Annotated in this window: 108 protein-coding genes, 1 tRNA gene and 1 pseudogene (1 of these 110 only partly in view); 67 read left to right on the forward strand and 43 right to left on the reverse strand. The window is 68.1% G+C overall.

Going from position 1 to position 112,826, the window contains the following annotated elements:
* From EV643_RS19820 to EV643_RS19835, 4 genes are all read right to left on the reverse strand, one after another.
* A protein-coding gene (locus tag EV643_RS19820; RefSeq protein WP_133801584.1) for an SDR family oxidoreductase crosses the window boundary here: on the reverse strand, positions 1-77 show its 5' end (the start). The gene continues 838 nt to the left of window position 1, outside the view; the window shows 77 of its 915 coding nt (coding positions 1-77); the start codon lies at positions 75-77; its stop codon lies beyond the left edge, outside the window.
* A gap of 114 nt (positions 78-191) precedes the next feature.
* Positions 192-1,424: an RNA polymerase sigma factor gene (locus EV643_RS19825; RefSeq protein WP_370452321.1), complete on the reverse strand. Its 1,233-nt coding sequence runs from the start codon at positions 1,422-1,424 to the stop codon at positions 192-194.
* Positions 1,421-1,744 (reverse strand): YciI family protein, encoded by a 324-nt coding sequence (locus tag EV643_RS19830; RefSeq protein WP_133801585.1) that lies wholly within the window; start codon positions 1,742-1,744, stop codon positions 1,421-1,423. The genes EV643_RS19825 and EV643_RS19830 overlap by 4 nt, the downstream gene beginning before the upstream one ends.
* 131 nt (positions 1,745-1,875) lie before the next feature.
* Entirely contained in the window at positions 1,876-2,484 is a 609-nt protein-coding gene (locus EV643_RS19835) for a dihydrofolate reductase family protein (RefSeq protein WP_133801586.1), read from the reverse strand.
* A gap of 179 nt (positions 2,485-2,663) precedes the next feature.
* Between EV643_RS19835 and EV643_RS19840 the strand changes: the two genes are divergently transcribed.
* Positions 2,664-3,236, forward strand: coding sequence for a dihydrofolate reductase family protein (locus EV643_RS19840; RefSeq protein WP_133801587.1), 573 nt, complete (start codon positions 2,664-2,666; stop codon positions 3,234-3,236).
* 42 nt (positions 3,237-3,278) lie between these two features.
* Here the strand turns inward: EV643_RS19840 and EV643_RS19845 are convergent, their stop codons facing one another.
* The 5 genes from EV643_RS19845 to EV643_RS19865 are packed head-to-tail and all read right to left on the reverse strand — an operon-like array spanning position 3,279 to position 8,545.
* Positions 3,279-4,562, reverse strand: a complete 1,284-nt coding sequence (locus EV643_RS19845; RefSeq protein WP_133801588.1) for a winged helix-turn-helix domain-containing protein — start codon at positions 4,560-4,562, stop codon at positions 3,279-3,281.
* A gap of 27 nt (positions 4,563-4,589) precedes the next feature.
* The gene (locus EV643_RS19850) at positions 4,590-6,338 is read right to left on the reverse strand and encodes an ABC transporter permease (RefSeq protein WP_133801589.1); all 1,749 of its coding nucleotides are present in this window, start codon (positions 6,336-6,338) and stop codon (positions 4,590-4,592) included.
* Entirely contained in the window at positions 6,335-7,063 is a 729-nt protein-coding gene (locus tag EV643_RS19855) for an ABC transporter ATP-binding protein (RefSeq protein ID WP_133801590.1), read from the reverse strand. Before EV643_RS19855 ends, EV643_RS19850 begins: the two co-directional genes overlap by 4 nt.
* On the reverse strand, positions 7,060-7,578 hold the full coding sequence (locus tag EV643_RS19860) for a PadR family transcriptional regulator (protein ID WP_133801591.1): 519 nt from the start codon (positions 7,576-7,578) through the stop codon (positions 7,060-7,062). The genes EV643_RS19855 and EV643_RS19860 overlap by 4 nt, the downstream gene beginning before the upstream one ends.
* Positions 7,579-7,600: 22 nt before the next feature.
* Positions 7,601-8,545, reverse strand: coding sequence for a helix-turn-helix transcriptional regulator (locus tag EV643_RS19865; RefSeq protein ID WP_133801592.1), 945 nt, complete (start codon positions 8,543-8,545; stop codon positions 7,601-7,603).
* A gap of 100 nt (positions 8,546-8,645) precedes the next feature.
* Here EV643_RS19865 and EV643_RS19870 point away from each other — a divergent pair, with 100 nt between their 5' ends.
* Together EV643_RS19870 and EV643_RS19875 are read left to right on the forward strand one after the other, a co-directional pair.
* Positions 8,646-9,488, forward strand: a complete 843-nt coding sequence (locus EV643_RS19870; protein ID WP_133801593.1) for an SDR family oxidoreductase — start codon at positions 8,646-8,648, stop codon at positions 9,486-9,488.
* Positions 9,489-9,503: 15 nt separating this feature from the next.
* A complete protein-coding gene (locus EV643_RS19875; RefSeq protein WP_133801594.1) occupies positions 9,504-10,262 on the forward strand; it encodes an SDR family NAD(P)-dependent oxidoreductase in 759 nt (252 codons plus the stop codon).
* Here the strand turns inward: EV643_RS19875 and EV643_RS19880 are convergent, their stop codons facing one another.
* Positions 10,263-10,751: a carboxymuconolactone decarboxylase family protein gene (locus EV643_RS19880; protein ID WP_133801595.1), complete on the reverse strand. Its 489-nt coding sequence runs from the start codon at positions 10,749-10,751 to the stop codon at positions 10,263-10,265. It abuts the gene before it with no gap.
* Positions 10,752-10,922: 171 nt separating this feature from the next.
* Between EV643_RS19880 and EV643_RS19885 the strand changes: the two genes are divergently transcribed.
* Complete coding sequence (locus EV643_RS19885) at positions 10,923-11,813, forward strand: RNA polymerase sigma-70 factor (protein ID WP_133801596.1); 891 nt, start codon at positions 10,923-10,925, stop codon at positions 11,811-11,813.
* A 142-nt stretch (positions 11,814-11,955) separates the two neighbouring features.
* Positions 11,956-13,152, forward strand: a complete 1,197-nt coding sequence (locus EV643_RS19890; RefSeq protein WP_133801597.1) for an IS481 family transposase — start codon at positions 11,956-11,958, stop codon at positions 13,150-13,152.
* Positions 13,153-13,219: 67 nt separating this feature from the next.
* On the opposite strand, the gene EV643_RS19895 is transcribed toward EV643_RS19890, so the two are convergent.
* Positions 13,220-13,293 (reverse strand) — tRNA-Arg (locus tag EV643_RS19895).
* A 183-nt stretch (positions 13,294-13,476) separates the two neighbouring features.
* On the opposite strand from EV643_RS19895, the gene EV643_RS19900 reads away from it, so the two are divergent.
* The 3 genes from EV643_RS19900 to EV643_RS19910 all read left to right on the forward strand — a co-directional run bounded on the left by EV643_RS19900 (position 13,477) and on the right by EV643_RS19910 (position 19,559).
* A complete protein-coding gene (locus EV643_RS19900) occupies positions 13,477-14,988 on the forward strand; it encodes a PrsW family intramembrane metalloprotease (RefSeq protein WP_133801598.1) in 1,512 nt (503 codons plus the stop codon).
* A 186-nt stretch (positions 14,989-15,174) separates the two neighbouring features.
* Positions 15,175-17,883 carry a GTPase family protein gene (locus tag EV643_RS19905; protein ID WP_238165682.1) on the forward strand — a complete coding sequence of 903 codons (2,709 nt, stop codon included), beginning with the start codon at positions 15,175-15,177 and terminating at the stop codon, positions 17,881-17,883.
* Positions 17,880-19,559, forward strand: coding sequence for a GTPase (locus EV643_RS19910; protein ID WP_133801600.1), 1,680 nt, complete (start codon positions 17,880-17,882; stop codon positions 19,557-19,559). Before EV643_RS19905 ends, EV643_RS19910 begins: the two co-directional genes overlap by 4 nt.
* Before the next feature lie 75 nt (positions 19,560-19,634).
* Here the strand turns inward: EV643_RS19910 and EV643_RS19915 are convergent, their stop codons facing one another.
* Positions 19,635-20,282: an SRPBCC family protein gene (locus tag EV643_RS19915; protein ID WP_133801601.1), complete on the reverse strand. Its 648-nt coding sequence runs from the start codon at positions 20,280-20,282 to the stop codon at positions 19,635-19,637.
* A gap of 185 nt (positions 20,283-20,467) precedes the next feature.
* Between EV643_RS19915 and EV643_RS19920 the strand changes: the two genes are divergently transcribed.
* The 6 genes from EV643_RS19920 (at position 20,468) to EV643_RS19945 (ending at position 24,559) form a co-directional block, all read left to right on the forward strand.
* The gene (locus EV643_RS19920; RefSeq protein ID WP_133801602.1) at positions 20,468-20,953 is read left to right on the forward strand and encodes a single-stranded DNA-binding protein; all 486 of its coding nucleotides are present in this window, start codon (positions 20,468-20,470) and stop codon (positions 20,951-20,953) included.
* 81 nt (positions 20,954-21,034) lie between these two features.
* Positions 21,035-21,220 carry a hypothetical protein gene (locus tag EV643_RS19925; RefSeq protein ID WP_133801603.1) on the forward strand — a complete coding sequence of 62 codons (186 nt, stop codon included), beginning with the start codon at positions 21,035-21,037 and terminating at the stop codon, positions 21,218-21,220.
* Positions 21,221-21,291: 71 nt separating this feature from the next.
* Positions 21,292-22,974, forward strand: a complete 1,683-nt coding sequence (gene ettA / locus EV643_RS19930; RefSeq protein ID WP_133801604.1) for an energy-dependent translational throttle protein EttA — start codon at positions 21,292-21,294, stop codon at positions 22,972-22,974.
* A gap of 150 nt (positions 22,975-23,124) precedes the next feature.
* A complete protein-coding gene (locus EV643_RS19935; protein WP_133801605.1) occupies positions 23,125-23,463 on the forward strand; it encodes an ArsR/SmtB family transcription factor in 339 nt (112 codons plus the stop codon).
* Positions 23,460-23,936, forward strand: a complete 477-nt coding sequence (locus EV643_RS19940; RefSeq protein ID WP_133801606.1) for an SRPBCC domain-containing protein — start codon at positions 23,460-23,462, stop codon at positions 23,934-23,936. Before EV643_RS19935 ends, EV643_RS19940 begins: the two co-directional genes overlap by 4 nt.
* On the forward strand, positions 23,933-24,559 hold the full coding sequence (locus tag EV643_RS19945) for a dihydrofolate reductase family protein (protein ID WP_133801607.1): 627 nt from the start codon (positions 23,933-23,935) through the stop codon (positions 24,557-24,559). The genes EV643_RS19940 and EV643_RS19945 overlap by 4 nt, the downstream gene beginning before the upstream one ends.
* Positions 24,560-24,574: 15 nt before the next feature.
* On the opposite strand, the gene EV643_RS19950 is transcribed toward EV643_RS19945, so the two are convergent.
* On the reverse strand, positions 24,575-25,468 hold the full coding sequence (locus tag EV643_RS19950; RefSeq protein WP_133801608.1) for an aminoglycoside phosphotransferase family protein: 894 nt from the start codon (positions 25,466-25,468) through the stop codon (positions 24,575-24,577).
* Between the two features lie 53 nt (positions 25,469-25,521).
* Positions 25,522-25,980, reverse strand: a complete 459-nt coding sequence (locus EV643_RS19955) for a MarR family winged helix-turn-helix transcriptional regulator (RefSeq protein WP_133801771.1) — start codon at positions 25,978-25,980, stop codon at positions 25,522-25,524.
* A 146-nt stretch (positions 25,981-26,126) separates the two neighbouring features.
* Between EV643_RS19955 and EV643_RS19960 the strand changes: the two genes are divergently transcribed.
* Entirely contained in the window at positions 26,127-26,702 is a 576-nt protein-coding gene (locus EV643_RS19960; protein ID WP_133801609.1) for a YceI family protein, read from the forward strand.
* Between the two features lie 59 nt (positions 26,703-26,761).
* Here the strand turns inward: EV643_RS19960 and EV643_RS19965 are convergent, their stop codons facing one another.
* Positions 26,762-27,361: a TetR/AcrR family transcriptional regulator gene (locus EV643_RS19965; protein ID WP_133801610.1), complete on the reverse strand. Its 600-nt coding sequence runs from the start codon at positions 27,359-27,361 to the stop codon at positions 26,762-26,764.
* A gap of 94 nt (positions 27,362-27,455) precedes the next feature.
* On the opposite strand from EV643_RS19965, the gene EV643_RS19970 reads away from it, so the two are divergent.
* The 3 genes from EV643_RS19970 to EV643_RS19980 are packed head-to-tail and all read left to right on the forward strand — an operon-like array spanning position 27,456 to position 30,592.
* The gene (locus EV643_RS19970; RefSeq protein ID WP_133801611.1) at positions 27,456-28,601 is read left to right on the forward strand and encodes an acyl-CoA dehydrogenase family protein; all 1,146 of its coding nucleotides are present in this window, start codon (positions 27,456-27,458) and stop codon (positions 28,599-28,601) included.
* 15 nt (positions 28,602-28,616) lie between these two features.
* On the forward strand, positions 28,617-29,837 hold the full coding sequence (locus EV643_RS19975; protein WP_133801612.1) for an acetyl-CoA C-acetyltransferase: 1,221 nt from the start codon (positions 28,617-28,619) through the stop codon (positions 29,835-29,837).
* A complete protein-coding gene (locus EV643_RS19980; protein ID WP_133801613.1) occupies positions 29,837-30,592 on the forward strand; it encodes an SDR family oxidoreductase in 756 nt (251 codons plus the stop codon). Before EV643_RS19975 ends, EV643_RS19980 begins: the two co-directional genes overlap by 1 nt.
* 3 nt (positions 30,593-30,595) lie before the next feature.
* On the opposite strand, the gene EV643_RS19985 is transcribed toward EV643_RS19980, so the two are convergent.
* Complete coding sequence (locus EV643_RS19985) at positions 30,596-31,318, reverse strand: hypothetical protein (RefSeq protein ID WP_133801614.1); 723 nt, start codon at positions 31,316-31,318, stop codon at positions 30,596-30,598.
* A gap of 222 nt (positions 31,319-31,540) precedes the next feature.
* Between EV643_RS19985 and EV643_RS19990 the strand changes: the two genes are divergently transcribed.
* Positions 31,541-32,239 (forward strand): response regulator transcription factor, encoded by a 699-nt coding sequence (locus EV643_RS19990; protein ID WP_133801615.1) that lies wholly within the window; start codon positions 31,541-31,543, stop codon positions 32,237-32,239.
* 3 nt (positions 32,240-32,242) lie between these two features.
* Here the strand turns inward: EV643_RS19990 and EV643_RS19995 are convergent, their stop codons facing one another.
* Positions 32,243-32,803, reverse strand: a complete 561-nt coding sequence (locus tag EV643_RS19995) for a TIGR03086 family metal-binding protein (RefSeq protein WP_133801616.1) — start codon at positions 32,801-32,803, stop codon at positions 32,243-32,245.
* 94 nt (positions 32,804-32,897) lie between these two features.
* Here EV643_RS19995 and EV643_RS20000 point away from each other — a divergent pair, with 94 nt between their 5' ends.
* Positions 32,898-33,875, forward strand: a complete 978-nt coding sequence (locus tag EV643_RS20000; protein ID WP_133801617.1) for a helix-turn-helix transcriptional regulator — start codon at positions 32,898-32,900, stop codon at positions 33,873-33,875.
* Positions 33,876-34,060: 185 nt separating this feature from the next.
* Here EV643_RS20000 and EV643_RS20005 read toward each other — a convergent pair whose 3' ends face one another.
* The 5 genes from EV643_RS20005 to EV643_RS20025 form a co-directional block, all read right to left on the reverse strand.
* Positions 34,061-34,597 carry a hypothetical protein gene (locus EV643_RS20005; RefSeq protein ID WP_133801618.1) on the reverse strand — a complete coding sequence of 179 codons (537 nt, stop codon included), beginning with the start codon at positions 34,595-34,597 and terminating at the stop codon, positions 34,061-34,063.
* Between the two features lie 164 nt (positions 34,598-34,761).
* The gene (locus EV643_RS20010; RefSeq protein ID WP_133801619.1) at positions 34,762-35,481 is read right to left on the reverse strand and encodes an ABC transporter permease; all 720 of its coding nucleotides are present in this window, start codon (positions 35,479-35,481) and stop codon (positions 34,762-34,764) included.
* Positions 35,481-36,395 carry an ABC transporter ATP-binding protein gene (locus tag EV643_RS20015; protein ID WP_133801620.1) on the reverse strand — a complete coding sequence of 305 codons (915 nt, stop codon included), beginning with the start codon at positions 36,393-36,395 and terminating at the stop codon, positions 35,481-35,483. The genes EV643_RS20010 and EV643_RS20015 overlap by 1 nt, the downstream gene beginning before the upstream one ends.
* The gene (locus tag EV643_RS20020; protein WP_133801621.1) at positions 36,392-37,285 is read right to left on the reverse strand and encodes an ABC transporter permease subunit; all 894 of its coding nucleotides are present in this window, start codon (positions 37,283-37,285) and stop codon (positions 36,392-36,394) included. The genes EV643_RS20015 and EV643_RS20020 overlap by 4 nt, the downstream gene beginning before the upstream one ends.
* Positions 37,278-38,177: an ABC transporter ATP-binding protein gene (locus EV643_RS20025; protein ID WP_133801622.1), complete on the reverse strand. Its 900-nt coding sequence runs from the start codon at positions 38,175-38,177 to the stop codon at positions 37,278-37,280. Before EV643_RS20025 ends, EV643_RS20020 begins: the two co-directional genes overlap by 8 nt.
* A 137-nt stretch (positions 38,178-38,314) precedes the next feature.
* Between EV643_RS20025 and EV643_RS20030 the strand changes: the two genes are divergently transcribed.
* Both EV643_RS20030 and EV643_RS20035 read left to right on the forward strand, forming a co-directional pair.
* Positions 38,315-39,205 carry a GNAT family N-acetyltransferase gene (locus EV643_RS20030; protein ID WP_133801623.1) on the forward strand — a complete coding sequence of 297 codons (891 nt, stop codon included), beginning with the start codon at positions 38,315-38,317 and terminating at the stop codon, positions 39,203-39,205.
* 113 nt (positions 39,206-39,318) lie between these two features.
* Entirely contained in the window at positions 39,319-40,206 is an 888-nt protein-coding gene (locus EV643_RS20035; protein WP_133801624.1) for a GNAT family N-acetyltransferase, read from the forward strand.
* Positions 40,207-40,355: 149 nt separating this feature from the next.
* Here EV643_RS20035 and EV643_RS20040 read toward each other — a convergent pair whose 3' ends face one another.
* Complete coding sequence (locus tag EV643_RS20040) at positions 40,356-40,811, reverse strand: MaoC family dehydratase (RefSeq protein WP_133801625.1); 456 nt, start codon at positions 40,809-40,811, stop codon at positions 40,356-40,358.
* Between the two features lie 30 nt (positions 40,812-40,841).
* Complete coding sequence (locus tag EV643_RS20045) at positions 40,842-41,603, reverse strand: SDR family oxidoreductase (protein WP_133801626.1); 762 nt, start codon at positions 41,601-41,603, stop codon at positions 40,842-40,844.
* Between the two features lie 147 nt (positions 41,604-41,750).
* On the opposite strand from EV643_RS20045, the gene EV643_RS20050 reads away from it, so the two are divergent.
* From EV643_RS20050 to EV643_RS20065, 4 genes are read left to right on the forward strand one after another with little or no spacing between them, the layout of a single operon-like run.
* The gene (locus EV643_RS20050; RefSeq protein WP_166665509.1) at positions 41,751-42,122 is read left to right on the forward strand and encodes an acyl-CoA thioesterase; all 372 of its coding nucleotides are present in this window, start codon (positions 41,751-41,753) and stop codon (positions 42,120-42,122) included.
* Complete coding sequence (locus EV643_RS20055; protein WP_133801628.1) at positions 42,119-42,550, forward strand: acyl-CoA thioesterase; 432 nt, start codon at positions 42,119-42,121, stop codon at positions 42,548-42,550. Before EV643_RS20050 ends, EV643_RS20055 begins: the two co-directional genes overlap by 4 nt.
* 6 nt (positions 42,551-42,556) lie before the next feature.
* The gene (locus EV643_RS20060; protein ID WP_133801629.1) at positions 42,557-42,982 is read left to right on the forward strand and encodes a globin; all 426 of its coding nucleotides are present in this window, start codon (positions 42,557-42,559) and stop codon (positions 42,980-42,982) included.
* A gap of 25 nt (positions 42,983-43,007) precedes the next feature.
* Positions 43,008-43,439: an OsmC family peroxiredoxin gene (locus EV643_RS20065; RefSeq protein WP_133801630.1), complete on the forward strand. Its 432-nt coding sequence runs from the start codon at positions 43,008-43,010 to the stop codon at positions 43,437-43,439.
* A gap of 51 nt (positions 43,440-43,490) precedes the next feature.
* Here EV643_RS20065 and EV643_RS20070 read toward each other — a convergent pair whose 3' ends face one another.
* Entirely contained in the window at positions 43,491-44,303 is an 813-nt protein-coding gene (locus EV643_RS20070) for a mechanosensitive ion channel family protein (RefSeq protein ID WP_133801631.1), read from the reverse strand.
* Between the two features lie 78 nt (positions 44,304-44,381).
* On the opposite strand from EV643_RS20070, the gene EV643_RS20075 reads away from it, so the two are divergent.
* From EV643_RS20075 to EV643_RS20105, 7 genes are all read left to right on the forward strand, one after another.
* The gene (locus EV643_RS20075) at positions 44,382-45,374 is read left to right on the forward strand and encodes a DUF2157 domain-containing protein (RefSeq protein ID WP_133801632.1); all 993 of its coding nucleotides are present in this window, start codon (positions 44,382-44,384) and stop codon (positions 45,372-45,374) included.
* 69 nt (positions 45,375-45,443) lie between these two features.
* Positions 45,444-47,561 (forward strand): 4-alpha-glucanotransferase, encoded by a 2,118-nt coding sequence (gene malQ / locus EV643_RS20080; RefSeq protein WP_133801633.1) that lies wholly within the window; start codon positions 45,444-45,446, stop codon positions 47,559-47,561.
* A 122-nt stretch (positions 47,562-47,683) separates the two neighbouring features.
* A complete protein-coding gene (locus tag EV643_RS20085; RefSeq protein ID WP_133801634.1) occupies positions 47,684-48,280 on the forward strand; it encodes a lytic polysaccharide monooxygenase auxiliary activity family 9 protein in 597 nt (198 codons plus the stop codon).
* A gap of 77 nt (positions 48,281-48,357) precedes the next feature.
* On the forward strand, positions 48,358-48,639 hold the full coding sequence (gene ctaJ / locus EV643_RS20090) for an aa3-type cytochrome oxidase subunit CtaJ (RefSeq protein ID WP_133801635.1): 282 nt from the start codon (positions 48,358-48,360) through the stop codon (positions 48,637-48,639).
* The gene (locus tag EV643_RS20095; RefSeq protein ID WP_133801636.1) at positions 48,626-49,024 is read left to right on the forward strand and encodes a DUF5130 family protein; all 399 of its coding nucleotides are present in this window, start codon (positions 48,626-48,628) and stop codon (positions 49,022-49,024) included. The genes ctaJ and EV643_RS20095 overlap by 14 nt, the downstream gene beginning before the upstream one ends.
* A 5-nt stretch (positions 49,025-49,029) precedes the next feature.
* Complete coding sequence (locus EV643_RS20100; protein WP_133801637.1) at positions 49,030-49,605, forward strand: GNAT family N-acetyltransferase; 576 nt, start codon at positions 49,030-49,032, stop codon at positions 49,603-49,605.
* A 69-nt stretch (positions 49,606-49,674) separates the two neighbouring features.
* Positions 49,675-50,301 (forward strand): response regulator transcription factor, encoded by a 627-nt coding sequence (locus tag EV643_RS20105; RefSeq protein WP_133801638.1) that lies wholly within the window; start codon positions 49,675-49,677, stop codon positions 50,299-50,301.
* Here the strand turns inward: EV643_RS20105 and EV643_RS20110 are convergent.
* Both EV643_RS20110 and EV643_RS44945 read right to left on the reverse strand, forming a co-directional pair.
* Positions 50,294-51,760 carry a dynamin family protein gene (locus tag EV643_RS20110; RefSeq protein WP_133801639.1) on the reverse strand — a complete coding sequence of 489 codons (1,467 nt, stop codon included), beginning with the start codon at positions 51,758-51,760 and terminating at the stop codon, positions 50,294-50,296. The two genes, EV643_RS20105 and EV643_RS20110, sit on opposite strands and share 8 nt — an antisense overlap.
* The gene (locus EV643_RS44945) at positions 51,753-53,999 is read right to left on the reverse strand and encodes a dynamin family protein (RefSeq protein ID WP_133801640.1); all 2,247 of its coding nucleotides are present in this window, start codon (positions 53,997-53,999) and stop codon (positions 51,753-51,755) included. Before EV643_RS44945 ends, EV643_RS20110 begins: the two co-directional genes overlap by 8 nt.
* Positions 54,000-54,054: 55 nt before the next feature.
* Here EV643_RS44945 and EV643_RS20120 point away from each other — a divergent pair, with 55 nt between their 5' ends.
* On the forward strand, positions 54,055-55,263 hold the full coding sequence (locus EV643_RS20120; RefSeq protein ID WP_133801641.1) for a hypothetical protein: 1,209 nt from the start codon (positions 54,055-54,057) through the stop codon (positions 55,261-55,263).
* Here the strand turns inward: EV643_RS20120 and EV643_RS20125 are convergent.
* The gene (locus EV643_RS20125; RefSeq protein ID WP_133801642.1) at positions 55,260-56,819 is read right to left on the reverse strand and encodes a fibronectin type III domain-containing protein; all 1,560 of its coding nucleotides are present in this window, start codon (positions 56,817-56,819) and stop codon (positions 55,260-55,262) included. The genes EV643_RS20120 and EV643_RS20125 overlap by 4 nt on opposite strands.
* A 153-nt stretch (positions 56,820-56,972) precedes the next feature.
* On the opposite strand from EV643_RS20125, the gene EV643_RS20130 reads away from it, so the two are divergent.
* The 5 genes and pseudogenes from EV643_RS20130 to EV643_RS45735 all read left to right on the forward strand — a co-directional run bounded on the left by EV643_RS20130 (position 56,973) and on the right by EV643_RS45735 (position 63,737).
* Positions 56,973-57,650: a Pvc16 family protein gene (locus EV643_RS20130; protein ID WP_133801643.1), complete on the forward strand. Its 678-nt coding sequence runs from the start codon at positions 56,973-56,975 to the stop codon at positions 57,648-57,650.
* A gap of 37 nt (positions 57,651-57,687) precedes the next feature.
* Positions 57,688-59,742: an ATP-binding protein gene (locus EV643_RS20135; protein WP_133801644.1), complete on the forward strand. Its 2,055-nt coding sequence runs from the start codon at positions 57,688-57,690 to the stop codon at positions 59,740-59,742.
* Between the two features lie 26 nt (positions 59,743-59,768).
* On the forward strand, positions 59,769-61,907 hold the full coding sequence (locus EV643_RS20140) for an Hsp70 family protein (protein WP_133801645.1): 2,139 nt from the start codon (positions 59,769-59,771) through the stop codon (positions 61,905-61,907).
* 7 nt (positions 61,908-61,914) lie between these two features.
* Positions 61,915-62,370 (forward strand): annotated as a pseudogene (locus EV643_RS46945) (Hsp70 family protein); the annotation flags it as partial.
* A gap of 89 nt (positions 62,371-62,459) precedes the next feature.
* Positions 62,460-63,737: an Hsp70 family protein gene (locus EV643_RS45735; RefSeq protein ID WP_255513026.1), complete on the forward strand. Its 1,278-nt coding sequence runs from the start codon at positions 62,460-62,462 to the stop codon at positions 63,735-63,737.
* Here the strand turns inward: EV643_RS45735 and EV643_RS20155 are convergent.
* Both EV643_RS20155 and EV643_RS20160 read right to left on the reverse strand, forming a co-directional pair.
* Positions 63,696-65,270 carry an Ig-like domain-containing protein gene (locus tag EV643_RS20155; protein WP_133801648.1) on the reverse strand — a complete coding sequence of 525 codons (1,575 nt, stop codon included), beginning with the start codon at positions 65,268-65,270 and terminating at the stop codon, positions 63,696-63,698. The two genes, EV643_RS45735 and EV643_RS20155, sit on opposite strands and share 42 nt — an antisense overlap.
* Entirely contained in the window at positions 65,267-66,067 is an 801-nt protein-coding gene (locus tag EV643_RS20160) for a hypothetical protein (protein ID WP_133801649.1), read from the reverse strand. Before EV643_RS20160 ends, EV643_RS20155 begins: the two co-directional genes overlap by 4 nt.
* A gap of 241 nt (positions 66,068-66,308) precedes the next feature.
* Between EV643_RS20160 and EV643_RS20165 the strand changes: the two genes are divergently transcribed.
* From EV643_RS20165 to EV643_RS20230, 15 genes are all read left to right on the forward strand, one after another.
* Positions 66,309-70,277 (forward strand): phage tail protein, encoded by a 3,969-nt coding sequence (locus EV643_RS20165; protein ID WP_202869642.1) that lies wholly within the window; start codon positions 66,309-66,311, stop codon positions 70,275-70,277.
* A gap of 251 nt (positions 70,278-70,528) precedes the next feature.
* Positions 70,529-71,179 carry an eCIS core domain-containing protein gene (locus EV643_RS20170; protein ID WP_238165683.1) on the forward strand — a complete coding sequence of 217 codons (651 nt, stop codon included), beginning with the start codon at positions 70,529-70,531 and terminating at the stop codon, positions 71,177-71,179.
* 58 nt (positions 71,180-71,237) lie between these two features.
* Complete coding sequence (locus tag EV643_RS20175) at positions 71,238-71,858, forward strand: hypothetical protein (protein ID WP_133801651.1); 621 nt, start codon at positions 71,238-71,240, stop codon at positions 71,856-71,858.
* A gap of 214 nt (positions 71,859-72,072) precedes the next feature.
* The gene (locus EV643_RS20180) at positions 72,073-73,629 is read left to right on the forward strand and encodes a phage tail sheath family protein (protein WP_133801652.1); all 1,557 of its coding nucleotides are present in this window, start codon (positions 72,073-72,075) and stop codon (positions 73,627-73,629) included.
* 94 nt (positions 73,630-73,723) lie between these two features.
* A complete protein-coding gene (locus EV643_RS20185; RefSeq protein WP_133801653.1) occupies positions 73,724-74,167 on the forward strand; it encodes a phage tail protein in 444 nt (147 codons plus the stop codon).
* Positions 74,167-74,832 (forward strand): hypothetical protein, encoded by a 666-nt coding sequence (locus EV643_RS45740; protein WP_238165684.1) that lies wholly within the window; start codon positions 74,167-74,169, stop codon positions 74,830-74,832. The genes EV643_RS20185 and EV643_RS45740 overlap by 1 nt, the downstream gene beginning before the upstream one ends.
* Positions 74,829-74,987 carry a DUF6760 family protein gene (locus EV643_RS44205; protein WP_166665511.1) on the forward strand — a complete coding sequence of 53 codons (159 nt, stop codon included), beginning with the start codon at positions 74,829-74,831 and terminating at the stop codon, positions 74,985-74,987. The genes EV643_RS45740 and EV643_RS44205 overlap by 4 nt, the downstream gene beginning before the upstream one ends.
* A 2,046-nt stretch (positions 74,988-77,033) precedes the next feature.
* Positions 77,034-77,837, forward strand: a complete 804-nt coding sequence (locus tag EV643_RS20195; RefSeq protein ID WP_133801654.1) for a hypothetical protein — start codon at positions 77,034-77,036, stop codon at positions 77,835-77,837.
* A gap of 64 nt (positions 77,838-77,901) precedes the next feature.
* Positions 77,902-78,345, forward strand: a complete 444-nt coding sequence (locus tag EV643_RS20200; RefSeq protein ID WP_133801655.1) for a phage tail protein — start codon at positions 77,902-77,904, stop codon at positions 78,343-78,345.
* Complete coding sequence (locus tag EV643_RS20205) at positions 78,342-79,100, forward strand: CIS tube protein (RefSeq protein ID WP_133801656.1); 759 nt, start codon at positions 78,342-78,344, stop codon at positions 79,098-79,100. The genes EV643_RS20200 and EV643_RS20205 overlap by 4 nt, the downstream gene beginning before the upstream one ends.
* On the forward strand, positions 79,100-80,830 hold the full coding sequence (locus EV643_RS20210; protein WP_202869643.1) for a VgrG-related protein: 1,731 nt from the start codon (positions 79,100-79,102) through the stop codon (positions 80,828-80,830). The genes EV643_RS20205 and EV643_RS20210 overlap by 1 nt, the downstream gene beginning before the upstream one ends.
* Positions 80,831-80,839: 9 nt before the next feature.
* On the forward strand, positions 80,840-81,121 hold the full coding sequence (locus EV643_RS20215; RefSeq protein ID WP_133801657.1) for a PAAR domain-containing protein: 282 nt from the start codon (positions 80,840-80,842) through the stop codon (positions 81,119-81,121).
* A 1-nt stretch (position 81,122) separates the two neighbouring features.
* Positions 81,123-81,554: a GPW/gp25 family protein gene (locus EV643_RS20220; protein ID WP_133801658.1), complete on the forward strand. Its 432-nt coding sequence runs from the start codon at positions 81,123-81,125 to the stop codon at positions 81,552-81,554.
* Position 81,555: 1 nt separating this feature from the next.
* Positions 81,556-83,502 (forward strand): putative baseplate assembly protein, encoded by a 1,947-nt coding sequence (locus EV643_RS20225; protein WP_133801659.1) that lies wholly within the window; start codon positions 81,556-81,558, stop codon positions 83,500-83,502.
* Positions 83,502-84,044 (forward strand): phage tail protein, encoded by a 543-nt coding sequence (locus EV643_RS20230; RefSeq protein WP_133801660.1) that lies wholly within the window; start codon positions 83,502-83,504, stop codon positions 84,042-84,044. Before EV643_RS20225 ends, EV643_RS20230 begins: the two co-directional genes overlap by 1 nt.
* On the opposite strand, the gene EV643_RS20235 is transcribed toward EV643_RS20230, so the two are convergent.
* Positions 83,995-86,757: an AfsR/SARP family transcriptional regulator gene (locus EV643_RS20235; protein ID WP_133801661.1), complete on the reverse strand. Its 2,763-nt coding sequence runs from the start codon at positions 86,755-86,757 to the stop codon at positions 83,995-83,997. The two genes, EV643_RS20230 and EV643_RS20235, sit on opposite strands and share 50 nt — an antisense overlap.
* Positions 86,758-86,804: 47 nt before the next feature.
* Positions 86,805-88,862 carry an NlpC/P60 family protein gene (locus tag EV643_RS20240; RefSeq protein WP_133801662.1) on the reverse strand — a complete coding sequence of 686 codons (2,058 nt, stop codon included), beginning with the start codon at positions 88,860-88,862 and terminating at the stop codon, positions 86,805-86,807.
* Between the two features lie 84 nt (positions 88,863-88,946).
* Between EV643_RS20240 and EV643_RS20245 the strand changes: the two genes are divergently transcribed.
* Complete coding sequence (locus EV643_RS20245) at positions 88,947-91,199, forward strand: Hsp70 family protein (RefSeq protein WP_166665512.1); 2,253 nt, start codon at positions 88,947-88,949, stop codon at positions 91,197-91,199.
* A 4-nt stretch (positions 91,200-91,203) separates the two neighbouring features.
* On the opposite strand, the gene EV643_RS20250 is transcribed toward EV643_RS20245, so the two are convergent.
* Complete coding sequence (locus tag EV643_RS20250) at positions 91,204-91,914, reverse strand: hypothetical protein (RefSeq protein WP_133801664.1); 711 nt, start codon at positions 91,912-91,914, stop codon at positions 91,204-91,206.
* A gap of 486 nt (positions 91,915-92,400) precedes the next feature.
* Between EV643_RS20250 and EV643_RS20255 the strand changes: the two genes are divergently transcribed.
* Positions 92,401-93,336, forward strand: a complete 936-nt coding sequence (locus tag EV643_RS20255) for a TolB-like translocation protein (protein ID WP_133801665.1) — start codon at positions 92,401-92,403, stop codon at positions 93,334-93,336.
* A 206-nt stretch (positions 93,337-93,542) separates the two neighbouring features.
* Here EV643_RS20255 and EV643_RS20260 read toward each other — a convergent pair whose 3' ends face one another.
* Both EV643_RS20260 and pepN read right to left on the reverse strand, forming a co-directional pair.
* Positions 93,543-94,073, reverse strand: coding sequence for a hypothetical protein (locus EV643_RS20260; protein ID WP_238165685.1), 531 nt, complete (start codon positions 94,071-94,073; stop codon positions 93,543-93,545).
* 5 nt (positions 94,074-94,078) lie between these two features.
* The gene (gene pepN, locus EV643_RS20265) at positions 94,079-96,652 is read right to left on the reverse strand and encodes an aminopeptidase N (RefSeq protein WP_133801666.1); all 2,574 of its coding nucleotides are present in this window, start codon (positions 96,650-96,652) and stop codon (positions 94,079-94,081) included.
* 162 nt (positions 96,653-96,814) lie between these two features.
* Here pepN and EV643_RS20270 point away from each other — a divergent pair, with 162 nt between their 5' ends.
* The 3 genes from EV643_RS20270 (at position 96,815) to EV643_RS20280 (ending at position 99,015) form a co-directional block, all read left to right on the forward strand.
* Positions 96,815-97,429, forward strand: coding sequence for a mycothiol-dependent nitroreductase Rv2466c family protein (locus tag EV643_RS20270; RefSeq protein ID WP_133801667.1), 615 nt, complete (start codon positions 96,815-96,817; stop codon positions 97,427-97,429).
* Between the two features lie 72 nt (positions 97,430-97,501).
* On the forward strand, positions 97,502-98,518 hold the full coding sequence (locus EV643_RS20275; RefSeq protein ID WP_133801668.1) for a serine hydrolase: 1,017 nt from the start codon (positions 97,502-97,504) through the stop codon (positions 98,516-98,518).
* Positions 98,519-98,538: 20 nt separating this feature from the next.
* Positions 98,539-99,015 carry a ribose-5-phosphate isomerase gene (locus EV643_RS20280; RefSeq protein WP_133801669.1) on the forward strand — a complete coding sequence of 159 codons (477 nt, stop codon included), beginning with the start codon at positions 98,539-98,541 and terminating at the stop codon, positions 99,013-99,015.
* On the opposite strand, the gene EV643_RS20285 is transcribed toward EV643_RS20280, so the two are convergent.
* Complete coding sequence (locus EV643_RS20285) at positions 98,970-99,191, reverse strand: hypothetical protein (RefSeq protein ID WP_133801670.1); 222 nt, start codon at positions 99,189-99,191, stop codon at positions 98,970-98,972. The genes EV643_RS20280 and EV643_RS20285 overlap by 46 nt on opposite strands.
* A gap of 10 nt (positions 99,192-99,201) precedes the next feature.
* Here EV643_RS20285 and EV643_RS20290 point away from each other — a divergent pair, with 10 nt between their 5' ends.
* The 5 genes from EV643_RS20290 to EV643_RS20310 all read left to right on the forward strand — a co-directional run bounded on the left by EV643_RS20290 (position 99,202) and on the right by EV643_RS20310 (position 103,707).
* Complete coding sequence (locus tag EV643_RS20290) at positions 99,202-100,044, forward strand: Fpg/Nei family DNA glycosylase (protein WP_133801671.1); 843 nt, start codon at positions 99,202-99,204, stop codon at positions 100,042-100,044.
* A gap of 90 nt (positions 100,045-100,134) precedes the next feature.
* Complete coding sequence (locus EV643_RS20295) at positions 100,135-101,286, forward strand: PP2C family protein-serine/threonine phosphatase (RefSeq protein WP_238165697.1); 1,152 nt, start codon at positions 100,135-100,137, stop codon at positions 101,284-101,286.
* Positions 101,287-101,553: 267 nt separating this feature from the next.
* On the forward strand, positions 101,554-102,522 hold the full coding sequence (locus tag EV643_RS20300; protein ID WP_133801673.1) for a hypothetical protein: 969 nt from the start codon (positions 101,554-101,556) through the stop codon (positions 102,520-102,522).
* A gap of 10 nt (positions 102,523-102,532) precedes the next feature.
* Positions 102,533-103,246: a class F sortase gene (locus EV643_RS20305; RefSeq protein WP_238165686.1), complete on the forward strand. Its 714-nt coding sequence runs from the start codon at positions 102,533-102,535 to the stop codon at positions 103,244-103,246.
* Positions 103,247-103,257: 11 nt separating this feature from the next.
* Complete coding sequence (locus tag EV643_RS20310; protein WP_238165687.1) at positions 103,258-103,707, forward strand: hypothetical protein; 450 nt, start codon at positions 103,258-103,260, stop codon at positions 103,705-103,707.
* Here the strand turns inward: EV643_RS20310 and EV643_RS20315 are convergent, their stop codons facing one another.
* From EV643_RS20315 to EV643_RS20325, 3 genes are read right to left on the reverse strand one after another with little or no spacing between them, the layout of a single operon-like run.
* Positions 103,708-104,088 (reverse strand): PIN domain-containing protein, encoded by a 381-nt coding sequence (locus EV643_RS20315; protein WP_133801674.1) that lies wholly within the window; start codon positions 104,086-104,088, stop codon positions 103,708-103,710.
* Positions 104,088-104,372, reverse strand: a complete 285-nt coding sequence (locus EV643_RS20320; RefSeq protein WP_133801675.1) for a DUF1778 domain-containing protein — start codon at positions 104,370-104,372, stop codon at positions 104,088-104,090. Before EV643_RS20320 ends, EV643_RS20315 begins: the two co-directional genes overlap by 1 nt.
* Positions 104,373-104,412: 40 nt before the next feature.
* Complete coding sequence (locus EV643_RS20325; protein ID WP_133801676.1) at positions 104,413-104,874, reverse strand: MarR family winged helix-turn-helix transcriptional regulator; 462 nt, start codon at positions 104,872-104,874, stop codon at positions 104,413-104,415.
* A 79-nt stretch (positions 104,875-104,953) separates the two neighbouring features.
* Between EV643_RS20325 and EV643_RS44210 the strand changes: the two genes are divergently transcribed.
* From EV643_RS44210 to EV643_RS20335, 3 genes are all read left to right on the forward strand, one after another.
* Positions 104,954-105,124 carry a hypothetical protein gene (locus tag EV643_RS44210; protein WP_166665513.1) on the forward strand — a complete coding sequence of 57 codons (171 nt, stop codon included), beginning with the start codon at positions 104,954-104,956 and terminating at the stop codon, positions 105,122-105,124.
* A gap of 95 nt (positions 105,125-105,219) precedes the next feature.
* A complete protein-coding gene (locus EV643_RS20330) occupies positions 105,220-105,945 on the forward strand; it encodes a CDP-alcohol phosphatidyltransferase family protein (protein WP_133801677.1) in 726 nt (241 codons plus the stop codon).
* Positions 105,946-106,839, forward strand: coding sequence for a DMT family protein (locus EV643_RS20335; RefSeq protein ID WP_133801678.1), 894 nt, complete (start codon positions 105,946-105,948; stop codon positions 106,837-106,839). It begins immediately after the preceding gene.
* Here the strand turns inward: EV643_RS20335 and EV643_RS20340 are convergent.
* From EV643_RS20340 to EV643_RS20355, 4 genes are all read right to left on the reverse strand, one after another.
* A complete protein-coding gene (locus EV643_RS20340) occupies positions 106,784-107,962 on the reverse strand; it encodes an AAA family ATPase (protein ID WP_133801679.1) in 1,179 nt (392 codons plus the stop codon). The two genes, EV643_RS20335 and EV643_RS20340, sit on opposite strands and share 56 nt — an antisense overlap.
* A gap of 145 nt (positions 107,963-108,107) precedes the next feature.
* Positions 108,108-109,964, reverse strand: a complete 1,857-nt coding sequence (locus EV643_RS20345; protein WP_133801680.1) for an ABC transporter ATP-binding protein — start codon at positions 109,962-109,964, stop codon at positions 108,108-108,110.
* Positions 109,961-111,625 (reverse strand): ABC transporter ATP-binding protein, encoded by a 1,665-nt coding sequence (locus tag EV643_RS20350; RefSeq protein ID WP_238165688.1) that lies wholly within the window; start codon positions 111,623-111,625, stop codon positions 109,961-109,963. The genes EV643_RS20345 and EV643_RS20350 overlap by 4 nt, the downstream gene beginning before the upstream one ends.
* 437 nt (positions 111,626-112,062) lie before the next feature.
* A complete protein-coding gene (locus tag EV643_RS20355; RefSeq protein ID WP_202869644.1) occupies positions 112,063-112,611 on the reverse strand; it encodes an AAA family ATPase in 549 nt (182 codons plus the stop codon).
* Positions 112,612-112,826 lie beyond the last annotated feature (215 nt).

Genomic DNA, 112,826 nt, shown 5'->3' on the forward strand with positions numbered 1-112,826 from the left:
GCAAGCAACTCGTCGACCACAAGGCTACCGAGATGCCCGGTGCCGCCGACCACCAGGACAGGTGCAGTTTCGTTCATGGGACCGGTCTCCTGCTGCGTGAAATCCATGGTGTCACTCCTGCCCGAGGTGTGGGTAGTCGGTGTAGCCGCGGTCGCCTGACACGCCCGACCTGGCCCACGGGTGGACCAGGACTACCCCAGCTGGTCGCGGCGGCGGGTCAGGTAGGCGGTCTCGGCGGTGTTGCCCGTCAGCTCGATGGCTTTGTCGTACGCCGCGCGCGACTGCTGACTGCGGCCCAGCCGGCGCAGCAGGTCGGCGCGGGTCGCGTGGTAGGCGTGATAGCCGGCCAACTTGTCCTCGAGACGGTCGACGGCCGCCAGTGCTACCTCCGGGCCGTCGAGCTCGGCGACCGCGATGGCCCGGTTCATGGCGACGATCGGCGAGGGGTCGAGGCGGACGAGCTGGTCGTAGAGGGCGACGACCTGCGACCAGTCCGTGTCGCGCATGTCGCGGGCGGAGGTGTGCACTGCGTTGATCGCTGCGAGGATCTGGTAGCGCCCCGGAGCCAGGCCGGTGGCCAGGCGCTCGCGCACCAGCCGATGACCTTCGGCGATCAGCGCCGCGTCCCAGGCCCCACGGTCCTGCTCGTCGAGGGGGACCAGTTCGCCGCTCACCGAAACCCGGGCGGTGCGGCGGGCCTCGGTGAGGAGCATCAGCGCCAGCAGCCCGGCCACCTCGCCGTCGTCCGGCAGGAGCGCACGGATGAGGCGAGTGAGCCGGATCGCCTCGGCGGTCAGGTCATGACGTACAGGATCGGTGTCGGGGCCGGTCGCCAGGTAGCCCTCGTTGAAGACGAGGAAGAGGACGGCCAGTACGCCGGAGACGCGCGCCGGGAGATCCTCCGCGGACGGCACCCGATAAGGGATGCGAGCAGCCTTGATCTTGGCCTTAGCGCGGGTGATCCGCTGCCCCGTGGTGGCCTCCTGCACCAGGAAGGCACGGGCGATCTCGGGCACGGTCAGGCCGCCGACCATGCGCAGCGTCAGCGCCACGCGGGTCTCCATCGCGAGCGCCGGGTGACAGCAGGTGAAGATCAGCCGGAGCCGCTCGTCGTCGACGGCGCCGAGAGGCTCGGGCGGGTCGTCGTCGTACAACATCTGAGCCTCCCTTTGCTTGTCGTCACGCTTGTTCTCGCGCCGGATCCGGTCGATGGCCTTGTGGTTGGCGGTGGTGGTCAGCCAGGCACCTGGGTTGGGCGGTACGCCGTCGGCCGGCCACCGCGCGACGGCGGTCGCGAACGCCTCGGCCGCCGCCTCCTCGGCGATGTCGAGGTCACCGAAACGCCTGGTCAGGGCCGCGACCACCCGCGCCCATTCCTTGTGGTGGACCTGGGTGATCGCCTCCCGGACGTCGGCCACGCTCACAGGAACGGCCGCACCTCGACCTTCCGATTGCAGGCCTTCGACCCCTCGGCGGCGAGCTTGAGCGCCACGTCGAGGTCCGGGGCCTCCATCACCCAGAAGCCGGCCATATACTCCTTCGACTCCAGGAACGGCCCGTCGGTGAACATCGCGTCCCCACCCCGGTTGTCGATGACGGTGGCCGCGCTGGGCGAGCTGAGGCCGCCGGCGAAGACCCAATTGCCCTCGGCCACGAGCCGGTCGTTGAACGCGTTGATGGCAACCATCTCGTCCGGGGTGCCGGAGTTGGTCTTGTCGTCGATCACGGAAACCAGGTACTGCATCTCATCTCCTGTGGTTTGGGGGTGCCCCTCGTGGACGCCCGCTCACCCCTGCAACGAACACCTCTGCCCCGATCCGACACCGCCTGCCGGACTTCTTTCAAGAACATTCTGGCGCACCAATGTCACGTGCTTCAGGTCGTTGCGTACTGCGGGCGCCCGGTTGGCCGGTAGACCTGGATCGTGATCCCCTCAGGGGTGGCTCGCGAGTCGACCAGGTCGAGCGCTCTGTCCGGGCCGGCATCGGGGAACAGCCGAACGCCCTGGCCGACGACCACGGGATAGGTGAGCAGGATGATCTCGTCGACAAGCTGGTTGTCGAACAGCCAGCGGACCAGGCTGCCGCTGCCGTGTACCTGCAGCTCACCCCCTGGCTTGGCTTTCAGCTCGCGGACGGCCGCCGCGACGTCACCGGAGAGGACGGTCGTGTCCACCCATTGCGGGTCGGTGAGAGTGCTCGATGCGACGTACTTGGGCCGCGTGTTCAACGCCGCTGCGATGGGGCTGCTGCCCGGATCTTCCATTACTCCCCAGGAGCCGGCGAAGATCTCGTAGGTCCGCCGGCCGAACAGGAACGCGTCGGCGCGCTGGTAGACCTGGCCGAGGAACGTCTCGGCCTCGCCGCTGAACAGCGGCAGGGCCCATCCACCGCGCTCGAATCCGCCCCTGCGGTCCTCGTCCGACCCGCCGAGCCCCTGCATCACTCCATCGACAGAGACGTTCGTGACAGTCGTCAGTTTCATGATCGTGGTTCCCTTCTTGTTGAGGGCGTCCCTCGTGGGCGTCCTCCCACCCCTGCTACGAACACCTCAGCCCCGATCCGACACCGCCTCCCGGACAGTCATGTCAAGTCGGGTCAGTCGGCTCCGACCTTCCCACGACAGGGCCGGACGGCGGCCCGGCGAAGCGAAAGGAACCCGCGATGAGCAAGATAGTGCTGGATGTATCAGTGTCCCTGGATGGATTCTCGGCCGGACCGAACGTCCGGCAGGACGAGCCGATGGGGGACGGCGGCGAACGGCTGCACGACTGGGTTGCCGGGAAGGGGCCGGACGGAGAGGTCGACATCGGCGTCCGCCAGGAGTTGGACGCGATGGTGGGAGCCACCATCATCGGACGGCACACCTTCGAGCTCGGTCTGAGCCCGTGGGGCGGTACGCCGTGGCCCGGCGTCCCGAGCTTCGTGGTCACCCACCGGACCAGGGAAGACCTTCTCGGTGACAACGGCGGGACGTTCGCCTTCGATGAGCTGGAGTCCGCGGCCCGGCGTGCCAAAGAGGCCGCGGGGGACAAGGACGTTGTAGTGCTGGGTGCGGACGTCGCCCGGAACCTGCTCAGGGCGGGCCTGCTCGACGAGGTGTGGATCCATCTCGTGCCCCTGCTGCTGGGGTCGGGGACGCGGCTGTTCGATGGGGTGCCGGCCGAGCTGATCCCGGCGGGAAAGCCCGTCGCGGGGGCCGCTACCCACCTGCGTTATCGCGTCTCCAAGCACTGACGCCCTCAACACCCGCCAGCCGGCTGGAACCCGCCGCCCTCTTCATAACTCACCCAGGGCTCGGCCCAGGTTGCCTTGGGCGGTGATGAGGACTTGGTCGAGTTCCAGCCAGCGGGCCATCAGGTTGAGCTCGGCGGCAAGCGGTTCGGCGATCTCGGTGTCGGGTATGCCGGGTTCGGCGGTGACGGTGGGGACGAGCAGGGCGGAGTTCTGGCGATCGGCCTTTAGGTCGACTCGGGCGACCAGGCGGTCACCGAGTAGGAACGGCAGCACGTAGTAGCCGTGTACCCGTTGTGCGGCTGGTGTGTAGATGCTGATTCGGTAGAAGAAGTCGAACAGCCGGTGGGTACGGTCGCGGTTCCAGATCAGCGAGTCGAACGGTGAGAGTAGGGCACGCGCCCGGATCGGCCGGTCCTCGGCATCCGACGACAGGTAGCTCTGCTGGGGCACTCCTTCGACGCGTATCGGGATCAGGTCGCCGGCGTCGAGCAGTTCGCCGATCACCTGCTTTGCGGTTGCCGTGGGCAACGGGAAGTAGCCGGTGCCACCACTGACGCCGCACAGTTCGCGCGCCGTGGCGACACCGAGTGCGCGGGCCGAGATCCGGACCAGCTCCCGTCGGGCCTCGTCGGCGCCAAGCTCGGACAGTACGCCGGCCGGCAGCACCCGTTCGGTCAGGTCGTACAGGCGCTCGAAATTACGCCGGCCCGCGATCGTGACCTGGCCCGTGCAGAGCAGGTACTCGATCGCGATCTTGGCGTCCTGCCAGTTCCACATCCGGCCGGTGCTCGGATCCGGGTCCGGGTCGGTCGTTCTGCGGCGCTGGCCGTCGGGGTTCGCCTCGCCGGCCGTGATCGGCCCGCGTTCGGTGACCGTGGCCAGTACGTCGTCGACGAGGCCGGGCCGTTCTTCGCTCAGCCGGCGCATACCTTCGACGACCGAACATGGCACCGCCAACTCCGGATCCAGCGAAGCGTTCCAGATCTGCCGTTCGGCCGCCCGCATCCGCCAGCGCAGCAACGGGTAGCTGCTCAGAGGAATCAGGCTCGCCTTGTGACCCCAGAAGAACTCGAACAGCTCCCGGTCGTCACCCCAGCACATCCTGTCCAGCGCCGTACGAGAGTAAGGACCCAACCGGGCGAACAGCGGCAGGTAGTGCGAACGGCACAACACGTTCACCGAGTCGACCTGCAGTACGCCGATGCGGTCGATCACCCGCCGGAGGTGCCGTACGTCGACTCGCCCAGCCGGCCGTGGATCGGCGAATCCCTGCGCAGTAAGCGCAATCCGCCGCGCGGTGGAGATCGAGATCGTCTCTTCGGCCACCCGCCGAACCTATCGCTCCAAAGACATCTACTGGTAGCGCAGCGCGTCGGCGGTGGTGATCCGGGTCGCGAGGCGCGCCGGGAGACTGGTCGCGAGAGTCACGAGAACGACTGCTCCGATGGGGACGAGTGTGAGCCACCACCACGGTGCGATGACACGGTCCTCGCTGCTGCCCCCGGAGATGCCGTACACGACGACGTACAACAAGATTCCCAGCGGTATCGAGAGGATCGCGGCGATCAACGCCATCACCGCGTGAGCGCCGAGGAGACTCGACGCGATCTGTCCCGGGGTGAGGCCGATGGTCTTGAGGACGGCGTAGTCGCGGACGCGCTCGCGTACGGCCAGGAGGGCGACGGCGACGATGGTCGTGACGGTGATCAGCAGGAGCAGGGCGTCGAGGGTGTAGACGAGCAACGGCAACTCGTCAGGTACGTCGCTGGCTTCGCCGACCGGCCGCGCGTCGAGTGATGCTTGCATGCAAAGCGCGAACACGACCGCCGCGCTGGTGACCGCGATCGCGCCCGCAAGCCGGGTGGCCCGATGCCGTCGTGCGAGCAGGTCGTTGAGGCCCAACATCATCGGCACGGGCAGGGAGGTGCGCGCCATGATGCGGCCGAGACGCGATGGCGGCGCGGGCATCGGCGTACCGGATTGGATGGCCTGCAGAGCGCTGAAGCGAGTGCTGCGTCGGGTCGCCGAGCGCGCACTGCCGATCAGCACGAGCAGTACCGGGATGCTGGCGGCGAGGAGATGCCAGGGGTTCACCGCCATCGTCGGCGAGCCCAGCATCGTCTGGGCGCTGGCTGCGGCGACCTGCGGTGCGAGCACGGCCCCGACCGCGAAGCCGATGGCCACCGCGATCACACCCAGCCCGGCGGCCTCGAGTGCGAACGCCGCCGTCACCTGCCGCGGGGTGAGACCGACGGCTTTCAGGAGCCCGATCTCCCGGTACTGCGCGCTGGCGCGGGCGCCGACCAGGATCGCGACAACGGCGAAGACCACGACGAGCAGCACGATCGTGTACGTCGTCAGGATGAGTCGTGCCGGAGCCGAATCGCCCAGTGCGGCCGCGCGCTGATCCTGCCAGGTCTCGACGTTCCCGCTCTCGGGCGGCATGGACGACGCGACCTGGCCGGCGAACATGGGAGCGGCGTCGGGATCGGTGAGCCGGACTGCCTGCGTCCAGCGCCAGCGACCGGGATCCGGCTCGATCCGCTCCAGGGTGGACCGCGTCGTCCAGGCCAGACCGGGATTCCGGCGCGGGTAGCGCGGCTGACTGGGGACGATCGCGATGCCGGCGACGGTCAACTCGATCGGACCACGTGCCGTGGCGAGCCGCAGCGTCGTACCGACGCTGAGTCCGAGTGCGCGCGCGAAGCTTCGCTCGAGCACGATCCCGTTCGCGGGCGCCTGTGCGCCCTCGATCCGGATCGGCGCGTTGACGCGGGCAGGAGACTGCAGTCCGGCGATCTGCAGCCGGTCCGACTCGCCGTCCAGGCCGACGTTCGCGAGCGGGACGGGTTCATCGCGCTCGGCGACACCGGGCATCGCCGCGATGGTGCGAGCGTCGGCTTCGGAGGACACGTTCGCCAGCGCGTGGGCGCCGTTCGCCGCGGTGAACGTCTGCTGCCAGGGATCGCGTGCGGTCGCCCCGACCTCCAGGGCGAGGACGATGGTGGCCGCCGCGGCACCGGAGAGCAGAACAGTCAGTACGCTCGCGAGCAGCCGCGATCGGATGCCGGCGAAGGCGAGCTTCAGCAGAATCGCGGTCATCCGCTGTCGCCGTCGAACGGGAAGGCGACCGGACGCGCGGGCTGTAGCTCGGTCTGATCGGACACCAGCCCGTCGCGGAGATTGATCACCCGGTCGGCAGCAGCGGCGACGCGCGCGTCGTGCGTCACCAGCAGCAGCGTCTGTCCACGGTCCCGGGCCGCGCGGAGCAGGGTGAGCACCTCGCGGGCGGCGACGGAGTCGAGATTTCCGGTCGGCTCGTCGCCCAGAACGATGTCCGGGCTGTTCGCGAGCGCGCGGGCCAACGCGACGCGCTGTTGTTCACCACCGGACAATTGGGCCGGAGCCGCGTCTTGCTTGTCACCGATCCCGAGGTCGCTCATCAACGTGCTCGCGGATCGGCGGGCTTCCTTCCGACCCCGGCCGACCAGGAGCAGCGGCAGTTCGACGTTCTCGGCGGCGGACAGCGTCGGCATCAGGTTGAAGAACTGGAACACGAACCCGACCTTGCGGCGCCGCAGCCGGGCCAGCTCGGTCTCGCTGAGCTGGTCGATGCGCTCTCCGTCGAGCCAGACCTGCCCCGAGGTCGGCCGATCCAGCCCGGCCAGGAGATTCAGCAGCGTCGACTTGCCGCACCCGCTCGGCCCTGTGATCGCGACGAACTCACCCGACTCGATCGACAGGTCGATGCCTCGCAGTGCGAACACCTTCGCGCCACCGGTGTCGTACGTCTTGGCCAGATCTCGCGCCTCGAGCACGGGTGTCATGCGGACTCCGCTCCTACGGCCAGTCGTTGTTCGATCAGATCCAGCCATTCCAGACCGGCCTTCAGGTGCAGGACGGCGCCCTCCACCATCAGCTCGGCCGTCGGGCCCTTGCCACCGTCCGCCAGTACCGCGTCGAGGTCGCGCAACGACTGCAGGTACTCGCGCCGCTGTCGCTCGATCAGCTTCATCGGCGCGGCCAGTCCGGCGGCCACGACGACCACGAACTTCATGAAGAATTCGTCCTTGAGCCGCGCGCCCGGTACCGGCGCTTCGATCCAGCTCGACAATTCGGCCTGACCGGCCTCGGTGAGCTCGTACATGCGCTTACGCCGGCTGTCGCCCTCGACGCTGCGGCCGACGACGAGGCCGTCCCGCTCGAGCCGGGCAAGCGTCGAGTAGACCTGACCGGCGTTCATCGCCGGCAACATCTCACCGAACTCCTGCTCCAACGACTGCTTCAGCTCGTACCCGTACCGGCTGTCGTCGGCCAGCAGTGCAAGGAACAAAGGCCGCATAGATAGCGAGAATATATACCCGCTATCTATCGGTCAATCGCTCGGTCCCGTCCGCCCGCTCGGCGGCGGTCGCGGAGTCTGCCTCGGTCGTGGTGGCGGCCCAGCTGGCGAGCAGGTTCAGGGCGTCCTGCGACGAGGATCCGGGCTCGGCGGTGTAGGTGAGCAGGCTCTGGCTCGGATCGGCCGCCAGCGGGAAAGACTCGAACGGCAGCTCGAGATCCCCGACGACCGGGTGGTGGAAGCGCTTGACGCCGGTGGTGTGGATCCGGACGTTGTACGCCGCCCAGCGGACCCGGAACTGCTCGCTGCGGGTGGACAGCTCCCCGATCAGGTCCGACGTCTGCCGGTCGTACGGATCCCGGCCGACCTCGGCGCGGAGCAGGGCGATGGTGTCGGTGGCGACCGTGTCCCAGTCGCGGAAGAACTCGGTCGCGAGCGGGTCGAGGAAGACGAACCGGGCGTTGTTGGGCGGCCGGACTGGTGCGGCGTACACGGGCGAGAACAGGGCGGACCCGAGGACGTTGGCGGCCAGGATGTCGAGGCGTCCGTTGAGCACGAGGGCCGGCGTACCGCTCATCGAGTCCAGGACGCGCTGCACTGTTGGACGGACGCGCTGCAGCGTGGGCCGCCGGCGCTGCGGCCGTGTTGTGCCCGCGGTCCGGAGCAGGTCGAGCAGGTGCGTCCGCTCGGCGTCGTCCAGCTGAAGTGCGTGCGTGATGCCGTCGATGACGCTGTCGGAGACGCCGATGGCGTTGCCGCGCTCGAGCCGGGTGTAGTACTCGGTCGAGATCCCCGCGAGCAGGGCGACCTCCTCGCGGCGCAGACCGGAGACCCGCCGACGGGCTCCGCCGTAGACGGGTAGGCCTGCCTGCTCCGGACTGATCTTGGCCCGGCGGGTGCTGAGGAACTCCCGGATCTCCGTACGGGCGTCGCCACGGATGTCACGGTCGTCCTTCTGGCCTGCCATGTCTTCCACAGTACGAGCGCGTCCACCGGGTTGGGGGTCCCTGTCAGTACCCCTGTTTCAGGGTCTGCCACGTCCTCGCACCGCCTGTTTCCGTAGTCGCATGACTGACAAGAAGGTTTGGTTCATCACCGGCGCCGGCCGCGGCATGGGCGTCGACATCGCGAAGGCCGCCCTGGCCGCCGGAGACGCCGTCGTCGCCACCGGACGCAACCCCGACCGGGTCGCCTCCGCGCTCGGCACGTACGACGACCTCCTGGTCGTCAAACTCGACGTCACCGATCCCGCCGGCATCGAGTACGCCGTACGCGCCGCCGTCGACCGATTCGGCCGGATCGACGTACTGGTCAACAACGCGGGCAACTTCTACGCGGGCTTCTTCGAGGAGATCAGCCCGGAGGACTTCCGGGCGCAGCTCGAGACCACCCTATTCGGCCCGGTGAACGTCACCCGCACGGTCCTTCCGGTCATGCGTGCCCAGCGCTCGGGCCTCATCGTCACGATCTCCTCGACCGCCGGCATCGTCGGACAGGAGTTCTGTATGGCGTACGCGGCCGCCAAGTTCGGCGTGGAGGGCTGGATCGAGTCGCTGACTCCGGAGATCGCGCCATTCGGCATCCGCACGATGCTCGTCGAGCCCGGCTTCTTCCGCACCGAACTGCTCACGCCCGAGTCGACGAACTACGCCGAGCCCTCGATCGAGGAGTACGCCGAACGCACCAAGCAGACCGTCGCCGCGTGGACCGGCATGAACGGCAAGCAGGGAGGCGATCCCGCCAAGCTCGCCGACGCGCTGATCCAGCTCGCAACCCAGGACGCCCCGCCGCGACGTTTCGCCGCCGGCGCCGACGCGATCGCCACCTTCGAACAGAAGGCAAAGGACCTCCACGCCCAGGCCAACGCCCACCGCGCCCTGTCCACCAACCTCGCCCACGACCCCGCCTAAGCAAGGACAGCACCGATGGAATCGAAACTCACTGGCACCGTTGCGCTGGTCACGGGCGCAAGCAGCGGGATCGGGGCGGCCACCGCCAGGCGGCTTGCCGAAGATGGTGCGTCCGTCGCACTCGTTGCTCGTCGCAAGGATCGGCTGGAGGACGTCGCAGCCGAGATCGACAAGGCGGGAGGCACTGCGCTGGTCGTGGAGGCCGACATCACCGACCGGGCCCAGGCCGAGGCGGCCGTGCAGCAGACCGTCGAGCGGTTCGGACGGTTGGACATCCTGGTCAACAATGCCGGCCTGATGCTCCTCGGCCCCGTCGTCGGCGCGGACGCCGCGGAGTGGGAGCGCATGATCGCCGTCAACGTCAACGGCCTGCTCTACACCACCCGCGCCACCCTGCCGCATCTGCTGTCGGCCGCCGAGGAAGGCCCACGCCGGGTCGCCGACATCGTCAACATCAGCTCGATCGCCGGCCGCGTCGCCTGGAACGGGTACGGGGTTTACAACCTCACCAAGTTCGGCGTGAACGGATTCACCGAGTCCCTGCGCCAGGAGATCACCCGACGGCACGTCCGCGTCGGTGTTCTCGAGCCGGGTGGCGTCGACACCGAACTGGGCTCGCACAACAAGCCCGAGGTCCGCAACGAGATGATCGACCCCTTCTTCGAACAGACCGAGGTTCTCGCCCCCGAGGACATCGCCGACGGGGTCGCGTACATGGTCACCCGCCATACCGCGATCGGTGAGCTGTGGATCATGCCCACCGACCAGGCATGATCAGTTGAGGTCGAACGCGGCGGCCATGGCGGGATCGTACGAACCGCCCTTCTGGTGGACGATCACGGCGAGGCGGTTGGCCGCGTTGATCATGGCGACCAAGGAGACGAGCCCGGCGAGCTGGTCGTCGTCGTAGTGCTTGCGTACCGCTGCCCAGGTCTCGTCGGACACGCCGGTGTTGGCGTCGGCGAGCCGGGTGCCCTCTTCGGCGAGTGCCAGCGCGGCCTGCTCGGCCTCGGTGAATACGGTGGACTCGCGCCACGCGGCGACCAGGTGGAGGCGAAGCGAGCTCTCACCAGCGGCCTCGGCCTCCTTCGTGTGCATGTCGATGCACCAGCCGCAGCCGTTGATCTGGCTGGCGCGCAGCGACACCAGCTCCTGCGTGGACTTCGGCAGCGGCGACTGCTGGATCACCATGCCGAGGCCGGCGAACCGCTTGGCGACCTTCATGGCGAACTGGTTCTCGAACAGGTTGAGACGGGCTTCCATGATTCGTCCTTACTCGTGGTGTTGAACTGAACGACCACAAGATGCCGCCGACCCGATCCCTGTGACGGCTCGGCGATGTGACGTGTGCCACCGGCTGTGGGTGTCACGAAGCGGCAGGCACCGGTGTCTGGTGTGTGGCACAGTCGAGACCGAAATGGACAGGAGCCACTGATGGGTGAGCGCATGGACTCGGCGACCGAGGCATTTGTTGCCCACCGCAACCTGCTCTTCACGGTCGCCTACGAGATGCTCGGGTCGGCCGCCGACGCGGAGGACGTTCTCCAGGAGACCTGGCTGCGGTGGGCGGGCGTCGATCTCGAGACGGTGCGGGACCAGCGTGCGTACCTGGTCCGGATCACCACCCGCCAGGCGCTCAACCGGATGCGTACCCTCGGCCGGCGCAAGGAGTCGTACGTCGGCCCGTGGCTGCCCGAGCCGCTGCTGACCGCGCCCGACGTGGCCGAGGACGTCGAGTTGGCCGACAGTGTCTCGATGGCGATGCTGCTGGTGCTGGAGACGCTCGCGCCGACCGAGCGGGCGGTGTTCGTACTGCGTGAGGTGTTCGATCTGGGGTACGACGAGATCGCGGAAGCCGTCGACAAGAGTCCGGCCGCGGTCCGCCAGATCGCCCACCGGGCGCGGGCCCACGTCTCCGCCCGCCGGCCTCGTGGAGTCGTCTCGCCGGCCGAGAGCCAGGCCGCCTTCGGAGCGTTCCAGCGGGCGGTCGAAACCGGCGACCTGCAGAGCCTGCTCGACATCCTCGCCCCGGACGTCGTCGTCATGAGCGATGGCGGCGGAGTCAAGCAGGCCGTCCCGCGGCCCGTCGTGGGCGCCGACAAGGTCGCGCGCTTGCTGGGAGCCGGCTTGGGCAAGGTCGGCGCCCAGATGTCGGTCGAGCCGGCGCAGGTCAACGGCTCCCCGGCCCTGATCGTCCGGCTCAACGGCGAGCTCGACGGCGTCATGGCGCTGCGGATCGACAACGGCCTCATCGCCGGCCTCTACTACGTCCGCAACCCCGACAAACTGTCCCGCCTCATGCAGGAAACCACCGTAAGCCGCTGACCCCGGCGCCTTTCCCCAGGTCAGAGATGCGCGCCCGGCAGTGTTCTGGTTCACGACATCCCGGACACGTGTCTCACGACATGCCGGACTGATGTCTCCGGAGATCCCGGAATGAAGTGCCGCCCGCACTGAGCGTGCGGGCATGACATCGAATAGATTGCTGATCACCGCGATGGTGGTCGAGAACCGTCCCGTCCGTGAGGTCGCCGCGACCTACGGCGTCTCAGCCTCGTGGCTCTATGAACTCCTGGCCCGCTACCGCCGAGAGGGCGACGCGGTCTTCGAGCCCCGCTCCCGACGGCCCGCCTCCAACCCGAACGCGACGCCCGTAGAGGTCGTGGACCTCATCGTGCGACTCCGCAAGGAACTGGCCGACCAGGGCCTGGACGCCGGCCCGGAGACCATCGCCTGGCACCTGGCCCACCACCACGACATCACCGTGTCGCGGGCCACCGTGGCCCGACATCTCACCGCCCGCGGCATGGTCACCCCGGAACCGAAGAAGCGGCCGAAGTCGTCCTACATCCGGTTCGAAGCCTCGATGCCCAACGAGTGCTGGCAGGCCGACTTCACCCACTACCGACTCACCCGACCCGACGGCCGACCCGGCTCCGACACCGAGATCCTGACCTGGCTCGACGACTGCTCCCGGTACGCCCTGCAGATCACCGCCCACCACCGGGTCACCGGCCCGATCGTGCTCGCCGAGTTCCGCAGAACCGTTGCCACCCACGGCATCCCGGCCTCCACCCTCACCGACAACGGCATGGTGTTCACCACCCGACTGGCGGGCGGCAAGGGAGGTCGCAACCAACTGGAGACCGAGCTCCGCCGACTGGGCGTGGACCAGAAGAACGGCCGCCCCTGGCACCCCCAGACCCAGGGCAAGGTCGAACGCTTCCAGCAGACCATGAAGAAGTGGCTACGCGCCCAACACAACCAGCCCACCACCATCGCCGACCTCCAGACCCTGCTCGACCGCTTCGCCGAGCAGTACAACCAGAAACGGCCGCACCGATCCCTGACCCACCGAGCCACCCCGGCCACGATCTACACCAGCCGACCCAAGGCCACACCCGGCGACCGCACCGACGACACCCACGACCGGATACGCCAAGACAGGATCGACAAAGCCGGCAAGATCACCCTGCGCCACGGCGGGACGCTCTACTCCATCGGCATCGGCCGAACCCACGCCAGAACCCGCGTCATCGTCCTCGTCCAAGACCTCGACATCCGTATCATCGACGCCGCCACCGGAGAACTCCTCAGAGAACTCGTCCTCGACACAACCCACCGCTACCAAGGCACCGGCAGACCACCAGGCCCCACCCGCTGAAACGAAGGACGGCCGAACCCACAACTATTGGGTTCGGCCGTCCGCGATGTCCTGAGACATCACAATGCGCGCCCGGCAGGATTCGAACCTGCGACCAACGGATTAGAAGTCCGACGCTCTATCCAGCTGAGCTACGGGCGCAATGGGCGATGAAGCCCGGGGAAGAGTGTCTCAGATCGGGAGGGGATCGTGCTCGTGGGTTACCCGGTGGGGCGAACACAGGCTGGGGACAGGCTGGGGATAAGTACAGCCGTGTCGTTCCATCCCGGTAACGCTGAGTGGGCGGCCCTGCGCTCGGGCGGGGTATCCAACTAGGCTGCGGGCATGAGTTACCCCTCACCAGGCCCAGCCGGGTCGCCGCAACCCGCGGCGACCGGCTCGGCGACCACCCCACCCGGCGCGCCCTACCCGCAGCCGAACGCACTGGGAACCCACCCGGTGCCCGGCCAACGGCGAAACCAGGGCGTGCTGATCGGTGTCGTGGTCGCGGTGGTGTTCGCGATCGCCGGGTTGCTGATCTTCCTCGAGGTCGCGAACGCGACCGGTGGCGGTGGGTTCGCCTGGGGACTCCTGTTCGCGTTCGTTCCGGTCGTCCCCGTGATCGCGCTCTACCTGTGGCTGGACCGCTACGAACCGGAGCCGGCCCGGTACATCCTGTTCGCCCTCGGCTGGGGTGCGTTCATCGCGACGCTGGCGGCGTTGTACATCAACACCGAGGTCGGGAACCTGCTGCACGAGTCGCAGAGCGGGGGGAACCGGGCGGCGGTGTTCGTCGCCCCGCCGGTCGAGGAGTTCGCCAAGGGGTCGGTGATCCTGCTGCTGGCGCTGATCCGGCGCAAGGAGTTCGACGGCATCATCGACGGCCTGGTGTACGCCGGCATGGTTGGCGTCGGCTTCGCGTTCACCGAGAACATCCTCTACATCGGCCGCATATTCAACGAACTGTCCGAGGAGGGCGGCAGCGAGGCGGGTCTGCGCGGCGCCTTCGTGCTGTTCGTGATCCGCGGGCTGATCTCGCCGTTCGCGCATCCACTGTTCACGTCGTTCACAGCGATCGGGATAGGCATCGCCGTCAGGCATCGCAGTACGGCGGTCCGCTTCCTCGCGCCGATCGTCGGGTACCTCACGGCGGTGCTCGCGCACGGGCTCTGGAACGGTGGTGCGAGCTGGGCCGGTGGCGCCGGATTCATCACCGTGTACCTGTTCCTGATGGTGCCGATCTTCATCGGCATGGTGGTGTTCGCGCTGGTGATGCGATCCCGCGAGGGGCAGATGATCGCGTCCCGGCTGTACGACTACGTCCGGTTCGGCTGGCTGATCCCGCAGGACGTACCGCTGATCGCGACGCTGCGCGGCCGCAAGGCGCTGCGGCAGAACGCGCGGCGATACGGCGCCGAGGCGGAGGTCGCCGCGAAGGCATTCCAGCAGAACGCGACGGAACTGGCCTACCTGCGGGACAAGATCGTCCGCCAGGTGATCGGCGCCGATGCACTGGACACGGAGAAGAAGCTGCTGGACGAGCTGCGGGCCCGGCGCCCGAGTGTGCCGTTCCCGCCGATGCCCGCGTTCGCCCAGGCGGCTCCGCAGTTCGCCGCCGGTCCAAGTGTCCCCGGACCGGTCCCGCCGCCGTACGGCGATGGGCCGATGGCGGGGAGTCCGCAGTACCCGGGTCAGCCCGGTCCCAACGGTTCGTCCCCGGGTGGTTACCCGGGGGGCCAGCCGGGGTATCCCTCGGGGCAACCCGGTTACCCAGTGGCCCAGCCCGGTTACCCACCGGGACCCCCTGGACCACAGGGACCGCCGGGAGGATACGGTCCCTATCCACCGTCGCAGTGACCTGCCACCCGTCCAAGCCGCCAAACGGGATGAAGATGACTTTGCTTCTGCGCTGTCCGACCGGGCACTCTGTGCTCGTGGGCGGAAGCCGTGGCTGACACCAGGTCAGCAGCTGGTGAGGGTTCGGAGCGCTCCGATGAGCCGGAGGTTCCGAACCGGAGTCAGCCTGCCCAGGAGCTCGCGAAGGTGATCACCGATTCCGGTGCCAAAGGCAAAGGATTCTGGCGCCGCCGGCGCCGCAAGTCCGAAGAACCCAGTACTACGCCCGCCGACAGCGGGCGCACTCCTGCCGAGACCAAGATCCCCGAGAAGGCACCCGAGATCCCCGCCACGGAAGAGCCCGCTGCGGCGGAACCGGTAGCCGCCACGGAGGAAGCCGCCTCGAAGCCCGAAGACGCCGGGGAGCCCGAGGACGCCAAGCAGCCTGAGCAGGCTGAGAAGGCCGAGTCCGGCAAGGACGAGGAGCCTGACGACACCAAGTCGGACGAGCCGGCAAAGGCCGAGAAGCCGGCCAAGGCTGAGGAGCCCGTGAAGGCTGAGGAGCCGACGGTCGGGGTTGTCTATGAGCCTGACGAGTCGCCGGACGGGTTCCCGCTGGAATACGGCGAGATCATCGTCGGCCTGCCGAAGCAGCCGGAGAACGGCAAGCAGGAGTCCGACGAACCTGCGGAAGAAGCAGCGGAAGAAGCCGAGGAAGCACCCGCGGACCAGGAATCAGCCGAGGATGCTCCGGCCGAGGAGCAGCCGGCGACCACCGAAGCGGATGAGCCGGCGGACAAGCCTGCCGAGGAGCCCGCCGCCGAGGCTCCGGATGAGGCTCCTGCGGCTGAGGCCGACGAGACGCCTGCTGATGAGCCTGACGAATCCGCTGCCGAGGCTGACGAAGCCGGGGACGCGGCGGACGACGTACAGAAGGACCAGAAGGACGCCGAGAGCGGGTCCGAGGCGGCTGCGTCCGAGCAGGAGGCGGGCGAGGACGTAGTACCGGCGGAGGACGCAGTACCGGCGGAGGCTGAGGACACTGCGGCCGACCAGCAGGACGACGCGCCGGCCGGGGAGAGCGATGAGCCTTCTGAGGAGGGCGACGCGTCGGCTGAGGACGGCGGTGCGGCTTCCGACGAGGGTGGGGAAGAAGATGCGGAGCCTGAGCCTGAGTTGACTCCGGAGCAGGTGGCGGCGAAGGCGGCTGAGCAGCAGGCGGCGATGGTGTTGATCACCGCGCTGATGAAGCTGCGTGGCGCGTTGGCGAGCAGTTTGCTGCCGCTCGACGTGGTGGGTGCGGACGAGGCTCGGCAGCAGCAGAAGGCGATGCTGGACCAGCTCGACGACTACATCCTGCCGCGACTCGTGCAGCTCGAGGCTCCGGTGCTCGCGGTCGTCGGCGGTTCGACCGGGGCCGGCAAGTCGACGCTGGTGAACACCCTGATCGGCCAGGTCGTCAGCGAACCCGGTGTGCTCCGGCCGACCACCCGTTCGCCGGTGCTGATCCATCATCCCGCGGATGTCGAGTGGTTCACCGGCGATCGCGTCCTGCCTGGCATGGCTCGCTCCAGCGGCGACCGCCCGGGCGGGATGGAGGACCCGGGCCAGATCCGATTGGTTGCCGCCGACACCGTTCCGCGTGGGCTCGCGATCCTGGACGCCCCGGACATCGACTCCGTCGTCGAGTCGAACCGTGAGCTCGCCACCCAGTTGCTCGCGGCCGCTGACCTCTGGTTGTTCGTGACCACCGCCGCCCGGTATGCGGATGCCGTGCCGTGGGACTTCCTGCAGAGCGCGTCGGATCGCAGTACTGCGGTCGCCGTGGTGCTGGACCGCGCACCGTCCGACACGATCGACGACATCACCGGGCATCTCGCCCAGATGCTGCTGGAACGCGGTCTGGGCGACTCGCCGTTGTTCAGCGTCAAGGAGACGGTGGTCGACGAGCAGGGCATGCTGCCGGCCGAGACCGTTGCCTCGATCAAGGACTGGCTGATCGACCTGGCCGCCGACGCCGAGGCCCGCACGGCCGTCGTACGGCGGACTCTGCACGGCGCCGTGACCGCGATGACGAAGAAGGCGCCCGCGTTCGCCAAGGCGGTTCGCGATCAGGCGGACACGGCCGCGGAACTCCGGACGACCGCCGAGACGGCGTACGAGCGGGCCGTGAAGGACATCGCGATCGCGACCCAGGACGGCACCATGCTGCGGGGTGAGGTGCTCGCGCGCTGGCAGGAGTTCGTCGGTACGGGCGAACTGCTGAAGGGCTTGCAGACCAACGTCGGCCGAGTGCGGGACAAGGTCAAGGCGGCGGTCGTCGGGAAGCCGCCGCCGACCCGCGACCTCAATGACGCGGTGGAGTCCGGTCTGGAATCCCTGCTGCGTGAGCACGCCGAAGCGGCTGCCGAGCGGGCCGAGGAGTCGTGGCAGTCGACGGCCCCCGGACGCCAGCTACTGGCCGCCGGCGATCGCGACCTCGGCCGGATGTCGAAGGACTTCCCGGCCGCCGCGGGACGCGCAGTACGGGAGTGGCAGGGCTACGTTCTGGACCTGGTCCGCAAGGAGGGCGCGGACAAACGCTCGACTGCCCGGATCCTTGCCTACGGCGTCAACGGTCTCGGCCTGTCCCTGATGGTCGTCATCTTCGCCAGTACCGCGGGGGTGACCGGCGCTGAGGTGGGTGTCGGCGCCGGGACCGCGGTGGTCGGGCAGAAGCTGCTGGAGGCCGTTTTCGGCGACCAGGCGGTCCGTACGCTGGCCAAGAAGGCGCGGGAGAACCTTGACGATAGGGTTCATGCTTTGATGGATGCAGAATTCGCCCGCTATCTGGCTGTGCTTGACCAGCATCCGGTCGACGCGGAAGCACCCAGGCAACTGACGGAGGCCGCGCGCGCGGTGGAGGACTGCACGTGACGGGAATCGTGGATGCGGTCAAGGGCCTGGTGAGGGGCTCTTCCGATGTCCTGACCAAAATCGAGGCGCTGGCGGAGGCCGCCGAGGCCGGTAAAGGCCGGCTGGACCAGGTGGTCCTCAGTGAGGCCGAGCAGATCGTGGACCGGGCCGGCCAGCGGCTGCGGATGTCCGGCGACCTGACCGTCGTCGCGCTGGCCGGTGCGACCGGTTCGGGGAAGTCGTCGCTGTTCAACGCGCTGACCGGGCTCGACCTGGCCGCGATCGGGACGCGCCGGCCGACCAGCTCGATGCCGTTGGCCTGTGTCTGGGGCGAGGAACCCGCGGCCGAAGTACTGAACTGGCTGGGAATCCCGCGGCGACATCAGGTGCAGCACCGCAGCTCGCTGGAGGACGCGCACTCGGAGGACCTCGACGGTCTGGTGCTGCTCGATCTGCCGGACCACGACTCGACCGAGGTCGAGCACCGGCTGATCGTCGACCGGCTGGTCGAGCTGGTGGACATGCTGGTGTGGGTGGTGGACCCGCAGAAGTATGCGGATGCCGCGCTGCACAACCGCTACATCAAGCCGTACGCGTCGCACTCGTCGGTGATGGCGTTCGCGCTGAACCACATGGACAAACTGACCGAGGAGCAGCAGAAGAGCTGCGTCAACGACCTCGAGCGGCTGCTGAAGGCCGACGGGCTGAAGTCGCCGACGGTCGTCGCCACGTCGGCGGTGAGCGGCGACGGGCTGGACGATCTGCGTGACCTGCTGGTCAAGCGGGTCAGCAACAAGCGCGCCGCCCGCGAGCGCCTCGCTGCTGACGTCGATCGGGTGTCCGACCGGATGGCGAGTCAGTGCGGCAACGCGAAGACGCCGCAGATCGCGAAGTCCGACATCACCGAACTCGTGGACGCCTTGTCGGACGCGAGTGGCGTTCCTGTGGTCGTTGACGCCGTACGGCGGTCGTATCTGCAACGGGCTCGGGCGGCGACGGGCTGGCCGGTGACCAAGTGGCTCGGGCGGTTCCGGCCGGATCCGTTGCGGCGGCTGCACTTGGACCAGGTGCCGAAGCAGCAGGGCAAGGCGTTGCGGAAGTCCGCCTCCAACGAGGTGTCGATCGCGAGGTCGTCGTTGCCTGCGGCAACACCAGTGCAGCGGGCCCGGATGGACACGGCCGTGCGAACCATTACCAACAAGGCCGCGGAAGGTTTGTCGCGGCCGTGGGCCGACTCGGTCCGCTCGGCGATCCGCCGCCGCGAGGAGTCCCTCGGGGACGAACTGGACCAGGCCGTGGCGCGGACCGACCTCGGTGCGTCGAACAACCCGGGCTGGTGGGGCGCGACCCGTTTCCTTCAGTGGGTGCTGTTCCTGGTCGCGCTGGGCGGTGCGCTGTGGCTCGCGGCGATGGCCGTGTTCGCGTACCTGCAGCTGGAGGATCCGCCGTTGCCCCGGTGGAACGGGGTGCCGTGGGCAACGATCATGCTGATCGGTGGGGTGGTGCTCGGGGTCGCGGTGTCGTTCGGCTGCCGGTTGCTGGCCGCCAGCGGTGCGAATCGGCGGGCCCGGCTGGTGGCGAAGGCGCTGCGGACCGAGCTGGAGAAGGTTGCCGACAGCCACGTTGTCGCACCGGCCGGGGAAGAGCTGGACGCCTACAGCCGCTGCCGCGACCAGCTGGCGATCGCGCGCCGCTGACGTTCGTGGGTGTTTGCTAGTACGCCGGAACCACTCGCGCGAGTGGTTCCGGCGTACGGGTGATGTTGTTGCGTATCAGTCCAGGTTGTCGAGGTCGAGCGTGATGCCGGGGCAGTACTGCGCCATCGCGACCTCGGCGGCCGCGCGGATCGCCTCCTCGGTCGTGGTGCCGGATGCGCGGAGCACCTTGATCCAGGCCCGGATCGACTGCTCGTTGAAGGCGATCACCTCGGGGGAGTTGGCCATCTCGACCGGGTCGAAGTCCTCGCCGACCTCGCCCGCGATGTACATGGCCAGGCCGACCAGAGCGCCGTCCCAACCGGGCCCAACGTACAGGGCTCCTTCGGTGCCGAGCTCGGGTCCGCCGGGGAACGGTGGGCCCTCCATCGAGTGCTCCAGCTCGAATTCGCATGTGTCACCCGGGCCGGCCGCCAGCCGGACCTCGAGCAGGCTGGTCGGGCCGCCGAAGGTGACCTTGTAGCGCTTGGGTGGTTCGCACTCGAGGATCTCGCCGCTCGCGTTGCCCTCGATCTGGAAGGATCCGCCGACCTTGAGGTCCCCGTTCACCGGGGAGAACCAGCGCCGCAGCCGGTCCGGGTCGGTTAGCGCGTCCCAGACCTCCTCGACCTCCCCTTGGTAGGTCCGGCGCATCAGCACGCTGACCGCTTCACCGGTCTTGGCGACCTCACGCTGCACCGCGTTGATCTGTTCGAGGATGTCCATCGCTGTCCTGTTCTCTCCTGGTCGGGACGTCTTCTCTGCGACCTACAATGCCGGGTCTTGCTTATATAAGTCAAGACTGAGATACGGGTTGTCCACAGCTTCTCATTCAGCTGCCGGGGTGGGGTGCGGACAGGTGCATCTTCTCTGTGACAGCACGTTTGCGATCGAAGGGAAGTGTGTGCGGCATGAGCATCGGTGAGACCTACCTGACCATGACGGGCTGGGTCGGCAGCGAGGTGAAGTTCAAGGAGGTGAACACGGGCGTCGCCCTGGCCTCGTTCCGGCTCGGCTCGAGCCCACGCCAGTTCGACCGGAGCAAGGGCGCCTGGGTCGATCGGCCGACCACCTGGTTCACCGTGGAGTGCTGGCGAACCCTGGCCCAGAACGTCCACCGATCCCTCAACCGCGGCGACCCCGTCATCGTCAACGCCCGGCTCAAAACCACCGAATGGACCGAAGACGGCGAACCCCGCTCCCGACTCGTCCTGGACGCGATCTCCGTCGGCCACGACCTGTCCCGCGGCACCACCAGGTTCACCAAGAACCAGCCCATCCACGCCGCCTCCACCGGCGGCCTCGAAGACCACATGCGAGACCTCTCCACCGAAGCCGAGACCACCGCCGCGAACAGTCCCGACGAAACCCCCTACACCACCCCGGAGGCCGCATGATCTCCAACCTTCAGCTACGCCCGCCGGGCCTGCGGACATGGGATACTGGCTGGGCCTGCAGCCGAGGACGGAGGGGACGCCGTGACAGCTGACAATGCCGAGCACTCTGGCCGGCGGCGTGCGGTCGCCTCTCTCGATGAGCTCTTCCGGGGTTCGGTTCCAGTGGGTTCTGCGGAGGATCTCGCCAAGGACGGCGTCTTCGATGAGGGCGAGCTGGAGGAGTTCCTCGCCGACCTGGGCGCGCTGAGGCGCGCCGACCTGGCGTGAGCTCGGGTGCGGTGTCCATGGGAGCGGCTCCGGTTGGGATCGGAGGGGGCGCACCGCATAGGCTCTAGCGCATGGCGGAATTCATCTACACGCTTCGCAACGTCCGGAAGGCGCACGGCGACAAGGTCGTTCTCGACAACGTCACCCTGAACTTCCTGACCGGCGCGAAGATCGGCGTGGTCGGGCCGAACGGCACCGGCAAGTCCTCGCTGTTCAAGATCATGGCGGGGCTGGACCAGCCCTCGAACGGCGACGCCCGGCTGGCCGACGACTCCACAGTGGGGATCCTGCTGCAGGAGCCGCCGCTGACCGAGGGCAAGACCGTGCTGGAGAACGTCGAGGAGGGCGTCGGCGACACCAAGCGGAAGCTCGACCGGTTCAACGAGATCTCCGCCGAGCTGGCCGACCCGGACGCGGACTACGACGCGCTGCTGGCCGAGATGGGCGACCTGCAGACCGAGCTCGACCACCGCAACGCGTGGGACGTCGACGCCCAGCTCGACCAGGCCATGGACGCGCTGCGCTGCCCGCCGCCGGAAGCGATGGTGGACACCCTGTCCGGTGGTGAGCGTCGCCGGGTCGCGCTGTGCAAGCTGCTGCTCCAGCAGCCCGATCTGCTGCTGCTCGACGAGCCCACCAACCACCTGGACGCCGAGTCGGTGCTCTGGCTGGAGCAGCACCTGCAGAAGTACCCGGGTGCCGTCCTGGCGATCACCCACGACCGGTACTTCCTGGACAACGTGGCCGAGTGGATCCTGGAAATGGACCGCGGCAAGACCTACGGGTACGAGGGCAACTACTCGAAGTACCTGGAGACCAAGCAGGAGCGGCTGGTCGTCGAGGGTCGCAAGGACGCCAAGCGGCAGAAGATCCTGGAGCGCGAGCTCGAGTGGGTCCGGTCGAACGCGAAGGGCCGGCAGTCGAAGAGCAAGGCCCGGCTCGCGCGGTACGAGGAGCTGGCGGCCGAGGCGGAGCGGGCCAAGAAGCTCGACATCGACGAGATCAACATCCCGCCGGGCCCACGGCTGGGTAGCACGGTCCTCGAGGTCGACAAGCTGGTCAAGGGCTTCGGCGACCGCACGCTGATCGACGGCCTGAGCTTCTCGCTTCCTCGCGCCGGCATCGTCGGTGTGGTCGGGCCGAACGGCGTGGGCAAGTCGACGCTGTTCCGGATGATCATCGGCGAGGAGACCCCGGACAAGGGCTCATTGAGGCTCGGCGACACCGTGCGGATCTCGTACGTCGACCAGTCGCGCGGCGGCCTGGATCCGAAGAAGACGGTCTGGCAGCAGGTGTCCGACGAACTCGACTTCATCAAGGTCGCGAACTTCGAGATGCCGAGCCGGGCGTATGTGGCGTCGTTCGGGTTCAAGGGCCCGGACCAGCAGAAGCCGACCGGCGTACTGTCCGGTGGTGAGCGGAACCGGCTGAACCTGGCGCTGACCCTGAAGATGGGCGGCAACCTGCTGCTGCTCGACGAGCCGACCAACGACCTGGACGTCGAGACGCTGCAGTCGCTGGAGGACGCCCTGCTGGAGTTCCCCGGGTGTGCCGTGGTGATCTCCCACGACCGGTGGTTCCTGGACCGCGTCGCCACCCACATCCTGGCGTGGGAGGGCACCGACGAGGACGAGGCCAAGTGGTTCTGGTTCGAAGGCAACTTCGCCTCCTACGAAGCCAACAAGATCGAGCGCCTCGGCGCCGAGGCAGCCCGCCCGCACCGAGTAACCCACCGCAAACTCACCCGCGACTGACCGGTGCGCGACCGGCTACGCGCACCCTGAGGCCCAATCGGCCGGCGAACTGTGGACCCCACCTCCCACGACGGAGGTGGGGTCCACGCATTTCGCGAATTAATACTTAGCTCTTGCGCTAAGTATTAAGTCATCGCAATACTTAGCTCCATGGCACAGTATTCGCCGGAGGTCGACGGTGTGTTCGTGGCCCTCGCCGATCCGACCCGGCGCGGCGTCATCCGGCGGCTCGGCCGCGGCCCGACGAGTGTGGGTGAGCTCGCCGGTGAGTTCCCGATGACACTGCCGTCGTTCATGAAGCATGTCCGCACGCTGGAGAGCAACGGCCTGATCCGCACGGTCAAGGTCGGCCGCGTGCGCACCTGCGTGCTCAACCGCGACCGGCTCGCTCTCGTCGACGACTGGCTCGCCGAGCAGCGCCGGATCTGGGAAGACCGCACCGACCGGCTCGAACGTTTCGTCACCGATTCGCTGGAGGAACAGGCATGAACCCGGATCTCGACCTGAAAATGGAGCGGGTCATCCGCGCTCCGCGCGCCGTGGTCTGGAGGGCATGGACAGATCCGGCCCGCTTCGCGCGGTGGTGGGTGCCGGCTCCGGCCGTGTGCCGGGTCGAACGACTGGACGTCCGGCCCGGCGGCGCCATCGTGACGCAGCTGAGCGACGACGGCGTGCGGTTCGGCCCGCATCTCGACGCCACCTTCCTCGTGGTCGACCAGCTCGAACGGCTCGTGTACACGAACGCGATTGACAGCGCCTGGCGTCCCGCGAGTCCCGCACCGGTCGCGATGACCGCCGAGATCAGCCTGGCCGATCACCCGGATGGCACGGACTACCAGATCATCGTCCGGCACGGCGATCCGGCCGCCCGGGCTCTCCACGAGGAACTCGGCTTCGCCGACGGCTGGGGTTCGGTCACCAAGCAGCTCGCCGATGTGGCGGAGAGCGAGGTCACGCGATGAAGCTCGTACTGACCGAGTTCGTCTCCCTCGACGGGGTCAGCCAGGGGCCTGGTTCGCCGACTGAGGACACGAGCGACGACTTCACCCAGGGCGGCTGGCTCGTGCCCTACCTGGACGAACTCTTCGTACGGCGTACCTCCGAGTGGCTGCAGCTGGCCGACGGTCTGCTGTTCGGGCGGCGGACCTACGAGGCGTTCGCCCGAGACTGGCCACAGATCACCGACCCGGACGACCCGTACACCGAACGGATGAACTCACTGCCGAAGTACGTGGTGACCAACTCCATCACCGAGGGGACCTGGCACCCGACGACCGTGCTCCGCGGTGATCCGATCCGGACCGTCGGGGAGATCAAGACGCAACCAGGGCGGGAGCTGCAGATCCACGGGAGCGCACGACTCGGCAACGCTCTCCTGGCGGCCGGCCTCGTCGATGCGCTTCGGCTCGTCGTCGCGCCGGCCGTGATCGGTTCCGGGCGACGGCTGATCGATCACCCGAGCGGAACCGTCGGCCTCCGACTGGTCGACCACGAAGTGACGCCGCAAGGCCTGGTGCTGCTCCAGTACGAGGCTGCCGGCGCCGCCCCGGTGGCGGAGTACGAGGGCGTCACGGCCTTCGTCTAGCTGGCAGCCGGCCCGCTAGGCGTGCTCTCGGTGATCGGCGAGGACCTCGGCGATCACCTGGTGGTTCACCTCGACGTCGGTGTCGGAGGCCAGGGTGATGAGGGCTTTCCAGAGGGCCCAGCCTCGGGCTCGGGACCAGGTGGCGGGGTCCTGGGCGACGGCGGTGCGGAAGGTTTCGCGGCTGTCGCCCGAGAAGAAGGTCCAGGCGATCACCAGGTCGCAGGCGGGGTCGCCGACGCCTGAGGTGCCGAAGTCGATGACCGCGGCCAGGCGACCGTCGCGGACGAGCAGGTTGCCGCTGGCGATGTCGCCGTGGAACCAGCGCGGCGTTCCGTCCCAGGTCGCGGTCAGCGCGGCATCCCAGACGGCGCGAGCCTTCTCGACCTCGATGACGCCTTCCAAAGCCGCGAGGGCCTGAACGGTTTGGTCGTGGTAGTACGCCGGTGCCGTGCCGCGATGGAAGCTGTGGGCCCCCGCCGCCGGCCCTCCGGTGGTGTCGATGCGTTGCAGGGCGAGGATGAACCCGGCGATCGACGCGGCCAGTTCGCAGAGGTCGTCGACGCGATCGTGGGCGGCCGTCTCGCCGTCCAGCCAGCGTCGGATCGCCCATTCATGCGGGTAGCCCTCACCCGGCTCTCCCTTGGCCACCGCCTCAGGGATCGCGACGGGCAATGACGGAGCCAGGATCGGCAGCCACTGGTGTTCCTTACCAACCGCGGCTGCGTAGCTCTCGTGCGTCGGCAGCCGCACGGTCAGGTCTTCGCCCAGCCGGTACGTGCGGTTGTCCCAGCCGTCGACCTTGACCGGCGTCACCGGCAGGCCCTTCCACTGCGGGAACTGGGCAGCGATCAGCCGCTTCACCAGCTCCGCGTCGATCCCGGCCCGACCATCCACATGCGAGTTCACCACGGCCCGGGATTCTGCCGGGCGCCCAGAGCCCTCCGCAAAGCGTTTTCAGACCCTTAGCGCTGGCCGATGTGTTCGGAGACGGTGTCGAAGACGCGGCCGACGGCGGCGAAGTCCTCGGCCGAGACCAGATCGACCAGGTTCTCCCGGACGCCCTCGACGTGGTACGGCGCGGCGGTCTCGAGCAGGCCGAAACCGGCGTCGGTCAGCTCCGCCCAGACGCCACGCTTGTCGCTCGTGCAGGAGGTCCGCCGGACCAGGTCCGCGGCCTCCAGCCGGCCGACCGTGTGGGTCAGGCGGGAGCGGCTCTGGTGCAGCCGGTCGGCCAGCTCGGCCATCCGGAGCCGGCGGTCGGGCGCCTCGGAGAGGCGGACCAGGATCTCGTAGTCGTTGATGCCGAGTCCGAACTGACGCAGGTCGTCGTCGAGCTTCGCCATCAGGCGCGCCGTGCCCAGCAGGTACGCGCGCCACGCCACCTGCTGCTCGGAGTTCAGCCACCTGGTCCCAGTCGTCATCGTCACGCAGATTAGTGTACCGGGAATGTAGTTGACATTTAAATCGTTCATGCCTAGTGTCGTAGCCAGACAGATTGAGCGTTGAACTTTCTGACCCGGCTGCGTCGCCCCCGACCAGATGCACTGAATGCCCCCGAGAGGAACCCATGAGCGAGACCAAGACCACCGGTACCACCCCGACCAGCACCATCCCCGGCCTGGTCGCCGGTACCTACGCGATCGACACGAACCACAGTGAGATCGGCTTCACCGTCCGGCACCTGATGACCAAGGTCCGCGGCACCTTCAAGGAGTACGCCGGCGAGATCGTCGTCAAGGACACCCTGGAGGAGTCCACCGCGAACGTCACCGTCGAGCTGTCCTCGGTCGACACCCGCAGCGAGCAGCGGGACGGCCACCTGCGCTCCGGCGACTTCTTCGACGTGGAGAAGAGCCCGAAGATGTCGTTCGCGAGCACCGCACTGCGCGCCGAGGGTGACGCCTACGTGCTGGCCGGCGACCTGACCATCAAGGACGTCACCAAGGCGATCGAGCTCGCCGTCGACTTCCTGGGTGTGGACCAGAACGCCTACGGCCAGACCATCATCGGCTTCGAGGCGACCGCTTCGATCAGCCGCAAGGACTGGGGCATCGACTTCAACGTGCCGCTCGAGGGTGGCAAGCTGCTCGTCGGTGACAAGGTGGACATCCACCTCGACGTCCAGGCTGCTCTGCAGGCCTGATCCAGCCAGTTTTAGAAAGTCACCCAGTCAGAAAGCCCCGGGCGTGTCCCGGGGCTTTCTCATGTCTGGACCATCCGCTGTGCCAGCTCGGCGTACAGCTTCCCCAAGGCGGCCGGGTCGCCGCGATGGGGTGTGTACCAGCGGGCCACATCGATCGACAGGGACAGTACGGCGAGGGTCGTGCCGGGCAGATCGTCCACGGCAAGGGACCCGTCGGCGACGCCGTCGGACAGCACCTGCTCGATCTGGGCCGAGATCGCCCGCCGGATCGTCGCGACCTCGGCCAGATGTTCCGGGGTCAATGCGGCCAGCTCGTACTGGACCACTCGCGCGATCGTGTGGTGCTCGGCGTGCCAGGCGGTGAACGCCTCGACCATCGAGCGGAGCCGTTCCGCCGGGGAATCACCTGAATCGGCATCCCGCAGTACGTCGAGGGCCGCCTGGTGGCCGTACCGGCTGATCTCGAAGAGCAGCCGTTCCTTCGAGGGATAGTGGACGTAGAGCGCGGCGGGGGACATGCCGGCCCGGGAGGCGATGTCCCGGGTCGTGGTGGCCTGGAAGCCGCGTTCGGCGAACGCGTCGATGGCGCCGGTGAGCAGCCGGCGGGCGGCGGCGGGCTGGACATGCTCCCAGACCAGGGGGCTGGTGATCGCGGACACGTTGACACCATGCACCGGATTGGCGAAGCTAAGCAAGCGCTTAGCGAAGCGTTAAAATTGATGCCGTGTGATTCGTCTCATCCAGGGAGGCCCCATGCAGCGGATCATCTTCGGCGAGGACCACGACGCCTTCCGGGCCAGTGCCAAGGAGTACTGCGATCGCTCGCTGGTGCCCCGGATGGAACAGTTCCTCGAGGAGAAGACGATCGACCGGGCGGCCTGGCTCGAAGCCGGCAAGCAAGGGTTCCTCGGCCTGGACGTGCCGGAGGAGTACGGCGGGTCGAGTGTCGGCGACTACCGGTTCAACGCGGTGTTCGCCGAAGAGGTGTCGAAGGTGTCCGCGTCGTTGTCGAGCTGTTTCGGCATCCACTTCGACTGCGCCGCGCCGTACCTGGTGGACCTGGGCACCGAGGAGCAGAAGCAGCGCTGGTTGCCGCGGTTCTGCTCTGGTGAGCTGATCGCCGCGATCGGGATGACCGAGCCGTCGGGTGGCTCCGACCTGGCCGCGCTGAAGACCACCGCGAAGAAGACCGACGGCGGCTGGGTGCTGAACGGGTCGAAGACCTTCATCACCAACGGCGACATGGCCGACCTGGTGATCACCGCGGCCCGGACCGACCCGGCCAAGGGCGCGAAGGGCATCACACTGTTCGCCGTCGAGGCCGGGATGGACGGGTTCGCCCGCGGCCGGAAGCTGGACAAGGTCGGGCAGACCGAGTCGGGGACGTCGGAGCTGTTCTTCGAGGACGTGTTCGTACCGGACGAGAACGTGCTCGGCGAGGTCGACCGGGGCTTCATCCACATGATGGAGCGGCTGGCCCAGGAGCGGGTCGGCGCGGCGGTGTCGAACATCGCGCATGCGGTCCAGATCCTCGACGAGACGATCGAGTACGTGAAGAGCCGGAAGGCGTTCGGCCAGTCCGTCGGCTCGTTCCAGTACAACAAGTTCCTGCTCGCCGAACTGGTCACCAAGGCCGAGGTCACCCAGGCGTACGTCGACAATGCGATCGTCGCGCACGACGAGGACCGGCTGTCCGCGGTGGACGCGGCGAAGGCCAAGTGGTGGAGTGCGCACGTGCAGAACGAGATCCTGGACGCGTGTGTCCAGTTGCACGGTGGCTACGGCTACATGAACGAGTACCGGGTGGCCCGCGCCTGGCGGGATGCCCGGGTGACCAAGATCTGGGCCGGCTCGAACGAGATCATGAAGGAACTCATCGGCCGCGACCTCGGCCTCTAGGAAGGACCAGCAGTCATGCCTGAAGCAGTCATCGTGTCCACGGCGCGGTCGCCGATCGGCCGGGCCCACAAGGGGTCGCTGAAGGACATCCGTCCGGACGACCTCGCCGTTCAGATGATCAAGGCCGCGGTGGACAAGGTGGGGCTGACCGGCGACCAGATCGAGGACCTGATGCTCGGGTGCGCCGAGCCGCACGACGAGCACGGCGGCAACATGGCCCGCCGGATCGCGATCCAGCTGGGCTGGGACAACACGCCGGCGACCACGGTCAACCGGTTCTGCGCGTCGTCCACCCAGACCGCCCGGATGGCGTACCACGCGATCAAGTCCGGTGAGGGCGACATCTTCGTCAGCGCCGGCGTCGAGTGCGTCTCCCGGTACAAGAACTTCGGCTCGGCCGGGGTCGGTGACCCGAGTTCTTTCAACCAGGTCTTCGCCGACGCGGTCCAGCGCACCGAGAAGTACGCCGAGACCAACGACACCTGGCACGACCCGCGCGAGGACGGGCTGATCCCGGACGTCTACATCTCGATGGGTCAGACCGCGGAGAACGTGGCGACGCTGAAGGGGATCAGCCGGGCCGACCAGGACGCGTTCGGCGTACGGTCGCAGAACTTCGCCGAGCAGGCGATCGGCAACGGGTTCTTCGAGCGCGACATCACGCCGGTGACGCTGCCGGACGGCACGGTGGTCAGCAACGACGACGGCCCGCGGGCGGGGACCACCCTGGAGAAGGTCAGCCAACTGCAGCCCGTCTTCCGTCCCGACGGCACCGTCACGGCCGGCAACTGCTGCCCGCTGAACGACGGCGCCGCGGCCGTGGTGATCATGAGCGACACCAAGGCGCGCGAACTCGGCCTGACCCCGCTGGCCCGGATCGTCTCCACCGGTGTGAGCGGGCTGTCGCCGGAGATCATGGGCCTCGGTCCGGTCGAGGCGACCAAGCAGGCGCTGGCCCGGGCCGGGATGAGCATCGGCGACCTCGACCTGGTCGAGATCAACGAGGCGTTCGCGGTCCAGGTGATCGGGTCGGCCCGCGAGCTCGGGATCGACGAGGACCGGCTGAACGTGCACGGCGGCGCGATCGCGCTCGGCCACCCGTTCGGCTCCACCGGCGCCCGGATCATGACGACCCTGGTGAACGGGCTGCAGTTCGAGGACAAGCAGTTCGGTCTGGAGACGATGTGCGTCGGCGGCGGCCAGGGCATGGCCGTCATCCTGGAGCGCCTCAGCTGATGAGCTTGAAGCAGCGGACGGCGATCGTCACCGGTGCGTCCCGGGGTATCGGCCTGGCGGTCGCCCAGCGGCTGGTGGCCGACGGCGCCCGCGTGGTGATCACCGGGCGTACCCAGGAGACGTTGGACCAGGCCGTGGAAACCCTTGGCGGCCAGGAGAACGCACTGGCCGTCGCGGGGAAGGCGGCCGACCCCGAGCACCGGGCGAAGGTGATCGAGACCGCGGTCACGGCGTACGGGTCGGTCGATCTGCTGGTCAACAACACCGGGATCAACCCGATCTACGGCTCGTTGCTGGACGTCGACAGCGCGGTGGCGGCCAAGATGGTCGACACCAACGTGCTCGCCGCGATCGCCTGGGTGAAGGCCTGCCGCGATGCGTGGATGGGCGAGCACGGTGGTGCCGTCGTCAACCTGTCGTCCGTGGCCGGCCTGGCCCCGTCGCCCGGGATCGGCTGGTACGGCGCTACGAAGGCGATGCTGTCCCGGGTGACGATGGAACTCGCGATCGAACTGGCCCCGGCGATCCGGATCAACGCCGTCGCTCCCGCGGTGGTGAAGACCAAGTTCGCCGGGGCACTGTACGAGGGTCGCGAGGACGAGGTCGCCGCGACCTATCCGCTGCAGCGCCTCGGCCGGCCGGAGGACGTCGCCTCGCTGGTCTGGTTCCTGCTCTCCGACGAGTCGTCCTGGATCACCGGGCAGACCATAACCATCGACGGCGGCCTGACCCTCAAGGGCGGCATCGTCCAGTAGCGGTCAGAGGCCGGCGCACTGGCCCGTCTTCGAACCGCCGCCGTCGGTTCCGGCGACGTTGCCGCTGCCCGTCGGTGCCGGGCTGTTGTCCGTGCAGTCGATGTTGTCGCCGGCCCGGTTGTTCGAGATGACCGTGCCGCCGAGGTTCTTGCTCACGTTCAGGTTGTCGACGATCGTGTTGCCTCGTACCCAGGTGCCGTTGGAGTTCTCCTGGACGAGCAGCGCGTCGCCTGCCCGGTTGTTGTCCACGACCGCTCCACCACGGTTCTTGGCCACGAAACCGGGCGACTCGGTGAACGTCGATCCGGTCAGGGTGGCCCGGCCGGAGTTCTCGACGAGTTCCACCCCGCCGAACGGTGTGGAGCCGGTGAACGTCGCGGTGATGCCCTTGCTGAACTGGACGTGGCCGACGACGTACGAGCCCGAGGTGATGGACGCGAGCCGTGCCTGAGTGGCCAGGGCGTCGCCTTCCACCCTGATCCGGGTGGCCCGCAGGGTCGAGTTGATCTTGACCTCGAGGCTGCCGAGGATGTGGGTTCCGGTCAACGTACAGGTCGCGCCGTCGGGCACGACGAGCTTGCCGGGGATGGTGGTGGCGCCGATGCTGCCCGTGCAGTTGGTGTCCGGCGCGAACAGCTCCGGTTCGGCCGGTTCGGCGGCGACCGCCGGCGTGGCCGCGAGCACTGTCAGCGTCAGGGTTCCGAGTACAGCCATGATCCGCTTCACTTCACACTCTCCTCAGATTTCTTGCGGGTGGGGGCCCGTCGATCGAGGACGTTCGTGTGGCCGGGTGAACGCGTCATGAGACGAGGGTGAGAAGCCGTCCTCGGCCGCTGACGAGATGAGAAAGGTCCTCATCTGGGTGAGAGGATCTTCATATTTCGCCGCCAGGCCGGGCGACTGCTCCTAGGCTCTGACCGCCGTGAGCGGCGGATGAGGTGGGGAACGATGAGCCGGGTGCTGATCGCCGAGGACGAGGACCGGATCGCGTCGTTCGTCGCCAAAGGACTGCGTGCGAGCGGGTTCACCCCCACCGTCGTGTCCGATGGTGCGAAGGCGCTGACATACGCGCTCGGTGACGAGTTCGATCTACTGGTGCTGGATCTCGGCCTGCCGTTGCTGGACGGACTCCAGGTGCTCGCCGACCTGCGGGCCGCCGGCACCGCGATACCGATCGTGATCCTGACCGCGCGCAGCTCGGTGGCGGACACGGTCGCCGGATTCGACTGCGGGGCCGACGACTACATCAGCAAACCGTTCCGGTTCGAGGACCTGCTGACCCGGATCCGGCTGCGGTTGCGCGGCGACCGGTCGGCGGAGGTCATGGTGCTGCGCTACCAGGACCTGGTGCTGGACCTGAGGACCCGGCGCGCGGCGGTCGGTCCGCGGGTGGTCGAGCTCACTGCCCGGGAGTCCGTGCTGGTCGAGGCGTTCCTGCGCAGTCGCGGCAAGGTGCTGTCCCGCGAGCAACTGCTGACCCAGGTCTGGGGCGCCGACTTCGACTCCGGCTCGAATCTCGTCGACGTTTACGTCGGATACCTGCGGCGCAAACTCGGGCCGGAGCGGATCGAGACCGTCCGGGGGCTTGGCTACCGGCTGTGGCACCAGCCGTTGCCTGAGACAACGACTGGTGCCGGGGCCCGGTAGTGCTTACGGCTGCCTGCCCATCCAGGCGGCCAGCTGGTCGTACGCCGGTGCGCCGTCGCTCACGTCGACCGGCGGGGCGAAGGGGATGGGTCCGCCACGGGGTTCCGCGGGGACGAACTGCTTCACCATCGGCAGAACTGTGGTGGCCAGCTCGTGGTTGAGCAGATCGGTCCGGCTGATGGCGGTGGCGAGGTCCCAACCGTGGGTGGTGAGCTCGCCGGTGTAGGCGCCGATCGCGGCCGCGCCCGGAAGCGTTGCCCACGGCAACTTGCAGATCCGGGTGAGGACCGCGTCGTCGGCGAGGGTGGTGTCGACGGCCGCGCGGTACGTCTTCCAGTCCGCTGACCAGTCCTCGGTCTCGGTGAGGACCGGGATGTCGAGGGCGTTTCCGCCGTTCAGGGCGAGGTCGATCCGGCGTACGACGCTGAGCAGGTGGCTGACCAGGTCCCGGACGGCGTACTCGTCGCAGGGCGTCGGCAGGGACAGGTGCTCCGGGCGGACGGCGTCGATGAGCGAGCCGGCCTGGTCCAGCGCGAGCCCGATTGCGGGGCGTGGATCGGTCATGGGGTGGAACTCCTTAGTGGTTCGGTTGTGGAGTCCAGCCTCGTTGGTCATATGCGACAACGAGTGTCGTATATCTCTGACATCATTTGGATCTATGAGAGCCGACCGGTTGTTGCGGATCATCCTGCTGCTGCAACGGCATCCCCGGTTGAGTGCGCGCGAGCTCGCCGAGCGTCTGGAGGTGTCCACGCGCACGGTGATGCGGGACATGGAGGCGTTGTCGGCGGCCGGCGTACCGGTCTACACCGAGCGCGGGCGTAACGGGGGATGTGTTCTGTTGCCTGGGTATCGGGCCGATGTGAGCGGGCTGACTCCGCGGGAGGCGCAGGCGTTGTTCGCGTGGACCGGTCCTGCGTTGTCGGAGGAGTTGGGGCTGCGGGACGCGTTGCAGTCGGCGATGGGGAAGTTGTCGGCGACGTTGCCCGTGCGGTTGCAGGACGAGGCGGAGGCGTTGTCGGGTTCGATCGTGGTGGACCGGCGTCGGTGGTTCGCCGAGGCGGAGGACAACGGTGCCCTTCCCGTACTACGCCAGGCCGTGGTCAACCGTCGTCGGGTGCGCCTGCGGTACGCGTCGGCCACCGACGGCAAGCCGGTACGCCGTACGGTCGACCCCTGGGGACTCGTGGAGCAAGCCGGCCGGTGGTATCTGGTCGGCACCCATCGCGGCAGCCCGAGGATGTTCCGGGTGTCGCGGGTCGCGTCGGTCGACGTACTGGACGAGGTCGCCGATCGCCCGGCCGGCCTGGATCTTCGGGCGGAGTGGGGGCGGTTGCGGTCCGGGTTGGAGGAGTTGAACCGGCCGGTCGGGGTGGATGTGGTGGTGCGGGCGCGGCCGTCGGAGGCGGGCGTGTTCCGGCGGATCGCGGCGCCGATGCTGGTGAGTGGGGGACCGGTCCGCGAGGTGCCGGCGGAGGGGGACGACTGGACGCGTTTGGCGATGCGGTTCCGGGTGCGGCAGGCGGCTTGTGCGGTGTTGCTCGGGTTCGGGAGCGATGTCGAGGTGCTCGAGCCGCCGGATCTCCGCGCGGAACTGCTCCGTCGCGCCCGCGAGGCGGTGGAGGTCTACGGCTGACCTCGGACAGGTACTGGGGACCGCGGTCATGAAGCGGGGCGGCGGTCAAGCGGGAATCGCGGCGAGAACTGGGGACCTCGGTCAAGAAGTGGGGACCTCGGACACGTTATTTTCCTGTTCACGGTCCCGGTTTCTTGTTCACGGGTCCCGGCTTCTTGGTCGCGGTCCCGGTTTGGGGCGGGTGGTCAGCGGGTCGGGGTGGGTTGGCGGTGGGCGGTGAAGCGTTGGCGGATGGTGATGGTGCCGTCTTCGGATTCGTCTTCGTTGCGCCAGTGGAAGCCGGTGTCGCTGATGTCGGTGAAGATCCAGCGGGTCTTGTGGGCTTGGGGTTCGCGGGCTTCGAGGACGATCGAGTTGTCGCCCGGGTGACCGATGAAGGTCATCACGAATGCGTTGCGGGGCCCCATCCAGGTGGAGCGGAAGGCGTTCAGTGGGGGGTCCCAGATGCGGATCGTGAGTCCCCATTCGCCGTCGCCGTCGATCGCGCGGGTTGCGCGGCTCGGGGTGATCCAGATGTCGGCTACCGCGCGGCCGTCGAGGACCCAGGCGAAGTGCCATTCGCCTTTCAGCTCGCGGACTACCTTGCCGTCGTCGCCGTAGAACACGACGTCGAGGTCCCAGCTGCCGATCAGCGGCGCGAACACCTGGAACGGCGCCACGAACTCGGGTCGCGGCCCGTCGGAAACCATCAACTCGGCCAGCACCTGCGCAGGATCGCTCATGCATGACAGTTTACACCCGGACTGACAGCATGCTGTCAAGAAGGAAAGGGGAGGCGAGGCGGGGAAGCAGAGGGCGCGGAGGCGTGGGGTGGGCGGGGGAGGCGGAGTGCGCGGGCGAGGCGGCGGGGTGTGGGGTGGGGCGGCGGGTGGAGGGCGGGTCGGGCTTAGTCGGCGGTGGAGAGGATCAGGGTGCGGAGGCGGGTTATGGCGAGGCATAGGGCGGCGGTGGTTACTGCGGTCAGGAGGATCAGGCTGATGGGGAGTTTGACGTCTGAGGTGACCGAGGGGAGGTCGGTGAGGCGCTGGATGATCGCGAGTGACCACTGCTGGACCGAGAGCACCTTCACGCCGTCGACGTACTGGCCCAGGACGCTTTCCCACAGCAGCGAGTACAGCAAGCCGATCGTGACCGCGCTGCTCGACATCACCGACAGGGCGACGAAGATCGCGGTGTAGGCGATCCCCGCGGCGAGCGCGCCCACTCCGAACGCTGCCGCGGTCTGCGCGTCGCCGGGGTCGAGGATCAGACCGGACACCACGATCGGTACCACGCCGAGCACCAGGATCACCCCGACAGCGACCGCCGCCTTGGTCAGGATGATCGTGGACCGCTTGATCGGCTTGCTCAGCAGATAAACGATCGAGCCGTCGTCGATCTCGGTCGCGATCGCGCCGGTCCCGGCGATCAGCGCGACCAGCGGCAGGATCACCGCGAGCCCGAGTTGCTGCAGCATCGCCGGCGCCAGTCCCGACTTGTCGTCGACGGTGAACGCGAGCAGCACGCAGAGCCCGACGAACACCCCGGGCAGGATGTACAGCAGCAACCCGCGCCGGTGCCCGAACAACGTGGCCAGCGTCAATCGCACGATCGTCCGGACGATCATCAGCGCCTCCCGACCAGGTAGGAGAACACGCTCTCCAGCGACTCGTCGGTCGGCGAGACCTCGAGCAGCCGGATGCCGAGGTCGCGGGCGAGCCCGGGGACGAGTTTGCTGAACCGTTCGAAGTCGACCACTTGCACCTGCAGGGCGGAGGCGTCCAGGTCGGCGCCCGTCGTACAGGGGTCGCCGATCAGGGCGGAGGCGAGGCGGCGGTCGTCGCTGGAGCGCAACCGGTAGAGCATCGGGCGGTCCGTCATCAGCGTGCGGATCGCGCGGTAGTCACCCGAGGCGGCGTGCCGGCCGGAGACGACCACCTCGATGTGGGTGGCGACCTGCTGCACCTCTTCGAGGATGTGCGAGCTGAACAACACGGTCCGGCCGTCCGCGCCCATCTTGCGGAGCAGGTCCATCAAGTGCAGGCGCTGCCGTGGGTCCATCCCGTTGAACGGCTCGTCGAGCAGCAGCACGGACGGCTCGTGCACCAGCGCCGCGGCCATCTTGATCCGCTGCTTCATACCCTTCGAGTACGTAGAGATCCGGCGTCCCGCCGCTTCCTCCATCGCGACCACCGCGATCGCCAAGGCGGCTGCCGGACCAGGTGAAGCCAACCCATGCAGTTCGGCGTTCGCCCGGACGAAATCCGTGCCGGTCAACGTGTCGTAGACCGCCTCGGTCTCCGGGACCAGACCGATCTGCGAGTAGGCGCTCTCGTTCTTCCAGACCGGCACGTCGTCGAGCGTCACGGTGCCGGTCGACGGTGGCAGGAAGCCGGCCATCATCGAGATCAGGGTGGATTTGCCGGCGCCGTTCGGGCCGAGCAGGCCGGTCACGCCCGGGCCGATTCGCATCGTGACGTCGTTGACCGCGACCACGTTGCCGTACCAGCGGGACACCCTGGAGATCCGGATCGTGCTCATCCGCGGGCCACCTTGGCGTAGCGGGCGTTGACGCCCCATACGCAGAGACCGACGACCAGCAGGTAGACCCCGACGAACACCAGTCCCTGTTCGGTCGTGGGCATCCAGTCGTTCTCCCGATGATCCCGCAACAGGAACGTGCCGACCGTCCGGGCGAGGCTGAACGGCGAACCCAGGCTCGCGTACCGCGCCGCCGTGCTCGACATGTCGCCTTCGGGGTCGAGGATCGCCGTGGTGGTGATGACCGCGGTGAACGACACGATCAGTACGGCGATGATCGCGGCAACCGCAAACCCCCGGCGAGGTGTTGCCGCGGCGATCAGGCCGCCGATCGCGGCCAGCAGGATCGACACCAGCAACGCGACCACCAGACCTGCGGCGAACTGCTTGCTCATGTCAACGAAGTCGTACTTCGCCAGCAGCGCCCCGACGTACAGGATGAACAGCGGTACGCCGATCAGCACCATCAACGCGAGCACGAGCGCGGTCAGCTTCGCCAGCGCGTAGTCGGTCCGGCGCGGCGGCCGGGCCAGGTACAGCACGATTGAGCGGTACCGCAGGTCGCGGGAGAACAGTTGCGGGGCCTGCGACGCGAGGTAGAGCGCGATCACCGGTTGCAGCAGGAAGATGTAGTCGACCGGCAACAGTTGCGGTTCGTCGAACTGCATCAGGTTCTCGATCCCGACGATGATCACGACCGGGACCACCATCACCGCGAACAGCAGCACCGGCATCACCTTCGCCTTGCCGGTCCGGCCGATCCCGTACGCGTGCCGCAGGCTCGACACCATCAACGCCTGCGTGATCGCCATCCGGCCGAGTCGCGGCCCGGTGTAATGCCGATAGCCGATGTCGTGGATGACACCCCCACGCGGCAGCTGATCAGACATTGAAGACCTCCTCCAGCCGGTGCCGGTGCTGTTCCACCCGGACCAGCCCGAGGCCGAGCTCGGCGATCGTGTCCCGGACCAGGTCGTACGTCTCGTCGCCGGCGATCTCCACCAGCACCAGCGGACCGTCCGGCCGTGCCCGCGCACCCGCCCGCGCCAGCGCGGCAACGAGCCGATCACGCCCACTCAGATCCCGTACTTCGACTGCGAGCACGCCGGTCTCGCCGGTCAGCGCGGCCTTCGACTCGGACCGGAGCAGCCGGCCGCCATCGAGTACGACGATGTGGTCGCAGACGCTCTCCAGTTCGCCGAGCAGGTGCGACGTGATCAGCACCGGGATGCCGAACTCGGTCCCGATCCGGCGGACCACGGCGAGCATCTCGTCGCGCCCGGCGGGGTCGAGTCCGTTGGTGGGTTCGTCGAGCAGTACGAGTTGCGGATCGTGGGCCAGCGCCTGGGCGAGCTTGACCCGCTGCTTCATACCGGTCGAGTAACCGCCCATCGGGCGATACCGAGCCTCATCGAGCCCGACGTGCCGGAGTACGTCGGCTGCTCGTTCCCGGGCCGCGTCGGCGGGTAGACCGGACATCTGGCCGAGGTGAACGACGAACTCGGTCGCGGAGACGTCGGGTGGCAGGCAGTCGTGTTCGGGCATGTAGCCGACCAATGCGCGGACCGCCTCGCCGCCGGTGACCACGTCGTGTCCAAGCACGATGGCACTGCCGGCGGTCGGGGCGATCAGTCCGAGCAGGATCTTCAGCAGGGTCGACTTGCCGGCGCCGTTGGCTCCGACCAGCCCGGTCACGCCGGACCCCACCTCGACAGTCAGCTCGTCGAGTGCCGTCACGCGCGGGTAGCGCTTGGTCAACGCAGTGGTCGCGATCACGGGCACGCGGTTACCCTACGGCTCCGGTCGGGGTTCGCAGAATCGGTTGCCACGCGGTCGATCCCAAAGTCGGCCGATGCGCTACCGAAGTCGTAGCGGTAATTGAATGGTGGCTGCCGGGGCGGGCTGGTTATCGTCCGGGCATGGATCTCAGAACCGCCGTACCGGAGGATGCCGAGGCCGTTTCGGCGGTACGCCGTGCGACGTACCCCTACGCGGTGACGTCACCAGCGACGGTGAGGCAGTGGATCAGCTCGCAGTCGCCGACCAAGCAGGCCCTGCGTCTCGTCGCCGAGGTGGACGGCTCGATCGTCGGCTGGGGTTCGGCCGGGTTCAACACGTGGACCAGCGAGCCGGGGCAGGGGAATCTGTCGATCTGCGTGCACCCTGAGCACCGCCGGCAGGGGATCGGCAGCGCGCTGATCGACCGGTTGCACGAGCACCTGACCGGGATCGGCGTCGTCCGGGTCCGCGCGTTCGCGGATCCGGTCGGGGTCGGCTTCGCCCGCAAGCGTGGGTACGACGGGACGCGGCAGATGCACTACTCGGGGATCGACCCGCGGGTGCTGCCGGACCAGCCGCCGACGCCGGAGGGGATCCGGTTGGCGGCCATGGATGCGGTGGATCCGCGGCAGGCGTACACAGCCGACACGATCGCGTCGCTCGACGAACCAGGTGATTCGCCGCTGGACTCGATCGACTACGACGAGTGGCTGAAGGAGGTCTGGGACTCGCCCGCGCTGGACAAGTCGCTCAGCGTCGCGGCTCTCGCGGGGGACGAGGTCGCTGCGTTCACGGCGGTCGAGACGGACGGTGACCGGGCCTGGTCGGGGATGACCGGCACCATTCCGGGGTACCGGGGTCAAGGGCTGGCGAAGCTGGTGAAGTCGGTCGCGCTGCGTCGCTGTGCGGCCGCCGGGATCACCGGGGCGTTCACCTCGAACGACGACGAGAACGGTCCGATGCTTGCCATCAACAACTGGCTCGGCTACCGCCGGGTGCAGACGGAGACGGGCCTGCTGCGTACGCTCTGACCACGAGGCCTGCCTACGCTCCGAAGTTTGGCGGCGTGTTAACACAGCTCCGGTAGTGATTGCCTCAGGCCCCGGGTTATCTTCGCGACAACCTCGTCCGAAGGAGGTCCCCGATGGAGATCAGGCCCGCGGTGCCGGCCGACATCGAGTCGGCCCTCGCCCTGCACGATCAGGTCGCTCCGTATCTGGTTGTCACCGGCACCCAACTGCGGCATCGCCTCCGTGACCGGACCGTACCGCCCGGGAGTGGTACTTTCGCGGCGCTCGATGGTAGCGAGGTGGTCGGCTGGGCCTCGACCGGGATGATCGCCGGATCCGATCCGCTGGACGGGCAGCTCCGCGTGCTGGTCCACCCGGATCATCGGCGGCGGGGGATCGGCACCCGGTTGCTGGAGCTCGCCCACGCCAACCTGAAGGAGGCCGGCGCGGTCAGCGCGCGGGTCTTCGCCGAGCCGGCCGCGGCCGAGTGGGCGGCGGGCTGGGGGTACCGGCAGACCCGGCAGGTGTACTACGCGGGCATGGACCCGCGGCTCGCGCCCGAGTTGCCGCCGGTGCCGCCGGGGATGCGGCTGGCCGCGCTGGACGAGCTGGATCCACACCAGATCTACGCCGCCGACGAGGTTGCCCAGCGCACCAAACCCGGGGATGCCAGGATCACCACCCGCCCCTACGCCGACTGGCTGGCCGGCACCTGGGAGATCCCCGGCATGGTGCTCGAGTTGAGCGTCGCGCTGCTGGACGGTGATTGCGTGATCGGCTTCACGATCGGTAACGGCGACCATCACAAGGTCTGGTCCCAGATGACGTCGACGCTGCCCGAGTACCGCGGCCGGGGCTTCGCCAAGCTGGTCAAGTGCGCCGCGCTGCACCGTGCGGCCGAGGCTGGTGTCGTCGGTATGTACACGGCCAACTACGACGGAAACGGCCCGATGATCGCCGTCAACGAGTGGCTCGGCTACCAACGCCTGGCGACGCACGCGGTCCTGATCTGTCCCCTCTGAGCGCCCCGATCGCCCACCCCGAATCTCAGAGGCTGACCCACCAGCTTCATGGTTGCCCCCTGAGAATCTCGGTGGGCACCATGAACCTCGAAGGTTAGCCTCCGAGATTTCGCCGGGGGCGGAGGTGGGGCGGGGGCGGGGGCGGGGGCTCAGGGGACGAGGAGTACGACCGTCTCGGCGACGCAGGCGGGTTTGGTGCTGTTCTCCAGTTCGATCACCCACTGGAGTGAGACCTGGATGCCGGCCGGAGTCTCCTGGGCGCCGGCGATCGAGGCGCTGGCGCGGACCCGGGCGCCGACCGGGACCGGGGCGGGGAAGCGGACCTTGTTGACGCCATAGTTGAGCTTGGCGGTGACACCGGAGACCGAGAACAGTTCGTCGCCGAATCGGGCGATCATGCTCAGGGTCAGATAGCCGTGCGCGATCGTCCCGCCGTACGGGCCCTTCGTGGCCCGGTCGACGTCGACGTGGATCCACTGGTGGTCACCGGTCGCCTCGGCGAACCGGTTCACCTGCTCCTGGGTGATCTCGAGCCACTCGGACTCGCCCAGCTGGGTGCCGACCGCGTGCACGACCTCGTCGACACCGGTGAAGGACTGCGCCATGATCCGTCCAGCTCCTGTCAGTTGCGCGGTTCAGTTGCGCGGGCCGCCGGCGACGTACAGGACCTGGCCGGAGACGAAGCCGGCCTCCTCGCTGCAGAAGAACGACGCCGCGGCGGCGATGTCGGCCGGCGTACCGGTCCGGTTCACCGGGATGGTCGCCGCGGTGGCCTTCTTGAACTCCTCGAAGTCGACCCCGACCCGGGCCGCCGTGGCCGCGGTCATGTCGGTCTCGATGAATCCGGGCGCGATCGCGTTCGCGGTGATGCCGAACTTGCCCAGCTCGATCGCCAGCGTCTTCGCCAGGCCCTGCAGACCGGCCTTGGCGGACGCGTAGTTCGCCTGGCCGCGGTTGCCCAGCGCGGAGGTGGAGGAGAGGAACACCATCCGGCCGTAGCCCGCCTCGACCATGTGCGCCTGGCAGGCCTTCGACATCAGGAAGCTGCCGCGCAGGTGCACGGACATCACCGTGTCCCAGTCGTCCTCGGACATCTTGAACAGCAGGTTGTCGCGCAGCACGCCCGCGTTGTTCACCAGGATCGTCGGCGCGCCCAGCTCCGCCGCCACTCGAGCGACCGCGGCGGCCACCTGGTCGGACTTGCTGACGTCGCAACCGACCGCGATCGCCTTGCCGCCGGCCTCGGTGATCGCGTCCACCGTGCCCGCGCAGGCCGCCTCGTCCAGATCGAGCACGGCGACCACGTTGCCGTCGGCGGCGAGCCGCTGCGCCACGGCGGCGCCGATTCCCCGGGCCGCACCGGTGACGATCGCCACCCGCCCCTGCTGCTCGCTCATACCTGCTCCTTCTGGCTCGTAGTCGGGGATGACATTACCCACGTTCCGTCACGGCGGAAGTGACGCGGATGCGATGATCGCCGTGTGCATGATCACAGCACCGGTCACAACCGTCACGTCTATCACTGTCCGCTCCGCTGGGGTGACATGGACGCTCTCGGTCACGTGAACAACGGCCGGTACGTCGACTACCTGCAGGACGCCCGGGTGGATTTCCTGTTCCGGACCGCCAAGGAGCTCGGCGCGGACGACCTGGAAACGGGCCTGCTGGTGGCCAGGCATGAGGTGCACTACCGGGCGCCGCTGGTGTTCCGGGACGAACCGGTCCGGATCGAGCTGTGGATCAGTGAGATCAAGGCAGCCTCGTTCACCGTCGACTACGAGATCCTCGACACCGAACCACGCCGCACGTACGTCGAGGCGCGCACCCGGCTGGTCCCGTTCGACTTCGGCGCCGAGCGGTTGCGCCGGATCAGCCCGGTCGAACGCGAGGCGCTGAGCAAGCTGGTAGGCGCATGAGCACCTTCACCCATCCGGTCCTGGTCCGCTGGTCCGACATCGACTCCTACGACCACGTCAACAACGTCCGGTACTTCGACTACCTGCAGGAGGCCCGGATCGCGTTCCTCGCGGACGTGTTCCAGACTCCCGGTGTCTTCTTCGACGAGTTCCCGTGTGTGCTGGTCAGCCAGACCGTTGACTATCTGCGCCCGATCCTGCTCCGGCATCCCCCGTACGACGTGGACGTCTGGGTCGAGGCGGTCGGCGGTACGTCGTACACGCTGGGCTCGAGGATCGTCGATCGCGGTGGTGAGACCGAGCTGGTCTACGCCAAGGCGACCTCGGTGCTGGTCGCCGTGGTGCCGGAAACGCACGCCAAGCGGCCGCTGGCCGAGGCCGAGCGGGTGGCCCTGGTCGGGCGGCTTCCCAGCGACTTGAGACAATGATCAGTGATGAGTGAGCAGCAGCAGGAGACTTTCTACGACGCCGTCGGCGGGGCGGACACGTTCCACCGGCTGGTGGCGGCGTTCTACCGCGGCGTCGCCGCCGACCCCGAACTGCGCGCGATGTACCCGGAGGAGGATCTCGGCCCGGCCGAGGTGCGGTTCCGGATGTTCCTGGAGCAGTACTGGGGTGGACCAAAGACCTACTCCGAGCAGCGCGGGCACCCTCGGCTGCGGATGCGGCACGCCCCGTTCGCCGTCACCCCGAGCGCACGGGACCGCTGGCTCGGCCACATGCGAGCCGCGCTGGACGAGATCGCACTGCCGCCGGATCGGGACGAGGAGATCTGGACCTACATGGTGATGGCGGCGCACAGCATGGTGAACACCGACGAACCGCAGTACCCGGGCGCGATCGACGTGTCCGGCAACTGAGCTCTTCGAAGGAGAAACAACGAGCATGGCCGCTACCCGTACCGCCAAGGCCCACTGGGAAGGTTCGCTGCTGGAGGGGGCCGGTCAGGTCAACCTCGAGTCGTCGGGCCTCGGCACTTTCGACGTGACCTGGGCCGCCCGGACCGAGGACGCCGCGAGCGGCAGGACCAGCCCGGAGGAGCTGATCGCCGCCGCCCACTCGAGCTGTTTCAACATGGCGCTGTCGAACATTCTGGCCAAGGCCGGCAACGCGCCGGAGTCGCTCGACACCACCGCCGAGGTGACCTTCCAGCCGGGTGAGGGCATCACCGGCAGCAAGCTCTCGGTGAACGGCAAGGTTCCCGGCCTGACCGCGGACGAATTCGCCCAGTTCGCCGAGGACGCCAAGAAGAACTGCCCGGTCTCGCAGGCCCTGACCGGCACGACGATCACTCTGGACGTCACCTTCACCGCCTGAGAAATTCAGCTCGATCCGACGTCCCGCAGGCGCCGTACTGCGGGACGTCGGTCAGGCGGAAGGTTCGTGGCCGCCGGAGGATCGGGCCGGTGCTTCGGCGGCGGGCTCGGTCGGGGCCTCGACGGCCGTGAGGTGTTCGTCGGACTTCTCCGCGGCGCTGCCGACACCGGTGGAACCGGCGTTCGGGTTGCGGTTGGTGAGGTTGCCGAGGCGCATGACTTCGCCGTTGCGGACGTACCAGATCGTGCCGTCCTCGCCGCGCAGCTGGGTGACCCGGAGGCCGACCGACAGGACCTCGCCGGTCGCCTTCTCCATGTCGACCAGGTCGCCGACGCCGTACTGGTCCTCGAAGATCATGAAGATGCCGGCCAGGAAGTCCTTCACCAGCGTCTGGGCGCCGAACCCGAGCGCGACGCCGATGATGCTCGCGGACGCGACCACCGGCAGGATGTTGAAGCCGAGCTCGGCCAGCACCATCACCACCGCGACGGCGGTCAGCACGATCGTCACGGTGCTGCAGAGCAGCGACGCGATGGTCTCGGCGCGCTGCGCCCGGCGTTCGTTGGCCAGGGTGTTCTCGACGAACTCCTGACCCCGCTTCGACTTGGCGAGCACGCCCGCGACCGCGCCGTTGCCGGTCCTTCGGGCGAACCTGCGGATCACTTTGTGCAGCAGCCAGCGGAGCAGGAAGAAGCCGACGATCAGCCCGATGATCCGGGCCGGGACCACGATGATCTGGTCGGTCACCTCCAGGTTGCCGTCGTTGCCGCGGCGGAAGAACGCCGGGAACTGTTCCGGCAGCGACAGCCCGGAAAACAGGGGGTGACTGATCAGGGACAGGGGGTGACTGGTCAGAATAGGCATCTCGACCCACTTTAGTGACCGCCGCCTGAATCGCCCGCACGAACCCGGGACCGACGCTGCGAGGAGGAAAGACGGGATATGCCGAGCCGGCTTGATGACGAGCTGACGCGGCTGGTGAGCGCGGGGGTGCTGCGCCAGTACCAGGCCGATTCATTGCGCGACGCTGCCGCCGCCGATTCCGGTGAGCCGCGGCCGGCCGCCGAGCCTGAGCCGGCCGCCACAGCGCCCAAACAGCAGCGGACGCCGCCGGTCGCGACGCACTCGTCCGCCCTGATGGAGGTGCTCGGGTACATCGGTGGCGCGCTGCTGCTCGGCGCGGTCGCCCTGCTCACCGTCGCGAACTGGGGCGAGATGGGCCGCGCCGCCCGGGTCAGCACCGGGACCAGCGCCGCCGTCATCCTGCTCGCCGCGGCCGTCCTGCTGGCCGTATTCCGCCGGGCCGACCAGCTCAGCTCCGCGTTGGCGTCGCTCGGCTGCTGTGTGGCCGGGTTCGCCACGTACGTCGCGATCGAGGATGCCGCGGGGCGGATCACCGGGGTCGCCGTCGCGCTGGCGCTGGCCGCGGCCGGGATCTGGTGGCTGCAGGGCTCATCGTTGCTAGTGGCAACGTTCGCGATCCTGGCCGTCGGCGTGCTGGTGGTGACCTCGGACGTACTCACCCCCGATGACAGTGTGCACACGGACAGTGCCGGGATCGCCGGGACCGGGTTCATCCTGGTGGCGTTCGTGTTCGCGATGCTCGGGCTGGTCCGGGATCAGGTCAGCTCCTGGTCGCTGGCCGGCGCGGCGATGTTCAGTTCGTCGATCTGCTGGCTGGTGCAGGATCGGGGCGAGGTGATGGCGCTGGCCGTCGGTACTGCGGGTCCGGCCGCGCTCCTGGTCGCCTACGGTCGCCGCCACGCGTCGGCCTACGCGGTGGTGGGGTGCTCGATCCTGTTGGTGATCTGGCCGATCTCGCTCTACCAGCTGACCGACAACCTGGCCGGGGTGGCGATCGGCCTAGTGGTGGCGAGCGCGGTGTTGCTGCTCGCGGTGCTGCTGTTGTCGCGTCGCACCCGCGGATCGACCTAGGGCCTGTCTGACGGGCCCTAGACGCGCGTCGTTCTGCTGTCTGGCCTCTGATACGGCAGACTCGCAGGCGTGACAGCACCCACCCCGGCCCTCGTCGAACTCGCCGTCGCGCACGGTGTCGCCACGGAGTACTGGGACTGGCAAGGCAGACACGTCCAGGTCACCAGTGAAGTGGTGTCGGCCGTGCTCGCCGCGCTCGGCGTCGACGCGTCCACGCCGATCAAGGCCGCCGATGCCTTGGCCGAGTACCAGGTGGCCCGCTGGCGCCGGGTGCTGCCCGCGACCCTGGTGATGCGTGAGGGCTGGACCCCGTGGTTCGCCGTCCACTTGCCGCATGGTTCGTCGGCCGAGGTGTGGGTGGATCTGGAGGATGGCGGTCAGCGCCGGGACATCCCGCAGCAGGAGCACTGGGTCGAGCCGGAGTGGGTCGACGGCGTACAGACCGGAGAGGCGACGTTCCAGCTGCCCGGGGATCTGCCGCTGGGCTATCACCGGCTGTGCGCGCGGATCGGCAACAGCCCGGAAATCTTCACCGGCACGGTGATCGTCACGCCGAAGCGGCTCGAACCGGAGAAGTTGCAGCGCACCTGGGGCTGGGTGCTGCAGCTGTACTCCGTCCGCTCGCGCCGGTCGTGGGGAATCGGCGACCTGCACGATCTCGGCGACCTCGCGGCCTGGTCCGCCAACGATCTGGGTGCCGGGTTCGTCCTGGTCAACCCGTTGCACGCGGCCGAGACGGCCGGCCGGATGGAGCCCTCACCGTACCTGCCGGCCTCCCGGCGATTCGGGAACCCGCTCTACCTGCGGGTCGAGGACATCGACGAGTACGGCGACCTCGCGCCGGCCGAGCGAGACCGTGTCCGCGCGCTCTCGTTGCAGTCTCGGGCGCTGAACGAAGACGGCACCGCGCTCGACCGGGACACCGTGTGGGCCGCGAAACGGGAGGCGCTGAAGCTGCTGTTCGGCGTACGTCCGTCCATCGGCCGGATCGCGGAGTACGGATCGTACTGCGACCGGGAGGGGCACGGGCTGATCGACTTCGCGACCTGGGCCGCGCTGGCCGACGTACACGGGCCGGAGTGGTCCAAGTGGCCGGAGGAACTGCGCGATCCGGCGTCCTCCGCGGTTGTTGCCTTCCGCAACGAGAACCCGGACGCGGTGGAGTTCCACTGCTGGTTGCAGTGGCAGCTGGACGAGCAGCTGGGCCGGGTCCAGGCGCGAGCCCGGAACGCGGGGATGTCGCTCGGCGTCATGCACGACCTGGCCGTCGGGGTGCACCCGGACGGCGCCGACGCCTGGGCTCTGCAGGACGTGTTGGCCAGCGGCATCCACGTCGGCGCGCCACCGGACGCGTTCAACCAGCAGGGCCAGGACTGGTCGCAGCCGCCGTGGCGACCGGATGCGCTGGCCGAGACCGGGTACGCCGCCTGGCGGGACCTGGTCCGCGCGGAGATGCGGCACGGCGGTGGACTGCGGATCGATCACATCCTCGGCATGTTCCGGCTCTGGTGGGTGACGTCGCCGGAGCGGCCGACCGAGGGCACGTATGTGCGGTACGACCACGAGGCATTGGTCGGAATCCTTGTACTCGAGGCGGCCCGGGCCGGTGTGGTTGTGGTGGGCGAGGACCTCGGTACGGTCGAGCCGTGGGTGCGCGACTACCTGACCGAGCGCGGGGTGCTCGGGACGTCGGTGCTGTGGTTCGAGCGGGATGCCGCTGGACGTCCACTCGCGCCCGAACGGTGGCGCGAGCTATGCCTGGCGACCGTGACCACGCACGACCTCCCACCGACGGCGGGTTATCTGGCCGGCGATCACGTCGAGCTGCGCAACAGGCTCGGGCTGCTGACCCGGCCGGTCGCGGAGGAGTTGGAGGTCGACGAGGCGGACCGGGACTCGTGGCTGAACGCACTCCGCGAGCGGCATCTGCTCGGCGACCAGGATGGTGACGTCGAGCGGATCGTGGAGGCGCTGCACCGGTACGTCGCGCACACTCCGGCGAAGTTGGTCGGCGTCGCGCTGACCGATGCGGTGGGGGAGCGGCGGACCCAGAACCAGCCGGGCACGACGGACGAGTACCCGAACTGGCGGATCCCGCTGGGCGGACCGGACGGCGATCCGGTGATGATCGAGGACCTGCCGAACAACACCCGGCTCCGGCGGCTGATCGGCGTACTCGGGCACTGACTTTCCGTCATCGGATGCTCACGAACCGTTGACAATAGATTTGAAAACTTGTTATCTATTGCCTGAAGGTGCCTTCATTCCCAACCGCCCCCATTCGAACGGGAATCCGAAGGAGTGTCCCCATGAAGCGTGCACGCAAACTGAGACTCGCCGGTGTCGCCGTCGGCGCGCTGTCGCTGACGGTCGTCACGTCCGTCCCGCTGGCCTACGGCCACGGCTACACCACCGCACCGATCAGTAGAGCAAAGCACTGCGCAAATGGGACCGTGCATAACTGCGGCCAAATCCAGTGGGAACCGCAGAGCACCGAAGGCCCGAAGGGGTTCCCGAGCGCCGGACCGCCAGACGGGAAACTCTGCTCGGCCGGGTTGTCGCAGTTCGCCGAGCTGGATGGTCAGCGCGGCGGCGCCTGGCCTGCCACGCAGCTCAGCTCTGGTCAGAGCTACACGTTCCGCTGGCACCTGACCGCTCCGCACAGCACAACCGACTTCAAGTACTACATCACCAAGCAGGGCTGGAATCAGAACGCTCCGCTGACCCGGTCGGCGCTCGAGCTGACGCCGTTCCTCACCGTCCCGATGAACGGCGGCCGCCCGGCCAACGACGTCTCCCACCCCGGCACCCTCCCGACCCGCTCCGGCCGGCACATGATCCTCGCCGTCTGGACGATCGCGGACACGGCCAACGCCTTCTACCAATGCTCGGACGTCACCTTCTGACCGAGTCTTTGCACCTCCGGAGCCGGGCCGCCTGCCCTCGGCCCGGCTCCGGATCACCATGGCCTAGGCTTCGGAGTGTGATCACTCAGCTTTCCGGCCACACCCTGCTGGTGTTCGTCGGCATCCCGGCGCTGGTCATCGCGGTCGTGGCTCTGCTCGTCTTCGCGTCGTCGATCGCGGACGGCCCGCGGTACCGCCCAGGCCTGTCCTGGTGGGCCCCGCCGGTCTGGATCAACGGACCCGAGACGACCAAGCCGGACCCGGCGAACCTGCCCGAGCTGCCGGCCGGACCCAGCACCACCGCGACCGCCGGTACCGGCGTCGCCCGCACGACCGGAGGCGCAAGTGCCAGCTGGTGACGCTTTCACCCCCGAGCAGCTGTACGACATCGAGCGCGCGGTCCGGCACGCCGAGGAGGCGTCCGGCCTGAAGTTCTCGGTGTACGTCGGCGGCGCGGACTCCGAGACCCGCCCGTTCGCCCTCGAACTGCTGAACGAGCTGCCTGATCCGGACCACACCGTTCTGGTGTACGTCGACCCGGCCGGGCGGCGGTTGGAGATCGTCACCGGTTCTGCGGCGCGACGGCAGTTGTCTGACACCTCGGCCGGGTTGGCTGCGCTCGCGATGCAGACCTCGTTCGCTACTGGTGACCTGACCGGCGGTCTGGTCACGGGTGTCCAGCAGCTCGGCCAGCACGCGCACCAGCCGACGCTGCTGCACGCGAACGAGCCGCACCAGCAGTAACGGCTGTGCTGGAACCGACCGAGATCCAGGCCGGGGACGTCTACCTTCGGCCGTTCACGCCGTACGACGAACCGGCGGTGGCTGAGGCTCTCGCGGATCCGGACATCCTGCGGTGGACGGCCGGGAATGCGGTGATCCAGACGCCGGCCGAGAAGCGGGCTCGTAAGTGGCTGGAGAGCCGGATCGATTGCTGGGCCCGTGGTAACGCGGTGTTTGCGATCGCCGATTCATCGACGAAGGTGTTGCTGGGCTCGGTGACGCTGCGGGATGTGAATCGGGTGCCTCAGCAGGCGGTGGCGGCGTACTGGGTCAACCCTGCCGCGCGTGGGCGTCGGCTGGCGGCGCGTGGTCTTGATGCGGTTGTGCGGTGGGGCTTCAGGGCTCGGGCTGAGGGCGGGCAGGGGTTGCATCGGGTGTCGCTTGATCATGCGCTGGTGAATGAGGGCTCGTGCCGGGTCGCTACGCGGGCTGGGTTTCTGCTGGAGGGGACCATGCGCGAGTACTACGTCGAGCTGGACGGGCGTCGGCATGACTCCCATTTGCACAGTCGGCTCGCTTCGGATGTTGTGGAGCCGCTGTAGAGCTGGTGTGGAGCCGGCGTTGAGCGTCGTTCGCGAGGGTGGTGGTCCACACCTTGGGGAGGGGCTCCGATGAGTACGCCGATTTTGACCTACGTCCATGGCAGCGACCCGATCTCGCGGGCTGGGGTGATCAGTCAGCTTCGGCCGCGGCCGGAGGTTCGGCTGGTGCATGAGATGGAGGTCGATGAGGCGGCGGTCGCTGTTGTCGTGACCGATGTGCTGGATGAGGAGACCGCTCGGACCATGCGAGCGCTCCGACGGGGGGACAGTCCTCGGTTGATTTTGGTGGCGACTGTGCTGGATGAGGCTGCGTTGGTGGTTGCGGCTGAGCTGGGGGTTGGGGGGCTGCTGCGTCGGATCGACGCGACGCCGGATGCGTTGGTTCGGACGATCACTCGGGTTGCGGTGGGGGATGGGGAGATTCCTGGGGATCTGCTGGGGCGGTTGATGGAGCAGTTGGGGCGGTTGCAGCGGCAGGTGCTTGCGCCGCGGGGGCTGACGTTCACGGGGCTGAGCCCGCGGGAGATCGACGTACTGCGGCTCGTGGCCGACGGGCTCGACACGGGGGAGATCGCTGAGGAACTCAACTACAGCGAACGAACCGTGAAGAACGTCCTACATGAGTTGACCACGCGTCTGCAGCTGCGGAACAGGTCGCACGCGGTGGCGTATGCCGTCCGCGAGGGTCTCATCTAGGGGCTAGGAGGCCTTCTAGGGTTCGGGTGGCTACTCGGGCGGCTAGTTGGGCGGGGCGGGGGGTCAGGGGGTGGGTGGCGAAGGATTGCCAGGTGGTTAGGCCGGTCAGGGCCGCCTCGCGGATGGTGGTGGGGGTTGCGTCGGGGGGTAGGCCCAGGCGGGAGGCGGGGTCGTGGCCGGAGCCGCCTAGGAGGCGGTCTAGTTCTTGTTCGCGTTCGGTTTTGAGGGCGATGCCGCCGGTGCGGAGGTCGGAGAGTAGGCGGAGTTCCTGGAATTCGTGGGCGCCGGCGCTGATCTCCTCGACCCGGGACTGGAGTTCGGTGGCGGATTCGAAGTCGCCGGTTCGGAGTAGGTCGGCGAGGGCCGCGACGGCGGAGTAGGCCTTGAGGACGCGGCTGCGGGCTTCGAATTGGCGGATCAGGATTTCTCGCAGGCGGTTGAGGCCGCTGCGTTCGGCGAGCTCGGTGCTGAGGTCGGAAGAGGTGGAGGCGGCCCCGGTGCGGAGTAACTCGACGCTCAGACGTACGCCGTACAGGCCTAGTCGTTCGAGTAGGTGGGTGCGCTCTAGTTCGGTGACGGGGAGACCGGTCGGGGTGGAGGTGAAGCGGTCGGCGGTGAGGAGGAGTTCGGCGAGCTCTTCGATCGGGGCGCGCGCGATCGTGACCAGCAGGGCGAACTCGGCCTCGCGCAACGTGGTCGCGGTGTGGCCGAGCAGGCCGTTGACCGGGACGATCACGGGGCACAGTCGATGCAGTCGTGGTTCGGCCTCGTACCGGCGGGCCACGCGTTCGGCGACCTCCATCGAGTCGAGGCGGCAGGAGCCGATCTCGTCCGCGCGGGACAGTACGCCGATCGCGTTCATCGGCGTACCGTGCGCCAGTTCGTCGTCGTGGAAGGACTCCAGGAACCGGATGTCGCTCGAGTGGGTGTGCCGGAGCAGGTAGAGGATCGCGTCGGCGACCGGGACCTGGCCGTCATCGGCGGCGAGGACGCGATGGGTGCGGGCGGACACGTCGGCCGAGATCGAGGCGATGCCGGGGGTGTCGAGGATGGTCAGGTCGGTCAGCCGGCTGGTCGGCCAGCCGATCTCCAGGTGATCGACCTGATCGGGACTCAGGCCGCCGAGATCGACCTGGAGTGCTCCACCGTCTCGCTCGTACGGGCGTTCGCGGGGCTTGCCGTCGAGCGGGTGAAGGGTGGCGTGCGGGCGGTCGCTGCGGGAGTACCAGGTGACGATCCGGGTGCACTCGCCGGCGTCGGTCGGGGCCAGTTCCTCGCCCAGCAAGGCGTTCAGCAGCGTGGATTTGCCGGCCTTGATCTTGCCGGCGATCGCCAGCCGCAACGGTCCGGTCAGCCGTTCGTGGATCTCGTCCAGCCGGGCCCGGTCTTCGGGTTTGCGGGCGGCTTTCCCGGCCTGCTTGATCACGGCGAGGATCCCGGCCGTCAGCTCGTCACTCATCGCCGTCCACCTGGTTGTCGTCGATCGCGGCCTTCACGCTGACACCGATCCCGATGCCCGCTGCGGCGCCGATTCCGGGCCGGGCCGCGGCCAGCGCGACCTCTCGGAGTCCGGAGCGCAGGGAGCGGAGGCGCTCGTTCTCGGCGGACAACTCGGCGGCTCGGGCGGCCTTCGCCTCCGGGGCCAGCCGGGAGCTGCGGTCGGCTGCGGACAGGGCAGCGCTCGCGGAGCGGTGGATCAGTCCGGCTCTCTCCTGGAAGTCGTCGCGCAGTTGGCGTTGGGTCTTGCGGAGGCTGTCCCGGGTGTCCTTGTTCATCACGAACGCCACCTCGTCGACGTACCGGCGTACGGCGGCCTTGGCCTGCTGCTGGCGGTAGGTGCGCTGGCGTTTCTTCTCGTCCTTGAGCAGTTTGGTACCGATGCCCGTGCCGAGCACGACCGCGACGCCGGCGACCGCGAAGGGCGAGAAGACGATCGAGCCGAGGCTGAACACGATCATCGGTACGAACACGCCCGCCCGGCCCGCCATCATCAGCGACCCGAGCCGGCCGCCCGGCATCGACAGGGATGAGGCCGACGCGAGCTCGAGCTTGTCCAGATCGGCGCTGAACCGGGACAGCTCGACGACGACGTCCGTCCCCGCCTCCAGGTCGAACGCCTCCGCGACCCGCTCGCCGAGGGTGCGGGCCCGCTCGATCAGCAGGTCCCGGTTGGCCACACCGGCGGCCGCGACCTGGCGACGCAACCAGACCTCGGTGTCGGCCCAGGTCTCGTTCGGATCGGCTTGGTCGATGATCGTCTCGACGTCCTTCATCACCGTCCGGAGGCGGCTCTGCAGGTCGTGTTCGACATCGGCGACCAGGTCGGCGATACCGTCGGACAACGTCTGCTGCCAGGTCGCACTGGTCGAGGTCAGCGCAGCCGCCTGGTCGCGGGCCTTGGCGAGGTTGGAGACGACCTTCGGTTGCTGCTGGGGTGCGGTCAGGACGACCCGTTCGGCGTCGGACTCCTGGGCCAGCTGGGTGGCGACGAAGTCGACCTCCTGGGCGATCGTGGCCGCGGCCCGCGTCGTCCCCGGTACTACGACGGCGGTGGCGAGGAACTCCACCAGCGGGGCGAATCCGCTTTCCTCGTTGAGTTCTGGGCGATTCGTCGCTCTCAGGCGGAGGAAGGAGGAGACGGGGACGATCGGCAGGTCGAGGCCGGCCTTGGCGAGGTGGCCGGTGTCGAGTTCGACGATTCGTCGCCAGTGGCCGTAGAGGTCGGTCTTGGTGATCACGACGGCCGCGGTGGGGCAACGTTCGACGGCGGTCTGGAGGAATTCGAGTTCGGGGGCGGTCAGTTCCTGCGCGGCGTCGGTGACGAACAGGATCGCGTCGGCTGCGGCGAGGGCGGCCAGGGTGAGCTGGCCGTGGACGGAGTCGAGTCCGCCGACGCCCGGGGTGTCGAGCAGGATGAGGCCGGACTTCAGCATCCGGTGTGGGACTTCGACGGTGACGGACTGGATGCCGCCGTCCGGCGAGGTGCCGGGGGACTCCGAGACGAGTTGGGTGATCTGGTCGAGGGGCGCCGGGAAGCCGACCGGTTCCGCGGCGGGGTCGCCTTGGCGGTACGCGGTCAGGCCGGGGCGTTCGCCGTACCGGATGAGGGTGGGGACGGCGGTCACGATGTCGGCGTCGACAGGGCAGACGGCGGTCTGGAGGAGGGCGTTGACGAGGGTGCTCTTGCCGCGCTTGAACTCGCCGACGACGACGGCGGTGACGGTGCGCGCATCGAGTTTGGCCTGGGCGGTGTTGAGGCGCTTGGTGAGGTCGGGGCGGTGGCGCTGTGCGGTGAGGTTGCGGCCTTCGTCGATGGCGGCGATCAGTTGGCCGACGTTGGTGCGGGCGCGGGGTTGCGACGGGGGCCCGGGTAACGGGACCGGGGCGGGCTGGGGTGCGGTCGGGTCAGGGCTGGGGGCAACGGGTTCAGGCTCAGGCGCGACGGGTTCAGGTTCGGGGGCGACGGGCTCGGGTTCGGGGGCGACGGGCTCGGGTTCGGGGGCGACGGGCTCGGGTTCGGGGGCGACGGGCTCGGGTTCGGGGGCAACCGGCTCCGGCTCAGGCGCGACAGGCTCGGGTGTCGGGGGTTGCGGGGGTGCCGGCTCGGTCTCCGCGGACCAGGCCAGGAAGTGATTGCAGGACACGCAGAAGGTGGCGTCGTCCTGGTTGGCGCGTCCGCAGTTGCCGCAGCTGATCATCGGTGGTCCGATCCGACACAATTCGCCCGGAATCGACCATAATCGACTCCAAGGGGTGACGTCAGCGGCGTCACCGGGGGAGGTGGCGACCATCGAGGACGTCTGCACCGCATGCGGGGAACGGAACCCCGCGGGCTCGGCCTTCTGCCTGTACTGCGGCGTCTACCTCGGCTGGAACGAGGCGGACCGGCAGGACGGTTCAAGCACGCGGACGCCTGTCGGCGCGCCAGGCGGGGCTCCATCAGGCACCACCGACGAGGGAAGCGGCGGACAGCGCGGCGCCGGGTACGCAGGCGGAGCCGAGCACGGCGGTGGACAGCGCGGCGGTGTGGCGAGCGGAGCGGAGTACGGCGGGTCTGGGCACAGCGGGTCCGGAAACAGCGGGGCTGGACAGGGCGGGTCTGGATACGGCGCGGCGGGGCGGGGTGGGCTCGGGTTGGCGGGGGAAGGTGCGCCCGGGCTGTTGTGTCCTCAGTGCGGTCACCCCAACGAGGTGAGCCTGCGGTTCTGTGGGAAGTGCGGGCAGGTGCTGCGGCCGACCCTGCAGGCGATTCGCCCGGCGGCGACCCAGGTGCGACGGTCCTGGTGGCAGCGCTTCTGGGATCCGGCCGACCGGCGCGCCCGCCGCGACTACCGCCGCAGCCTGCCCCCGCTCTACCGCTGGCGCCGGGTGATCGTGATCGTCTTGACTCTCGCCGCGGTCTTCGCCGGACTGTCCGTCGTCGGTAAGAACCCGGTCGGCTGGGCGAAGGACAGGTACCACGACCTCCGAGGCACCCTCGTCGTCCCCAACGAGGTCGTCTACACAGCTGATCCACCAGAGTCCGTCGCTGATAATCGCGACGTCGCTGCATTGGGCTCTCCCGCCGTAGACGACGCGTGGGTTACCGCGTGGCCACAGACGTTCATTCCCATCAATGGCTGCGGTGGAGAACAAGCGGCCCCAGGCATGATCCGGCTGACGTTCAGCGAGCCGGTCCGGATCCGTGAACTGAGAGTGCTGTCCGGCTTGCCCCCTGCCGATTCGCAGCGACCGCTCTTCTACAGCCCCAGGACACTGCTCGTGATGTACGGAGCCGACCAGTGCGCACAACTCGAGCTGCGGCGGGACGTGCCCGAGGTTCAGCGGCTGGAACTCGACACGAAGGAAGCAGTCGCCAGCCTCACCATCGCGATCGCGGCCGACGCCTATCCTGGCCGCGAGAACGGGCAGCAGGCTTTCGTCGCGATCACGACCCTCACACCTCTCGCGCGTCCTCATTAGCCCCGCGGCGTAGCCGGCTCGTAGGTCAGGCAATCGACGCCGCTGACAACGACGTTCCTGACCTTTTCGGAGTTGCAGAGAGAGGCAGCGCTGGTCCGGGAGTTGGTCGGCCCGACGTACAGGACCCAGTCGTCATCGAGCCGCGCGTTCTGCCCGTCGACGAGGCCTGGATACTGGCTCTGAGCGTGAACCAAACCTGCCTGCACGTCTGCGTCCACCAGCTTCTGTTGACGCTCCCTCATCCGCTCCAGTCCGAACAGATTGTCTCCAGGCTGGAACTCGATCACAGCGATCCATTGGCCTGGCGTGAAGGGGTCCGTGCCGCCTCCACCCGGCGTGCTCGCCGAGTCTGTTGGTTGGCTGGGGGTGGTGCCGACAGACTCAGTCGGTGCTGTGCTGTTTCCTCCTGGGTCGGGGGAAGCCGAGCTCGATCCACTGGTCGGCGGTGGGGGCGGGCCGGTGGTGGCCGAAGCTTTGGATGTTACGGCGCAGGCCTCTTCGGAGGGTGGTCCTTCGCGTTTGCCGTTAATACCGAACAACTTGAAGCAGTACCTCATCCCTCCCTGTAGCTTCTCGATCTTCTTGACCTCTTGCATCCCGTCGATCCCGCGTTCTACGCCCTCCACAGCCTTGGTTGCGGGGTTGATCTGCTGCAGACCGTAGGAGTCGATGTTCTGCAGGCGCTTCCAGGAGAGTTCAACAGTGGTGGAGTTGAGCGCGGCGGCACGCAGTTCTGGGGTCAACGGAGTCGTCGTACCGTCGCCGTGAGCTTCCGCCACACCAGGACCCCGGGTGAGTGCGAAGACGAGCAGGCCAACGAGTGCCGCGCCGATGACGGTGGCTGCCATCACGGTGCCGCGGGAGAGGATTGGTTTTTGGGTCAGGGCTCCGTCGACCGATGGGCGGGATGGGTCGATTCCCGGTACGTCGGGGAGGCCGGCCGGGCGAGGCGGGTCCGGTTCGCCGACGACCTTGAACGGGAGGCGGGTCGGCGAGCCGCGGAGTACGGGTTTGCGGGTGCGGACCTTGAGCCGGGCGGTCACGGTGGCGCCGAGCGGTACGTCGACCACTTCCGGGCGGACCAGGAATCCGAGCGCTTGATCGGGATCGGAGGCGACGATCCGCAGCCGGGCCGGGGAGTTGCCCCAGTTGCTGAACTGGACCGTGTGCAGTCCGCGCCAGCGACCGGATGACGTGACCGGGGTCAGCTTGGCCTGCAGACCGAAGACCTGGCCGATCTCGAGGGTGCCTTCCACCACGGCGCTGTTGAGGGCGTCCACCTGCGACTTGGCCCGGATCCCGAACGGCACGGTGCCGCCGGGTGCGTCCGGACCGCTGGGCGGGCTGAAGACGATCGTGGCCGTCTCCTGCTGTTGCGGGTAGACGGACAACACCGGCGGCGTCACCACGGCCCACGGGATCGGTTGCTCGCCGACGACGTCGAGGGTGTAGCTCTCGACGATCGTGCCGGGGTTGAGCACGGTGACCACGGCGACCGCCTGACCGCCCGGTTCCACGGCCAGCTGCGCGGTCTCCAACCGCAGTACGGGATCCACTGAGCCCCTCCCCAAGTCCGCCCTGGTCTCAGGCTAAGGCGTCTGGACCGGTGAGGGCAGCACTCATTGCTTGCCCGATCGGGCAAGCAATGGTGCCCCGGCATCGTCCCCGGCCTGCTGCCCGGCCGGTCGCGGCGGCGGAACACTCGTGTTGTGATCCAAGAGGTGGATTCGGCGCTGCAGGCCCTGATCCAGCGCGAGGCGGTCGGCGCGCGGGACGTCGAAGTGGTGTTCGACGCCCCGACCAAGGACTGGTCCAGCCGCCGCAACGCCCCCACCATCGACGTCTACCTCTACGACATCCGCGAGGATCTGCGCCGGCGCGAGCGTGGTCTGCTGAACGAGTACAACGAGGACCGGCACATCGCCGCCCGGCACCTGCCGCCGCGCTATTTCAAGCTGTCCTACCTCGTCACCGCGTGGACCCAGCGGCCGGAGGACGAGCACCGGCTGTTGTCCGGACTGCTGTCCTGCTTCCTCCGGCACGACGCGCTGCCGGAGGATCTGCTGACCGGTCCGCTGGCCGAGCTCGGGTTGGGCGTACCGCTGACGATCGCGCTGCCGCCGCCGGAGGACAGGTCGTTCGCGGATGTCTGGTCCGCCCTCGGCGGTGAGCTCAAGCCGTCGCTGGATCTGGTGGTGTCCGCGCCGACCGCGACCGGCCGCGTCTACCCGGCCGCGACGCTGGTCGACCAACCACCTCGCGTCTCCCTCGGCGGCACGGACGGCTGGCCGCCGCGCGAGGACGCTCCCTCGGGTACGCCGCCTCGGCGCCCGGGTGGCACGCCGCAACCGGCCAACCCACGCAAGGCCCGCAGGCGGACTGGATGAAGGCGATCACCATCGGGTGCGCACAGGGGATGGCGCCATGACGGTCCGCGCGGATGCGTACGGCTTGAACTATCTGCTGGCTCGCCTGGGTCTGGTCGAGGACCGGGTCCGGGCGCTCGTCGCTGCCCGTCGCGCGGACGACCCGGCGATGGACGATCCCTTCCGCGGTCTGTACGTCAACGACGAGCTGGTCGACCGCCTGCTCGAGGGTCACGGGCACACGGCTGCTGTAGACCAGGCCGCGTACGCCGAGCTGGAGCGGTCCGCCGACCAACTGGTTGCTGAGGGCAACACGATTCGATTGCGCTCGCTGGTGGCCGACGCCGGGCTGTCGGAACTGGACACCGAACTGCTGGTTATCGCGCTGCTGCCCGATCTGGACAGCCGGTTCGAGCGGTTGTACGGGTACCTCAACGACGATGTGACCCGCCGTCGTCCGAGCGTGGGCCTCGCGCTCGACCTGGCTGGGGTGTCCCCGATGTCCGCCGTCGCCCGGGGCCGGTTGACCGCGACCGGTCCGTTGGTCGATCGGGGTCTGCTGATCGTCGAGGACACCGATCGTCCCTTCTTGACCCGGGCTCTCAGGGTTCCCGATCGCGTCACAGCACACCTTCTCGGCGACGATCTACCCGATCATCGGCTGATCCCGATGCTCGACGAACCGACGCCGTACCGGACGGCGGTGAGCGCGGATCTCGGCCGCACCCTGGCGTCCGGGGTACGGCTGGTTCACCTGCGTGAGCATGAGACGGGCACAGGACAGTCGATCGCCGCGGCGGCCCTTGCCGCTGCCGGCCGGGGGGTGGTCGCGCTCGACCTCAGCCTGCTGGCGCGCGACTCTGATCCGCTCGGCCTCGCCGTGATCGCCGGCCGGGAAGCCCTGCTGCGCGGAGCCGGCCTCATCGCGGGACCGGTCGAGGCTCTGGCGGAGGCGTCCCTCGAGTCCTTACATACGTTAAGTAAGTGGGATCTTCCGGTGATCTTCGTCGGTACGACGACCTGGGACCCACGGTGGAGTCCGCAGACCCCGCTGACCCTGGATGCGCCCGTCCTCGGCGCGCACGACCGGATCGACCTCTGGCGCGAGCATCTGAACGGATCGCCCCTCGACCCCGAAGCGCTGGCGGCTCATCTCGCACTTGGACCAGGTCAAGTAAGAAAGGTGTTCCGGACCGCGGCCGCATCGGCGCTGCTGGCGGGCACGACGATCACCGCGGCGGACCTGCGCCGCGGCGTACGGGCTCAGAACGCCGCCGGACTCGAACGTCTCGCCCGGCGGATCGAGCCCGAAGTCGGGTGGTCTGATCTCGTCCTGGCTCCGGCCGTACTGCGGTCGTTGCAGGGGTTGGCGGCTCGGGCGCGGCATCGGGAAACCGTGTTGACCGACTGGCGGATGCGGCGTGGTGGTGGTCGCGGGCGCGGTGTGACGGCGTTGTTCGCGGGCGATTCGGGCACCGGCAAGACGATGTCCGCCGAGGTGATCGCCACCGAACTCGGGCTGGACCTCTACACGGTCAACCTGGCCACGGTGGTGGACAAGTACGTCGGCGAGACCGAGAAGAACCTGGAGCGGATCTTCACCGAGGCGGCCGGGGTGAACGCGGTGCTGTTCTTCGACGAGGCCGACGCGATTTTCGGCAAACGCAGCGACGTCCGCGACGCCCACGACCGGTACGCCAACATCGAGAGCGCGTACCTGCTGCAGCGGCTGGAGAGCTTCGACGGACTCGCGATCCTGGCCACCAACCTGCGCGCCAACATCGACGAGGCGTTCACCCGCCGGCTCGACGCCATCATCGACTTCCCGGCGCCGACCGCCGATCTCCGCGCCCGGCTCTGGCACCAGTGCCTGGCCCCACCTCTTCCGCTGGGCGACGACCTGGATCTGGAGTTCTGCGCGGAAGCCTTCGAATTTGCCGGCGGCAACATTCGGTCCGCCTCCATCACCGCCGCCTACCTGGCCGCCGAATCCGGCGGGCCGGTTCACATGGCCGATCTGATCACCGCGGTCGGCCAGGAATACCGCAAACTCGGTCGGCTCGTGCTGGAGCGGGAATTCGGTCCCTATTATCCACTCCTCGAATTAAGATAAGGAGGAATCCATCCGGGGTGGGGGCGATGGGATACCGGTTAGCGGTCGATCTGGGGACGACATTCACCGCGGCCGCTAGCAGCGGCGACGGCGGTGCGCCCGTCATGCTCGGGCTGGGCAACCGGGCGCTCCAGGTCCCGTCCGTCCTGTATCTGCAGGAGGACGGTGAGTTCCTCGTCGGTGAGGCGGCTGAGCGTCACGTTGGTGATGATCCGTCGCGGCTGGTCCGGGAATTCAAACGCAGGCTCGGCGATCCGGTACCGCTGCTCGTGGCGGGGAAACCGTTCTCGGCCCAGGCGCTGCTGGCCAAGATGTTGTCCTGGGTGGTCGCGAGGGCGACGGAGCGACTGGGTGCTCCGCCGGACGAGGTCGTGCTGACGTACCCGGCGGACTGGGGCGCCTACAAGCGCGACCTGGTCGATCAGGTGATCGCGTTGGCCGACATCGGCCCGGCGATCACCTGTCCGGAGCCGCAGGCCGCCGCGATCCAGTACGCCGCCGGCGCCCAGCTCGCGACCGGGGATCGCATCGTCATCTACGACCTCGGCGGCGGCACGTTCGACGTGTGCGTGATGGAGCGGGCCGACAACGGGTTCGCCATCCTGGGTACTCCGGAGGGCATCGATCAGCTCGGCGGTGTCGATTTCGACGAAGCCGTCTTCCAGCACGTGGTCGGCGTACTCGGGCCGGCGATCGAGGAGCTCGACCCGGACACCGCCGAGGGGCGAACCGCGTTGGCCCGGTTGCGCCGGGATTGCGTGGAGGCGAAGGAGGCCCTGTCGGCGGACGTGGACACGCTGATTCACGTCGCCCTTCCGGACCGGAGTACGTCGGTCCGGTTGACCCGGGCGGAGCTGGAGACGTTGATCGCCCCCGTGCTGGACCAGACCTTGCAGGCAACGACTCGTGCGTTGCGAACGGCCGGTACGACGACCGACCAGCTGACCGCGATCGTATTGGTCGGCGGGAGTTCGCGGATCCCGCTGGTAAGCCATCTGCTGCAGGCCGAGTTCTCGACGCCGATCGCGCTGGACACCCACCCGAAGCACGACATCGCCATGGGGGCAGCGAGGTTCGAGGTGAACCCGCCGACCACTGTGCTGCCCGTGGTTCCCGCGGTCGAGCGGGAGGTCGCGCCGGGCACTCGTCGAGCGATCGCCATTGCCGGCGCTGCGGCCGCCGTTGCCTGTGTTGCGACCGCGGTGGTGTTGCTGACCACCGGCGACGGGGATCCGCCGCAGGTCGGCACGCAGCCGACAACGGCCCTCAGCAGTTCGCAAGCGGTCAAGGGCCCGGGGTTGTACGGACTGGCGGTCAGCTCCACCGGGACAACCGCCTACCTCAGCACCCTCAGCGCGAGCTCGGCGACGGCCGTCGATCTGAAGACCGGGAAGCTGAGCTCGATCCGGGTCGGCAGCCAGCCACTGGGGATGGCAGTCGGTGGTGGTCACGTGTACGTCGTGAACCACGGCCCTGGCACCGTGACCAGACTCGATGAGAAAACGTTCGAACCGGTGGACTCGATCCAGGTCGGCCGGCTTCCACAATCGATCGTGATCGACCCCGGCGACGGCACCGGGTATGTCACCAACACCAGCGACGACACCGTCTCGGTCATCGAGGAGGGCACGGTCAGGACGCTCGTCGAGGTCGGTGATTGGCCCCTGAATCTCGCCATCGACGGCACGGCGAATCGCCTCTATGTCGTCAATGTCGTTTCGAACAGCGTCTCCGTGATCAGTACGACGACCAAGAAGGCGGCGAGACCTGAGCTCCGTGTCGATCGGCGTCCGCACGCGATCGCCGTCAACCCGGCCGACGACCGCTTGTATCTGACGCACGAAGGATCGAAGAGCATCACCGTCGTCGACACCGAGGCGATGGAGATTCTCCGGCGGATCACGCTCGAGGCGGTGCCGTCCGAGCTGGCGTTCGGTGGCCGCACCTTGTACGCGACGCTGAAGGACACCGATCAGGTGGCCGTGATCGACACCGGGACCGCGCAGCCCGGCGTACCGATCGCGGTCGGCGACCAGCCCGTGGCGATCGCAGTCAATCCGGACGGCAACCGGCTCTACGTGACCAGCGACGGCTCCCAAACGCTGACGATCATCAACACCTCCACAAACCAGCCCGTCCGCCCGCCGATCGCCGTCTCCCGGTGAGTGCGTGATGGGGTATCGCTTGGGGGTCGACCTCGGTACGACGTACACCGCCGCGGCTGTCGCTCGTGGCGGGACGATCGAGGCGATGTTCCTCGGTGACGGTTACGCCGCACCGATCCCGTCCGTCGCGTTCCTGTCCGACGATGGATCACTTGTCTTCGGCGATGTCGCCGTACGACGTGGCGCCGAGCACCCGGAGCGGATGAAGCTCGAGTTCAAACGCCGGATCGGGGACAACACCAACCTCTACATAGGTGGTACTCCGGTGTCGGCGCACGTCCTGACCGGCGAACTCCTGGGGGCGGTGATCAAGCAGGTGGCGCGGCTCCAGGGTGGCGAAGCGGATGAGGTCGTCGTGACCTGCCCGGCCAACTGGGGTCCCTATCGCCGGGAGTTGCTCGATCAGGCCATCTCCATCAGCGGCGTCACCGCGGCCAGGGTCTGTACGGAACCGGAGGCGGCGGCGCTGCACTTCGCATCGACCGGGAGGGTACGGGATGGGGACACCATCGCCGTCACGACCTGGGCGGCGGAACGTTCGACGCGGCCGTACTGCGCCAGGTTGGAGGTGGATTCACGTTCCTGGGCAAGCCGGAAGGAATCGAGCAGCTTGGTGGACTCGACTTCGACGATGCGATCTTCACGCATATTTTGCCGTCGCTCGGATTGCCGGCGGACGACGATAATCCGCAGCTGACCAGCGCACTAGTTGAGCTGCGCCGAGAATGTGCTGCGGCCAAGGAGAAACTCTCGTTTGATGTCGCGGCCACGATTCCGGTTCGGGTGGCGGGCGCGCCGTCCAGTGTGCGGGTGACGCGGTCGGAATTCGAGGAGCTGATCGGGCCCTCGATCGGCCGGACCGTCGACTGCCTGGAACGCGTGATCCTGCATGCGGGCCTGTCTCCGGCGGATCTCGCGGCTGTGGTGATGGTGGGCGGATCGGCGTCCATCCCGATCGTCAGCGAACAGCTTGCCGCCCGGCTCGGCCGGCCGGTGGCCCCCAGTTCGCAGCCGAAGCTCTGTGTCGCGATGGGCGCGGCCCTGCTGCCCGCGCCCGCTGCTCGGCCGGCTGCCACGCCCACCGTCCCGCCCGCTGTCACGCCCAGGACCGAGGTCCCGCCCCCGCAACCAAGCCCGGCTCAACGAACTCGGCCGCAGCCCAGTCCGCCTCGACGCGCAGGGCGGCCCGGTCCGCCACGATCAACAAGGTCCAGAGGGTATGCGCTCGCCGCAGGCTTGTTGTTGCTGATCGGCGTGGTGTTCGCCGTTCTTGGGCCGACGACCGCGGTTCGCTCGCAGCTGAGGTGGGATGTGGCGAAAGGGCGCACGACAGCACTTCCTGCGAACACGCCGGCGGGCGCACAACTGACTCCGACGATTCTCGGGATCGAGTTGCCCGGCGATCCGATCAAGCTCGGGGCGGACCGGACCTTTCAGATCAACGACGGGTACAAGTTGTTCTTGGCCGGTCCGGTTGTCGCCGTGGTCGAGCCGTCCGGTGGCGAGATGCTGCTCGACCGCTCGGGTGGTTCGTGGTGGTCACCATTCGCGACAATTCCCGGGGGAGCGCTGATTCTCGGTCTGCTGTTCGCACTGGCGTACGCCGAGTCGTTGCTGCGGGAATTGAGAAAGCACCGTGCAAGGGTTCACGTCGGCGACCTGATCGGCATGGCTGGGGTCGGACTGGTGCTCGGCTTCGTACTGACCCTGGCGACGTGGATCGGCGGCCGGCTGCTGACCCCGATCTCGGTCGTCCTCATCGTCGTCAGCCTCAGTGCCGCGGCCGGACTACTGGGCTTTGCTGTGTCGGCCCGACGTACGCCGCACTAGGCTCCCGCCGAGCAGCACGAAGAAGGTCAGTACTGCGGCGCTCGTCATCGCCGCCGCCGGACCGGCCGTACCGGTGCTGGCTGTCAATCCGATCACGTCGACATCGGCCTGAGCCGTGGCATTGCCGCATGCAGCCCTGATTCGATGCCTGCCAAGCGGGAGGTCCGGAAGGGCAGCGACGATCGAGTAGTCGCCTGCCGGGTCGGCAAGCGTCGATGCGACCGAGCGTTCGCCGATGGTGATTCGTACGCGGGCTCCGGGCGGGCAGCCGGTGCCGTCCAGGGCGAGGTCACCGCCAGCGCTGGCGGACCGGGCGCCGAGTTTCAGGGTGCCTTCTGATGGGGGCGGCGAATCCTCGGACCATCGATGATCGATCCGGTCGCTTACGGTCACGCCGTCGACGGTCACGCTGGCCTGAACGACGTCAGAGCCCACATCGGTCCTGCGGTAGGTGAACCGCGCGGTTCCGTCCTCGTCGGTGGCTGCCTTGTTCGTCAACTGGCGCTGAGCCTTCATCGTGGTGACGAAGGTGATGAGGCGGGCCGGGATCGGATCGCCGGAGCTGCTGGTGAGCCTCGCGGTCGCCGTGAAGGTGGTGCCTGTTCTGCTCGTGAGATTGTCCGGATCGAGCGTGATCACCGGATTAAGTGGGGTGGATGTTACCGGCGTGGGTGTCGGGGTTGGTGTGGGTGTGGGGGACGGAGTGGGTGTGGGTGTGGGGGACGGAGTCGGCGTTGGGGATGGGGTCGGCGTTGGTGTGGGCGTAGGTGATGGAGTCGGTGTTGGCGTTGGCGTTGGCGTGGGGGTAGGTCGATCGGTGGTCCAGGTTCGGCTGAGCGTCGTCGCAGCGGTCCGGCCCTCCCAGCGCGCCGTGACGATGATCGTGTCGTCACCGGCCACCTGCCGGGTGTAGCTGAAGGCGACGTGACCGAATCGATCGGCGGTCTTGTTCTGGATTACCGCCGCGTCCCCCGGCATCGTGGATTCCATGGTCACTGTTGCCAGGCCGGCTGGTTCCTTGTCGGCAGTGACGGACGCCTGAATGGTCAAGGTCGACCCGACGTGGCCTGACGTTCCAGATGGCGTGGCAGACACCGCCAGCCTTGGGTTGATCCAATCGTGCTGGATCTTCGGCGAGCAGATACAGGACCGGATGCTCGGCGAGCAGGTACAGGACGGCGGATCGTTCTGCACATGGGTGATTGCCTGGATGAAGTCCGTTCGCACTTCCTCGCTGATATATGGTTTGAGTTTGGCCAGGCCGTTCGCATCCGTGTTGTCGTCCGCCGCCAGGATGATGTCGCCGTCTTCGTTCGTCACAAGGAAGGTGATGGGCTGACCGTCGATCGGCTCACCGTTCCGGGTCAGCGTTGCCACTGCGCTGAAGGGCTTGCCGACGAGGCTGGTTGAGGGGGTTTCAGGCCCGAATTCGAGTTGATAGCCCTCTGCTGCACGGGCGGGGCGACACGGTGAGATCGACACGAGCACGGTTGCCGCCGCGACGATGAGCAGGGCACCAGCTCGCCGGATCATGGCAACCGATCCCCGTCGGCAGGCTCGTACTCCGGCTCGGGCTTAGGCTCCGGTTCGGGCTCGGATGCATCGATCGGATCAGGTCTGGCTGTGCCGAGCGGTAGGAAGTAACCCACCAGGAAGGCTCCGGCGCCGAAGATCGCGACGAGGGAAACCCACGCGCTCGCGCCCGGTGTCAGCAGGCGTGTGGCGGAGAGGGTGAAGGTGAGCGTGAGCCCGAGGCCGGTTCCGGCGGCCAGGAAGAGGACGGCCCGCTGCCAGCGATTGGACGGCAGCTTGCGTTGGCTCAGCGCGATCAGCAATGAGATCAGCAGAACGGCCGTGATCCCAGCGACAGCAAGCCCGAACACGCCGTACACCGAGGTGAGTGAACCCCTGACCCGAACCGGCAGGCTGTCCTCGACCACGACCGTACGGCGGTCGTCGAGGAGCTGGAACTTCGCCGGGATCAGGCCGACAGCCTGGCCGGTCAGGTCGTCGAGATCGAGATCGAAGCGACGTTCTGTCGTGGCGCCGGGTGCGAGCACGATGTCGAGCCGGGTCGTGTAGCGGAAGAACGTCATACCCATCACGCGACCCTCGAGCCGGACACTGCGCACCTTGATCGCGGTCGAGCCGCTGTTGGTCAGATTCAGCTGGATGGGGGTGGAGCCGTCCCCGGCCAGGACGAGTGGCTCGTTGCTGTCGACGTCGGCGACGGTACGGCCGTTGATCGTGGCCGACCAAGTGAGTCCGGTGGGTTGCGCAGCTGCCGCGAGCGTTGGCTGCAGGGCTGCGGGGATTGCCACGGTAACCATGCACAAGAGAAACCGCAGGATGATCAAGCCGCGCCAGGCACCCCCCACATTTCGAAGTTACTCCGGTCATTGGTAGCTGTCGCCTGGATAAATGCACCGGCTTTGCGGAAATCTCTCATTGAAGCGCTTTCTTGATCTACCCGGGCGATCATTGCGGATGCCCTTTCGGGCAGTGCCGATTGCCCCGGGGCGTGCCTGACCACCGGGGACACCTCCGCGCGGGGTCGAGGACGCTTTCGTCATGGTCGGCTCACACCGGACGTCCGACAGTGCTGCCAAGGCCGAGGCCGGCAACGCCCTGGCCGAAGGTAAGCGCCGGGCAGCCGGCCAACGCGCGCGCCCGTTCGGGGGACTGCTGGGATTGCAGCGGGCGGCCGGGAACGCGGCGGTCAACGCGTTGCTCGCGGCGAAGCTGAAGTCGCCGGGGGATCAGGCGATCAGTGAGATCGACTCGGCGTTGCGGGAGATCAAGCAGGATGAGCCGGCGATCGACACGGTCGAGAAAGGGCTGAAGCAGGCCAAGGCGGCCGGGGTACCGGTTGACCTCGAAGGGCCCAAGCCGCCGCCGTCGGCGTTGGCGGTGACGACGACCGGGTTCGGTCCGAGTGCGGTTCCGGCGAAGAAGCCCGTGCCGCCGCCCAAACCGGTGCCGAAGAAGAGTCCATTGGGGAAGGCGGCTTCGAAGGCTCCCAAGGTAGGTGGTTCTGGCGGTGGCGGGGGAGCGGCTGGACCCGTTGCCGCGGGTGGTGCTGGTGCGGCAGCGCCTGAGATTGCGCCGTTGGCGGGTGAGCAGCTGTTGCAGCCGCCGGTCCGGCCGACCGGCGTACGGCCTGAGGAGGATCCGGCGTTCACCCAGGTCACCAGCGGGGTGAAGGGGTTCGCCAAGGCGAAGCGGGCGCATCCGCCGGCGGCGTCGAAGGCGAAGGAGGCGCAGGACGCGGCGCTTGCGCCGACCGACGACCTGACCGGGCAGGCCAAGGCCGCGAAGGCCGACACCATGGACGCCCAGCAGCCGGGCACGTTCGACAAGAAGGCGTTCATCGCCGCGGTGAAGACCGCGATCGAGGCGAAGTCGCCGAAGACGTTGAAGGAAGCCGACAACTACAAGGAGTCGGGCAAGGCAGCCGAGGTCAAGGGCGACGTCAAGGGCATGGTCACCCAGGGCAAGGAGGGGCAGGCCAAGGACATCGAGGCCGCGACCGAGGCGCCGCCCGACCAGTCCAAGGCGGTGCCGAAGCCGGTCACTCCGATGGAGACCGAGGACCCCGGCCAGACCGCGGCGGTACCGGCCGCGGGCGCAGTACCGAAGACCGCGCCGCCGGAGCAGACCAACCTGGAGGCCGGGAAGCATCAGGCCAATTCGGAGATGGCTGAGGCGGAGGTCAGCGAACAGCAGCTGGCGCAGTCCAACGAGCCGCAGTTCCAGGACGCGCTCAAGGACAAGCAGGCCGCGGCCGCTCATGCGGACACCGCGCCGGCCGCGTTCCGGCAGCAGGAGCAGCAGACCATCGCCCAGAACAAGGCCGAGGCGACCGCCGAGACGAAGGCCGGGGTCGCCGGGATGCAGGGGTCCAAGGCGGCCGCGCTGGCCAAACTGGTCGCCGAGAAGGGCAAGACCAAGTCGAAGGACGAGGCCAAACGGGCCGAGGTGACGGCGAAGATCCAGGGCATCTTCACGGCCGCCGAGACCGATGTGAAGAAGATCCTGGACGGCATCGACCCGAAGGTGGAGGCCGCCTTCGACGAGGGCGAGAAGTCGGCACGGGCCGCGTTCGAGGGATATGTCGCGGGCAAGATGTCGGCGTACAAGAAGGACCGGTACGGCGGCTGGCTCGGCGGACTGCGGTGGGCCAAGGACAAGCTGCTCGGGATGCCGTCGAAGGTGAACGAGTTCTACGAGGCGGGCCGGGAGATCTACCTCAAGCAGATGGACGGCGTGATCTCGAAGGTCGCGGACATCGTCGGCAACGACCTGACCGCCGCGAAGGCCCGGATCGCGTCTGGCCGGAGCGAGATCGCGGCGTACGTGAAGAGCCTGCCGGCCGATCTGCAGAAGGTCGGCGGCGAGGCCGCGAAGGAGATCGGCGAGAAGTTCGAGCAGCTGGAGAGCGACGTCGACTCCAAGCAGGACGCGCTGGTCGAGACGCTGGCGTCGAAGTACACCGAGGCGCGCAAGGGCCTGGACGAGCGGATCGAGGAACTGCAGGCCGAGAACAAGGGCCTGGTGGACAAGGCGATCGGCGCGATCAAGGCCGTCATCAACACGATCCGCGAACTCGTCGGGATGCTGAAGAACGTGCTCGCCCGGGTGGCCGGCGTGGTCGGCGACATCGTCAAGAACCCGGTCGGCTTCCTGTCCAACCTGATCGACGGGGTGAAGGGCGGCATCCTCAAGTTCAAGGACAACATCCTCGACCACCTCCGCAAGGGGCTGATGAGCTGGCTGTTCGGCGCGCTCGCCGAGGGCGGGGTGCAGCTGCCGGACAAGTTCGACATCAAGGGGATCCTGCAGCTGCTGCTGTCGCTGTTCGGGCTGACCTGGGCGAACATCCGCAACCGCCTGGTCAAGAACATCGGCGAACCCGCGATGGCGGCGATGGAGAAGGGCGTCGAGATCTTCCAGAAGCTCCGCAGCGAAGGGATCGCGGGCCTGTGGCAGATGCTGATCGAGAAACTCGGCGACATCAAGGAGATGATCCTCGAACAGGTCAAGGACTTCGTCATCACCAAGATCATCACCGCCGGCATCACCTGGCTGATCGGCCTGCTCAACCCGGCCGCCGCATTCATCAAGGCGTGCAAGCTGATCTACGACGTGGTGATGTTCTTCGTCAACAACGGCAGCCGGATCCTGAAGTTCGTCAACACCGTGATCGACTCGGTCGCCGACATCGTGAAGGGCAACGTCGGCGGCGTGGTCAACAAGATCAACGACGTCCTCGGCCAGATGGTCCCCATCATCATCGGCTTCCTCGCCAGCGTCATCGGCCTAGGCGGCATCGGCCAGAAGATCCGAGAAATAGTAGAAAAACTCCAAAAACCAGTCAACAAAGCCCTCGACTTCGTCATCAAAACCGGCCTCAAACTGGCCGGCCCAGTCATCCGAGGCCTCAAAAAGATCGGCGGCAAGGTCAAGGCCAAAATCGCCGCGGGCAAGGCCTACGTCAAAGGCAAAGTCGAGGCAGGCAAGGCCTACGTCAAGGGCAAGGTCGAAGCTGGCAAGGGGTGGGTGAAGAAGAAGGCAGCAGGTGTGACGGATGCCTTCAGGCGTCTGAAGGACCGCATGCTCGGCATAACCTTCCGGGAGTCTTTCGAGGCGGGCGGGGAGAAGCATGAGATCTACTCGAAGAAGGGAGCGCCACAGAACATCTACACGGCCAGCAAGAACCCCAAGCCGGCTGGCAAGGCAGTATCGGATCCGGCTGTTGCCCAGCTCGATGACGAGTTCCGGGCCAATATGACGGAGTATTACCGGCTGGCCAGCACCATGACCGGAACCTCGAGTGATCGAGCGCTGATGGCCGAGGCCAACAAGTTGTGGCGCCAGGCCAAGGCAATCCTCAAGAAGATTGTTGCGCTCACAAAGAAGGAGATGGACGCAACTGGAGGCGGGCCTGGAGGTCACGCACCGCACATCGGCGAGGCGGCGCCACATCATATGCAGCAGTCCCGTCTTCGACCGCCGGACAAGGGCAAGGAGGTCAGCGCCTGGCGGATGGAGTCCGAGCACTTGATCCCGCGTGAACTAATATCGGCCTTCTTCTCGATCCTGCCGATCAACGCGCCAGTTAGCAACGCGGAGTACGACGCAATGGTCACCGTGCTGATGTACGCAAACGCCTCCAAGGAGAAGACGACCACAGCGGCAGTGGGCGATCTCGCATCCATCCGGCGGATGAAGCAACTTGTCCGCGAAAAAATGAAGGCCCTCCCAGCGAACGGGCGATTCCCACCTGACCTGCTGGAAAGGATCAGAGACGACATCCAGAAGGAGTTCCGGGCACGTGGTCGCGACTCAGTTTCCCGTGCCGCTGCGGCTGTGGTAGCTGAACAGAAGACCGTTGGCGATGCCCGTGGAAAGGGAGCAGAGACGCGGCCGTCCCGGGGAGAGATCGTGGCGGCATACGAGGCGCAGTTGGAGCAGGTCCTCGACTTCCTGGAGGAACGAGTGAAGGGTGTCGAGCGATTCAGGGCCGAGGGTAAGCAGTAGCCAAACGACAGATGTGTTAGCCGTTCCCACCTCGAGGTGGGAGCTTGAGAGTCAGGGATCGGAGGCGAGTGGTCATGCGTGAGCACAGGTTTGATGCGGATGAGGCGGCGCTGCGGCCTAGGAGTGGGCGGGTCGAGGAGCCGGTGTCGGAGCACGACGGGAAGGCTGCCGTTGAGGGGCGGACTGATGTGTTGGGGCCTGCGGGGGTGTTGGGGTTGCAGCGGGCTGTTGGGAATAGCGGGGTTACGGCGATGGTGGAGGAGGAGCGGTCGCCGGTGCATGACGTGATTTCGGGGGGTGGGCGGCCGTTGGATCCGGAGGTTCGGGGGGAGATGGAGGGGCGGCTGGGGCATGACTTCTCGGATGTGCGGGTGCATGACGATGGGGCGGCGCATGATTCGGCGAAGGCGGTGAATGCGCATGCGTACACCGTGGGGAGCAATGTGGTGTTTCAGCGGGACAAGTACGACCCGTCGTCGGCTGATGGCAAGGTGATGTTGGCTCATGAGTTGACGCATGTGGTGCAGCAGCGGAGTGGGCCGGTGGATGGGTCGTCGGCGCCCGGGGGGATCAAGGTGAGCGATCCGTCGGATCGGTTCGAGCGGGAGGCTTCGGCCAACGCTGAGAGGGCGATGGCGGCGCCCGCGCCTACGCCGGCTGGGCTGGCTGGGCCTGCGATTCAGCGGGATGTGGACGAGGCCGCGCCGGGTGTGCAGCGGCACGCTGATGAAGAGGCGGATGTGCAGCGGCACGCTGATGAAGAGGCGGATGTGCAGCGGCACGCTGATGAAGAGGCGGATTTGCAGCGCGCCGAGGCGCCGGCTGAGGAGGAGAAGGAAGAAGAGGTGCAGGGGGCCTTCGTGCAGCGGGACGAGGAAGAGGCTCAGGAGGAAGAGAGCTGACCGTCGGATAAGGCGCCGCTGGGTAGACAGCGGCGGATGTAGCGGGTGCACTGGGGTTGTGCATGCCCGCAAGAAGTCCGTGGTCGCGGTCGCGCGGAAGGCGCCGGGTACTGCTGCGCGCGCGGCGACCGTCGGTTCGCAGTACGAGCGGGTGCTCGCCTTGCAGCAGACGGTGGGGAATCGGGCGGTGTCGATCGCGCTCCGCGGTGGTCCGGTCAGCGTCAACCTGCACGGGGAGACGAGCGGGTCGTACGACGGCGGTACCAGTGTGGTCAGCAAGCCGAAGATCGTGCGGGCAAAGGGATGTGACTGCTCGGACGAGGATCCTTGTCTGAGGGCGACCGGCACGATCGCGGTGACGTATCACGTGGATGTGACGATCCGGATGCCGGATATGCCCGAAGGGCTGAGTGATTGCCAGCAGCGGCGGGTGCGGTCGTTCCTGCGGGACGTCCTCGGTCCGCACGAGCAGGAACACGCGCGTCGGCTGCGTACCTACAACGGGATCACGAACCGGAAGTACTCCATCACCGGTTGCGGACGTGCCGGGCTGGAGAGCGAGATGAGCACCAAACTCCAGGACATGCACAACGACGAGGCAACCGCTCGCGCCGATGCAGCCGACAAGTCGTCCGCTGCAATCGATCCGTTCGTCCGCCCGATCGACCTCAACTGCTGATCTTCGCCAGTACCTCGGACAACAAGCCGGGACCTCGGACAGGTCTATTTCATGTCCGCGGTCCCCGCTTCCTGTCCGAGCTCCCGCTTGTCCTGCCGGTCTATGCCGTTTCCCCTTCGGGCAATTGAGATTGCCCTGTACTTCGTCCCGTCGGTCGCCCACGGGGGCAGCGGGGGCGGTCAGGCTGGAGCAAACCTGACCGAGGAGGGGCAGCATGCCGACGTACCTGTCACCGGGTGTGTATGTGGAGGAAGTCGAATCGGGCGCTCGCCCGCTCGAGGGTGTCGGTACGGCGGTCGCCGCGTTCGTGGGGCTCGCCGAGACCGGGCCCTTCAACCAGGCCACGCTGATCAGCAACTGGACCGCGTTCACGGATGCCTTCGGGGGATTCGTGCCGGGGTCGTATCTGGCGCAGGCCGTCTACGGGTACTTCCAGAACGGCGGCGGCAACTGTTACGTCGTACGGATCGGGCAGCCCGAGTCCGCGGACGGCGGCGGTAAAGGGGCGCGTGGTCGCAAGGAGCTGCCGGCCGGACCGCAAGCGATGCTCGGGCGGTTCCGGGTGGTCGCGTTGGATCCGGCCCAGGCGCCGGGTGAGCTGAGTGTCGAGATCACCGACGCCGGTGGCGACAACCCGTCCGATGAGATGTTCCGGATCGTGGTCAAGCGCAACGGCGAACAGGTGGAGGAGTTCGACCGGCTCACCCTGTCCCGCGGGAAGACGAACGTGGCGACCGTCGTCAACGCGACGTCACAGCAGGTCCGGGTCGAGGAGATCTCCGGTGCGGCGCTGGAGAAGCCCGCGAGCGGGGAGGTCGTCCTGGCCGCGCCTCCGCCCGCGCCCGCAGTACCGTCGCCGCGGTTGAGTGCCGAGGACTACGTCGGTGATGTCGCGGACCGGACCGGGTTCGGTGGGCTGGAGGCCGTCGACGAGATCACCATGCTCTGCGTGCCGGACCTGATGAGCGCCTACCAGCAGGGGGCGATCGACCTGGAGACGGTCCAGGCTGTGCACTTGGCGATGCTCGCGCACTGCGAGTTGATGGGGGACCGGATCGCGATCCTCGACCCGCCGCCGGGGCTGAATGCCCAGCAGGTCAAGGAATGGCTGGTCGACAAGGCCGGCTACGACTCGGCGTTCGGCGCGCTGTACTTCCCGTGGATCAAGACGGCCGATCCCGCGACCGGGCAGCTCGGGTTCATCCCGCCGTGCGGTCACATGGCCGGGATCTGGGGTCGCAACGACGACACCCGCGGCGTCCACAAGGCACCGGCGAACGAGATCATCCGGGGCGCGGTCAGCCTCGAAGTACAGATCACCAAGGCCGAGCACGATCTGCTGAACCCGGTCGGCATCAATGTATTGCGGACGTTCCCGGGCCGGGGCAATCGGGTCTGGGGAGCGCGGACGCTGTCGTCCGATCCGGCCTGGCGGTACCTCAACGTACGGCGGCTGTTCAACTACCTGGAGGAGTCCATCCTCACCGGAACGAACTGGGTGGTGTTCGAGCCGAACGACGAGGCGCTGTGGGCCCGGATTCGGCGGACCATCTCGGCGTTCCTGGTGAACGAGTGGCGCAACGGCGCACTTTTCGGGCAGACCCCGGACGAGGCGTTCTTCGTCAAGTGCGACGGGGAGACGAACCCGGCGGAGGGGATCGATGCCGGCCAGGTGATCTGCGAGATCGGCGTCGCGCCGGTGAAGCCGGCCGAGTTCGTGGTGTTCCGGCTGTCCCAGTTCTCCGGCGGGACGAGTCTGGTCAGCGAGTGATGATGCTGGATCAACGTTGATCAATATCGACGAGATGGATCAATGCTAATCAACTATTGATCAACCCTTGATCGACACAGAAAGGTAAGCAGCGATGGCACTTCCGGAAATGGACGCGGGTGTCGGTCACTCCTTCGGGCTGGAGTTCGACGGCATCCAGATCAAGAGCATCACCGAGATCAGCGGCCTGAAGATGGAACAGGACGTGATCGAGCTCAAGGAGAACGGTGCCGACGGCAAGTACGTGATCAAGAAACTGCCGGGTCGCTGGAAGGCACCGGAGATCACGCTGACCCGTGGGCTGTCCGCGGACACCAGTTTCGACAAGTGGATCAAGGACTCCCAGTTCGGCAAGATGGGCGCGGTCCGCAAGGGCGGGGCGATCATCGTGTACGACTACGAGGGCGCGCCGTTGAAGCGGTACAAGCTCACCAACGCCTGGCCGAAGAGTCTCGAGATCGGCACCATGAAGGCTGGCGACACCTCGGTGATGACGGAGAAACTGGTCGTCACCTGCGAGCGCCTCGAGGTCGAGTGATGCGCCGCGGCACCCTCGCCAAACCCGGTACGCCGGGACCCGGCGGGCCGGAATACGCGGGCGCGGCCCCTGGCACGGCGGATCCGGGGACGGCGGGTCCGGGTACGACGGCATGGGTTGGACCGGGCGGTGTCGTTCCGGGGGCGAGCGGGATCGCGGGTGCAGCGGGATCCGTCGTGGGCGGGGTTGGTCCGGGGGTCGGATATGGGGCCGGCGGGGTTGGTACGGGGGCCGGATACGAGGCTGGGGCTCGATACGGGGCCGGCGGGGTTGGTTCGGGTGAGGGCGTGCCGGAGTTGCGGACTGAGTTCTCGTTTGTGTTGCCGCGGGGATATGTGGACTCGTCCGGGGTGGTGCATCGGGACGGGGTGATGCGGCTGGCGACAGCGCGGGACGAACTGGTGCCGTTGCGGGACGATCGGGTGCGCGAGAACCCGGCGTACCTGACTGTGGTGTTGCTCGGGCGGGTGGTGACTCGGTTGGGGAGTGTGACCGATATCCACGCCGGGGTGATCGAGAACCTGTTCGCCGCGGATCTGGCGTTCCTACAGGAGTTATATCGGCGGGTGAATCAGGAAGGGCACACCCGGGCCGGCGTCAAGTGCCCGGAGTGCGGTCATGGGTTCGCGGTGGACCTGGCCGGTGGTCGCCTGGGGGAATCGTGACGTACGCGCCGGAGCAGTTGTATGCCGAGGTCGCGTACGTCGCCTACCACTTCCACTGGTCCCGCGGGGAGATCCTCGACCTCGAACACCCCGAACGGCGGCGCTTCGTCGACGAGATCGGCCAGCTGAACGCCCGCGTCCACTCAGGCAGGTAAACCATGCGCTGGCCATTCCGCCGAACCACGCAGCCGACGTCAACCGCTGCCGTGCCTGAGTCGGCTTCCAGGTGGTCTGGGGCCGGAGCGGTTACTGGTGGGAGCGCGGGCGGTGAGGGGGCGACCGCTGACGGTGCGGCTGGTGACCGTGCGGGTGGGGTGTGGGAGCAGGGGGTGGTGCAGCGGGCGGCCTGGCGTGAGTTGCCGCCGTTGCAGCGGTCGGTTGCTGCGATCACGCCGATCGCTGAGGCTGGGCGGTTCAGGGATTCCCTGGCTGCTTATCAGGATCCTCGGTTCCTGGAGCCGCTCGGACATGCGGTGGACGCGACCGCGCCTGCTGGTGAGATCGCGGGATATGCCACCGCGGTCCCGGCGGACGAACCACATCAAGTCACTTTTCCGCCTCCACCTGGGCAGACCCAGCAGCTCGCCTCTGCCGCGCCGCAGAGCACAGCGGCTGCGGTACAACGCGTGACCGACGACTCGCCGGAGCTAGGGGCTGAGGTCCATCCCACGTTCGCCCACTCCGCGGGATCGGTCGCGTCGACCGAGGTTGGAAGCGGTCCGGGCCGAGCGCCGGTCGTGAGTCCGCCGCCTGCGGTCCAGCGCAGTTCCGAGCTGATGTCAGCACCCGCGATGCCGGCACCGCTTGGGGCGCCGGTCCCCGTTGCGTCGGACCCGGGTACGTCTGCCGCCGTCACGTCGGATGCCGTCACGTCGGCGTCGACTGAGCGCGGGCCGGGGCTGCCATTGTCGTCGCCGATTGCTCAGGATGTCGTGCAGCGGGTTGCCGATGGAGACTCGACGTTCCCGGACGCGCTCGGCTCAGGGCCGATCACACCCGGCGCGACCAGTGCGGGTGGGACGGGTGAGGGTTGGAGCAGTGCGGGTGGGATGGGTGAGGGTTGGAGCAGTGCGGGTGTGACTGGTGGGGATGCGATTGCGCCTATCACCTCGGACTCGAAGCGGTCGGCTTCGATCGCAGCCGTACAACGCGCGCTCTCGCCGGATGCAACTGGACCGGTCTTGCGCGCCACGACCACGTCGGAACCGATTAACGCTGCCTCGATGTCCCGGGGAACCAACGCTCCGATCGCCTTGTCGCCATCCACGTTCGAGTCCGCCTCGGGGGCCGGGTCCGGGTCCGCGTTGGAGACGGGATCCGCGTCGGAGTCTGCGTTGGAGTCGGGGTCCGGGTCGGGGTCTGCGTTGGCGGATGTTGCGGGGGCGGTTGGGCTGCCGTCGTCGGATGCGTCTGTTGCTGTGCAGCGGGTTAGGGATTTGGGATTGGTTGCACCGGATTCGAGTCTGACCGGGCTGACGGGGTTGGGCTCGATTGCCTCGGGCCTGGGCACGTCGGAGGTGGTTGCGCCGGGTGGTGCTGGACAGCCGATTGCGCCAGGCGCCGTGCAGCGTGCCGGCGATCCGGGGTCGAGCGGGCTCGGATCGGCCGGGTTGGGGTCGAGCGGGCTCGGGTCGGCCGGGTTGGATTCGAGCGGGCTCGGGTCGGCCGGGTTGGATTCGAGCGGGTTGGGGTCGGCCGGGATAGGCACAAGCGGCCTGGGTACGACGGGGCTGGGGTCGGGCGGGCTGGGGTCGACCGGGCTGGGGTCGGGCGGGCTGGGGTCGACCGGGCAGAGTGCGACCGACTTGGGGGCGACCGGCCCGGAGTCGGGCGGCCCGGAGTCGAGCGGCCTGGGTTGGAGCGGCCTGGGTTCGACCGAGGGAGAGTCGATCAGCGAGAGCTCGGCCGGCGAGGGCTCGGCCGGCTGGGGGCTGGCCGGATTGGCGTTGAGCGAACTGGGGTCGAGCGAGTTGGGGTCGAGCGAGTTGGGGGCGGCTGGAGGAGCGGTTGCGCCGCTGTCGTCGAGTTTGCCGGTTGCGGTTCAGCGAGTGGCTGAGTCTCGACCGGCCGCTGGGACTGGCCGGGGTGCTGAGTCGCCGGTCGGTTCGGATGCGGCGCAGGGTCGGGTCCAATGGGATGTGGGCGCCCTATCGTCCTCGGCAGTGCAGGTTCAGCGGTTGTCTTCGGCAACGGATCTTGCCGTGTCCCGGCTGCCAGTGGCGGAGGTTCAGGCGCCGCCGACCGCGCCTGTCGTCCAGTCCGGCGCGACACCGCGGCTGGGCGATGAGACTGCGGAGACGCATTCCTCATCGGCCACCATGGGGCCGGCGGCAACGCGGGAGCTACCGGTCGTCATGCGGTTGGCCGCTGGGGTGGGTCCTGCGGAAGCTGGTCGCTCCGAGCGGGGGGTGGCCGAGCCGGTGGTTGCGCGGAGTGCGTCGGCGCCGCTGGCTGGACAGTCGCCGTTTGTGTCGGCTCTCGGTGGAGCGCGGTACGCCGAGGCGTCCACGTCGCCAAGCTCGGTCGCCGAGGCGGTGCCGCCGGATGGGCTGGTGCAGATCCAGCGGAGGTCGTTGGTCGAGTCGCCCGCGAGCCAGTCGACAGCAGCTAGCGGGCCGGCGCCGGCGGTTGGTGATCAGCAGGTGCTGGCGTGGTCGGTTGAGGATCGGTTCCATTCGGGGGACGCGGTGGTTCAGCGGGCGGATGAGGTTCGGTCGGTTTCGTTGCAGGAGATGTTTGGGGGGCAGCAGCAGGGCGTCGTACAGCGGGACGAAACACAAAGCGGAGACACACCAGCGGAGGCGGCTGCTCCGGTGGCGAGTCCGCCGTTGGAGCAGGCACAGCCGCCGCAGCAAGCGCCCGCGCAGCAAAGCGCCAAGGGGATGTCGGCGGCTGAGGTGGAGGAGTTGGCCAAGCGGTTGTACGAGCCGTTGTCGGCGAGGTTGCGGGCCGAGTTGTGGCTGGATCGCGAGCGGGCCGGTCGGACCACGGACCGCCGCCGATGAGGGCGGCTGAGGTGCGGGATGGACGGACCGCCGGCGATGAGGATGAGCGGGATGGAGGGGTGCGATGACTAGCGGCTACCCGGAGCCTGCGGTGAGTGTGTGTTTCGGGGTCATCATCGACGACACGCGGCTCGGGACCTTCAACAGTTGTGAGGGGCTCGGGCTCGAGGTCGTGCTGGAGCAGCGCGAGGAGGGTGGGCAGAACGGGTTCATCTGGCAGCTGCCAACCCGGATCAAGTACCCCAACATCAAGCTGACCCGCCCGCTGTGCCGCGACACCACCGAAGTGATGGCGTGGCTGGCCAGTATGACGACGGGCGTGAAGCCGCAGACCGCGAGCATCACCGCGATGACGGCCGAGCGTAAAACGGTCGCGCAATGGGGCCTGCTCGGCGTGATCCCGGTGAAGTGGACCGGTCCGGGGCTCAACCTCGACTCACCCAAGGTCGCGCTGGAGACGCTGGAGATCGCGCACCACGGGTTCACCGCGAAGAAGGTGGCCGGATGACGCAACCGATCGCGTTGACCACGTCGGCGAACGCGGGCAGCGCGCAGACCCCCTCGCCGGCGGACCCGAAGGCGCGGCCGCAGTTGGAGAAGGCCGCCCTCAAGTTGTTCGACCCGGCCACGAACGGTGCCGCGGGCAAGGATCGGGGCTCGATCCCGTTCCAGTTCAACCCCAAGGAAGTGACGATCCAGAAGTCCGCCAAATGGGAACGGAAGACGGCGAAGAAGGCGAAGTCGGCCGGTCCGCCGGAGTTCACCGGGGCGGAGCCGTGCAAGCTGACGGTCGAGATGTTCTTCGATGCCTCCGGCAACCATGACGGCAGTGTCGTGGCCGCCGTGGAGAAGTTGTTCAGCTGCTGTGTACCGACCGAGGAGAGCCGTGGCAAGGAGAAGCCGACCCCGCCGTTGGTGGTGCTGCACTGGGGCAAGATCGCCAGCTTCCCGGCGTTCGTCACCTCGGTGAGCGCGAAGTACACCCTGTTCAGCCCGGACGGCGTCCCGATCCGCGCGGTCTGCAGCGTCGCGATGGAGGAGATGCCGAACGAACCCTGGCGGCAGAACCCGACCTCCGGCGGCCAGTCGGTCCGCAGGTCGCACCGGATGATCGACGGTGACACGCTCGCCTCGGTGGCGTACGCGGAGTACGGCGATCCGACGCTGTGGCGCGCGGTCGCCAAGTACAACCGGGTAGACGATCCGTTGAGACTGCCGAGTGGTTCGGTCCTGGTGCTGCCTTCGCCCGAGGAGCTGGTCTGATGTCGATCACCACCAGCTGCCTGATCGAGATCAACGGACAGCCGCTGCCGCAGGATGTGGTCAACCTGCTCAGTACGGCGTACGTCGACGACAGCCAACGACTGCCGGACCTGTTCGAACTGCGGTTCCGCGACGGCGACCACATCGTGCTGACCAAGACCGGCGCGAAGATCGGCTCGAAGGTCCGGATCTCCGTCCTCACCAGCACCAGCCAGACCGCCGTACTCCTGCTGGCCGGCGAGATCACCGCGCTGGAGTCCGAGTTCGACACCGGCGGTTCGTTCACCGTGATCCGCGGCTACGACCCGGCGCACCGGCTGTTCCGCGGCCGGACCACCAACTCCTATCAGCAGATGACGGCGTCCGACATCGCGCAGAAGGTGTCCCAGCGAGCGGGCTTCAGCAACGGCACGATCAAGGCGACCACGACCGTCTTCGAGCACGTCTCCCAGGCCGGTACCAGCGACTGGGAACTCCTCGACGCCCTCGCCAAGGACGCCGGCTACGAGGTCTCGGTGCGCGACGGCAAGTTCAACTTCGGCCCGCCCACGACCGCGTCGGGCGCGCCCACCAGCGACGAGAATCCACTGGTTCTCAAGCTCGGCACCGATCTGCTGCGGTTCCGCGCCGTGCTCACCTCAGGCGGCCAGGTCAAGGAGGTCGAGGTCCGCGGCTGGGATCTGTCGACCAAGAAGGCCCTGACCACGCGTCGCCCCGCCGAGACCAAGACAGCACAGCTCCCGCAGGCAAGTCCGCAGGAGTTCGCGAAGGCCTTCGGCGATCCCCTGTACGTCGCGACCGACGTACCGCATCGCACTCAGGCCGAAGTGGACGCCGCCGCAGCCGCGATCGCGGAGGAGATCGCCGGCGCGTTCGCCGAATTCGAAGGAGTTGCCCAGGGCAACCCCGCGCTGAAGGCCGGAGTCGCCATCACCGTGGACAACCTCGGTACGCCGTTCGACGGCAAGTACACCGTGACAACGACCAGGCACCGCATCGACCCGCAGACCGGCTACACCACCTCGTTCGCCGTGACCGGTGCGCAGGATCGCACCTTCCTCGGGTTGGCCGGCAGCGGGGCGGGCCAACAGCAAGCGCCCCCAGGCGTCGTGATCGGTCAGGTCAGCGACAACAACGACCCCGAGAAGCTCGGCCGGGTGAGACTGACCCTGCCTTGGCTCGATGACGACTACGTCAGTGCCTGGGCCCGGACGGTCCATGCCGGCGCGGGCAAGGATCGTGGCACCATCATCGTCCCCGAGGTCGGCGACGAGGTCCTGGTCGTCTTCGAACAAGGCGATCTCCGCCGGCCGTACGTCCTCGGCGGTCTCTACAACGGCGTGGATCTCCCGGACAGCAAGGGGATCGACCCGGTCGACTCCGGCTCCGGCGCGGTCAACCGCCGCTCGATCGTGTCGCGGCGCGGCCACCGGATCGACCTGCTCGACCAGGATGGCCGCAAAGAAGGCGTCACCCTGGCGACCGGCGACGGCAAGCTCAGCGTCACCCTCGACGCGACCGGTACGACGATCACGGTGCAGGCCGACGGGAAGGTCAAGGTCGAAGGCAGCCAGGGGATCGTGATCGACAGCTCCGCCGCCAAGCTCGAACTCAAAGGCGGCGAGATCTCGGTCACCGCCACCGGGAACCTGCAACTCAAAGGCGCGAACACGACCGTCGAGGGCAGCGCCCTCTGCACGGTCAAGGCCGCCATGGTCAAGATCAACTAGGAGGCAGCCATGCCCGCAGCAGCGAGGGTCGGCGATCCGACCGGACACCCCGGCGTGATCGGGCCGCCCGGCGTACCGACCGTGCTGATCGCCGGGATGCCGGCCGCCACGGTGGGCACGCCGCACATCTGCTCGTTCCCGCCACCCGCGGTGCATCCGCCGTCGGCGATCGTCCCGCCCGGCTGCCCGACCGTCCTGATCGGCGGGATGCCCGCGGCCCGGATGGGCGACCTGGCCGGCTGCGGCGCCCCGATCGTGATGGGCGCGCCGACCGTCATGATCGGAGGCTGAGATGACCACCGACTTCATCGGCAACGGCTGGGCCTTCCCGCTCGGCACCGACGCCACCGGCGGAATCGCCTTGGTGGCCAGGGAACGCGAGATCGAGCAGGCGATCCGGCTGATCCTCGGTACGGCGAAGGGCGAGCGGCCGATGCGCCCCGAGTTCGGCTGCCGGATCCACGATCACGTGTTCGGCCCGGCGAACGCAGCGACGGCCGGGCAGATCGCGTACGACGTCCGCGAGGCCCTGGAACGCTGGGAACCACGGGTCGCCGTACAGGACGTGAGCGTCGGCTACGACCGGATCGAGTCGGGCCGGGTGTACGTCGACGTCGGCTACGTCATCCTCGGCACCAACGACCCGCGCAACCTGGTCTTCCCGTTCTACGTGATCCCCGATGAAGAGGTCGGTACTGCGCTGCCGGCCGAACTGGAGGTCTGACATGTTGCCGGCTCCGAATCTCGACGACCGGACGTTCCAGGGGCTGGTGGACGAGGCGAAACGCCTGGTCCAGCGGCGTTGCCCGGAATGGACCGACCACAACGTCTCCGATCCCGGGGTGACCCTGATCGAGGCCTTCGCGCAGATGGTCGACCAGCTCATCTACCGGCTCAACCGGGTGCCCGACCTCAACTACGTGAAGTTCCTCGAGCTGATCGGCGTGGAACTCAGGCCGCCCGCGGCCGCGAGGGGCGCCGTCACCTTCTGGTTGTCCGCGCCCCAACCACAAACGGTCCTGGTCCGCACCGGGACCGAGGTGGCGACGCCGCGGACCGACATCCACGAGCCGATCGTCTTCACCACCACGCAGGAACTGGAGATCATCCCCTGCTCGTTCGCCCGGGCCGGCGTGGCTCCGGCCGGGGGCAGCCCGTCCGATCTCACCACGGCGTTGTCAGGCCAGAACGGGTTCCCCTGCTTCTCCGAGACTCCGCAGCCGGGTGACGCTCTGCTGATCGGCCTGAGCGAAGCGGTCCCGTCCTGCGCCGTGACGATCCGGCTGAACTGCAGCGTTTCCGGTGCCGGTGTCGACCCACGGCATCCACCGCTCATCTGGGAGGCGTGGACCGGGTCCGGCTGGTCGGAATGCGATCTCGACAAGGACGACACCGGCGGGCTGAACAAGGCGGGCGACGTCGTCATCCACGTTCCCCCACAGCACGAGACCTCGATCATCTCCCGCCAGCGAGCCGGCTGGGTCCGGTGCCGGCTGATCCCGGTCGAGGACGGCCGCCCGACGTACACCAAATCGCCGAGGATCCTCTCGGCCAGCGCCTTCACGATCGGCGGCACCGTGCCGATGATGCACGCGGAGGTGATCCGCAGCGAACTCCTCGGTCGCTCCGACGGAACCCCTGGTCAGCGGTTCGCCCTCCGGCACAACCCGGTGGTCCCGTCCGAGGAACCCAGCACGGTCGAGGTCGCCGACGAGGACGGCGTCGAGACCTGGGAACCGGTGACGAGCTTCGCCGACTCGGGCGAGGACGATCGGCACTTCCGGATCGACGCGTACTCCGGCGGTATCCAGTTCGGTCCCGCCGTGCGTACCGCTGACGGCCGCCTGCAGCACTACGGAGCCGCCCCGCGGTCCGGGAGCACCCTCGCAATCTCGTCGTACCGGACCGGCGGTGGCCGACGTGGCAACGTCGCGCGCGGCCAGGTGCGGGTGCTGAAGACGAGCGTCCCGTACGTCGCGCGGGTGGAGAACCGCGCGCCCGCGATCGGCGGTGCGGATGCGGAAACGCTGGAAGAGGCGAAGGTCCGTGGTCCGATGCTGCTGCGGTCACGTGGTCGCGCGGTCACGGTCGAGGACTTCGAGGAACTGGCTCGCGAGGTCGCACCGGATGCGGCCCGGGTGCACTGTGTCCCGGCGACCGAGTCCGCCGATGCGGGCGGCATCCGCATTCTCGTCGTACCGCATGTGTCGGCCGACCCGATCGGGCGGATCCGGCGCGACGACCTGATCCCGCCGGAGGGCACGCTCGAGCGGATCACGCGGACGCTGGACGAACGTCGCCTGGTGGGGACCCGGTTGCTCGTCGCACCCGCGGAGTACGTCGGGCTCACGGCGGTGGTGGACGTGAGTGCGCGGTCCCGGTTCGAGCCGGAGGAGGTGAAGGAGGACGTGCTGAAGGCGTTGTACGACCTGCTCCACCCGTTGACCGGTGGGCCGGACGGGACGGGGTGGCCGTTCGGGCGATCGGTGCAGTCGCATGAGGTGCACGCCGCGTTGGCCCGGATCTCCGGGGTCGACATGGCACAGGAGATCAACGTGTCCCTCTTCCCGGCGGACCCGGTGACCGGGCGGCGATCGGCTCCCGTGCAGCGGCTGGATCTGCCGGCCACCGCGCTCGTCTACTCCTACGAGCACCAGGTGCGGGTGCGCTGATGAGGGGCGCGCTGGAACGGTTGCCGAGTCCGCATCCGCTCGGCCAGACGCTGCCGTCCGTCTACCGCACGGACGCGTTCACGCAACAGCTCTGCGACAGTTTCGACGTCGTCCTCGCACCGGTGATCAGTGCACTGGACAACCTTCCGGCGTACCTCGACCTCGGTACCGCACCCGAGGATCTGCTGCCGTGGTTGGCACATTGGCTCGGACTCGCCGTCGACCGAGGCGACGATCCGGTCCGGCAACGCGAGCTCCTTCGTTCGACCAGTGAGCTGCACGGCCAGCAGGGGACGCGATTGGGGATCGAGCTCGCCATCAGCGCGCAGCTCGGAGTACGGGCCGAGGTCGTCGAGACAGGTGGTGCGAGCTGGTCGGTCGACCCCAGCGATCCGCTACCGGGCGAAGCGGTGCCGGCTGTCGTCGTGCGCGTGTTTCCCGTGGCAGGGCAGGAGATTGACGAGGCGAGACTCAAGGACGCGGTGGCCGCGCTCAAGCCCGCACACGTGATCCATCGCGTGCAGGTCGTACCTCCGGAGTGACCTCCAGCTCGGCGCAGACCCGCGCGTGCTCCCGTCGTGTCAGCGCGGCCGCGGTCGGATCGCCCTGCCCTTCCTGCAGTTCAGCCAGCAGCAACCAGGACGAGTCCCGGAACGGATCGAGCTCCACAGCCCTCTGCGCCGCCCGCAACGCCTGAGCATCACGAGCCAACCCAGCCACCTGTACTGCGGCGTCGGCGGCGGCGAGTCGGTACCGATCCCGCTCCGCCAACACCCAATCCGCCGCACCGACCTCGGGCAGCAACTCACCGGCCGCGATCTCCAGTACTGCGGACCAGTCGGTCACGCTCCCCGATCGCCTCGCCCGCTGGAGCCGGGTCTCGAACTCGGCCAGATCAACCCATGCCCCGGGCAACACCAGCCGGTACGCATCACCGTTGCGCTGCACAACCTGATCGCCAAAACCCAACCCAGCAAGGCATTGCCGGACAGTGGAGGCCGCGACTTGCAGTCGATGTGTTCCGGCATCGGCGGGGGCGTCCGGCCAGAGGGCGTCGATCAGGCGTTCGCGATGCACGTCCCGATCGTGGTTGATTGCGAGCAGCAACAACAGGGATCGGGCTCGTGGCCGTAGCGATGGCCAGCTGACCGGCTTCCCGTCCAGCTCGAGCCGGAACCCGCCCAGGGTGAACAGCCGCACCGACCGGCCAGACCGTGACGGCCCGGTCTCGGCCAGCTGTCGCGCGTGGTCGAGCAGGCGATAGGCACCAGTCAACGCGGCCGATCGGGTCAGCCCTTCGGCTTCCTTCAACTGTTCAGCCGCGCCGGCATGCCGGATGCGGGCCAAGGCGACCGCGGCCAAGGCGGACGCCCAGGCCTGCGGGGTCCTGGCCTCGAGCCTGGCCGCCTCTACGGTTGCCCGGCGCAACCAGTCGGCCGCCTCCTCGTCCTGTCCGGCCCGCAGCCGGGCGGCTCCGATGAAGATTGCCATCAGCAACGAGCCCCACTGGTCGCCGTCGCGCCGGCAGTCCTCGGCGAGCGAGGCGCATCCGTCCAGCCGCCATCCTTCCGGCCGCGTCGCCAGCAGGACGGCCGCCTGTAAACCGCGAGCCAATCGGGCGAACCAGGGCAGCTCCTCCAGCTCGGCCGACAGCGCGATCTCCTCCAGCGGCACCTCGGCCTCGCTCCAGTTGCCGTCGACAAGTTCCGTGACGACAAGTCCGAGCCGGGCGCACAGCCGTCCGACCGGTCGGCCAGTTGGATCGGCGGCAAGCGGGCTGAACAGTTCTCGAGCGTTGACGAACCGGCCCGCGAGCAGCTCGATGGTCCCGTCCTCCAACGCTCCACCAGCGCCTTCACGGGTTGACGGGACACGTCTGGTCGCCTGCCGGATCGCTTGCGCGGTACGGCGTACCGGGGTGGCGGCTCGACCAAAGGGCTGGGGATGAGCGGACCAGATCTCGGCCAAAGCACGTTCGTCGGCGCAACGGGCCTGGAAGTCGGGATCGTCCAGCATCGACTCGGCATGCCGGTATGCCTCCACCGCTGCGGCAACCGAACCCGACCGGAAGTACCGGCGAGCCCGGGCCAACGCCAGCCAAGGGTCGTCGTCCGGCAGCTCCGACCGGGCGACCCAATCCTGGCCAACGGCGGTTGCGCCCCCGACCTGCAGCAAACGCGCCACCGACGCCCAGTCGTCGCCGAGCGCATAGGCACGCATTGCCTCTCGCGGGTGCCCCGCATCCTCCAGCAGCCGCGCACTGCGCGCGTGGATCTCCCGCGAGGCCGCTGTCCCCAGTTCGTCGATCAGCAGACCTTCCAGGTGCGTCTGCAGCACCTGGTGATACCTGTACGTCGACCCGTCGTCGGTGGACGTGGTGAAGAACTGCAGTGTCTCCAGCTCCTCCAACACGGCCGCGCTGCCGGTCCGGTCGAGCAGCGCGTCGCAGAGCGGACCGGTCAACCGCCCGAGCGTGCTCGTGATCAGCAAGAACTCCCGCCGCTCCGGGTCCAGCTCGGCCAGTACGTTGCGAGTCAGATAGGCGCGCACCATCCGCGAACGGCCGCCGAGCTCGGTGGCGGCCCGGATCCGTTCGGCGCTCGACTTGCCCATCGTCGCCAGGTGGAACAGCTGCAACCCCGCCGCCCACCCGCCCGTACGACGGGTCAGCGCGGCCGCGGCTTCGGGGGAGAGCGGTTCCCGGTAGACCGACCGGAACAGCTCCTCCACCTCCCACGACCGGAAGCGCAAGTCGTCGCCGTCGAGGACCAACAGCTCGCCTGACACGATCAGTCGTGGCGTGTTCAACGACAACGGCCGCCGGGACCCGAGCAGCAACCGCAGATGCCGCGGCCGGTACTCGAGGAATCGCTCCAACGCTTGTTCCGCGGGACTCCCGGCCAGCTCGTGCACGTCGTCGACGATCAACCGCACGGGCGTCGGCACACCCGTCTCGGTGGCGAGGATCAGCTGGTCCGCAGTCGTGGCGTCCAGCGCTTCAGGTAGGACGACGGCCAACGCCTCGGTCACATGCCGGACCAGGGCATCCTCCGACCGGTCCTCCGGCCTGGCCCGGTACCACGCGGTCGGCATACCCGGGGTCCCCGCGATCTGGGCGAGCAGAGTGGTCTTGCCGGAGCCGGCCGGGGCGAGCAGGAGCACACCGCCGGGGCCGGTTGCGTCGAGCAATGGACGCGCCAGCCGGTCCCGCGACAGGCCGGACGGCTCTGGTCGCCGGACCTGTTCCCTGAACACCACTGAACCCACAGCTGCCCCCCGGCGTGCTCTTCAAGCAACAGGTCTCAGTCTGGAGCACCATCCGGCCCCGTGCCAGGCCCCAATCCATCGGTCTGATCAAGTTCACTTGAACTCCCCGCCGGCGCTGTTCCGAGTTGCCCGCCGAGGCCCGGTTTGAGCGGATCCGAACCGAACTGGACCTCAAGCGCGTCGCCAAGGCCGTCGGAGTCGGAGTCGAGCAGGGTCGGGTTGGTGCCGAGGGACAGCTCGGCGTTGTCGGACAGCCCGTCGCTGTCCGAGTCGCTCCGCAGCGGGTCGAGCCCGGCCCGCTTCTCGTACGTGTCGGTGAGGCCGTCCTTGTCCGTGTCGGTCACACCGTTGCGGATCACCTCGGCGAACTGGCCCTGCCCGCCGACGCCGGCCACGCCCGGGATCTTGCCCGGATCGCTGCCCTGCGACAGCTCGAACGGATCGGACAGCCCGTCCTTGTCGGTGTCGGCCAGGAGCGGATCAGTGTGCGACTTGATCGCCTCGAACGCGTCCGGCAGCCCGTCCTGATCGGTGTCGGCCGAGGCCGGGTTCATCCCCGCGAGCTTCTCGAAGGCGTCGGTCAGCCCGTCCTTGTCGGCGTCTGGCGGCGCGGTGACCGGCGTACCGGTGTCGATCTGGTCGTACTGTGCGCTCAGGGCCGCCGTGGTCGCGCCGTTCGGCGACGTACCCGGCATCTGCAGGGTCGGCGCTGCCGCCAACATGGTGTCCGGACTGGTCGAAGCCGGAGCAGGTGATGCGTCGAGGCCCGGGATGATGCCCGCGTAGTTGAACCGGTTGTTCGCGGAGAACTCGCCCACGCCGTACTTGGTGCCCTTCGCCTCGATCGTCCGGCCGTCGCCGAGGCTGATCGCGACGTGCGCCTTGGACGGGCGGCCGCCGCCGGGAGCGGGCTCTTTGGAGAAGAAGAACAGCAACGCGCCCTTGGTTCGCAACGCCTCGTCGACCCCGACCAGCGCGTCCTTCTGCTTCAGGTCGAGGTACTGGTACATCGCGCCGTCCGGGATCTCCACGCCGGCCTGGTGCGCGGCCCACTTGGTCAGCTCGGAGCAGTCGAACACGTCCGGGTCCATGTCGCTCAGCTTCGCCCGGGCGCCGAAGACATACCGGTCGCCCTCCTGCGCCTGCGCGATCGAGACGAACCGGTCCACCTTCGTCTGATCCCCGCCGGCCTGCCGCTGCATCGGTTGCATCGGTTGCTGCGGCTGGACGGTCTGGATGGTGGGCTGGACGGGCTGTGGAGTGGGCGGAGGCGTGACAGGTTGCGGGATCACGCCGTCGCCGGCGTCCGCGACCATCGGGTTCGAGCCGTACTCGATCTCGATCCGGTCCGACAAGCCGTCGTTGTCACTGTCCCACTTGCTCGCGGCACTGCCGAGCGACGCCTCCGAGCTGTCCGACAACCCGTCCAGATCGCTGTCCGACAGCTTCGGATTCGAATGGCTGACCGCGATCTCGTACCCGTCGGCGAGCCCGTCGCTGTCGGTGTCGGCCAGCTTCAACCCGGTCCCGGCCGCCCGCTCGAACGCGTCCGTCAGCCCGTCCGAGTCGGAATCCAGCTGCATCCCGACCGCCTGCCCCGCGTCGATCCGGTCGTACGACGCCAGACTCGTCGGCTGCGTGCTCGTCAGCACCGTCTCGCCCGATCCGTTCGATGACGAAGGCAACGGCGGCGGCAGCTTCGACCCGTACCCCACCACCCCGCGCCCGTCGCCTTGTACGCCGGTAACGGCCTCGACCTTGTCCAAATAAGTCCGGTAATCGTGCGATGTGCCCTGGTTCGACGCGTGCGTCGTGGTCCACGGACGCATGTCCCTGCCCTGCCGGGAGATGTCGAAGGCCGCCCGCGCGTTGGCCAGTGGATCGTTCAGATCGCCGTACTTCGTGCCGCGGTTCCCGTCGGCGGCCACGTTGATCTGCCAGAGCCCGACCGAGTGCTCGCCCTTCGTGTTCAGCGCACTGGTCCGGCCGCCGGATTCGGCCATCGCGATCGCGGTCCACGTGGTCGCCTGCTCCGGGCTGAACCCGGCAGCGCGTGCGGCCTCGTAGATCTCGCCGATCGAGAGCTTGGGCATATTTGCAGTTTAGTGACGCCGACCCGTTTCTGGCACTCAAGCTCTACGATGTGTGCACCGTCGGGCAAAACCAGGGTGGGGGCCATGGGGTATCGGCTGGGTGTCGATCTGGGGACGACTTTCACTGCCGCGGCGATCCGCGACGGCGGGCCGCCGACCATGCTCGGGCTGGGCAACCGGGCGCTGCAGATCCCGTCGGTGCTGTATCTCCAGGAGGACGGCGAGTTCCTGGTCGGCGAGGCCGCCGAACGCCGGGGCGCCGCCGACCCGGCCCGGATGGTCCGCGAGTTCAAACGCCGCCTCGGAGACCCGGTCCCACTACTGGTCGCCGGTACGCCGTTCTCGGCGCAGGCCCTGTCGGCCAAGCTGCTCGCCTCGGTGGTTGCCACGGCGACCGAGCGACGTGGCGCTGCCCCCGACGAAGTGGTCCTGACCTATCCGGCCAACTGGGGTGCGTACAAACGCGAACTGGTCGACCAGGTGATCAGCCTCGCCGACGTCGGCCGCTCGCTGACCTGCACCGAACCACAGGCCGCCGCGATCCAGTACGCCTCCCAGGCCAACCTGCAGCCGGGGGATCGGGTCGCGGTGTACGACCTCGGTGGTGGCACCTTCGACGTCTGCGTGCTGGAGAAGACCGGGGCCGGGTTCACCATCCTCGGGACGCCCGAGGGGATCGAGCAGCTGGGTGGCGTCGACTTCGACGAGGCCGTGTTCCAGCACGTCGTCACCGCACTCGGTCCGGCGGTCGAGCAGCTCGATCTCGACAGCCCTGAGGGTCGTGCCGCGCTGACCAGGCTGCGTCGCGATTGCGTCGAAGCCAAGGAAGCCCTGTCCGCGGACGTGGACACCGTGATCCCGGTCGCGCTCCCGGGCCGCAGTACGTCGGTCCGGCTGACCCGGGCCGAGTTGGAGACGTTGATCGCGCCCGCACTCGAGCAGACCGTGGAGGCGACCAGCCGGGCGCTGCGGGCGGCGAACACGACCACCGAGCAGCTCACTGCAATCGTGCTGGTCGGTGGTAGCTCCCGGATCCCGTTGGTGAGCCATCTGCTGCAGTCCCGGTTCTCCACTCCGACGGCGCTGGACACGCATCCCAAGCACGACATCGCATTGGGCGCAGTCCAGTTCCAGCCGGAAGAGGCCAGGACGGAACAGCTTGGCGCGGTCGGGACGCAGCTGCCCTCGCCGACGAGGACGCCGCTGTCGGCGCAGGCCAAGCGGCGGCTGGCGATCGCGGCGGGCGGCGTCGTCGTACTGGCTGGGGGAGTGGTCGCGGCGATGCAGCTGGCCGCGGGGGACGGCGGGAACCCAGGTGGACAGACCTCGGTGGCAACGAACACGCCCTCGCAGTCTGTGTCTTCAACGACGCCGACCAAGCCGACCACACCAACAGGGCCGCAGGCATTGCCGGAGGCGCCGGTGAAGTTGGCGGACACCGAGTTGGTCATTCCGCTGCTCAGAAAGGTGAGCGCCGACCTTACACTCGTCGACCTCTATGTCGCCGACGTGACCAACCCGGCCAAGCGGACCAAGCTGACCACGAAGCCGAACGATGATCTCCCCGCCCTCGCGCCGAACAAGCGGACCATGATTTACCTGCACAACGTGCCGCCCTCGAAGGACCGCAGTCTGTGGGTCTCCGGAGTCGACGGCAGCAGGGCGAGAGAACTGTTCACGAAGACGCCGGCGCAGTGTGCCGCCAGCATCGGCAGACCGGGCTGGAACCCCAAGGATCCTACCCAGATCGTGGTCGGCTGCACCGCCGCCGACGGGACGTTCGGGATCTACCTGCTCGATACCGACGGCAAGGTACTGCAGAAGCTCTTCAGCAATCCGGCGCGCAAGGGCTTTGGGGCCAGTGATCCCGCGGTGTCACCGGACGGCAAGCTGGCCGTCTACGAGTTTCACGGCGGCTCCGGCACCGGTCTCTACGCGGTCGCGCTGGACGGCAAGAGTGAGCCACAGCGGCTGACCTCCGGCAGCGACGCCGATCCGGTCTGGTCGCCGACGAGACCGGGCGTGCTGGCGTTCCGGCGTGTGCTCGGGGACAACTCGGCCACGATCTTCGTCACCAGCGTCACCGGCGCCGACCTGCCTTGCGCCGGCCAGTCGAGGCCGAACGAGATCGGTGGCGGCCGGATGTGCCAGCTCACCGATGCGAGCGTGTTCGATCAGGATCCGACCTGGTCGCCGGATGGGAAACGGATCGCCTTCAAGCATGGCTTGAACCCGTCGGCCATCCAGGTCGTACCGGCTGATGCGAGCGCGGCGCCTCAGCTGGTTTGGCCCAACAACCCGGGCAATCAGAACGCGCCCGCCTGGACCCCGCGCTGACGTCTCAGCCGAGCCGGGTAGCCGGTTCGTACGTGGGGCAGGAGACGTCCGAGTGGATCTTCTGGGTCTTCGGGGCGACGCACAGGTCGTAGCCCGCCTCAGCGGTGGCGAACGGGCCGAGGTAGACGACCCAGGTGTTCGTCATCGGTCGCAGGCTGCCGTCCGCGAGGCCGGGGTACTGGCCGTTCGCGAGCATCGCCTTGGCCGGGACGCCGGCCGTGATCAGCCGGCCGGCCAGAGACTTGGCGGCCTGGGCGACCTGATCGGCATCCATCCCCGAATCGGTGGAGTAGGAGTCGAGCACGACGATCCACTGGCCGGCCTTGAACCTGGGTGATTGCGGGCCGGTGTTCGGCGGTGGCGGTGACGCCTTCTGGCTGACCGCGGGACTGCGATCCGCCTTGGCCGTCCCGAGTGAGGGTGCCGGGTCCGAGCTGGGTTTCCCGGCGGGCGTCGTGGAGGTGCCGGCCACGTCGCGGCCGGCGGCAGGCGCGCCGCCGGTGGGGGACTCGGAGGGGGTCCCGTTGGTGATAATGAAGGCGAAGGCAGCGACCATCGCGGCGCCGGCCACGACGGCCGCGCCGATGGCGCTGTGCGACCACTTCGGCTTACCCGCCCGGTGGGGTCGGGCGGCCCGGGTGGGTTTTCGGTGGTCCAGATGTGGCACGGCCAAGGCCCTCCCCAGTCCTTCCTGGTGGAATTCCCGGCTCAGCATAGGACGGATTCCTGTGAAAGTGAGCAGTGTTCAGGTGCTCGGAATCACACTGCTCAGCACCTGGTCGCGGACCGGAATCGATCGGCGACAGTGCGCTGTCGATCAGTCGTTTGAATGTAACAGGTAGCGTTCGCGCTACCACGATCCGGTATTCCAGGCGATGGTCATAAATCTCCCCGGCTGAAAGCGTGAATGGAAAACCACTGACCATCCAGGAGGAATGCGGAATGAGAAGAAGACGAACTCTCGCCCGACCACGTCCTCTGCTGGTGGCGGAACGTCAGTCGTCCACGCATCCGGGATGTGCAGGTGCGGTCGCTCTGTGCGATCAGGCGCGCCTTTTATCACCGAGTGGTCTGCCGTGTCAACTTTGCAGGCGTGCCGTTCGTCCACATGGGTGTCCGAAAGGGGGACACCATGCAATCCAAACAAACAGCGCGGCGGCTGACGGCAAGGGGCACGAAGACCGCGGCAAGGGGAAACATCATGAATCCTGACCATCGCGCCAGGCGAATGATCCGACTGCTGGTCCTTGCGCTGGCGCTGCCAGCGCTGATCGTGGGAACGGCAGCAACCGCCCAGGCGACCGCGCAGCACGACTCGGTCGCAGGCCAACCGGCCACGTTCGTCGCTTCCCGAGACGGGGTCGTCGTGCTGGTCTCCAGCACCACCGGTCGCGTGCTGCGCGCGTTGACCACCCCACAGCCCGGCGGCAGGGACAGCGATCCGTACCTGGCCGACAGCGGCCGGACGGTGGTGTTCGTCCGCGGCACGGGCACCTGCTCGTCGAGCATCCTGGCTGTGCCCCGGTGGGGCGGGCGCACTCGCGTCCTGGTGCCGGGCACGACCGGAATGTTCAGCCAGCCAAGGCTCTCCCGTGACGGTCGACTACTGGCCTACCAGCGCCACGACTGCGCTGCGCGCCCGGCAGGCCTGATGGTCCGCACGCTGCGGACCGGCGCGACCCACACAATCGCCGTGCCGGGCAACGGCGAGGCCCTCTCTTACACGTTCACCGCGAATGGCCGCCGCCTGATCACCGCCTTGTATGTCGGCACCTATCAGGTTTGGTCGATCCCGGTGCGCGCCCGCAGCGTCGCTGCCGGGCGGCTGCTGCATCCCGCCCAGGCTGGCTGCTTCGCCCGGCACCTAACCGCGATCGGGCCGTCCAGGTACGTCGCGGTCGACCAGTACTGCCCCACTACCGGCGAGGAGAAGGTCCTCAAGGTCGACAACCGCACCGGACGACGCGTCGGCGTTCTCGCCCTTGTCCCGACCAGCGTAGTCGGGCTGGCCGGGATCGACTTCGACGCGACCGGCCGACACCTGCTCCTGCAAGATCAAGGGAGCACCGTCTACACGGTGACCCACGGCGCCAAGATGGCCCCGATCGCGACCGGCTTCCAGTCGGCCACCTGGTAACCAGTTCGGCAGCTGGGAGCTCACCGCCCGTCCACGGCGGGGCGGTGAGCGATCGCCTGAGCCGCGCCTGCTTCCGACGCTGCGTAGATGCCGGTCTGGCTGTCTGGAGGGCACGAAGCGGCTGTGCTCGGGCTTAGCCGTCGGCTGGCCCAGGTTTAGGCGTGGTTCAGGCGGCCGGTCGATCGTCCCACCACGCGAAGCGTCAACTAGGTCCCAGACGGAATCCCGCCTGGCTTGGGGGTCGGCCGGGTGTCGAGGGCATCTTCCAGCCAGGCGTCGACGTCGACCTCGCTGTTCAGGATGTGGTGCACGTACGACGCTCGCTCGTGCGCGAGGACCTCGAGCTCCCAGACGCAGGGCGCGGCGCCGATCGGAGCCGGGCGGAGGTCGTCCACGTCCAGGCCGGAGAAGATGCTCAGCCGGGACTGGAAGTCTCTCGCCCAGCTCTGCACGACCAGGTACGTCGCGTCGTCGCCCAGATGCAGCACCACGACCCCGAGCCCGACCGCCCCCATCGCGTCGTCGAACTCGAGCTGCCGGCTCGCGCCGGCCCGGGCGACCGACACCATCCGGTCGTCCCACGACCGGCCGCGCGCCGTGATCACGTACGGCTTGACCAGCCGGTTGTGAAAACGCCACGGCAGCAACGGCGTGACCGGCCGAGGTCGATAGGCCTCGGCCAGTCCCGTCAAGGCAACAGAGGCCGCACCAGCGAGGGCGGGATCAGGGGAAGCCACCCGCCCTACCCTGCAGCGTCCCGCCGTTGTGCGTCCAGCGCGCGGATGAGATCGGCGCGGGCTTCGCCGACGTACCGCAGGGTGGGGGCGTCGACCGAGTCGGCTTCGGTGTCGAGCCACGCGGTGAGGGCGTCGAGGGTCGATTGTTCGGGCAGGTTGCGTGGGGACAGGTAGACCAGGACGTTCTCGCCCATCGACGAGCCGAGCCGGGTGTAGACGTCCTGCGCGGCGGCCAAGTACTTCTCGATGTACGGCCGGAGCAGGTCTTCTTGGCCGGGTTGCTGGAAGCCGAGGATGGTCCGGAACTGGGTTTCGTTCGGGGTGTCGCCGGACTCGACCGCGATCCGCCAGGCTTCTTGTTTCGCCTCGGCGGTCGGCCGGGCCGCGCGGGCCTGGGCGGCTCGTTCCTGGCCGGTGATGGTGGTGTCGCGGGTGAGTTCGTCGTCGATCTGGTCGGCGTCGACCCGGCCGAGCCGGGCGAGCGCGACGATCAGCGTCCAGCGCAGATCGTTGTCGACCACGAGCCCGTCGGGCAGGTCGTTGCCGTCCAGCCAGGCGGCCAGCCGGTCGGCGCCCTGGTCGGAGAACACGCCACCGATGTAGGCCCGCGCGAACGCGAGCTGGTGGTCGCTGCCCGACTCAGCATCCGCGACCAGCTCGGCCAGCGCCTGCTCGTACTGCGCCCGTAGCGCGTGCCGGTTCGCCGGTGCGGCGTAGCTGTTGATCGCCGAGGTCGCCTGCCCCAGCAGCGACCGGACTCCGGTCAGGTCGGTTTCGGCGCGGATCCCCTTCAGCACGATCCCGACGTACTGGCCGGCCGGCATCTCGGCATCCCGGGTCATGTCCCAGGCCGCACCCCAGGCCAGTGCCCTGGGCAACGATTCGTTCAGCTGGTCGATCGACTCGACCAGGGTGGCCCGGGACCGCTCGTCGAGGCGGATCTTGGCGTAGGTGAGGTCGTCGTCGTTGAGCAGTACCAGGTCCGGCTGGTTCGCGCCGATGAGCTCGGCCAGCTCGGTACGCGGGCCGTCGATGTCCACCTCGAACCGTTCGGTCCGGACCAGGCCGGCGTCGGTCCGCCGGTACAGGCCGACGGCGAGCCGGTGCGGACGCAGTACAGGGAACTGTTCGATGGCGGTCTGCTCGATCGCGAACGTCTCGAACGCGCCCGCGGCGTCGACGGTGAAGTCCGCGCGCAACGTGTTCACCCCGGCGGTCCGCAGCCAGCGCTCGGTCCAGTCGTCCAGGTCGCGGCCGGACGCCTTCTCCAGCGGCTTGAGCAGATCGGTCAGCTCGGTGTTGCCGAACGCGTGATCGGCGAAGTACTCCTTCAGCGCGGACACGAAGGTGTCCTCACCGACGAACGCGACCAGCTGGCGCAGCGCGGACGCGCCCTTGGCGTAGGTGATGCCGTCGAAGTTCACCTCGACCGCGTGGAAGTCGACCATGTCCGCGGCGATCGGGTGGGTCGAGGGCAGCTGGTCCTGGCGGTAGGCCCAGTTCTTCCGGGCGTTGCAGAAGGTGGTCCAGGCGCCGGCGTACTTCGTCGTCGCGACCGCCTGGGCCCAGTGCGAGGCCCACTCGGCGAACGACTCGTTCAGCCACAGGTCGTCCCACCAGGTCATCGTGACCAGGTCGCCGAACCACATGTGCGCGAGCTCGTGCAGCACCGTGTTCGCCCGGGCCTCGAGCTCGGCGTGGGTGGTCCGGCTGCGGAAGATGTACTCGTCCCGCAGCGTCACGCAGCCCGCGTTCTCCATCGCGCCCATGTTGTACTCCGGCACGAACGCCTGGTCGTACTTGTGGAAGGGGTACGGCGTCCCGAACGCGCTCTCGAACAGCTCGAACCCCTGCTTGGTCACCTCGAACACGTCGTCGGTGTCCAGCGACCCGGCCAGCGACGGGCGGCACAGCAACGACAACGGGTACGTCCCGTGCGGACCGGTGTAGGTGTCGGTGACGACGTGGTACGGACCCGCGACGACGGCCGTGATGTACGTCGACATCGGCTCGGTCGGCGCGAACTCCCAACGAGCGAAGGACTCGCCGTTCTCACCCGTGTACGGCGTGGGCTCGGGCGTCGGCGCGTTCGAGATGACCACCCACCGGGCGGGGGCGGACACGGTGAAAGTGAAAGCGGCCTTGAGGTCGGGCTGCTCGAACGTGGTGAACACCCGGCGCGCGTCCGGGACCTCGAACTGGGTGTAGAGGTAGGTCTCCTTGTCGGCCGGATCGACCGAACGGTGCAGCCCTTCACCAGTGCGCGAGTAGATGCAGTCCGCGACCACGCGCAGCTCGTTGCGCTCGGCCAGATCGTCCAGCTGGATCCGGGCCCCGTCGTACACGGTCTCCGGGTCCAGCGAGCGGCCGTTCAGCGTCACCTCGCGCACGCTCGCCGCGATCAGGTCGGCGAAACTGCCGGCGCCCGCCTCGGCGCTGAAGGTGAGCGTGGTGGTCGACGCGAACGTCGCCGCGCCACTGGCCGCCGTGGTCAGGTCGAGCTCGATCGCGTAGCTCACGTCACTGATCAGGCCGGCTCGGGTCTGCGCCTCGTTGCGCGTCAGGTTGGTTCCAGGCATGTCGGCATCCTATGCACCTGGCTCGACCCTTGGCTGAGGGTTTCCCCGCGACTTCGGCACCGATGCGAAAGCGTTTCCATCGCCACGTGCGGCGGTGATGGACGGTGATGACGCCACGCCCGCCGGTAACCGGAGTTGATTGCATTTTGTACGATCGAAGTCATGACTGCCCCCGCCGATTTCTGGTTCGACCCGGCCTGCCCCTGGGCCTGGATGACGTCTCGCTGGATGCTCGAGGTCGAGCAGGTCCGGGACGTGAAGACGACCTGGCACGTGATGAGCCTGGCCGTCCTGAACTCCGGTCGTGACGAACTGTCCGACGACTACAAGAGCCTCCTGAAGAACGCCTGGGGCCCGGTCCGCGTGCTGATCGCGGCCGAGCAGGCGCACGGGAACGAGGTGCTGCTGCCGCTCTACACCGCGCTCGGCCAGCGGATCCACACCGAAGGTCGTGGCATTGGCGACGGCAAGGGTGACGTGATCAAGGAGGCGCTCGCCGAGGTCGGGCTGCCCGCGTCCCTGATCGAGGCCGCCGACACCGACAAGTACGACGACGCCCTGAAGAAGTCGCACCACGCCGGGATGGACCAGGTCGGCATGGAGGTCGGCACCCCTGTGATCGCGGTCGAAGGGGTTGCCTTCTTCGGCCCGGTGGTCACGCCCGCGCCGAAGGGCGAGGCGGCCGGCAAGCTCTGGGACGGCGTCCGTCTCGTGGCCGGTACCGAGGGCTTCTTCGAGATCAAGCGCACCCGGGATCGCGGACCCATCTTCGACTAAGGGTCGCCTTGGTGATTCGGCCTGGCGTACAAGGGTTGTATCGATACGCCAGGCCGAAGAAGGTTGCGCCCCATGGGGCTGACAGCTGGGATCGCGGTCTTCGACCGGCAAAGTGGGCGGTTCACCGAGCAGGTCAATCCGGATCTGCGGTTCCGGTCCGCGTCGGTGGTGAAGCTGCTGATCGTGCTCGACTACCTGTGGGACCGCGGTCCGGCCTACGACGTACCGGCGGCTGATCGGGCTCGGCTGGACGTGATGTTGCGCAGTAGTGACGACGCCGCAGCCAGCTACTACTGGGACGAGCTCGGCGGTGGCCCGATCATCGACCGGATGGTGACCCGTCTGGGCCTCACCCACACTGCCCGGCCGCCGGCGACCCACCCGGGCTTCTGGGGATACGTCGCGATCACGGCCGCCGACACCGTGCGGATCTACCGGTACTTGTTGGAGCGGGCGCCGGCGCCGGTGCGCGAGTACGTGATGGGCAACCTCTATCGGGCGACGCGGTGCGGGACCGACGGGTTCGACCAGTACTTCGGGATCGCGTCGGTCTTCGACCTGGCGTTCTCGGTCAAGCAGGGCTGGTCCGGATTCGTGAACTCTGGTGGGTCCGGGCAGCGCCAGGCAGGAGGGGTCGATCTGACCAGTGAGGCCTTGCACACCACGGGTACGGTCGGGCCCGGGGATCGGTCGATCGTGGCCGTCTACACGTTGCACCCCAACGGAACGGCGTACGGGAAGGCCTACACGGACCTGACTCGGCTGACCCGGTCGTTGACCGTGCCGGGCGGTAGGCGGGCCGAAGGGAGTTGGTTGCCCACCACCGGTTCGGGGGTGCGGGTGCGTGCCGCGCCGACCACGTCCGGCGGGATCCTCGGCACCTTGCCGTCAGCGGTCGACGTACTGGTCGGCTGTCAGACGAAGGGCGAGCGGATCGACGCGCCGCCGCGGTCAAGTGACGACCGGGGCGGTGGGGTGGGGAAGGTATCTGAATGGTGGGCTTACTTGCCGAAGTACGGCGGGTACGTGACGAACGTGTACGTCGGCTCAGGGTCGGACAAGCTCCCCGGCGTGCCGGACTGTGAATAGGGAGTGGGAGACTTCCGCCCATGCGAGTGCACATCGGCTCCGACCATGCCGGTTTCGAACTGAAGAACCACCTGGTCCAGCACTTGACCGCGGCCGGGCACGACGTCGTCGACCACGGACCCGCCGTGTACGACGCGGTCGACGACTACCCGCCGTACTGTCTGCGGACCGCGGAAGCGGTTGCTCAGGAGGACGGCAGTCTCGGCATCGTGGTCGGTGGATCGGGGAACGGCGAGCAGATCGCCGCGAACAAGGTGAAGGGCGTCCGGGCCGCGCTGGCCTGGAGCACCGAGACCGCGAAGCTGGGCCGCGAGCACAACAACGCCAACGTGATCGGCATCGGCGCCCGGATGCACAGCGAGGCCGAGGCGACCGGGTTCGCCGAGATCTTCCTCGCCACGGCGTACTCCGATCAGGACCGGCACACCCGCCGGATCCAGATGCTGACCGACTACGAGGAGACCGGCGAACTGCCGCCGCTGCCGCCTGCCTCCTGACCGCCTGCCTCCTGACCGCCTGCCGTCTGACCGCCGGGAGTCTGGCCGGAATCGGTCGGCTGCCGCGGCCGTTGTTCCTTGCGCGGCCGGGAAACGTCCCGGGCGCGCATCGAGCGGGCGATGCCGACCACCGCGGGAGTCGGCGCGCCCCGGCCCTTGCCTGACGTCGTACCCATAAGAGGAATCATGCCCGAAGGTCACACCCTGCACCGGCTCGCGAACGACGTCTGGGACGCGTTCGGCGGCCGGCCGGTCCGAGCTTCCAGCCCGCAGGCCCGGTTCATCGAGGGCGCCGCGCTGCTCGACGGACGCGTGCTCCGGCAAACCGAGGCCCACGGCAAACACTTCCTGGCCGAGTTCGAGGGCGCCGGCTGGCTGCACATCCACCTTGGCCTGATCGGCAAGGTCGACTTCGGCACCGCGCCGATCCCGATGCCGGTCGGCCAGGTCCGGCTCCGCCTGCAGAACGACGCGGCGTACGCCGATCTGCGCGGCGCGACCGTCTGCGAAGTACTGACCGACGGCGAACGGGAGACGCTGATCGCGCGGCTGGGTCCGGATCCGCTCCGCGACGACGCCGATCCGGAGCTGGCGTGGAAGCGCTTGCAGCGGAGCAAGCTGCCGATCGGCCAACTGCTGATGGACCAGGCGGTGCTCAGCGGTGTCGGCAACGTGTACCGGGCCGAGGTGCTGTTCCGGGCCAAGCTGCACCCGATGACCCCGGGCCACCTGGTCAAGAAGCGCGAGTGGCAGGGGATGTGGAACGACCTGCTGGCGCTGATGAAGTACGGCGTCGAGACCGGCCGGATCGACACCGTCGGCGACGACCACACCCCGGAGGCGATGGGGCGTGATCCGCGCCGCGACGACCACGGCGGTGAGGTCTACGTCTATCGCCGGCAGGGCCAGCACTGCCACGTCTGCGACTCGGTGATCCGGACCGAGATCCTGGCCGGGCGCAACCTCTTCTGGTGCCCGAAGTGCCAGCGCACCGGGCAGACGCGCAAGCCGCGCAACTCCAGCCGGTAAGGATTGTGACGACTTGATGCGCGGACCCGCCAGTGCCGTTATCTTCTTCTCACCATGAGAAGTGGCGGTGGTCTCGCTGGCTTGCGACGGGTGGGGCGGCCGGCCCGCTCGTTGGTCCGTCGCGCGCGCAAGTCGCACCCGCTGGCGATGTTCGCCCTGCTCGCCCTGACCGTCACGATCAGCGCGTTCTCGCTGGCCTGGCCCGCATGGGTTCCGACCGCGGCCCTGGTCATTCCGCTGATGCTCGGCGGGCTGGTGCTGAAGTTCAAACCCTTGATGGCGTTGACGTTCGTCTCGCTGGTGCTCGGCTCGTACGCACTGGCCGCGCGCTCGGCGGGACTGCAGCAGATCGGGTTCGTGGTCACCCTCGGTGTGGCCGCCTGGATCGTGCTCGCCGGGGCGAAGGTGCGCAGCCGGCTGGGCGTCAAGGGCACCCGGGGCGAGTCGATGCTGATCGAGTTGCGCGACATCCTCACCGCCCAGGGCGAGCTGCCCCGGTTGCCCGCGGGGTGGCGTGCCGAGGCGGCGATCCGGTCGGCCGGGGGAGCGACCTTCTCGGGTGACTTCGTGGTCGCGGCGACTCGCGGTGAGGATCTGCTCGAAGTCGCGCTGGTCGATGTCTCGGGCAAGGGAATCGATGCCGGGACAAGGGCTTTGTTGCTGTCAGGTGCGTTCGGCGGGTTGCTGGGTGTGGTGCCGGTGGAGGAGTTCCTGCCGTCCGCGAATCACTACCTCCGCCGGCAGGACTGGGACGACGACTTCGCCACGGTGGTGCACGTCGCGGTCAACCTGCGCACCGGCGATTTCGACGTACGGACGGCCGGTCATCCACCGGCGATCCAGTTCGACGCGTGGTCCGGCCGCTGGGCGACGCGAGACGCCGACGGGCCGTTGCTCGGGTTGGTGGAGACGCCTGAATTCCAGGTGAACAAGGGGCAACTGAAGCAAGGCGACGCCTTGTTCCTCTACAGCGACGGGATGGTGGAGACGCCGTTGCGCGACATCGGCCGCGGGACCGACCGCCTGGCGGGCCACGCCGAACGCCTGGTTGGGCACAGCTTCCAGGGTGCGGCCGCGGAACTGGTCCACGAGATCGGCGGCCCCGGCGACGACTCCGCCATCGTTGTCATCCACCGCATGACCCATGCCACCGAGGCGGACCCGGCGCCGCGCCCGACCACCCCCAACCTCCTCCGCCGCCGACGCCCGACCCCGACCCTCCGCACCGTCCGGCAAGCCTGAAACCAGGCCGGCCGTCAGATCTTGGTTAAGAATTCCGAGACGGGGCTCTGCGGCGGCGTGGGGGCTTTGCGGCGGCTCGGCCGTGTGGTTGGGTATCCGGGTCGGGGGACTCGGGGTTATGTGGCCGGTTGCGGACTGCGTGCGAATCGTTACGTCCGGTTGTTGACTACGGCAACAGAAGCTCCATACTGCGAGTGGGTGGCTCGCTGTCGCGACCACCGTAGACATCGCCGGTCGCGACCGGCATGACCATGGGGAAACAGACCTGTGAACGAGGTATCGAAGGACCTGCGCGGACGCGATGCGGTCAAGCCGAAGAGCTCCCGAATCGTCGCTCTGCTGGGCGGAGCCGGCGCGCTGGCGGTCGTCCTCGGGGGGATCACCCTCGTGGCTGCACCGGCGGCCTCGGCCGACGGGATCGTGAAGCCCGGCAACCCGACCTGTGCGGAGCTCGTCCCTGGCTCGACGGAGATCAAGTTCGACCCGCCGAACCCTGGGTCGAAGACGGCGGACGGTGTCACGGTGACGTGGACCAAGCGCACCCTCCTGGTCGACGACCCGGACCACGATGGCATCCAGACTGGCGGCGAGGTCATCGACTTCACCGCGGTGGGCGGAACCGTGCTCGGCGCCATCGTCAAGGGCAGCCCGAGCGGCAACTTCTACGACTATCGGCCGGCCGGCACGATCATCGGTACCGGACTGCACACCCCGGTGAACCCGAAGAACGACAAGTACTACGGCATCAGCCACGTCAAGTTCTGCGTCGGCAAGCCGACCCCGCCGACGACGCCTCCTACGACGCCGCCGACGACGCCTCCCACGACGCCGCCGACCACGCCTCCCACGACGCCGCCGACCACGCCGCCGACGACGCCTCCCACCACCCCGCCGACCTCGCCGACCATGACGCCGACGGACACCCCGCCCACCACGCCGCCGACTGAGACGCCGACTGTCTCGCCGTCGGACACCCCGGCGCCGTCCGACACTCCGAGTACGCCGGCCACTAGCGAGACCCCCGGCGTACCGGGCCCGTCGGAGTCCGACACGCCGACCGTCGGTGTACCGACCGAGGTCGACGCCGGTCTCGGTGGCGGTGACAGCGCGGCTTCTGTTGCCGGAGGCAACGGTCCGTTCGGCGTCATCGGTGCTCTGCTGATCGCCGCCGGTGCCGTGATGCTGGCCATCGGTGGCACGGTGACACTGCGTCGACGCGGTACGCACAGCATCTGAATGAACTGACGTGAGTTCCGCCCGGCGACGCGGTCGACCTGCCCCACTTCGGTGGGGTGGGTCGCTCGCGCTCGCCGGGTTGCTCATTGTCGGCGCCGGCGCGTACGTCCAGCTCGGCCGTGATCGAGCCGGCGCCACGACACCGTCGGCCGTCAGCCCCTCCGGTACGCCGGAGGCGGCCGGCCCGGCGATTCCTTTGGGAGACCCTGCGACTCCTTCCGCGACCCCATCGACGGTGAAGCCGGCGACGCCGTCGCGCAAACCGACGGTGAAGGTGCCGGCCGCCAAGCCGGGTCGCCCGACCCGGATCTCCGTTCCCCAGTTGGGGATCACCGCGCCGGTGGTCGGAATCAGCGCGGTCGGCGGCGCACTCACCCCGCCGTCGAATCCGGCGAAGGTCGGCTGGTGGTCGGGTGGCGCCCAGCCCGGGGCTGCGCGCGGTTCGGCCGTGATCACCGGACACACCGTGCACGACGGTGGTGGCGCCTTCGACAACCTGGAACGACTCCGGCCCGGCTCGACCGTCACAGTGGCCACGTCGCGGGGGATGTTGAAGTACCAGGTCACCAGCGTCACGACGTACCGGAAACAGGCGCTGGCCGCCGATGCGGCGAAGCTGTTCGACCAGGGAATCCGCGGTCGGCTGGTACTGGTCACCTGCGAGGACTGGAACGGCAAGGTCTATCTGAGCAACGTGGTCGTGGTGGCCCGGCGGATGGCGTAACCTGCTCGCTCGTGCCGATCGATGGGGTGGAGAACGCCGACCTGAGCGCTCCGGACGTGTCGTTCGAAGGGCTGGTGGCGACCATGCCGGCGTCCGTCCGGGACGTGTTCCCGCCGGGCGGGTGGAAGCTGGGCAAACTCTGGGCGCTGGAGCTCAAGGTCGAGCCGATCGAGGTCGCCGACCTGATCTGGCTGTTCGACCTGCCGCTCTGGCCGTTGAACGGCGAACGCTTCAAGGTCACCCCCAACCAGGTCACCGAGACGCCGATGAACTACCGCGACCACTACCAGCGGGTGATGGACGCCGACCTCGACTTCCCCATCCACCTGGTCGCGTACCGCGGCCGCCTGGTCGTACTCGACGGCGTCCACCGGTTGCTCAAGGCCCACTTCCTCCGCCGCCGCTGGATCGAAGCCAAAACCGCCACCGCAGCCCAACTCCAACTCTGCACCGGCCCCTGATCAAACCACGAACTGCTTGAGCTTCACCCCGATCGCATCCGCCAGATGCTCGAGATCCTTTGGGTCGCTGGTCACCACTGCCGCCTGATGTTGAACCGCTGTGACCACGACGATGGCGTCGACGACGTCCGCAGTACCGGACGATTTGCACAGCACGCCGGCGGCTCGGCCGATGCGTTGGTCGTCAGGCACGATCTCGCAGCCTTTGAGGAGCCGCGACAGCTGATGCTGGGGCCCACCGCGCCAGGCCTGGGCCAGCACCACCACAGGCACGATCGGGCGCACCCGAGCTGCCGTGATCTCGTCGTGAAGGGCCAGAAGGTCCGGGCTGTTCCGCTCGGCAGCCACCAGGGCGCCGGTGTCGTAGACGATCGACCTCATCAACCGGCCGACTGCCACTGGTCGTCGAGGAGCCCCGCCTCCATCATGAACTGCCGCGCCCGCTGGCGAGACTCGTCCGGGAGCGGGCCGTGCTCGGCCTCGTACTCGGCAAGCATCTCGCGGACCGCCGTCCGGCCGGCAGCATGCGCCGCGGCGGCCTGTGCCTTCTCGACTGCGGCGGCGGCCAGCCAGGCAGAGACGGGCTGGCCTTCCTGTGCCGCAGCCGCCTTGATGGTCTCCTCGACCTCGGGCGGCACCGAGATCGATAACTTCCTCGCGGTCATGTGGCCACGATAGCAGGCGGTAGGAACGCGTTCCTACCGCCTAACTGGTGGCGGCTGTGATTACTCGGGTGAGGTTTTTGTGGAGGGACTCTAGTTCGGTCAGCGTCATGCCCAGGCGGGCGATGATGGCGGGTGGGATCTTGAGGGCTTCGGTGCGGAGGGACTGGCCGGCGTCGGTGAGTTCTACGGCCAGGGCGCGTTCGTCGCGGGGGTCGCGGCGGCGGGTGACGTAGCCGGCGGACTCGAGGCGCTTGAGCAGTGGCGAAAGGGTGCCGGGGTCGAGCTGGAGCAGGTGGCTCAGCTGTTTGACCGACAGGGGTGACTCCTCCCAGAGGGCCAGCATCACCAGGTACTGCGGGTGGGTGAGGCCCATCGGGTCCAGCAGCGGGCGGTAGAGGGCGATCACGCTGCGGGAGGCGACCGCGAGCGCGAAGCAGACCTGCCGGTCCAGCGCCAGCAGGTCAACCTCTTCCAAGTCAGATGACTTCGGCGGCTGAGGCATAAATCTCCTTCTCTCGACGTTGACTACACTAACACTTGGTACACAAACTATTGCCACACCAATCGTCTGGAGTGCTGCGATGAGCAAGAAGAGCGACGGACTGAGCCTCGGCTACCGGATCCGCTGGCGACTGACCTGGCTGCTGCTGCACATAGCCGGCCCGGCCTCGCTGTCCGACGAACTCGACCCCCGCCGCCGGATGGAACGCGAACGCGCCGCCAAAGTCGCCCGCGCGAACGGGATGGGGTAACAGCGCGCACCCAGGCTTGTGAGACGCTGAGCCCGGGTAGTCCGGCGGGTGACGCCGGCCGAGTTCTGGGAGTCCCACTGACCACACACGACGCGGTGCGGGAACCGTTCGCCGGGTCGACGCGGCTGCGTCTGGCCGGACTGGCACTGCATGCCTATACCGCGAGCGGAACGGTGCTCGCGCTGCTGATAGTGATCGCCGCCATCGACGGTGATGCCGTCCGGGCGCTCTGGCTCGGCCTGGCCGCGCTGATCATCGACGGCACCGACGGGATGCTCGCGCGCCGGTTGCGGGTGAAGGAGACGCTGCCGTGGTTCGACGGCGCGATGCTCGACAACATCGTCGACTACCTGACCTACGCGTTCGCCCCGATCGTGCTGCTGTGGACCGGCGGCTACCTGCCGGACGGGTACGGAGCCCTGCTGGCCGCGTTGCCGTTGCTTGCCTCCAGCTACCAGTTCTGCCGGGTCGACGCGAAGACCGACGACCACTTCTTCCTCGGCTTCCCGAGCTATTGGAACGTGGTCGCCTTCTACGTCGTCATCCTCGGCCTGGGCCCGGTCGCGACGGCGGCGATCCTGGTGATCTGCTCGATCCTGGTGTTCGTCCCGGTCAAGTACGTCTACCCGTCCCGGACCAAGGCGTTCCGCTCGACGAACCTGCTGGCCACCGCGATCTGGCTGGTGTCGTACGCCGTACTGCTGGCCCAGATGCCGGATCCGAGCCCGATCGTGGTCGTCCTCTCCCTGGCCTATCTCGTGTACTACGGCGCGCTCAGCCTCTATCTCACCTTCTGGGTGCCGCGCCGCAAGGTCGCCTAGGTGGTACTGGGGCTCGGCGCCGCGCTCGGTGCGGCGGTGCTCTTCGGGATCGCGGCGATCCTCCAGGCGGTCGGGTCCCGCAAGGTGCCGACCGGGTCCGAGCTGGATCCGCGCCGGCTGGCGGGATTCGTCGCCGGGCTGCTGAAACAACCCGCGTTCCTGGCGGCGCTGGTGCTCAACCTGGCCGGGTACGCGCTGCACTTCGTCGCGTTGCGGCTGCTCCCGCTCTACCTCGCGCAGGCGGGGATCGCGGCCAGCCTGGTCGTCACCGCACTGCTCGCGACCCGGCTGATGAGCGACCAGTTGTCCGCGATCGAGTGGACAGCGGTGGTTGGGGTGTGCGCGGGTCTCGGCCTGCTCGCGGTGTCGGCGGGTGATCAGGGGGCCAGCGCGAGGCACCACGGTCTGACGGTCGGCGTGATCGTCGGGCTGATCGTGATCGCGGTGCTCGGTGGCCTCGCGAGCCGGTCCCAGCATGGCGGGGCGACCGCGTTGCTCGGTCTGCTTGCGGGATTCGGGTACGCCGGGGTCGCGATCTCCACGCGGCTGCTGGAGGACGGGTCGATCGGGGAACTCCTGCGCAGCCCGACGGCGTACACGTTGCCGATCAGTGGTGCGCTCGCCTTCATCCTCTACTCGCTCGCCTTGCAGCGTGGTTCGGTGACGTTGGCAACCACGCCGATGATCGCGTTGCAGACGATCACACCGGCCGCGGTCGGCGTACTGCTGCTCGACGACCACGTCCGCGACGGCTGGTACGCCGGTGCGCTGGGCGGGTTCGCGGTGACGGCCGTCGGGGCGCTGATCCTGGTCCGGTTCGAGTCGGTGAAGGATCCGGTCAGCGAGTCGGCCACTTCCACGGTGGTTCGTCCAGAGGGCCCTGACCTTCGATAGCGGTCTGGCCGAAGTCCTTCACCAGCTCGATCGTCTGCAGGTCGTGGCCGCTCTCGTCGGCGCCGGCCTGGAGCGCGGCGTGGAACGGGCGCGAGTGGGTCACGACGATCACCTGGGTGTCCTTCGCGGCGGTGACGACGAGATTCGCCAGCGCGGGCAGGAGATCGGGGTGCAGGCTGGTCTCGGGTTCGTTGAGGACGAGGAGCTCGGGCGGACGCGGGGTCAGCAGAGCGGCAACCCAGAGCAGGTAGCGCAGGGTCCCGTCGGACAGCTCGGCGCCTGACAGCGGCCGCAGCAACCCGTGCTGGTGGAACGCAATCTCGAACCGCCCTGAGTCTTTGCGGATCTCGAGCCGGCTGCCCGGAAAGGCCTGCTCGATCGCAGCTTTCAGTGCGCCGCTGTCGCCGATCTCCTGAATGGTCTGGAGTGCGGCCGCGACGTCGGCGCCCTCCGAGTCCAGCACCGTGGTCCGGGTGCCGATCTGGGCCTGCCTCGCGGGAGCGGTGAGGTCGGTGCGGAGGTGGTCGTAGAACCGCCAGGAGCGGATACGTTCACGCACGTTGAGCAATTCGGGCGCCCGCACCGGGTCGGCGTACTCGCTGAGCATGCTGTCGAACGACTGCAGCGCATGTCCGCCGTCCTCCCAACCACCATCGGCACCGCGGATCCGTACGCCGCCGGCTCGCCGGTCGACCAGGAGCGCGGCCGGCCGGAAGAACGGACCCGCCCAGAGCGCTTCCCGTTTGATCTCCGGGTCGAGCGCGAACGCACCGGCCGGTGGCAGCGGCAGCCCGAAGTCCACCGCGTAGCCGTAGTCCTCGGAGGCGAACCCCATCCGCAAGCTCACCGGACCCGACCTGACCGTCCCCTGCACCTGATGTTCACCTCGCCGGACGGACTTCCCCAGGTGTTCGGGCCCGGCCCACAGAGTCGACTGCAGACCGCCTTCCCGGGCCAGGGCGGCGACTGCTCCGTTGCGCGAGGCATCGGCGAGCAACCGAAGCGCGCGGTACAAGCTGGACTTGCCGGTCCCGTTCGACCCGATGACGACGTTCAACCTGCGCAACGGCATCACCAGCCGCCGAAGAGACCGGTAATTCTCAATCGCCAACGAGGTCAACACACCCGCCAAGCTACCCACCCCCACCGACACCCCGCCGCCCCCAGCCCGGGGCATCTCAGAGGCTAACCTCCACGGTGAATGGTTGCCCCCTCGGATTCTGAGTGGGCAACCATGCATCCGAGAGGCTAGCCTCCGAGATCGGCCATCAGGCGAGGGAGTCTTCCCAGGCTTGGTGGAGGTCGGCGTAGTTGCCGCCGGTGGTGATCAGGGTTTCCGGCGGACCGTCCTCGAGGATGCGGCCGTGTTCGAGGACGATGACCCGGTCGGCGGTCTCGACCGTGGACAGCCGGTGTGCGATCACGATCGCGGTCCGGTCGGCCAGGATGGTCCGGAGCGCGCGCTGGATCAGCCGCTCGCTCGGGATGTCCAGGCTGGACGTCGCCTCGTCCAGGATCAGCACCGCCGGATCGGCCAGGAACGCCCGGGCGAACGCGACCAATTGCCGCTGCCCGGCCGACAACCGGCTGCCCCGTTTCTCGACCGCGGTCGCATACCCGTCCGGCAGCGCCATGATGAAGTCGTGCGCGCCGATCACCTTGGCCGCCTCGACGATCTCCTCCATCGTCGCGCCCGGCTTGCCGAACCGGATGTTGTCGGCCACCGAGCCGGTGAAGAGGAAGTTCTCCTGCGTCACCATCACCACCCGCTCCCGCAGGTCGTCCTCGGTCAGGTCGCGCAGGTCGTGCCCGTCCAGCAGCACGTGACCGCCGGTCGGGTCGTAGAACCTGGCCACCAGTTTGGCGATGGTGGTCTTCCCCGCTCCCGTAGTACCGACCAGGGCAATCGTCTGCCCGGCCGGTACGTCGAGGTCGAGGCCGGGCAGTACCGGTACCCCGTCGACGTACGAGAACTGCACACTGCGCAGTTCCAGGTGACCCCGGGCCCGCTCAGGCCGGGCCGGCTGCAGGGGTTCGGCGACGTCGGGTTCCTCGTTGAGTACGCCGGACAGCTTCTCCAGTGCGGCACTCGCGGCGAGGAACGTGTTGTAGAACTGCGAGATCTCCTGCAGCGGCTCGAAGAACTGCCGCAGGTAGAGGAGGAACGCGGTCAGTACGCCGACGGTGACGTGCCCGTGGTAGGCCTGCCAGCCGCCGTACGCGAGGATCGCGACGATGGTGATGTTGCCGACGCCCTTGATCGACGGCATGAAGATCGCGTTGATCCGGAACGACTCGAGGTTGGCCTCGCGGTACCGGTCGTTGACCCCGTGGAAGATCTCCTCGTTGCGTCCCTCCCGGCGGAACGCCTGGACCGCGCGGATCCCGGTCATCGACTCGACGAAGTGCACGATCACCAGGGCGACGGCTTCCCGGGTCCGCCGGTAGACGAGCACCGAGCGGCGGCGGAACCACGCGGTCAGGAAGAACAGCGCCGGGAACGACAGCAGGGCAAGCAGGCCGAGCTTGAGGTCGAGCGTGAGCAGCAGGATCGCCGTACCGACCAGGGTCAGCACCGCCGTCACCAGACCGTCGAACCCGGTCCGCAGCATCTCGTCGATGACGTCCACGTCCGAGGTCAGCCTGGAGATCACCCGGCCGGACGTGTACCGGTCGTGGAAGGACGGGCTGAGCCGCTGGAAGTGGTCGAACAGCCGCCGCCGCAGACCGAGCAGGATGGTCTGCCCTAGCTTGCCCGACCGCATCAGGAACACCTGCCGCGCGTACGCCTGGATCAGCGCCGACGCCAGCACCGCCCCGACGACGATGACCAGATCCCGGCTGCCCTCACCCGCCAGGATCGGCGGGATACCCCGGTCGATCCCGAGGTGGACCAGGTACGGGACCGCCAGCCGCGCGGCGTTCTCGACCAGAACGATCACGACCATCAGCCAGATCAGCTTCCGGTACGGCCGCAGCAGGTCGAAGAGCAACTGGCGCGACTGCTCCTTCAGCCGCACGGTCGTTGCCCTGGACAACTCGTTGTCGGACTCCTCGGCGTACCCGCGCCAGGACTCCTCCGCCGAGGTGGGTTGAGGTTGAGGTGTCTGCTGGGTCGTCGTCATGCGTGCACCTCCTCCTCTTCAGCGGCGAGCAACAGCCGGTACGCCGGGACGGTGGCCAGTAGTTCGGCATGCGTACCGACGTGGGTGATCGTGCCGTTCTGGAGCAGCGCCACCTGGTCGGCCAGCATCACCGTCGACGCACGGTGGGCAACGACGATGCCGGTGGTCTCGGCGAGCACGTTGCGCAGCGCCTCCTCCACCAGGGCCTCGGTGTGGACGTCGAGGGCGGACAGGGTGTCGTCGAGCACCAGCACGGCAGGTCTCGCGAGCACGGCCCGCGCAAGGGCGAGTCGTTGCCGTTGGCCACCGGACAGCGACATCCCCTGCTCACCGACCCGGGTGTCGAGACCCCAGGGCAGCTCGTTCGCGAAGGTCGCCTGGGCGATCTGCAGTGCCTGCTGGATATCGGCCTCGGTCGCGTCCGGCCGGCCGAGGGTGATGTTCTCCCGCACACTCATCGAGAACAACGTCGGGTCGTCGAAGGCCGATGCCACCGCGTTGCGCAGGGACTTCATGGTCAGATCCCGGACGTCGTGCCCGTCGATCGTGATCCGCCCACCTGTCACGTCGTACAGCCGGGGGAGCAGGGCGGTGAGGGTGGTCTTGCCGGATCCGGTCGGGCCGACCAGCGCCAGCGTCGTACCGGGTGGGAGGTCGAGGTTGATGTCGTGCAGTACGTCGGGCGAGTCCGGCGTGAACCGGAAGCTGACGTTCTCGAGCCGCAGGTGGCCACGCGGCTTGGTGAGCTCGTCCGTACCGTCTTTGAGGCTGGACTGGGTGTCCAGGATCTCGCTGATCCGGTCCGCCGACGTCATCGCCTCCTGGGCCATCGCCAGGATCGTGCCGAGCGCCGCGACCGGCCAGATCAGCGACAGCATCAGCGTGATGAAGGCGACCAGCGTGCCCAGGGTGATGGTGTTCCGGCCCACCGCGAGCGCGCCGAGCAGCAGCACGATCACCAGGGTGAGGTTCGGGATCACCCCCAGGAAGGTCCAGAATCGTGATGCCAGCCGGACCTTCTCGATCGAGGTGCCGTAGAGCTTCACGGCGCTGTCGTCGAACTGGGCCTTGACGTGCTCACGCCGGCCGAACGCCTTGATCACCCGGAACCCGAGCGCGGACTCCTCGATCGCGGTGGCCAGGTCGCCCTGCTGGTCCTGCACCCGGCGCGAGATCGCCAGGTACTTCTTCTCGAACCGCAGCGACAGCAGGATGATCGGTACGGCCGCCACCAGTACGACGACGCCGAGTGGCCAGTACAGCCTCAGCAGCAGAATGGTGACGACGACGAGTTGGAGGATGTTGATCACCAGGAACAGCAGGCCGAAGCCCATGAACCGGCGGATGGTGGACAGGTCGACGGTGACCCGGGACAGCAGCTGACCGCTCTGCCAGCGGGTGTGGAACTCCATCGGCAGCGACTGCAGCCGTACGTACAGGTCGTGGCGGAGGGTGGCTTCGAGGTCGCTGACGGCTCTGGACTGGGCCCAGCGGCGGACCCAGACCAGGATCACTTCGCTGATGCTGAGTCCGAGGGCCAGCAGGGCGAGGGGGAGAAGGAGGTCGATCTCCCGGCGGGTGACCGGCCCGTCGATGATGGCCCGGGTGACCAGGGGGACGGTGAGGCTGACGCCGACACCGAGGATGGCACTGGTGAACATCGTCACCAGGCGCCAGCGGTGCGGTCTGAGATAGGGGCGGAGTCGCCAGAGGTTGTTGCTGCGGAAGTGTTGTCGGCTGGAGGGGGTTCGGGTGGAAGGAGCTGCGATCGACGGCGCTTGGGCACGGTGCTCTGAAGGCATCTGGACGGGCGCACTTCCCATCATGCTCGGCAGTGAGGGGCTTGCAACCGGAAAACGGCGCACTTTCCAGTATCGCCGTCTCGTCAGTTCCTGTCCTCTTTTTTCCCTCCCGCGGTGAACAATTGCCGCTTTGTGCAATAAGCGATTCCCGGTCCCGCGCGGTGACCCACCTCACAGCCATCACGATTCGCAATAGGTGAACCTGCCGCAGCGACCGTCGTACTCCCGCGCCCGCGACGTCCCGGCCGCCCGGGTCGTGTACTGCGACGCCGCGGCGTACGACGCCGGCCGGGCTCTCATTCTTCGAGCGCGTGCGCGATCTCTCCGCCGGCCACCCAGGCAAGATCACCGATGATGCGCTCGACCGTCTCGTCCAGGCTGCTGGACTTGTCGATCACCTGCTCACCCGGTACGCCGAGCAGGTCGCAGTCCTGATAGCACTCCCGCATCTGCTGCGGCGTGACCACCTTCGCCAGCGGCCGGCCGGCATGCCGTCGAACCGTCTCCTCGAACGGCAACTGGAAGTAGTACACGCCCGTAAGGCCCGCGTGGTCAGCAATCAACTGCCGCACCATCGCCCCATACGTCGGGCTGTAGAGGATGCCTTCCAGAATCACGTGATACCCGTGATCGAGCGCATACCGCGCCGTCTGATCGATCAACCCGACGTTCGGCGCACCCGCCCGATCGTGCTCCCGCAACAGGATCCGGCGCAGATAATCCTGCTCAACCCAAGCAACCCCACGCCCAACCCGCCGCCGAACCTCCTGCGCCGTAGTGCTCTTCCCAGACCCCGAGTTCCCCCGCAAAACAACAAGCCGCGACCCCACATCCCCAACTCTCACCAGCCCAGGACCCTAAACCACCTCGAGCCCGCCGCCGGTGGACCATACTGTCGCCGTGGATGAGATCTCCCTGTCGGTCCCGCGCTACCGCCAAGACATAGGGGTTGTCTCTACAGCTCGCTCAGCCTGCAATCGGCTCCCCTCCTGATCGCCCGCCAGGACAGCATCGACACCACACCTACCTCGTCCCCCTAGCAGGTGCCGGCGATCTGGTA

This window comes from Kribbella caucasensis (assembly GCF_004361855.1).
Classification (GTDB): domain Bacteria; phylum Actinomycetota; class Actinomycetes; order Propionibacteriales; family Kribbellaceae; genus Kribbella; species Kribbella caucasensis.

Excerpts from the sequence above, each read along its gene's own strand:
- EV643_RS20320 (WP_133801675.1), bottom strand. The coding sequence starts at position 104,372 with ATGACCGCGAGGAAGTTATCGATCTCGGTGCCGCCCGAGGTCGAGGAG.
- EV643_RS20290 (WP_133801671.1), top strand. The coding sequence starts at position 99,202 with ATGCCCGAAGGTCACACCCTGCACCGGCTCGCGAACGACGTCTGGGAC.
- EV643_RS20350 (WP_238165688.1), bottom strand. The coding sequence starts at position 111,625 with ATGTTCACCAGTGCCATCCTCGGTGTCGGCGTCAGCCTCACCGTCCCC.
- EV643_RS20210 (WP_202869643.1), top strand. The coding sequence starts at position 79,100 with ATGTCGATCACCACCAGCTGCCTGATCGAGATCAACGGACAGCCGCTG.
- EV643_RS20060 (WP_133801629.1), top strand. The coding sequence starts at position 42,557 with ATGAGTGAGCAGCAGCAGGAGACTTTCTACGACGCCGTCGGCGGGGCG.
- EV643_RS20085 (WP_133801634.1), top strand. The coding sequence starts at position 47,684 with ATGAAGCGTGCACGCAAACTGAGACTCGCCGGTGTCGCCGTCGGCGCG.
- EV643_RS19935 (WP_133801605.1), top strand. The coding sequence starts at position 23,125 with ATGGCACAGTATTCGCCGGAGGTCGACGGTGTGTTCGTGGCCCTCGCC.
- EV643_RS20270 (WP_133801667.1), top strand. The coding sequence starts at position 96,815 with ATGACTGCCCCCGCCGATTTCTGGTTCGACCCGGCCTGCCCCTGGGCC.
- EV643_RS20250 (WP_133801664.1), bottom strand. The coding sequence starts at position 91,914 with ATGCTGAGCCGGGAATTCCACCAGGAAGGACTGGGGAGGGCCTTGGCC.
- EV643_RS20185 (WP_133801653.1), top strand. The coding sequence starts at position 73,724 with ATGGCACTTCCGGAAATGGACGCGGGTGTCGGTCACTCCTTCGGGCTG.
- EV643_RS20225 (WP_133801659.1), top strand. The coding sequence starts at position 81,556 with ATGTTGCCGGCTCCGAATCTCGACGACCGGACGTTCCAGGGGCTGGTG.
- EV643_RS20140 (WP_133801645.1), top strand. The coding sequence starts at position 59,769 with ATGGGATACCGGTTAGCGGTCGATCTGGGGACGACATTCACCGCGGCC.
- EV643_RS20280 (WP_133801669.1), top strand. The coding sequence starts at position 98,539 with ATGCGAGTGCACATCGGCTCCGACCATGCCGGTTTCGAACTGAAGAAC.
- EV643_RS20055 (WP_133801628.1), top strand. The coding sequence starts at position 42,119 with ATGAGCACCTTCACCCATCCGGTCCTGGTCCGCTGGTCCGACATCGAC.
- EV643_RS19975 (WP_133801612.1), top strand. The coding sequence starts at position 28,617 with ATGCCTGAAGCAGTCATCGTGTCCACGGCGCGGTCGCCGATCGGCCGG.
- EV643_RS20000 (WP_133801617.1), top strand. The coding sequence starts at position 32,898 with ATGAGAGCCGACCGGTTGTTGCGGATCATCCTGCTGCTGCAACGGCAT.
- EV643_RS20205 (WP_133801656.1), top strand. The coding sequence starts at position 78,342 with ATGACGCAACCGATCGCGTTGACCACGTCGGCGAACGCGGGCAGCGCG.
- EV643_RS20275 (WP_133801668.1), top strand. The coding sequence starts at position 97,502 with ATGGGGCTGACAGCTGGGATCGCGGTCTTCGACCGGCAAAGTGGGCGG.
- EV643_RS19990 (WP_133801615.1), top strand. The coding sequence starts at position 31,541 with ATGAGCCGGGTGCTGATCGCCGAGGACGAGGACCGGATCGCGTCGTTC.
- EV643_RS20245 (WP_166665512.1), top strand. The coding sequence starts at position 88,947 with ATGGGGTATCGGCTGGGTGTCGATCTGGGGACGACTTTCACTGCCGCG.
- EV643_RS20170 (WP_238165683.1), top strand. The coding sequence starts at position 70,529 with ATGGTGGAGGAGGAGCGGTCGCCGGTGCATGACGTGATTTCGGGGGGT.
- EV643_RS19980 (WP_133801613.1), top strand. The coding sequence starts at position 29,837 with ATGAGCTTGAAGCAGCGGACGGCGATCGTCACCGGTGCGTCCCGGGGT.
- EV643_RS19880 (WP_133801595.1), bottom strand. The coding sequence starts at position 10,751 with ATGGAAGCCCGTCTCAACCTGTTCGAGAACCAGTTCGCCATGAAGGTC.
- EV643_RS20015 (WP_133801620.1), bottom strand. The coding sequence starts at position 36,395 with ATGAGCACGATCCGGATCTCCAGGGTGTCCCGCTGGTACGGCAACGTG.
- EV643_RS20070 (WP_133801631.1), bottom strand. The coding sequence starts at position 44,303 with ATGCCTATTCTGACCAGTCACCCCCTGTCCCTGATCAGTCACCCCCTG.
- EV643_RS20315 (WP_133801674.1), bottom strand. The coding sequence starts at position 104,088 with ATGAGGTCGATCGTCTACGACACCGGCGCCCTGGTGGCTGCCGAGCGG.
- EV643_RS20165 (WP_202869642.1), top strand. The coding sequence starts at position 66,309 with ATGGTCGGCTCACACCGGACGTCCGACAGTGCTGCCAAGGCCGAGGCC.
- EV643_RS20160 (WP_133801649.1), bottom strand. The coding sequence starts at position 66,067 with ATGGTTACCGTGGCAATCCCCGCAGCCCTGCAGCCAACGCTCGCGGCA.
- EV643_RS20240 (WP_133801662.1), bottom strand. The coding sequence starts at position 88,862 with ATGCCCAAGCTCTCGATCGGCGAGATCTACGAGGCCGCACGCGCTGCC.
- EV643_RS20005 (WP_133801618.1), bottom strand. The coding sequence starts at position 34,597 with ATGAGCGATCCTGCGCAGGTGCTGGCCGAGTTGATGGTTTCCGACGGG.
- EV643_RS20230 (WP_133801660.1), top strand. The coding sequence starts at position 83,502 with ATGAGGGGCGCGCTGGAACGGTTGCCGAGTCCGCATCCGCTCGGCCAG.
- EV643_RS20020 (WP_133801621.1), bottom strand. The coding sequence starts at position 37,285 with ATGTCTGATCAGCTGCCGCGTGGGGGTGTCATCCACGACATCGGCTAT.
- EV643_RS20030 (WP_133801623.1), top strand. The coding sequence starts at position 38,315 with ATGGATCTCAGAACCGCCGTACCGGAGGATGCCGAGGCCGTTTCGGCG.
- EV643_RS19865 (WP_133801592.1), bottom strand. The coding sequence starts at position 8,545 with ATGGCAGGCCAGAAGGACGACCGTGACATCCGTGGCGACGCCCGTACG.
- EV643_RS20135 (WP_133801644.1), top strand. The coding sequence starts at position 57,688 with ATGACGGTCCGCGCGGATGCGTACGGCTTGAACTATCTGCTGGCTCGC.
- EV643_RS20035 (WP_133801624.1), top strand. The coding sequence starts at position 39,319 with ATGGAGATCAGGCCCGCGGTGCCGGCCGACATCGAGTCGGCCCTCGCC.
- EV643_RS19915 (WP_133801601.1), bottom strand. The coding sequence starts at position 20,282 with ATGGACATCCTCGAACAGATCAACGCGGTGCAGCGTGAGGTCGCCAAG.
- EV643_RS20200 (WP_133801655.1), top strand. The coding sequence starts at position 77,902 with ATGACTAGCGGCTACCCGGAGCCTGCGGTGAGTGTGTGTTTCGGGGTC.
- EV643_RS19945 (WP_133801607.1), top strand. The coding sequence starts at position 23,933 with ATGAAGCTCGTACTGACCGAGTTCGTCTCCCTCGACGGGGTCAGCCAG.
- EV643_RS19850 (WP_133801589.1), bottom strand. The coding sequence starts at position 6,338 with ATGACCGCGATTCTGCTGAAGCTCGCCTTCGCCGGCATCCGATCGCGG.
- EV643_RS19995 (WP_133801616.1), bottom strand. The coding sequence starts at position 32,803 with ATGACCGATCCACGCCCCGCAATCGGGCTCGCGCTGGACCAGGCCGGC.
- EV643_RS20215 (WP_133801657.1), top strand. The coding sequence starts at position 80,840 with ATGCCCGCAGCAGCGAGGGTCGGCGATCCGACCGGACACCCCGGCGTG.
- EV643_RS20325 (WP_133801676.1), bottom strand. The coding sequence starts at position 104,874 with ATGCCTCAGCCGCCGAAGTCATCTGACTTGGAAGAGGTTGACCTGCTG.
- EV643_RS20065 (WP_133801630.1), top strand. The coding sequence starts at position 43,008 with ATGGCCGCTACCCGTACCGCCAAGGCCCACTGGGAAGGTTCGCTGCTG.
- EV643_RS45740 (WP_238165684.1), top strand. The coding sequence starts at position 74,167 with ATGCGCCGCGGCACCCTCGCCAAACCCGGTACGCCGGGACCCGGCGGG.
- EV643_RS20010 (WP_133801619.1), bottom strand. The coding sequence starts at position 35,481 with ATGATCGTCCGGACGATCGTGCGATTGACGCTGGCCACGTTGTTCGGG.
- EV643_RS19885 (WP_133801596.1), top strand. The coding sequence starts at position 10,923 with ATGGGTGAGCGCATGGACTCGGCGACCGAGGCATTTGTTGCCCACCGC.
- EV643_RS20110 (WP_133801639.1), bottom strand. The coding sequence starts at position 51,760 with ATGAGTGACGAGCTGACGGCCGGGATCCTCGCCGTGATCAAGCAGGCC.
- EV643_RS19970 (WP_133801611.1), top strand. The coding sequence starts at position 27,456 with ATGCAGCGGATCATCTTCGGCGAGGACCACGACGCCTTCCGGGCCAGT.
- EV643_RS20285 (WP_133801670.1), bottom strand. The coding sequence starts at position 99,191 with ATGGGTACGACGTCAGGCAAGGGCCGGGGCGCGCCGACTCCCGCGGTG.
- EV643_RS19875 (WP_133801594.1), top strand. The coding sequence starts at position 9,504 with ATGGAATCGAAACTCACTGGCACCGTTGCGCTGGTCACGGGCGCAAGC.
- EV643_RS20345 (WP_133801680.1), bottom strand. The coding sequence starts at position 109,964 with ATGACGACGACCCAGCAGACACCTCAACCTCAACCCACCTCGGCGGAG.
- EV643_RS20255 (WP_133801665.1), top strand. The coding sequence starts at position 92,401 with ATGAATCCTGACCATCGCGCCAGGCGAATGATCCGACTGCTGGTCCTT.
- pepN (WP_133801666.1), bottom strand. The coding sequence starts at position 96,652 with ATGCCTGGAACCAACCTGACGCGCAACGAGGCGCAGACCCGAGCCGGC.
- EV643_RS19900 (WP_133801598.1), top strand. The coding sequence starts at position 13,477 with ATGAGTTACCCCTCACCAGGCCCAGCCGGGTCGCCGCAACCCGCGGCG.
- EV643_RS19940 (WP_133801606.1), top strand. The coding sequence starts at position 23,460 with ATGAACCCGGATCTCGACCTGAAAATGGAGCGGGTCATCCGCGCTCCG.
- EV643_RS20075 (WP_133801632.1), top strand. The coding sequence starts at position 44,382 with ATGCCGAGCCGGCTTGATGACGAGCTGACGCGGCTGGTGAGCGCGGGG.
- EV643_RS19955 (WP_133801771.1), bottom strand. The coding sequence starts at position 25,980 with ATGACGACTGGGACCAGGTGGCTGAACTCCGAGCAGCAGGTGGCGTGG.
- ettA (WP_133801604.1), top strand. The coding sequence starts at position 21,292 with ATGGCGGAATTCATCTACACGCTTCGCAACGTCCGGAAGGCGCACGGC.
- EV643_RS19870 (WP_133801593.1), top strand. The coding sequence starts at position 8,646 with ATGACTGACAAGAAGGTTTGGTTCATCACCGGCGCCGGCCGCGGCATG.
- EV643_RS20105 (WP_133801638.1), top strand. The coding sequence starts at position 49,675 with ATGAGTACGCCGATTTTGACCTACGTCCATGGCAGCGACCCGATCTCG.
- EV643_RS19830 (WP_133801585.1), bottom strand. The coding sequence starts at position 1,744 with ATGCAGTACCTGGTTTCCGTGATCGACGACAAGACCAACTCCGGCACC.
- EV643_RS19860 (WP_133801591.1), bottom strand. The coding sequence starts at position 7,578 with ATGCGGCCTTTGTTCCTTGCACTGCTGGCCGACGACAGCCGGTACGGG.
- EV643_RS19835 (WP_133801586.1), bottom strand. The coding sequence starts at position 2,484 with ATGAAACTGACGACTGTCACGAACGTCTCTGTCGATGGAGTGATGCAG.
- EV643_RS20040 (WP_133801625.1), bottom strand. The coding sequence starts at position 40,811 with ATGGCGCAGTCCTTCACCGGTGTCGACGAGGTCGTGCACGCGGTCGGC.
- EV643_RS19855 (WP_133801590.1), bottom strand. The coding sequence starts at position 7,063 with ATGACACCCGTGCTCGAGGCGCGAGATCTGGCCAAGACGTACGACACC.
- EV643_RS20180 (WP_133801652.1), top strand. The coding sequence starts at position 72,073 with ATGCCGACGTACCTGTCACCGGGTGTGTATGTGGAGGAAGTCGAATCG.
- EV643_RS44210 (WP_166665513.1), top strand. The coding sequence starts at position 104,954 with ATGAGCAAGAAGAGCGACGGACTGAGCCTCGGCTACCGGATCCGCTGG.
- EV643_RS19840 (WP_133801587.1), top strand. The coding sequence starts at position 2,664 with ATGAGCAAGATAGTGCTGGATGTATCAGTGTCCCTGGATGGATTCTCG.
- EV643_RS19920 (WP_133801602.1), top strand. The coding sequence starts at position 20,468 with ATGAGCATCGGTGAGACCTACCTGACCATGACGGGCTGGGTCGGCAGC.
- EV643_RS44945 (WP_133801640.1), bottom strand. The coding sequence starts at position 53,999 with ATGATCAGCTGCGGCAACTGCGGACGCGCCAACCAGGACGACGCCACC.
- EV643_RS20045 (WP_133801626.1), bottom strand. The coding sequence starts at position 41,603 with ATGAGCGAGCAGCAGGGGCGGGTGGCGATCGTCACCGGTGCGGCCCGG.
- EV643_RS19890 (WP_133801597.1), top strand. The coding sequence starts at position 11,956 with ATGACATCGAATAGATTGCTGATCACCGCGATGGTGGTCGAGAACCGT.
- EV643_RS20050 (WP_166665509.1), top strand. The coding sequence starts at position 41,751 with ATGGACGCTCTCGGTCACGTGAACAACGGCCGGTACGTCGACTACCTG.
- EV643_RS19960 (WP_133801609.1), top strand. The coding sequence starts at position 26,127 with ATGAGCGAGACCAAGACCACCGGTACCACCCCGACCAGCACCATCCCC.
- EV643_RS20220 (WP_133801658.1), top strand. The coding sequence starts at position 81,123 with ATGACCACCGACTTCATCGGCAACGGCTGGGCCTTCCCGCTCGGCACC.
- EV643_RS20155 (WP_133801648.1), bottom strand. The coding sequence starts at position 65,270 with ATGATCCGGCGAGCTGGTGCCCTGCTCATCGTCGCGGCGGCAACCGTG.